Raw genomic sequence first — 113,864 nt, 5'->3', positions numbered from 1 at the left:
CGGCCAAGAAGTTCCCCATGCCGCGCCCCTTCCCGCAGTTTCTGACGGACCGTTAGATTTTTGGGCAGGCGCGAGCCGAACACAAGACCCCGGAGGGCCCCATGCCGCTGCCGCAGGAGTTCCACGAGATCGCCCGACGCGTCAACAACTGGGGGCGCTGGGGCGCGGACGACGAGATCGGCACGCTCAACCTGATCACCGAGCAGGTGGTACGGGAGGCCGCCGGCTGCGTCCGCAGCGGGCGCCGCGTGCCGCTCGCGCTGCCGCTGCGGCAGGACGGGGTGCAGACCGGGATGATCCCGGGCCGGGTCAATCCGCTGCACACGATGGTCGCGATCAACCAGGAGATCTTCGGGCCGGGCACGGTCGCCACCTCGGACGACGCTGTCACCATGGGCCTCCAGGCGGCGACCCACTGGGACGGCCTCACCCACGTCTCGCACTCGGGGCGGCTCTACAACGACCGCCCCGCCGCCTCCGTCACCGCCCACGGCGGCGCCACCGTCCTCGGCATCGAGAAGGCCACCCCGATCACCTCCCGGGGCGTGCTGCTGGACGTGGCCCGGGCGCACGGCACCGACCGGCTGCCCGGCGGGCACGCGGTCACGCCGGAGGACCTGGACGCCGCCGAGGAACTGGCCGGGACGAGGGTCCGGGCCGGGGACGTCGTCCTGGTACGGACCGGGCAGCTGCAGCACTACCTCGCCGGCGACCGGCAGGGCTACGCCTTCCCGTCACCGGGGCTGTCGGTGCGCACCCCGGAGTGGTTCCGGGCCCGCGATGTCGCGGCGGTCGCCAACGACACCCTGACGTTCGAGATCTTCCCACCGGAGATCGAGGGGCTGTGGCTGCCGGTGCACGCGCTGCACCTGGTGGAGATGGGCATGCTGCAGGGGCAGAACTGGAATCTGGAGGAGCTGTCGGAGGCCTGCGCGGAGGCGGGACGCTATGCGTTCTTCCTGTCCGCGATGGCCGAACCGTTCGTCGGCGGCGCGGGCACCCCGGTCGCGCCGGTGGCGGTCCTCTGACCCGCTCCGCGCCCGCGACGGGCCGGCCGGGTGGCGGTGCGCTCCTGCGCGCCCCGAGCACGGCACCGCGGACCGCCACCCCGGCCCCCTCCGGGCCGCGATCCGCACTCGTCGAGGCCGGGACCGGGTGCACAGACCCGGCCGCGTCCCGCCCTCGGCGTCCCCTCACGGCGCATCGCTCGTCCCAGCGTGATCAAACGGGCACGTTACGTCAACACCTGGCCCGGACTTGATGGTGCGCTGCGCACCGTCCGGCTCACATCCGGCGCGATACGGCGCACTGGGCTTCGTAGGCCCCCAGGTCGGACCCGGTCGCCACCAGCAGCGGCCGGCCGCGGTCGACCTCGCACCAGATCCGCTTTCCGGCGCCTTCCGGCTGCCAGCCCCAGCGGTCGGCGAGGCCGTCGACCAGTTCCAGGCCGCGCCCGTTGGTGTCGTCCCCGTCGGCGTGCCGCTGGCGCGGCGGACGGGCGCTGGCGTCCGTCACCTCGACCCGGACGGTGCCCACGACGGCGCCGGACCCGGAGAAGCACATCCGCAGCGAGGCCGCGGCGCCGGTGTGCACCACGGCGTTGGTCACGAGCTCGGAGATCAGCAGGATCAGCGTCTCCGCGAGCGGCTCGTCCGCCCCTATACCGGACCCCAGGAGCCGCGACCGGGCCCACCGCCGGGCCCGCCCCACCTCCGCGGGGTCGGGCCGTACGTCCAACTGCACCTGAAGCACCTGCACCGCTCACACCATCCGAACCGGCGGAAACATCGCCTCGCGCCTCCATGGAGTCACAGTGCGTGACCCCAGCGAGGCACAGCATGGTTGACGTTCAGTCACCCCAACAAGCGCTTCGGGCATATTCCAGCGCAAGGGAGTATGCGTACCGCATACTGTGCGACGCACTTTGCGGGGAGTCGAACAAGGGGGATTGGCCGGCCCTCGGCCAAGGCGGGCGGCGCGCAGTCCGTACGCCGGAGCCGTCATTCCGACGGCACCGGGTTCGTTGCGCCACAGAACCACTCGCACCCAACGGAGCGTACCCGAGCGGGGCGCCGACTCCCCCCTGTGACGAGTCACGCCTCGGACACAACCCGATATCGACCCTCCGTGACCACTTCTGTGTGGTGAGTCCGACATTTCGCACACGAGTTGCCAGAGTCTGACATCGCCCCGCACCGCTCACCACCCCGCATTCCGGACCCGCCCACCCTCAGCCGACCAGCTGCGCCGCCAGCAGCTCCTCCGCCTCGCCTGCCGTACCCCAGGAGCCGGCCCGCAACCAGGCCCGTTTGAGGTGCAGATGGACGTCGGCCTCCCAGGTGAAGCCGGCGCCGCCGTGGATCTGCAGGCAGTCCCGGGCGTTGCGTACCGCGGCCTCGTCGGCGAGCAGTTTCGCGCCCGCCACATCGGTGGCCTCATCCGTCACCGATGCGGCATATACGGCACTTCTGGCGATTTCTGCCCGTACGAGCATCTGCGCGCACAGATGCTTGACCGCCTGGAAGGAGCCGATGGGCGCACCGAACTGGGTGCGCACGCGGGCGTGACCGACCGCCATCTCGACGGTACGGAGCGCACTGCCCAGTTGCTGGGCGGCGGTCAGCAGGGCCGCCTCGCGGCGCAGCCGCGTCACGTCCGGACCGTTGAGCGGAGTCGTCCGCGGGTGGTCGGTGACGCGGGCGAGCGGGGTGAGGGGGTCGACGGAGGCGAAGGGGGCGCGGGACACCTTGCCGGCCACGCTCCGGTATGCGCCGACTGTGCGCCCCTGCGCGCCCCCGGGGCCGTGGGCGAGATCGGGCGCGCCGCCCTCCAGCAAGATCAACTCGTCGCAGGCGCAGGGGTGTTCCCACAGCACCGGCTCCCGGTCCCCGTCGCACAGCCCGACGATCCTCTCGCCGTCCGCGACGCCGTCCACCGCTCCGGCGAGCAGCTGGCAGGCCACCAGCGGCCCCGGCAGCAGCGCCCGCCCGGCCTCCTCGAAGACCAGGACCGCCTCCGGCAGCCCCAGACCGACGCCGCCGGCCTCCTCCGGCAGCCGCAGCGCGAAGAACCCGGCCGCGCCCAGCTCCCGCCACAGCGCCCGGTCCGGGGCCGGATCGCCGACCGCCGCCCGCAGCCGGTCCCGGTCGAACCGGGCCGCCAGCAGCTCCCGCGTCGCGTTCTTCAACGCCCTTTGCTCATCGGTGAGTTGGAAGCGCACCGGGCCGGTCACCGCCCCTTCGGCAGGCCGAGGATCCGCTCGGCGATGATGTTCTGCTGCACCTGCGACGTACCGGCCGCGATGGTGTACGAGAGGGACGAGAGCCGGTCGGCGGTCCACTCCTCGTCCGCGTCCCAGGCGCCGACCCCCAGCACCTCGGCCGCCGCGTCGTACAGCTCCTGACGGGCGTGCGAGTAGCGGAGCTTGAAGACCGAGCCGCCGGTCCCGGGCCCGCCGCCCCGTAGTTGCGCCTCGCTGACGTTCCACTGGGTCAGCCGCCACAGCGCGGCGAACTCCGCGTTCAGCCGGCCCAGCCTGCGGCGCAGCACGGCGTCGTCCCAGCGGCCGTTCGCCCGGGCCCGGCGGGCCACCTCCGTCAGCACCCGCCGGCAGGCCACCACCTCGCCGACGAAGGCGGTACCGCGCTCGAACGACAGCGTCACCATCGTCACCCGCCAGCCGTCGTTCTCCGCGCCGACCCGGCAGTCCGCCGGCACCCGCACCTCGTCGAGGAACATCTCGGCGAACTCCGCCGAGCCGGCGAGGGTGCGCAGCGGCCGGACGGTGATGCCGGGGGCGTCCATGGGCATCGCGAGCCAGGTGATGCCCCGGTGCCGGGGGGCGGCGGGGTCGGTGCGGACGAGCAGTTCGCACCAGTCGGCGACCTCGGCGTGCGAGGTCCAGATCTTGGTCCCGGTCACCACGTACGCGTCCCCGTCGCGCACCGCGCGGGTCCGCAGCGACGCCAGGTCCGAGCCCGCCTCCGGTTCGCTGAAGCCCTGGCACCAGATCTCCTCGCCGCGCAGCACCGGCGGCAGCCAGCGCCGCTTCTGCGCCTCGGTGCCCTCGACCGCGATGGTCGGCCCGGCGTGCAGCAGCCCGACGAAGTTCGCGCCCACGTAGGGCGCCCCGGCGCGTTCGGTCTCCTCCAGGAAGATCAGCCGCAGGGTGGGGGCGGCCTCCCAGTGGACGTCGGCGTATCCCGCGTCGTAGAGCCTCCGCTGCCAGGCGGTGTCGTAGGCGCGGCGCCCCGGCCAGTCGAGCGGGTCGGGGCGCGCGGGCAGGGTGGGGAGGACGCCCGCGAGCCAGCCGCGCAGCCGGGCGCGGAAGTCCTCTTCCTCCTCGGTGTACGCGAGGTCCATCGTGTCCCCTCACCTCGGTCCCGCCGCACATGTCTGACGGTTCGTCAGATTCGATTAACCAGGCTAGACCCGGACCCCTGGACCGACAAGGCGTCCGTCCCTAACCTCGGCGCATTGACTTACGGAGCGTCAGATCTGCGCAGTGGGAGGGAACATGGCCGGTGGCACCCTCTGGGACCTGGTCGGCTGGCGGGCCGCCCGCAGTCCGGATGCCGCCGCCCTCATCCAGGGGGCGGAGTCGGCCCGGGACGAGCGGCGGATCAGCTTCGGCGGGCTGCGACGGCGGGCCGAGCGGGTCGCGGCCGGGCTGTACGCGCGCGGCGTACGGCCCGGCTGCACGGTCGTCTGGCAGCTGCCGACCCGCATCGAAACGGTCCTGGTCAGCCTGGCGCTGGCCCGGCTCGGCGCGGTGCAGAGCCCGGTCGTCCCGGGCTACGGCGACCACGAGGTGGGGCAGGTGCTGCGCCGCACCGGCGCCGCCTTCTTCCTCGTGCCCGGGCCGGCCCGGCTCGACCGCGCGGACCGCGCGGCCACCGTCATCGAGGCGTACGACCGGGCCGGCGGCGGGCTGCCGGACGGCGACCCGGCACTCCTGCCGCCGCCGCCCGCCGACGCCCACGAGGTCCGCTGGATCTACTGGACCTCCGGCACCACCGCCGGCCCCAAGGGCGTCCGGCACACCGACCACTCCCTGCGCACGGCCGGCCGCTGCCTGGCCCGGGCGCTGCGGCCCCGCCCGTCCGACGTCGGCTCGATGGCCTTCCCGTACGCCCATGTCGCGGGTCCCGACTACACCGTCATGCTCCTGCTGTGCGGTATCCCGGCGCTCCTGCTGGAGCGCTTCGCGCTGCCCGGGTCGCTCGCCGCCTACCGCCGGCACGGCGTCACCCTCGCCGGCGGCTCCACCGCCTTCTACACCCTCTTCCTCGCCGAGCAGCGCCGGCTGCCGCCGGGCCGGAAGCTGCTGCCGGCGCTGCGGCTGCTGGCCGGCGGCGGCGCGCCCAAACCGCCGGCGCTGTACCACGAGGTCGTCGCCGAACTGGGCTGTCAGCTCACCCACGGCTACGCGCTGACCGAGGCGCCCATGGTCACCATGGGCGACCCGTACGACAGCCCGGAGAACCTCGCGACCACCGACGGCCGGCCGCCCGCCGGTATGGAGATCCGGATCGCGCCCGGCACCGGGGAGATACGGCTGCGCGGCCCGGCGGTGTGCCGGGGCTATCTGGGCGAGCCCGATCCGTTCGACGCGGACGGGTTCCTGCCCACCGGTGACCTCGGGCGCCTCACACCCACCGGGCACCTCGTCGTCACCGGCCGCCTCAAGGACATCATCATCCGCAAGGGCGAGAACGTCTCCGCCCAGGAGATCGAGGAGCTGCTCTACCGGCACCCGGACGTGGCGGACGCCGCCGTCATCGGACTGCCGGACGACCGGCGCGGCGAACGGGTCTGCGCGGTCGTCGAACAGCCAACGGGGGCACGGGAGTTGACGCTCGACGCGGTCTGCGGGCACCTCCTCGGTCTGGGACTGGCCCGGTACAAGCTCCCGGAGCAGCTGGAGGTGGTGGCCGCACTGCCGCGCGGGGCGACGCTGCGCAAGGTGCGCAAGCAGGAGCTGCGGGAGCGGTTCGGGGGCGCGGCGGCGGCACGTTCCGGCCGGTGAGGGCCCGTGAGGTTCGCGAGTCCGTGAGCCCGTGAGTCCGCGAGGTTCGTGAGTCCGTGAGGTTCGCGAGTCCGCGAGTCCGTGAGGTTCGTGAGTTCGTGAAGGAGGACGGCCGCTGTCCGCGACCTCCCGTACCGTCGCCCCATGAGTCACTCCCGCCCCCGTATCGACACCGCCGGTCGCCGGGCCCGCCTCGGACGGCGGCATCTGCTCGCCCCCGCGTGCCGCGCCGCCCGTCCCGAGGAGGTCGCCGACGCGCTCGTCGCGCTGCACGCCACCGACGCGGCGACCGTGCACCTGGCGGCCTGCGCCCGGCTCGCCGTGCCGGACCCCGCCGAGGTCGAGCGGGCGCTCTACGACGACCACACCCTGGTCCGGCTGCTGGCCATGCGGCGCACCCTGTTCGCGGTCGGCGCCGACCTCGCACCGGTCGCTTCCTCCTCCACCGGGCGGGCGATCGCCGCCAAGGAGCGCGCCGGCCTGGTCGGGTGGCTCGCCAAGGGCGTCGGCTGGGACGAGCGGCGGCTGGCCGCGGTGGAGGAGAAGACGCTGGCCGCGCTGGCCGCCCGGGGCACCGCGACCGCGGCCGAACTCACCGAGGACGTGCCCGCGCTGCGCGAGAGCGTCGTGGTCTCACCGGGCAAGCCGTACGAGGCCACCGTCGCCGTCTCCAGCCGGCTGCTGCGGGTACTGGCCGCCGAGGGCCGGGTCCGGCGCGGCCGCCCGCGCGGCGGCTGGACCAGCAGTTCCTTCCGCTGGACGCCGGGCACCGCGTTCGCCGAGCTGGCCGCGCCACCGGCCGCCGAGGCCCGCGCCGCGCTCGCCCGCCGCTGGCTCGCCGCCTACGGGCCGGCGACCGTCGAGGACCTCAAGTGGTGGACGGGCTGGACGCTCACCGACACCCGCCGGGCAGTGGCCGCCACCGACGCCGTCGAGGTGACGCTCGACGACGGCACGACCGGACTGGCCCTCCCCGACGACCTCGGCCCGGCCCCCGAACCCGAGCCCTGGGCCGCCCTGCTGCCCGCCCTCGACCCCACCGCCATGGGCTGGAAGGCCCGGGACTGGTACCTCGACCCGGACCACGTACCGCACCTCTTCGACCGCAGCGGCAACATCGGCCCGACGGTGTGGTGGAACGGGAGGATCATCGGCGGCTGGGCCCAGCGCCCGGACGGCGAGATCGTCTGGCGGCTGCTGAGCGGGGACGGCGGCGGCGAGGCGGCCGCCGCCGTGACGGCCGAGGCGGAGCGGCTCGCGGCCTGGGTCGGCCCGGTCCGGATCACGCCCCGCTTCCGGACCCCGCTGGAACGGGAGCTGTCCGGGCGGCGCTGAACCGGACCGGCCTCACCGGGGCCGGTACGAGCTGGTCGCCTGTTCGTAGAGCCGGTCGACCTCGCGGCGCCCGGAGCCGTCCGGGCCGATGACCAGGACCAGGTGGTAGCGGCCGTTGTGGATCATGGCGAGGTTGCGGACGTAGACCTCCCGGCCGCTGCGGTCGCGCCAGGTGAACGTGCCCTCGGCCATCGCCGTCCTGCCGACGTCGATCCGCCGCAGCCCGGCCGCGGTCGCCCAGCTGGAACCGCGGTACGGAGCCAGCTCGGGCTCCTTGTTCTGCAGGTAGGCCATCGGGTCCGCGCCGTACCGGGCGGTGGTGTCCCGGCCGGGCACGACGAGCAGTTCGTAGTCGCCGCCGAGATAGCGCACCTGGCCCTGGGCGGTGACGCCGCGCCGCTGCCAGCCGTCGCGGACCGCGATCTGGAAGCCCCGGGGGTCGGTGCGCAGCGCGAAGCCGGGGGCGACGTCGGTGGGCGCGGTGGGCTGTGATCCACCGGGGTCCGGCGAACCGCCGTCCTCGCCACCGGAGGGGGTGGGGGCGGGGCTGCCGGCGGGTGGCGCACCGGAGGTGGCGGTCCGTTCCGCGCCGCGCCGCCCGCCCTTGGCGTCCTCGCCCGCCTTCGGCAGGAACGCCATGGCGTAGGCGACCGCGCCGACGAGGAGCAGCAGGATCGCGCCGAGCAGCAGCCGGCCGAGATTGCGCGGCGCACCGCGGCGGGGCCGGTCCGGCCGCGGACCGGAGGCCAGCAGGTCCGGCTCGTACGCGTCCCGGTGCGGGGCGGCGGTCTGCCGCGGCGGCTTGGCGGGCCGGGCCGCGCGGGACGGCTTCGGCTGCCGGAGCGGCTTGGGCTGCTTCGGCGGGCGGGGCAGCCGGGCCGGCAGCGATGGGGGTCCCCCCTGCTCCTTCGAGCTCGGGGGAGGGACGCTCTGCTCCTCGGCCGGCGGCATCCGGCGCGGGTGCGGAGGGCGCGCGGCGGGCGGTGCCGGGGCGGCGGCCGCCGGGCCCGGCTGCCCGGCGCGTCCGGCGGGCCGGCCCTTCTTGTGCCGCCCCTTGCGGACGAGTTCGCCGCGCCGCCGCACGATCGGCAGCCACCGCGGGGCACCGCCCTGCTCCAGCGCCGGCATCGTCACCAGCCGGCGCTCGGCCTCCGGCTCCGGGGCCGTACGGATCATCGCGCGGAGCGCGTGGCGCACCTCGTCGAGGTCCGGGCGCTCGGCGGGATCCCGGTGCAGCAGGGCCTCGACGACCGGGCGCAGCGGCCCGCAGCCGGCCGCCTCCACGGGCGGCCCGGACCGTACCAGCCGGGCGAGTTCGGCGGTGCTGTCCTCGGGGAACGGCGCATGGCCCTGCACGCTCCGGAACAACAGCGCGCCGACCGCCCACAGATCGGTGGCCGGCCCCGGACGGGGGAACGGCGCGTCCTCGCCCACCGGCGCGGCCTGCTCGGGCGCCCAGCGTTCGGTGACCGGGCCGACGACGGTCAGCCGTGCCTGCCGCGCCCGTTCGGCGGCGAGCCCGGTGAGGGGCCCGGCCCCGTCGGCGTCGTCCCCGGCAGGCGCATCGTCTCCGCACAGCGCTTCCTGGGCCGCGCCCGCCGCCAGCCCGGTGAGGATGGCCCGGCCGTCGTCGCAGACCAGGACCGTGCGGGCGGTGATGTTGCGGTGCGGCCGGCCGTCCGTGTGCAGCATCCGCAGCGCGGTGAGCAGGTCGGCACCGATCTCCGCGGCGCGGTGCGGGGTCAGCGGCCGCTCGGCGAGCAGCGCGGACAGCGGGCGGGCGGTGAGGAGTTCGCCGACGATCCACAGGCTGCCGTCCTGCGCGAAGACGTCGAAGACCTGCTCCAGCCGGGGGTGGTCGGGCAATTGCGCCACGGTCGTGGCGGCCTGCAGCGCGCGGCGTACGGCGGGATCGCGGGGGCTGCGGTCGGCCACCCCCGTGGCCGGGAAGCCGCCGAAGCGGCCGCCGCCGCTCCACTCGCCGGAACCGGCCTGGCCCGCGCCCACCGCCTCCGCTTCGAGGACCTCGGCCTCCACGACCTCGGGCAGCGGCACCTGACGGACCAGCACCTCCTGCCCGCTGAACGTGTCGAACGCCCGGGACTCGGTGAAGTCGTCGTCGCCGAAGGGGCGCACGGGCAGGCGGTAGCGCTCGGCGAGCACTCGCCCTGCGTACTCGTCCACGACGCCTCCCCGCAGCGCGTGCTGTGTTACCGCCCCGCCTCCGCCACCCTCCGGCACGGGCGCCGTCGGTCACTTCCGGTCGCGTTCCCACCGAATGCGGATGCGTACGGTCTTCGATGTCTCACGATACGTGCCCGGGCCGGACGGTGCGCCCGCCCGGCCCGTTGATGCGTCCGTCCGCGCCCCTCACCGGCCCGGGTCCGCTCAGTCCTTCACCGCGAAGGTCTTGAACGCGGTGGCGATGACCTGCTGGCACTCCTTGCCCGACCAGCTGTCCGCCTTGCAGGTGATCATGATGGCGTAGCCGTGGTCGTCGTCGGCCCGGAAGCCGCGGTTGAGGACCCGCACCTTCTCGCCGTTCTGGGTGCGGGTGAACGACCAGTCGGCGACGGTCGGATAGCCCCGCCACTTCACCGTCTTGATGCCGATGAGGTGGTAGTCGTCGCTGGAGCCGCGCACGCTCGGCTCCAGGCTGCGCCAGGCGGCCGCGGCGTCCTCGCCGGGCTTGGCGTTGTAGTCGACCTGGACGCGCGGGAATCCGTCGTCGGAGGCGCTGTATATGGCGCCGGAGCCCTGCCCGGCCGTACCGGTCTGCCGGAAGCCCTTGGGCATGGCCATCCGGAAGTGGAACGTGCCGTTGGTCTTCTGGGCGTAGCCGTCCGGCAGCTTCGTGCCGCCCTTTCCGTCGCCGCCGTCACCGCCGTTGCCGTCCGCGCCGCCCTTGTCGCCGGCCTGGTCGGCGCTCGGTGCCGGGCCCGGCTGGCCGGAGCCGCCGCTGCTCGCGCCGTCGCCGCTCGCGTCGTCACCGTTCGCGTCGGCCGCGTCGGTCGAGGGCTTGGTGCGGGCCGCGGAGGACCCCTTGCCGCCCTTGCCCGACGAACCGCCGCTCTTCGCGCCGGTGTCGTCGCCGCCGAGGGAGAGCGCCAGGACCGTGCCCAGCACCGCGAGGACGACGACCACGGCAACGGCGATCAGGGTGCGGCGCGGGACGACATCGGTCAGCGACGCACGCGCGGCGGACGGGCGGTCCCCGTCACCGGGTCTGGACTCCGCCCGGGCCGCGGCCGCCGCGGCGGCGTTGCGCACGGACTTGAGGGCGGCGCGCACCCGCTCCTTGGCGGCCTCGCCGTCGAAGCCGGGGCGGCCGCCGGACGGACGGTCCGCCGCCGGGCCGCCCGCGGCCGGCCGCTCGGTCGTGGCCTCGGCGGGCTTCCGCTCCGGCCGGACCGGCGCCTTCGCGGACGCACCGGCGGACGCACCGGCGGACCCAGTGGCCCCGGACGCCGCGGCGGCCGCGGTGTCCGGCTTCTTCTCCTTCGGCTTGCGCGCCGGCCGCGCCGGGCCACTGCTCTTGGCCGCCTTCGGCTTCGGGGCCGCCTTCGGCTTCGGCGCGTCCTTCGGCTTGGCGGACGTGCGCTCGCCGGGCACGGTCGGCAGCGCCATCGCCCGCGTCGCGTCCATCGGCGGCTCGGTCTTCTCCGGCGCGTGGATGACGTCCAGCAGCATCGACCGCGCACCGGCGTCGTCCAGCCGGGCCTCCGGGTCCTTCACCAGCAGCCCGAAGATGACCTCTTCCAGCGCGCCGGCGCTCTTGGGCGGCTCGACCGGCTCGGTCATCACCGCGGTGAGCGTGGCGATCGCCGAACCCTTGTCGTACGGCGGCACGCCCTCGACGCAGGCGTACAGCAGGCCGCCCAGCGACCACAGGTCGGCCGGCGGGCCCGGCTTCTGGCCGCGGGCGCGCTCCGGGGAGATGTACGAGGGGGCGCCGACGAGCATGCCGGTCGAGGTCACCGAGGGGTCGCCCTCGACCTGGGCGATGCCGAAGTCGGTCAGCACCACCCGGCCGTCGTCGGACATCAGGACGTTGGACGGCTTCACGTCGCGGTGCAGGATGCCGGCGTCGTGCGCGGCGCGCAGCACGTCGAGCACGGCGAGGCCGACCTCGGCGGCGCGGCGCGGAGTCAGCGGGCCGTCGTCCCGCACGACCTCGGCGAGCGAGCGGCCCTCGACCAGCTCCATCACGATCCACGGCCGGTCGTCCTCGTCGACCACGTCGTAGACCGTCACCGCGCCGTTGTTCCGGATCCGGGCGATCGCCTTGGCCTCGCGCAGCGTGCGGGTGATCAGCCGACGCTTCTCGTCCTCCTCGACCCCGCCCGGGAAGCGCAGTTCCTTGACTGCGACCGTACGGCCAAGGACCTCGTCGCGTGCCCGCCAGACGGTGCCCATGCCACCCCGGCCGAGAACATCGGCGAGCCGGTACCGGCCGGCGAGCAGCCTGCCCTCCTTGCCGTCCATCTCGACCTCGTCGCCCACTGAATCCCCTCGGCAATCCAGCCGAGTTGGCAGCCTTGACATCGCATCGATCGCCAAACTGACCCAACTCGGACAACCCACCCTGGCAGAGCCTTCATTCTCCCTCATCCGCGGCCGTGCGGAAGGCCCGGGTCGGTGCCGGACGGCACCGCGTACCCGTCATGATGGCCCCGACGAACGGGAGTCCCGATGACGATGCGTCCGCCCGGGCCGGCCGTGGCGGCGGCGCTGGCCGCAGCGGCCGCACTGGCCCTACCGGCCTGCGCGGGCCGGCCGGCCACCACCCGTGTGCCACCTGTGGGAACCCTCGCGCGGCCGCCGGCCACCACGGTGCCCGCCCTGCGCCGGCTGGTCGCGGACGGCGCGCCGGGCGCGGCCTCGCTCATCACCCGCGCCGGCCGGTTCCCCGCCCCGCGCTTCTCCACGGCCGGCTACGCCGATCTGCGCAGCCGGCGCAGGATGACCGCGGCGGACCACTTCCGGGCCGGCAGCCTCACCAAGCCCCTGGTGGCGACGGTGATCCTGCAGCTCGTCGCCGAGCGGCGGCTGCGCCTGAGCGATCCGGCGGCCGCCCACCTCCCGCCGGGCACACCGGTCACGGGCCGGCACGGCGGCGCCGACCTGCGGAAGGTGACGGTCCGCCAACTGCTCGACCACACGAGCGGCCTGTTCAACTACACCGAGGACCCGCGGCTCGCCGGCCAGCTCTCCGGCCCCGGCTTCGGCCCCCACCGCTACGACAGCCACACCCCGGCCGCCCTCCTGCGGATCGCCCTCGACCACCCGCCGGTGGCCGCCCCAGGAGCGCGCCCCCGTGGCCCTGAAGGCATGGGAGGCGCCCCCTTCGCCTACTCCAACACCAACTACCTGGTGCTCGGCCTGATCATCCGGGCGGTCACCGGCCACCCGTACGCCACCGAGATCCGCCGCCGCATCCTCCGCCCGGCCGGGCTCGGCCAGACCTCGTTCCCCGGTACCGACCCGGTGCTGCCGGCGCCGCACGGCCGCGCGTACTCCCGGATCGGCGACCGGCGGGTGGACGCCACCTCGCTGGACCCCAGCCGGGCCGGCGCGGCCGGCGAGATGGTCACCACCCTGGGCGACCTCAACCGGTTCTTCGCCGCCCTGCTCGGCGGGAAGTTCCTGCCGCCGCGCCAGATGGCCGCCATACGCAGCGAGAAGAACACCGGCGGCGCCTACGGCCTCGGCCTCTACGCGACCCGGCTGCCCTGCGGGGTCACGGTCTGGGGCCACAACGGCGACATCAACGGATCCTTCGCCCAGGCCGCGGGCACCGTCGGCGGGCGACACGTCGTCAGCTACCGCGTGAACACGGACGACCGGCCGGACCCGGCCGAGACCACGGCGGTGCTGAGCGCCGAGTTCTGCGCCCGGAGGTAACGGACCCACGGCCCGAAACCGGAGCCGGGCACCCGGCGCCTACAGCGGCACGATGTCCGGTGCCCCCAGCCGCGCCGCATCCGCCGTCAGATCGTCCGGCTGGCGCTGCGATTCGCGTTCCGCCTCGACCCGCTTCCGGTAGTGCGTGATCTCCTTCTCGACCTGGTCGCCGTCCCAGCCGAGCGCCGGCGCCATCAGCTCGGCGACCTCGCGGGCGCAGCGGGTCCCGCGGTCGAAGGTCTCGATCGAGATCCGGGTCCGGCGGGTCAGCACGTCGTCGAGGTGGCGCGCCCCCTCGTGCGTGCAGGCGTAGACCGCCTCGGCGCGCAGATAGTCGTCCGCGCCGGTCAGCGGTTCGCCCAGGGAAGGATCGCCCACCACGAGCTCCAGCAGCTCCTCGGTGAGCGCGCCGTAGCGGTTCAGCAGGTGCTCGATCCGCGCCACGTGCAGCCCGGTGCGGGCCGCGATCCGGGCCCTGGCGTTCCACAGCGCCTTGTAGCCCTCGGCCCCGACCAGCGGCACCTCCTCGGTCACGCACTCCGCGACCCTCTGGTCCAGCCCGTGCACCGCCTCGTCCACGGCGTCCTTGGCCATCACCCGGTACGTCGTGTACTTGCCGCCGGCGACCACCACCAGGCCCGGCACCGGATGCGCGACCGTGTGCTCCCGCGACAGCTTGCTGGTGGCGTCCGACTCCCCCGCCAGCAGCGGCCGCAGCCCGGCATAGACACCCTCGACGTCGTCCCTGGTCAGCGGGGTGGCGAGGACCTCGTTCACATGCTCCAGCAGATAGTCGATGTCCGCGCTGGACGCCGCCGGATGCGCCTTGTCCAGGTCCCAGTCGGTGTCCGTGGTGCCCACGATCCAGTGCCGCCCCCAGGGGATGACGAACAGCACGCTCTTCTCGGTCCGCAGGATCAGCCCGGTCGTCGAGTGGATGCGGTCCTTGGGAACGACCAGGTGGATCCCCTTCGAGGCCCGCACGTGGAACTGCCCGCGCTCCCCGATCAGCGCCTGGGTGTCGTCCGTCCACACGCCCGTGGCGTTGACGATCTGCCGCGCCCGGACCTCGTACTCCCGGCCGCCCTCGACGTCCTGCACCCGCGCGCCGACCACCCGCTCGCCCTCGCGCAGGAAGCCCACCACCCGCGCCCGGTTGGCGACGTGCGCGCGGTACGCCGCGGCGGTCCGCACCAGGGTCGCCACGTAACGGGCGTCGTCCATCTGCGCGTCGTAGTACTGGAGCGCACCGACCAGCGCGTCCTTCTTCAGGCACGGCGCGACCCGCAGCGCCTTCTTGTGCGACAGGTGACGGTGGACCGGCAGTCCGCGGCCGTGCCCCGACGACACCGACATCCCGTCGTAGAGCGCCACACCGGAGCCCGCGTACCAGCGCTCCCAGAACTTGTGCTGCAACGGATAGAGGAACGGCACCGGCTTGACCAGATGCGGCGCCAGCCGCTCCAGCAGCAGCCCGCGCTCCTTCAGCGCCTCCCGGACCAGCGCGAAGTCCAGCATCTCCAGATACCGCAGACCGCCGTGGATCAGCTTGCTCGACCGGCTGGACGTACCGGAGGCCCAGTCCCGGGACTCGACCAGTCCGGTGTCCAGTCCGCGGGTCGCCGCGTCGAGCGCGGTCCCCGCGCCGACGACCCCGCCCCCGACCACGAGAACGTCCAGCTCCCGCTCCGCCATTCGGGCGAGCGCCTCGGCCCGCTGTGCCGGTCCCAGTATCGCTGTCCTCACCGCTGCCTCCCGCTGTGGTCGGGGCCACCGTGACCGGGGCCCTGCCCCGTCCGTCGATTCTGACCGCGCTCCTTGCCGCTATCCCCCCTCACCCACACGGCAACACCCCGGCCACCTTGATCCATCAATCCCCATTCTGGGCCAAATATCCGCTTAGTCTACTTATGCACTCTTCGCATACGTCAGGCACTTCCCGCCCCCGCACACCACCCGCCACCCCCTCCGCTCGGGAAGGACGGTCGCAGCATGCCCGCAGATCTCGCCGTCATCGGACTCGGTCACCTCGGCCTCCCCCTCGCCCAGGCCGCCACCACCGCCGGCATCGGCACCCTCGGCTACGACCCCGACCCGCACGCCGCCACCGACGGCCCGCTCACCGCCACCGAACTCCGCCGGCTGCTCGCCGCCGGCTTCCGCACCACCGCCGACCCCACCGCCCTCGGCCGGGTCCGCACCGCGGTCATCTGCGCCCCCACGCCGCTCGGCGAGGACCGCGCCCTGGACCTCTCCGCGGTCGCCGGTGCCGCCCGGACCCTGGCCGCACAACTACGGCCGCACACCACGGTGATCCTGGAATCCAGCGCGTACCCGGGCGCCACCGAGGAATTCCTCCGCCCCCTGCTCGAAGCGGGCTCCGGCCTCACCGCCGGCCGCGACTTCCACCTCGCGTACTCACCCGGCCGCCACGACCCCGGCAACCGCACCCACCACTACGCCAACACGCCCAAGGTCATCGGCGGCCTCACCCCCGCCTGCACGGAGGCCGCCGCCGCCTTCTACGGCCGCCTCACCGACAAGGTCGTCCGCGCCCGCGGCCCCCGCGAGGCGGAGACCGCCAAGCTCCTCGAAACGAACTACCGCCACGTCAACATCGCCCTGATGAACGAGATGGCGGTCTTCTGCCACGACATCGGCGTCGACCTGTGGGACGTCATCCGCTGCGCCGAGACCAAACCGTTCGGCTTCCAGTCCTTCCGCCCCGGCCCCGGCGTGGGCGGCCACGCCCCCGCGGTGGACCCCAACTCCCTTGGCGGGGGCGCCCATTCCCTCCCCCTCCGCATGGTCGAACTCGCCCAGGAGGTCAACGGCCGGATGCCGCACTACGTCATCCAGCGCTGCGCCACCCTCCTCAACGAACACGGCAAGTCCGCGCGCGGCGCCCGCATCCTCCTGCTCGGCGTCACCTACAAACCGGACGTCGCCGACCAGACCGGCTCCCCCGCCTGGGAAATCGCCGCCCGCCTCCGCGAACTCGGCGCCCACGTCACCTACCACGACCCGCACGTCCCCCACTGGACCGTCCACGGCCGCCCCGTCCCCCGCGCCGACTCCCTCTACGACGCCGCCTCCGCCGCCGACCTGACCCTCCTCCTCCAGCACCACCGCACCTACGACCTGCAGGGCCTGTCGGTGAAGGCCCAACTGCTGCTGGACACCCGGGGCGCCACGCCCACGGGGGCGGCGCATCGGCTGTGAAGGGGGCGCGCGGGGTGGCCCGGACTCCGAAGCTGGTGGCACCGGGCGCGCAGCGCGGGTACCTTACGGAAGCAGGTGGAGCCCACCGCAGCGGGTACTGCGGCAGGCTCCTAGCCGGTTTACGGGTGTCCGCCCCTAGCGCTCATAGGGGCGGCCGCTCACCGGCCGTAAATCCGCAAGATCCACCTCCTCCGGAACTGCACCAGCCGAAGCCGAATGTGATCCCAGCGGGTGGGCTTGCGGTGACGGCCCATGGGCACGCCCCCTTCCATGACGCCGCCCATCAACCCGGCTGGGCGGTCCACTGGAGCTCCGGGCCGGGCCCCGGGCCAACGGGTCCGGACACGTGCTCCTTGGAAGGGGGCGTCCCAGAGAGCGGGTCGCCGAACAGGGACACTACCGCCCTGCTACACCCGTTCAGCCCACCCTCGCCCTGAACGCAACCACGCGCCCCTCCCCTCTCAAAACACGCCCCCATCAGCGCCGTTGGGCACGCGAAAGGGCCGGTCACCCACAGGATGACCGGCCCTTCGTACGTGCCCTACGGACTACCGCACGGCCTACCGCCGCGGCGCGACCGTGACCTCGACGCGCTGGAATTCCTTCAGCTCCGAGTAGCCGGTGGTCGCCATCGCCCGGCGCAGCGCGCCGAAGAAGTTCATCGAACCGTCCGGGGTGTGGGAGGGGCCGAGGAGGATCTCCTCGGTCGTGCCGACCGCACCCAGGTCCATCCGCTTGCCGCGCGGCACGTCCTCGTGAACCGCCTCCATGCCCCAGTGGTGGCCGCGGCCCGGCGCGTCGGTCGCACGGGCGAGCGGCGAGCCCATCATCACCGAGTCCGCGCCGCAGGCGATCGCCTTGGGCAGGTCGCCGGACCAGCCCACGCCGCCGTCGGCGATGACGTGGACGTAGCGGCCGCCGGACTCGTCCATGTAGTCCCGGCGGGCGGCCGCGACATCGGCGACCGCGGTCGCCATCGGGACCTGGATGCCCAGGACGTTACGGGTGGTGTGCGCGGCGCCGCCGCCGAAGCCGACCAGCACGCCCGCCGCGCCGGTACGCATCAGGTGCAGGGCCGCGGTGTACGTGGCGCAGCCGCCGACGATCACCGGGACGTCCAGCTCGTAGATGAACTGCTTGAGGTTCAGCGGTTCGGCGGCGCTGGACACGTGCTCCGCCGACACCGTCGTGCCGCGGATGACGAAGATGTCCACGCCGGCGTCCACGACGGCCTTGGAGAACTGCGCGGTGCGCTGCGGCGACAGCGCCGCGGCGGTGACCACGCCCGCGTCGCGCACCTCCTTGATCCGCTGGCCGATCAGCTCTTCCTTGATCGGGGCCGCGTAGATCTCCTGGAGCCGGCGGGTCGCGTCGGCCTCGTCCAGCTCGGCGATCTCGGCGAGCAGCGGCTCCGGGTCCTCGTAGCGGGTCCACAGCCCTTCGAGGTTGAGGACGCCCAGGCCGCCCAGCTCACCGATGCGGATCGCGGTCTGCGGGGAGACCACCGAGTCCATGGGGGCCGCCAGGAACGGCAGCTCGAAGCGGTAGGCGTCGATCTGCCAGGCGATCGAGACCTCCTTCGGGTCGCGGGTGCGGCGACTGGGTACGACGGCGATGTCGTCGAATGCGTATGCCCGGCGGCCGCGCTTGCCGCGCCCGATCTCGATCTCAGTCACGTGTGTGGCCTTTCCTTCTACGTCTGCGTCTCCAGTATCCCCGACGCACCGGAGCCCGCGGCCGGGGTGCGGCCGCGGGCTCACGGTAGGGGCCTACGGGGCCCGGGGCTACCTGGAGGCGTCAGCGCCGGGCGTAGTTCGGCGCCTCGGTGATCATCTGGACGTCGTGCGGGTGGCTCTCCTTCAGGCCCGCGGCGGTGATCCGGACGAACCGGCCCTTCTCCTTGAGCTCGGGGATGTCGGCGGAGCCGACGTAGCCCATGGAGGCGCGCAGACCGCCGACGAGCTGGTGGGCGACCGAGGCGAGCGGGCCGCGGTAGGGGACCTGGCCCTCGATGCCCTCGGGCACCAGCTTGTCCTCGGAGAGGACGTTGTCCTGGAAGTAGCGGTCCTTGGAGAAGGAGCGGGCCTGGCCGCGGGACTGCATCGCGCCCAGCGAGCCCATGCCGCGGTACGACTTGAACTGCTTGCCGTTGATGAAGACCATCTCGCCCGGCGACTCCTCGCAGCCGGCCAGCAGCGAGCCCAGCATGACGGTGTCCGCACCGGCCGCGATGGCCTTGGCGATGTCGCCGGAGAACTGCAGGCCGCCGTCGCCGATCAGCGGGACGCCCGCGGCGTTCGCGGCCTGCGCCGCCTCGTAGATCGCGGTGACCTGCGGCACGCCGACACCGGCGACGACCCGGGTCGTGCAGATGGAGCCGGGGCCGACGCCGACCTTGATGCCGTCCGCGCCGGCGTCGATCAGGGCCTGGGCGCCGTCACGGGTGGCGACGTTGCCGCCGACCACGTCGACGCTGATGTTGGACTTGATCTTGGCGATCATGTCGAGGATGCCGCGGCTGTGGCCGTGCGCGCTGTCCACGACGAGGAAGTCGGCACCGGCCTCGACCAGCGCCTGCGCCCGCTCGTAGGCCGCGTCGCCGACGCCGACCGCGGCACCGACGACCAGCCGGCCCTCGGCGTCCTTGGCGGCGTTCGGGTACTTCTCCGCCTTGACGAAGTCCTTGACCGTGATCAGGCCCTTGAGCACGCCCTCATCGTCGACCAGCGGCAGTTTCTCGATCTTGTGGCGGCGCAGCAGCTCGATGGCGTCGTCGCCGGAGATCCCGACCTTGCCGGTGACCAGCGGCATCGGGGTCATGACCTCGCGGACCTGCCGGCGGCGGTCCATCTCGAAGGCCATGTCGCGGTTGGTCACGATGCCCAGCAGCTTGCCCGCGGCGTCGGTGACCGGCACACCGCTGATGCGGAACTTGGCGCACAGCGCGTCGGCCTCGGCGAGGTCGGCGTCCGGACGGACCGTGATCGGGTCGGTGACCATGCCCGACTCGGAGCGCTTGACCAGGTCGACCTGGTTGGCCTGGTCCTCGATGGAGAGATTGCGGTGGAGCACGCCCGCGCCGCCCTGCCTGGCCATCGCGATGGCCATCCGCGCCTCGGTGACCTTGTCCATCGCGGCGGAGAGCAGCGGGATGTTCACCGTGACGTTGCGCGAGACCCGGGAGGCGGTGCTCACCGCATTGGGCAGGACCTCCGACGCGCCGGGCAACAGCAGCACGTCGTCGTATGTCAGCCCGAGCATGGCGAATTTGGCGGGCATACCGTCGACGTTGTCACTCATGACACCTTCCCCAATGCTCTTGCCTCAGCGCGGACTCCCATGCTAACGGCCTACGGGGGTGGCCCATTCCACGAGCGATGAGGGCCTCGTCACTTGTGCTTTCCTACGGCGACTTCGCGTCACCCCAGGGCTACTGCTCGGCGAGCGCCCGCAGCCGGCTCAGCGCGCGGTGCTGGGCGACCCGTACGGCACCGGGCGACATCCCCAGCATCTGCCCGGTCTCCTCGGCCGTCAGCCCGACCGCGACCCGCAGCAGCACCAGCTCGCGCTGGTTCTCCGGAAGGTTCGCCAGCAGCTTCTTGGCCCACTCGGCATCGCTGCTCAGCAGCGCCCGCTCCTCGGGACCGAGGGAGTCGTCCGGCTGCTCGGGCATCTCGTCGGACGGCACGGCCGTGCTGCCCGGGTGGCGCATCGCGGCCCGCTGCAGATCGGCGACCTTGTGGCCGGCGATGGCGAAGACGAACGCCTCGAAGGGCTTGCCGGTGTCGCGGTAGCGCGGCAGCGCGCAGAGCACCGCGACACACACCTCCTGCGCAAGGTCCTCGACGAAGTGCCGGGCGTCGCCGGGCAGCCGGGACAGCCGGGTGCGGCAGTAGCGCAGGGCGAGGGGGTGCACATGGGCCAGGAGGTCGTGAGTGGCCCGCTGGTCCCCCTCGACGGCGCGTGCGACGAGATCGCCGATCTCCTGCTTCCCGTCGTCGCGCATCGGTCCATGGTGCCTTGGCGCCGCACGGTCCGCGGCACCAGGTCCGTAGTTGTGCACTGAAGCGTTATGAGCGGCAGGTGCGCCGGCTGTCATCTCCCGCGCCCTCCCCTCGTGCCCGAGCGGCCCGTCCCCGAGGAACTCCATACCTCAAGGATGCGGCACCGCGCGGCGAATCGGACCGCCGTCGCCGATCGGGACATGCGGGGCACCATGCCGCCCCGCCCGCCACAGGGCGGGCGGGGATCTTCATTCCCCCGCATCGCTGCACGTCACGACGCCTTAGCGGACCAGTCCCCAGCGGAAGCCGAGCGCCACCGCATGGGCCCGGTCGGAGGCGCCCAGTTTCTTGAACAGTCGCCGGGCGTGCGTCTTGACCGTGTCTTCCGACAGGAAGAGCTCGCGGCCGATCTCGGCGTTCGAACGGCCGTGACTCATGCCCTCCAGCACCTGGATCTCACGCGCGGTGAGCGTCGGCGCGGCACCCATCTCGGCGGACCGCAGCCGGCGCGGGGCGAGCCGCCACGTCGGGTCGGCGAGCGCCTGGGTCACCGTCGCCCGCAGCTCGGCGCGCGAGGCGTCCTTGTGCAGATAGCCGCGGGCACCGGCGGCGACCGCGAGCGCGACGCCGTCGAGATCCTCGGCCACCGTGAGCATGATGATCCGGGCGCCCGGGTCCGCGGACAGCAGCCGGCGCACGGTCTCGACACCGCCGAGCCCGGGCATCCGTACGTCCATCAGAATCAGATCCGAGCGATCGGCACCCCAGCGGCGGAGGACTTCCTCGCCGTTGGCCGCGGTCGTCACACGCTCGACGCCGGGCACGGTCGCAACCGCCCGACGGAGCGCCTCTCGGGCAAGCGGGGAGTCGTCGCAGACGAGGACGGATGTCATGACCGCCCTCCGCAGCTGATGCGCGTCACCTTGAGCCTCCAGGCTGGTACGTATCGTCACCTGTGCGATTGACGGCCGCCTCGGACACCTGCCCGAGGGCTACCTCTGCCAATCGCCTCCGCACACTCAACGACGGTCACCCGAAAGAGTTACGGCTTCGGCGACCGAGTTCAGCACGCTCCGTGAGGAGCCGGATACGCAGACGACTCATCGGGCGACCGGCATCCGCGCGTGCACCCTATGCCCTATTTGGCTCCCTTTCTTCCATTTTCGCGTTGACTATGACTAGATTCGCAATGAGTCATATTTACATCTACTTCGACAGTAGATGTACGGTCGTGAGCACCGAGCCCGAATCCGCATCGCTTCGAGGGGACAAGCAATGGCAGATTTCTCCCGCCTCCCGGGCCCGAACGCAGATCTTTGGGACTGGCAGCTGCTGGCCGCCTGCCGCGGCGTGGACAGCTCACTCTTCTTCCACCCCGAGGGTGAGCGCGGAGCGGCCCGCAGCGCGCGTGAGACATCGGCAAAAGAGGTCTGTATGCGCTGCCCCGTGCGGGCCGAGTGCGCGGCGCATGCGCTGGCCGTCCGTGAGCCCTACGGGGTGTGGGGCGGCCTGACCGAGGACGAGCGCGAAGAACTGATGGGCCGGGCCCGTCACCGCCTCGTCCCCGCGAGTTCGATGACGGGCCGGCCGGGGGCGCCCGGCCACTGAGGAAGAAGGACGCGGAGCTCGGGAAGAAACGTTCCTGCAAAGGGCTGCAGGGGACGGCAAGGGGTCGTTCGTGCGGCGGCGGAACCGTGCCTGCGATGCGGCGGGGCGGTCGGGGAACGGGTTCGGGGTGGCGGTGCGGGGTGGGGCGGGGGGGGGGGGGGGGGGGCCGGGGGGGGGGGGGGGGGGGGGGGGGGGGGGGGGGGGTGGGTTTTTGTGCGCGGGGACGCGGAGGGCGGCCCGCGCTTTCGGCGTGCGTGGAGCGTGCCGCGCGTGGAGCGTGCCGTGCGGAGAACGTGTGGGGTGCCCACGGTTCGGAGTGCTCACCCGTGGATCCGGCGGGCGTGCCCGCCTGCCGGTGTCCTTCCGCTTTCGTGCCGCGTCGGTCAGCGGCCCGCGGCGTCCACCAGCTGGTCGAGCATGGCCTCGACGGCCGGGACCTGCGCCAGGTCCGGCAGCGTGAGCGCGACGATCTCCCGGTGCACGGCGGGATCCATCCGGATCGCGGTGGCTCCCTTGGGACGTACCGACGCCAGTGTCAGCTCGGGCAGCGCGGCGACCCCCAGTCCCGCCCCGACCAGACCGATCACGGCCGGGTAGTCGTCCGTCGCGAAATCGATGCGCGGCGTGAAGCCCGCGCTCTCGCAGACCTCCACCAGATGACGGCGGCAGCGCGGGCAGCCCGCGATCCACGGCTCGTCGGCCAGATCCGTGAAGCGCGCACGGCCGGCCCTCGCCAGCCGGTGGCCGTCCGGGACCAGGCCGATCAGCCGGTCCGCCAGGATCGGCCGCACCACGAGGTCGTCCCACTCCGCACCGGCCGCCGGGTCCGCCCCGCGCACCTCCGGGAAACGGAACGCCAGCGCGATCTCGCAGTCGCCGTTGCGCAGCATCTCGATCGAGCGCGGCGGCTCGGCCTCCACCAGCGAGACCCGGGTGCCGGGGTGGGCGGCGCGCATCTTCGCCAGGGCGGTCGGCACCAGCGTCGAACTGCCCGAGGGGAACGACACCAGCCGCACCCGCCCGGCCCGGAGGCCGGCGATGGCCGCGACCTCCTCCTCGGCGGCGGTCAGCCCGGCCAGGATGCCGACCGCATGCCGTACGAGTGCCTCGCCGGCCTGCGTCAGCCGCATCTCGCGGCCCGCCCGGACCAGCAGCGGGGTCCCGGCGGACTGCTCCAGCGCCTTCATCTGCTGGCTGATGGCCGGCTGGGTGCAGCCCAGCTCCCGCGCCGCACCGGAGAACGAGCCGGTCCTGGCGACGGCGCGCAGCACGCGGAGATGACGGGCCTCGATCATGTTTCGAGCATAAGCGCGTCTTGGGTCGATCAGGAAAAACCGGTTGGCTGCTTTGAGGCACCGGGCGCACGCGTGGAGGCACGGGCGGGGATCGTCACGCTCTCCGCGCGCCCCGAGCTTCCGGCGCCTTCCCCCGTACGCCGTGCTGAGGGGCGTGCCGGGGCGTAAAGCGGTCACCCTGATGTATGGGGGCCGCATCCTGCCGCCACGACCGGGCATCGGAGCTCCGCATGAAGCTGCTGACCGTGAACCTGGGACACCGCACCCCGTCCGCGCACGCCGCCGTCGCGGCCGGCACGGGCATCTTCAAACGGCCCGTGGACGGCCCGGTGACGGTCCGCTCCCCCGGGCCCAGGGGCGTCGGGGGCAGCGGGCTGACCGGTGACGCGGTGGTCGACCGGCGCCACCACGGCGGCGACGACAAGGCCGTCTACGCGTACGCCCGCGAGGACCTGGACGTCTGGCAGCACGAGCTGGGCCGCGCGCTGCCCAACGGGACCTTCGGCGAGAACCTCACCACCTGGGGCGTCGAGGTCACCCACGCCCGCATCGGCGAACGCTGGCGGATCGGCCGGCACGTCCTGCTGGAGGTGTCGGCGCCGCGGGTCCCCTGCCGTACGTTCCAGGGGCGGATGGGGGAGCCCGGCTGGATGAAGCGGTTCATCGGGGCCGCGGTGCCCGGCGCGTACCTGCGGGTGATCGAGCCGGGCCGGATCCGCGCCGGGGACCCGGTCCGACGGGAGCACCGCCCGGACCACGAGGTGACCGTCCGGATGGTGTTCCGGGCGCTGACCGGCCGACGGGAACTGCTGCCGCGACTGCTGGACGCGGGCGAGGCGCTCCCGGAGGAGACCCGGCGGCAGGTGGCGAAGTATCTGGAGCACGCATGAGGCCCGCGGGCCGGGCCGGGGCGACGGGACCTGCCGCGGGCGGGGGTTGGGGCTCCGGTGGCGCGCTCCGGGCGGATAGCGTGCCGGTATGACGACTGCATTGATCACGGGAGCGACGGCGGGCATCGGCGCGGCCTTCGCCCGGCGGCTGGCGAGCGACGGCCACAGCGTGGTGCTGGTGGCCCGCGACGAGAAGCGACTGCGCGAGCAGGCCACCGAGTTGCACGACCGGCACGGCATCGAAGCGGAGGTGCTCAGCGCCGACCTGTCGACGGACGACGGCATCGCGGCGGTCGAGGCGCGGCTCTCGGACGCCAAACACCCGGTGGATCTGCTGGTGAACAACGCCGGGTTCGGCAACAAGGGCGAGTACCTCGAAGTCTCGATGGCCGACGAGCTGACGATGCTGAAGGTGCACTGCGAGGCGGTGTTGCGACTCACCACCGCCGGCGTGCGCGGGATGCGGGACCGGCGGCGCGGCGCGGTGGTCAATGTGGCGTCGGTGGCCGCGTTCGTGCCGCGCGGCACGTACGGCGCGAGCAAGGCGTGGGTGGTGCAGTTCACGCAGGGCGCGGCGCGCGACCTGGCGGGCAGCGGGGTGCGCCTGATGGCGCTGTGCCCCGGCTTCGTACGGACCGAGTTCCACCAGCGGGCCGGGATGGGCACGGACAACATCCCCGGCTGGATGTGGCTGGACGCCGACAATCTGGTCGACGCGGCGATGAAGGACCTCATGCGCGGCAAGTCCCTGTCCATCCCCGACCCGCGCTACAAGGCCCTGATGGGCGCGGTGAAGCTGGCGCCGCAGACAGGTACGTGGGCGGCGCCGCAAAGCGCAGCGCCCCGCGGCGGGACAGACGGGTACGTGGGCGCTAAAACGCAAGCGCGGACTCCGTGCCGTCGTGCCACGTGATGTGGAGGGTGTCGCCGACGAGGCGGGTCGTGGCCAGAGTGCTCGGTGGGGCGGGGGCCGGGTCGCTGGTCAGGGAGGCGAGGGCTGCGAAGAGGGTGCCCTCGGGGCGTGTGGTGATGGTGCCCTCCAGGGTGGAGGTGTGGGTGTGGGGGCCCATCAGGGTGCTGCCCGTAGGGGCGCGGCGCGGGGTGTCGTCGTAACCGTGCAGGGGGTGGAGTTGGGCGGTGGGGCCGTCGGGGGTGGTGGCCCAGCCGGTCTGGCGGACGCGGGTGCCGGGGGCGGCGCCGGTGACGAGGTGGGCGCGGAGTTCGGCGCGGCCGTGCACGAGGGTCGTGGAGAGGACCCGGATGCCGGTGAGGGGCGTGCCGTCGGCGTGCCGCGGGGTGTGGGTGGAGGACGCCCAGTCCGGGCCGGTGGCGTGGGGATGCGCGGGGCCGCGGGTGGTGGGGCGGCCGTCGAGGAGCAGCGCGAAGTGGTTGTCGCCGTCGGCGGTCGGGCCGGTACGGGTGGAGTAGGCGAAGCGGGCGTAGTAGGGGTCGTCGGGGGTGGCGTTGCTGCCGTGGTTGTGGACGCGGACCAAGCCGTCGGAGGCGGTGGAGTGCAGGAGTAGACCGGTGCGGCCGAGGGGGCGGATGGTGTCCGTGGTTTCGGCGGGCAGGGGTTCCTCGCGGGCGGTCCAGGCGGGGTGGGTGGCGGGGAGCAGCAGGCCGACGAAAGCCTTGGCCGCCCAGTAGGGGGAGCCCGGGCCGGAGTAGCTCTGGAGCATCGGCTCGTACGGCCCGTACCAGCCGAGCGGCAGCAGGCCGTCCGTGGTGACCGCGCCGCGGTCGAGGAAGTGTCGGAGGGTTCCGGAGGCGAGGCGGCGGGTGGCGCCCGGGGTGAGCGGGGTGTGGCCGGTGAGGGCGCCGAGCCAGGGGGCGGCGGTGGCGGCGAAACGGTAGGTGAGCGAACGGCCGAACGGGAGCGGGGCGCCGTTGGTGTCGAAGAGGCGGGTGTAGTCGTCCAGTTGGGCGCGCAGGCGCGCGCCGTAGTGGGCGAGCAGGGGGTGGTCGCCACTGAGGTGGGCGTGCAGGACCGGGTAGAAGTGCAGCGCCCAGGCGTTGTAGTGGTCGAAGGCGCGGTTGTCGCCGTCGGAGTACCAGCCGTCGCCGCGGTACCAGTCCTCGATACGGGTGAGCGCGCGGTCGATGGCCGTTTGTGCGCGTGCCGTCTCGATGCCGGCGTCGCGGAGGAAGCCGCCGACGGTGAGTCCGAAGAGCCACCAGTTGTTGTCGACGGGGGACGGGCCGAGGGCGGGCAGCAGCCAGTCGGCGAGGCGGCTGCGTACCGCGTCGCCGAGGGTGTCCCAGAGCCAGGGACGGGTCAGTCGCAGGCCGAGGGCGAGTGAGGCGGCTTCGACGCGGGCCTGGCGGGTGGTGTTGATGGAGGGCCAGGAGTCGGGGTCCGTTGTGGTCAATTCGGGTGTGGTGGTGGGGTGTTGGGTTCCCGCGGTCAGGCCTTCGGCGTAGCGGGTGAGGTGGGCGTGGGGGTCGTGGCCGTTGTTGCCGGCGACGCGGAGGGCGGCGAGCAGGAAGGTGCGGGCGAAGCCTTCGAGGCCGTCCGAGCGGGGGCCGGAGGAGCTGGGGCGGGGGCCCGGGAGGGAGATCAGGGCGTACTGCGGCGAGGCGTGGCGGGCGGCGGCGTGCAGCAGGCCGTCGGCCGTCGCCTCCCAGTGGGCGCGGGTCCAGCCGGTGTACGGGCTGCGGCCACGGTCCTCGGGCGGGAGGGGGAAGGGGCACGGGCGGCGGTCGGCGGGCGCGCGGGCGGGCTCGGGCATGGCGTCCCCTGGGGCGAGGTGGCGGGCGGCGGCCGTGCGAGCGGAATCCTTCTGCGCTGACCGATCGCTCGTCAAGGGAACACGAAGGGAAAGAGATCGAACGATCGGTTTATCTTGCGATCGATCACTTGAGGCTGGCTGGCCGTCGACCCGCTCATTTAGGCTCGGCCGCCATCGGGCCGCCCGGGCCGTCCTACGCGAGGGGAATGCCGCCGTGCGCGAAAGTGCGATGCAACGCCATGAACGCCTGCTGACCCTGGTGCGGGAGCACGGCACGGCCCGGGTCACCGACCTCGCCGAACGGCTCGGGGTGTCACCGGTGACCGTACGCCGGGACGTCGAGACGCTGACCCGCAAGGGACTGGTCGACCGGGCGCACGGCTCGGTGTCCTGGCCCCGGCGGCGCACCGGCGAGGCGGGGGCCACCGGTGCGGACAGCGCTCCCGTGCTCGGCCTGCTGGCGCCGTCCGCCACGTACTACTTCGCCGAGGTCATCCACGGTGCGCACGAGGCGGCGGCGCGGGCCGGGGCCCGGCTGATCCTGCGGATCTCCGACTACCGGCCCGAGGAGGACCGGGCCCGGGCCGAGGGGCTGCTGGCGGCCGGCGCCGAGGGCCTGCTGATCGCCCCCGGTTGGCGCGGCCGCCGCGACCCGGCCGAGCACGGCGGCTGGATGGGTGAACTCCCGGTTCCCGCCGTGCTGTTGGAGCGCGAGGCGGAGCTCGGCAGCCCGCTGGCCGGCCTGGACCGGGTGTGCTCGGACCATGCGCACGGGGTGCTGCTGGCGCTGCGGCACCTGGTGGCGCAGGGGCACGGGGCGCCCCTCCTGGTGGCGCGGACGGACAGCCCGACGGCGCTGGCGGTGCGGGCCGGGTACGACCGGGCGCTGCGCGCGCTGGGCCTGGAGCTGCCGCATCCGGTGGTGGACGCGCCGGCCGACGGCGACCCGGTGGGGTTCGAGCGCGGGGTGCAGGCACTGTGGACGGCGGTGCGCGCGGGGCGGGTGACGGCGGCGCTGGTGCACAACGACGTGGGGGCCATCCAGATGGTGCAGCGGCTGGGTGAGCTGGGCATGCGGGTGCCGGGGGATCTGGCGCTGATCGCCTACGACGACGAGGTGGCCGCGCTGGCGGACACCCCGCTCACGGCGGTGGCCCCGCCGAAGCGGGAAGTGGGCCGGCTGGCCGCGGAGTTGCTGCTGGAGCGGATGGGGCTGGGGGTGGCGACGGCGCCGGGGCCGCGGCGGCATCTGGCCCTGCTGCCCCGGCTTCGGGTACGGGCCTCCTGCGGCGCGGCGGGCGCGGAAGCCGTCGCGCGCGCATAGTTTGTGCGTTTTTCGATCATTCAATCGTTCGCTCTTGACTTCACTCATGGCCGGCCCAAGGATCGCCGCCATCACGCGCGCTTCCCTCTCACCTGTCAGGCCGTCCATCCAGGAGCCTTGCCATGAGCCCCAGTTGGAGCAGAACCGCCACCGCCTCCGCCACCGCCGCACTCACCCTGCTGGCCGCCCTCGTCGTCACCGGTTCGCGCCTCGCCGTCATCCCGCTGATCGTCGCCTTCATCGCCCTCCAGCGACACTGGAAGGCCGGCCTCACCGCCGGCAGCGGCAAGTGACGGGCCACGACGGGCGACCGCGAAGGAGCACCGTTCATCACTATGCACCCCACCACTGACAATCCAGCCGGACCTGCGGAAATGCCCTCCGTCCGGCCCGCGTTGCTGCTGTCGATGGGCCCCGGCATCGCCGACCGGCTGCTCGACGCCCGCCACCGCACCCGCCTCGCGGCGCTCGCCCGCACCGACCCCGGCCTCGTCGCACACGAGCTGGCCGACCCGTCCCCGGCGGTCGCCGCCGCCCTCGCCGACGCCGAGGTCCTGCTCACCTGCTGGGGCGCGCCGCCGCTCACCGCGCGCGTGCTGGACGCCGCGCCCCGCCTACGCGCGGTCATCCACGCCGCCGGCTCGGTCAAACACCACATCACCGATGCCTGCTGGGAACGCGGCCTCGCGGTCACCTCGGCCGCCGCCGCCAACGCACTGCCGGTCGCCGAGTACACGCTCGCCGCGATCCTGCTCGCCAACAAGCGCGTCCTGCACTCCGCGCACCGTTACCGCACCCTGCGCGGCCCGCACGACTGGCAGCAGGAACTCGCCGGCGCCGGCAACTACCACCGCACCGTCGGTGTCATCGGCGCCTCCCGCATCGGACGCCGCGTCATCGAACTGCTGCACCCCTTCGACCTGCGGGTGCTGCTGCACGACCCGTACGTCGACGCCGCCGAGGCCGCCCGTATGGGGGCCCGTTCCGTACCGCTGGGCACGTTGTGCGCGGACAGCGACGTCGTCACCGTGCACGCCCCGCAGCTGCCCGCGACCCGTCATATGCTCGGCGCCCGGGAACTGGCCCTGATGCCCGACGGGACGACCCTGATCAACACCGCCCGCGGCTCCCTCGTCGACGAGACGGCCCTGCTGCCCGAACTGCTCACCGGCCGCCTCAACGCGGTCCTGGACGTCACCGAGCCCGAACTCCCGCCCCCCGGCTCGCCGTTGTACGACCTGCCGAACGTGCTGCTCACCCCGCACGTCGCCGGCTCCCTCGGCACCGAACTCCACCGCCTGGCCGACCACGCCCTCGACGCCCTCGAACGCTACGCCCGCGGCCTCCCGTTCACCGACCCGGTCCACGCGGAGCACCTGCACCACTCGGCGTGAGCCGGCCTGACCACGCGACCTGACCACGCGGTCTGCCCCGGCCCGACCACTCGACCTGACCACGCGGCCTGCCCCAGCCCGACCACACGACCTGCCTCGACCCGCCCCCCTGACCCGACCCCTCGGACCACCCGGGGCGGTCGCCGGCCCCTGCCCTCCCCGGGCGGGTGCCCCGCTCCCCCGCCCGCGGGTCGCCACCTGACCCGCCCACCCCCCGAAGGGGGGTGGGCGGCGGGGAAACAACGACACAGGTAGGCGGCGGGGAAACAACAGCGCGAAAACCCAGAACCCGGCCCCGCCGAGGCGGGACCGGGTTCGTCGGGTCAGCGAGGGGCGGCGGCAGGGCGCCGCCCCCGGCCCGTAGGACGCGTCAGTGCGCGTGGCCGTGGCCGTGGCCGGCCTCGGCGGGCTCCTCCTCGGCGGGCTTCTCGACGACCAGGGTCTCGGTCGTCAGGAGCAGCGAGGCGATGGAGGCGGCGTTCTCCAGGGCGGAGCGGGTGACCTTCACCGGGTCGATGACGCCGGCCTTGACCAGGTCGCCGTACTCGCCGGTGGCGGCGTTGAAGCCCTGGCCCTTGTCCTGCTCGGCGACCTTGGCGGTGATGACGTAGCCCTCGAGGCCGGCGTTCTCCGCGATCCAGCGCAGCGGCTCGACGACGGCGCGGCGGACGACGGCGACACCGGTGGCCTCGTCGCCCTCCTTGCCGAGGGAGCCGTCCAGCACCTTGGCGGCGTGGACCAGGGCGGAGCCACCACCGGAGACGATGCCCTCCTCGACCGCGGCGCGGGTCGCGGAGATGGCGTCCTCCAGACGGTGCTTCTTCTCCTTGAGCTCGACCTCGGTGGCCGCGCCCACACGGATGACGCACACGCCGCCGGCGAGCTTGGCGAGGCGCTCCTGGAGCTTCTCGCGGTCCCAGTCGGAGTCGGTGGTGTCGATCTCGGCCTTGATCTGGGCGACGCGGCCGGCGACGTCCTCGGCCTTGCCGCCGCCGTCGACGATGGTGGTGTCGTCCTTGGTGACGGTCACGCGGCGGGCGGTGCCCAGCACGTCCAGACCGGCCTGGTCGAGCTTGAGGCCGACCTCCTCGGCGATGACGGTGGCACCGGTGAGGGTGGCCATGTCGCCGAGCATCGCCTTGCGGCGGTCACCGAAGCCGGGGGCCTTGACGGCCACCGCGTTGAAGGTGCCGCGGATCTTGTTGACGACCAGGGTCGACAGGGCCTCGCCCTCGACGTCCTCGGCGATGATCAGCAGCGGCTTGGAGCCACCCGCCTGGATGACCTTCTCCAGCAGCGGCAGCAGGTCCTGGATCGAGGCGATCTTGCCCTGGTGGATCAGGATGTACGGGTCCTCGAGGACGGCCTCCATACGCTCCTGGTCGGTGACCATGTACGGCGAGAGGTAGCCCTTGTCGAAGGCCATGCCCTCGGTGAAGTCGAGCTCCAGGCCGAAGGTGTTGGACTCCTCGACGGTGATCACACCGTCCTTGCCGACCTTGTCCATCGCCTCGGCGATGAGCTCGCCGACCTGCTTGTCCTGGGCGGACAGGCCGGCCACGGCGGCGATGTCGGTCTTGTCGTCGATCGGCCGGGCGGTCGCGAGGAGCTCCTCGGACACGGCCTTGACGGCGGCGTCGATGCCCTTCTTCAGGGCGGCCGGGGAAGCACCCGCGGCGACGTTGCGGAGGCCCTCGCGGACCAGCGCCTGGGCCAGCACGGTGGCGGTGGTGGTGCCGTCACCCGCGATGTCGTTGGTCTTGGTCGCCACCTCCTTGACGAGCTGGGCGCCCAGGTTCTCGTACGGGTCGTCGACCTCGACCTCACGGGCGATGGTGACACCGTCGTTGGTGATGGTCGGGGCGCCGAACTTCTTGTCGATGACGACGTTGCGGCCCTTGGGGCCGATCGTCACCTTGACCGTGTCGGCAAGCTTGTTGACGCCGCGCTCAAGGGCGCGACGGGCGTCCTCGTCGAACTTCAGGATCTTCGCCATGGGTTGCTTCAAGTCCTCTCATTGCGATCCTCGGCACGCAGTGGGGACCGCTGTCTCAAACGGAACTGCGCCCCTGCCCCGGGTTGTTTAGACGCGGGAACCAGGGGCGCAGAACACGGCAAATCTGGGTGACTTACTTCTCGACGATCGCGAGAACGTCGCGAGCCGAGAGAACGAGGTAGTCCTCGTTGTTGTACTTCACCTCGGTGCCGCCGTACTTGCTGTAAAGCACGACGTCGCCAACGGTGACGTCGAGCTCGACGCGCTTGCCGTCCTCGAAGCGGCCCGGGCCCACGGCCAGGACGACGCCCTCCTGGGGCTTCTCCTTGGCGGTGTCCGGAATGACCAGGCCCGAAGCCGTGGTCTGCTCGGCGTCGAGCGGCTGGACCACAATGCGGTCCTCGAGCGGCTTGATGGCAACCTTGGAGCTGGCGGTCGTCACGATCCGACCTCCCCCTTCGGAGATCTCACGGGGTTAACTGTCTGAGGTGGCGACCAGGTGGATCCGTCGTCGCGGGTGCCGGACCTGCCCGTCGCTGTGTGTCTGGCACTCCCCCTCGGAGAGTGCCAACGCCGAGACTATGACGCGGTTAGCACTCGGTCAAGCGGAGTGCCAGCGCGCCGGGGGTGCATCGTGCGGCGCGGGTTGACCAGCGCCCCGTACCGGGAGGACGGGCGGCGTGGATCCCCGCCAAATCGGACACACCTTCCCTTCCCTCGCAACCACGCCACCGGCTGCTTCGTCTACCTCCCCGACTGCCGAGCCGGTGAACCGTGCGCGACGGGTGCGACATGTGCGACGCGCGTTGCGCACGACGTCCGATGCGCACAGCACGTGCGACGCGTGCGACGTGTGCGACGTGTGCGACCCGGTTCCGGCCGGCGGCACTGACCATCGATGGCGGAGGAACCCGTGCGTGGACTGACCAGCGCTTCCCGGGCGGCCGGGGAGCCGGAGAGCGATGCCGAACGCACCATGACGTTCGCGGCGCTCGCCCAGGCACCGAACCGCCGGAGGACCGAGGCCCGGCTGCTCGCCCTCGTCGTCGCGATCGCCGTCTTCGGCTACGCGTACACCGGCCTGTCGATGACCGGCCGGCTGCCCGGCGGGCTGCCCGGATTCGCGGTCAGCATGGTCTTCGTGGCGCTGGTCCCGCACCTGGTCCTGCGCCGCTTCGCCCCGCGCGCCGATCCGCTGATCCTGCCGCTGGCCACGCTGCTGACCGGGATCGGCCTGGTCCTGCTGCACCGCCTGGACCTCACGTACGCCCAGACCCGCCATCCGAAGATCGCCGAGGCGGCCAGCGGGCAGCTGGTGTGGACGGTGATCGGGGTGGCGGTCTGCATCGTCATCCTGCTGGTGCTGCGCGACCACCGCATCCTGCAGCGCTACATCTACCTGACGATGGCGGTGGCGCTGGTGCTCCTGATGGCACCGGCCTTCTTCGGCGCGGACATGTACGGCGCGAAGCGGTGGATCCTGCTCGGGCCGCTGTCGCTCCAGCCCGGCGAGTTCGTGAAGATCATGATCTCGGTGTTCTTCGCCGGCTACCTCACGGTCAACCGCGACGCGCTGGCGCTGGCCGGCCGCCGCGTCATGGGCGTCCAGCTGCCCCCGGGGCGGCAGCTCGGCCCGATCTTCACGATCTGGGTGATCAGCCTGATGGTCCTCATCTTCGAGCGGGACCTGGGCACCTCGCTGATCTTCTTCGGCGTCTTCGTGATCATGCTCTACATGGCCACCGGCCGCACCAGTTGGGTGGTGTGCGGTCTGCTGATGGCCGTCGTCGGCGCGGCTGTCGTCGGCTCCCTCGAACCGCATGTGCACGGCCGGGTGACCGCCTGGCTGGACCCGATGCGCGCGTTCACCAAACAGGGCAGGGCGGAGTTCATGTCCGACCAGCTCGCCCAGGCACTGTTCAGCTTCGGCAGCGGCGGCATCAGCGGCACCGGGCTGGGCCAGGGCCACCCCGAGCTGGTCGGCTTCGCCGGCAACAGCGACTTCATCCTCACCACCGTCGGCGAGGAACTGGGCCTCGCCGGGGTGATGGCCGTCCTGATGCTCTACGTCCTGCTCGCCCAGCGCGGCCTGCGGGTGGGGCTGACCGCCCGCGACCCGTTCAGCAAACTCCTCGCGGTCGGCCTCGCCGGCGCGCTGCTGCTCCAGGTCTTCGTCGTCTCCGGCGGCGTCACCGGCCTCATCCCCCTCACGGGCAAGGCCCTCCCCTTCCTCGCCAAGGGAGGCTCGTCGCTGGTCGCGAACTGGGTGATGGTGGCGGTACTCCTGCGCATCAGCGACCACGCCCAGCGACGACGCGAACCGGTCCGCTAGCGCTTGGCTGTCCTCCCACGTACCCGTCTGCGGCGCCGCGGGGCTCGCTCGCCGTTGCGCGCTTTGCGGCGCCTCGCACGTACCCGTCTGTCCCGCCGTCGTTGTTGCTCGCCGTTGCGCCTGGCGGCGGGCGTTTGTGTTTTGGGTGCGGTGCCGGCCCTCCAGACTTCGTCCTCCGGTCCAGCCCCTCCCGTGAGTGGGAGGTAAGAGCTGGTTGGGGGCGGGCGTAATCCGTTGCCTGCGCGCACGTAGGCATTACGTGCACCCCCACCGGCCCAAACTTTCCCTCTCACGGGAGGGGACGGGCCGGAGGGGCCGGTTGTGTGGACGTAAAGCGTCAGCAGTCCACACAACCGGCCCCGGAGGCCCGTCACCGCACCCGACAACCACCCAGCCCGCCGCAGGCGCAACGGCGAGACGACCCGCGGCGGGAGAGACGGGTACGTGGGAGGCGCCGCAAAGCGCGCAACGGCGAGCAAGCCCCGCGGCGGGAAAGACGGCTACGTGGGAGGACAACCAATCGCCGAGGAACGACGAGCCCGGAACAAGAAATCAGCCACCCGGGCCCGGTCCGGTTCGGGTGGCAAGGGGGAACCGGACACCGCCGCGTCGGCCTCCTCGGCCAGGCGGGCCATCCGTCGTTCGACCGCCTCCCAGGTCACCTCGCCCCGCCGGACCGCCAGCAGTTCGGCGCGGTCGTCGCCGACGTCCAGCGTGAGCGCGCCCGTACGCAGCAGGTCGCGGGCGCTCGCCAGCAGGCGCAGCAGATGCATGGCGTGCTTCCAGCGGGGCGCCCCGTGCCGGCGGAGATCGGCGCGCAGCTGTTTGAGCTGCCCGGTGGCGTAGCCCGTGAACGTGCGGTGGACCTGGCGGGAGAGGAACGCCGCGCGCAGCGACAGCAGCTCGCGGCCGGTGGCGTCGATGCGCTCCACGAAGGGGGAGTGCAGGCACTCCAGGGCGGTGGGGTTGGCCCGCAGCGCCAGCTGGCAGAAGCGTTCCAGCTCCCAGGAGAACTCCTCCTCGCGCGGCCCCTCCACATGGGTCGGCGGCTTCTCGAAGCCCCAGAAGAGGCGGGTGGGCGCGAGATACACCCCGCGCCGGTCGGTGTCACTGCTCTCCGTCGCCAGCCCGAAGGCCCGCGAGCCCATCACACAGGCGTAGACGGTGTGCTCGGTGACCAGAGCGTGGTCTGCGGCGGCTGCGGACATGGCGGCGATTGTCGCTGGTGGGAGGGGGAATGTCACCAGGTTTGCGGCGGACGGCCGGGACCGGTCCGGTGCGTTCCGGCCGGGTCCGGCGCGGAGCCGGCCGGGCGGTCGGCCGTCGCGTACGGAATGTCGGTGCGGCTGGTTACGCTGAGCAGTGAAGCGCACGGATGTGTGGCGCGGCTCGAGGACGCAGGGGAGCAGTGACGTGGCGGTACGAGCGGTCCGGGGGGCCGTCCAGCTGGGGCGGGACGACGCGGAGCACATGCAGGAGCAGGTCGGTGAGCTGCTCACCGCCATCCTGGAGCGCAACGGACTGCTCGCCGACGACCTGATCAGCGTGTGGTTCACGGCCACCCCGGATCTGCACAGCGACTTCCCGGCCGCCGCCGCCCGCGCCCTCGGCATCACCGACGTCCCGCTGATCTGCGCCCAGGAACTGGACGTCGACGGCGCCATGGAGCGCGTGGTGCGGGTGCTCGCCCATGTGGAGACCGAGCTGTCGAAGACCGGGATCGCCCATGTCTACCTCGGTGCAGCCGGGGCGCTGCGAAAGGACATCGCGCAGTGAGGACCGCACTCGTCATCGGAACCGGCCTGATCGGCACCTCGGCCGCGCTCGCCCTCGGCGCGCGCGGCGTGCAGGTCTATCTGGAGGACCACGACCAGGCCCAGGCCCTGACCGCCGCCGCGCTCGGCGCGGGCACCGCCGAGCAGCCCCCGGGGCCGGTCGATCTGGCCGTGGTGGCCGTGCCGCCGGCCCATGTCGCGTCGGCGCTTGCCGATGCCATCCGGCGCGGGGCGGCCCGCGGGTACATCGACGTGGCCAGCGTCAAGGGCGGCCCGCGCCGTGAGCTGGAGGCGATGGGCTGCGACCTGAGCGCCTACCTGGGCACGCACCCGATGGCCGGCAAGGAGCGCTCCGGCCCGCTGGCCGCCACCGCCGACCTCTTCGAGGGCCGCCCCTGGGTGCTCACCCCGGCCCCCGGCGGCGACACCGAGGTGCTCAATCTCGCCCTGGAGCTGGTCGCGCTCTGCCGGGCCGTCCCGGTCGTGATGGACGCGGACGCCCACGACCGCGCCGTCGCCCTGGTCTCGCACACCCCCCAGCTGCTCTCCAGCCTGGTCGCCGCCCGCCTCAAGGGCGCCGACGAGACCGCCGTCCGGCTCTGCGGCCAGGGCATCCGGGACGTGACCCGGATCGCGGCCTCCGACCCGGCGATGTGGATCGACATCCTCTCCGCCAACCCCGGTCCGGTCGCGGACGTGCTCGCCGAGATCGCCGCCGATCTGGACGAGACCGTCCGGTCCCTGCGCGCCCTGGAGTCCGCCGACGAGGAGAAGCGCGGCGGCGGCGCCACCGGCATCGAGGACGTCCTGCGGCGCGGCAACGCCGGCCGCGAGCGGGTCCCCGGCAAGCACGGCGCCGCCCCGGCCGCGTACGAGATCGTCGCCGTGTACATCGGCGACCAGCCCGGCGAGCTGGCCCGGATCTTCGCCGACGCCGGCCGCGCCGGGGTCAACATCGAGGACGTCCGCATCGAGCACGCCACCGGTCAGCAGGCCGGTTTCATCCAGCTGATGGTCGAGCCGAAGGCGGTCCCGGGGCTGACCGCGGAGCTGCGGGAGCGGGGCTGGTCCATCCGGCAGTGACGTCCCGGTCCCGCCCGGCCGGGACGCGGTGGACGGCGCCGTCCGGGTGAGCCAGTAACCTTGGGCGAGGCCCTCATGGCCCTTGGACCCCGCCCCGTGTACCAGAAAGGTGTTCGTCACCGTGGAAACCGCCGCCCGGACCGCCCCGGCTGCAGTGATTGTCGCCATCGACGGCCCCGCAGGCACGGGCAAGTCCAGCACGTCCAAGTCCGTCGCCGCCAAGCTGGGCCTCGGCTACCTCGACACCGGCGCCCAGTACCGCGCGATCACGTGGTGGATGCTGAACAACGGCATCGATGTGAACGACGCCACGGCGGTGGCCGACGCCGCCGCCAAGCCCGTGATCGTCTCCGGCACGGACCCGTCCGCCCCGACCATCACGGTCGACGGCCTGGACGCGGCGGGCCCGATCCGCACCCAGGAGGTCACCGCCGCGGTCAGCGCCGTCAGCGCGGTCCCCGAGGTGCGGTCCCTGATCACCGACCTGCAGCGCTCCATCGCCGCCGCGGCCCCGAACGGCATCGTCGTCGAGGGCCGGGACATCGGCAGCACGGTCCTGCCCGACGCCGACCTCAAGGTCTTCCTCACCGCCTCGCCCGAGGCGCGGGCGGCCCGCCGCAGCGGCGAGCTCAAGGGCAAGGAGGCCGCGGACCTGGCGGCCACCCGCGAGGCGCTGATCAAGCGGGACACCGCCGACTCCTCCCGCAAGACCTCGCCGCTGGCCAAGGCGGACGACGCGGTCGAGGTGGACACCACCGAGCTCACCCTCGACCAGGTCATCGAGTGCGTGGTCACCCTCATCGAGGGCGCCAGCGCCGAAAAGGCGGGACTCGCCCGGTGACCGACACGGGGGCACCGAGCGCCACCGGCGCCGGCGCCGGGGCCGGGCAGGCGTCCGGAGTCCCGAGCGCCACCGGTGCCGCGGTCGGCCGGCGGATCGGCATCGGGCTGATGTACGGCCTGTGGCGGCCGCGGGTGCTGGGCGCCTGGCGGGTGCCGTCCACCGGCCCGGTGATCCTCGCCGTCAACCACTCGCACGGCATCGACGGCCCGATGCTGATGGGCACCGCGCCGCGGCCGGTGCACTTCCTGATCAAGAAGGAAGCCTTCGTCGGCCCGCTGGACCCGTTCCTGCGGGGCATCGGGCAGCTGAAGGTGGACCGCAGCGCCGCCGACCGCAAGGCGATCACCGACGCGCTCGCGGTGCTGGCGCACGGCGGGGTGCTGGGGATCTTCCCGGAGGGCACCCGCGGCGCGGGCGACTTCGCGTCCCTGCGGGCGGGCCTGGCGTACTTCGCGGTGCGCTCCGGCGCCTCCGTCGTGCCGGTGGCGGTCCTCGGCGGCGCGGACCGCCGCAGCCGGCTCACACCGGCCGTACCGCCGCTGCGCAGCCGCGTCGACGTCGTCTTCGGCGACGCCTTCGAGGCGGGCGACGGCAGTGGCCGGCGCACCCGTAAGGCGCTCGACGAGGCGACCGTACGGATCCAGGAGCGGCTGACCGCCCACCTGGCAGCGGCCAGGCGCCTGACCGGGCGCTGACCGAAACTTGAGTAGTGGGCCGCGGACGAGCGGCCCACCGATCACGATGATGAACGAGGAACGGACTTCATGAACGACCAGATCCCCACCGGCGACGAGCACGGTGCGCTTGGCGACGCCGAGTACGCGGAGTTCATGGAGCTCGCCGCGCAGGAGGGCTTCGACCTCGAGGAGGTCGAGGGCGACATCGCCGCGGCCGGCCACGGCCCGCTGCCCGTCCTCGCCGTCATCGGCCGCCCCAACGTCGGTAAGTCGACACTGGTGAACCGCATCATCGGCCGTCGTGAGGCGGTCGTCGAGGACAAGCCGGGCGTCACCCGCGACCGGGTCACCTACGAGGCGGACTGGAACGGCCGCCGCTTCAAGGTCGTCGACACCGGCGGCTGGGAGCAGGACGTCCTCGGCATCGACGCGTCCGTGGCGATGCAGGCCGAGTTCGCCATCGAGGCCGCCGACGCGGTGGTCTTCGTCGTCGACGCCAAGGTGGGCGCGACCGACACCGACGAGGCCGTCGTCAAGCTGCTGCGCCGGGCCGGCAAGCCGGTCGTGCTGGTCGCCAACAAGGTCGACGGCCCGTCCGGCGAGGCCGACGCGGCCATGCTGTGGTCGCTGGGCCTCGGCGAGCCGCACCCGGTCTCCGCGCTGCACGGCCGGGGCACCGGCGACATGCTCGACGCGGCGCTGGAGGCGCTGCCCGAGGCGCCCGCGCAGACCTTCGGCCAGGCCGTCGGCGGGCCGCGCCGGGTCGCGCTGATCGGCCGCCCGAACGTCGGCAAGTCCTCGCTGCTGAACAAGGTCGCCGGTGAGGAGCGGGTGGTCGTCAACGAACTGGCCGGCACCACCCGCGACCCGGTCGACGAGCTGATCCAACTCGGCGGCAAGACCTGGAAGTTCGTGGACACCGCCGGTATCCGCCGCCGGGTGCACCTCCAGGAGGGCGCGGACTACTACGCCTCGCTGCGCACCGCGGCGGCCGTGGAGAAGGCCGAGGTCGCGGTCGTCCTGATCGACGCGGGGGAGTCCATCAGCGTCCAGGACCAGCGGATCATCACGATGGCCGTGGAGGCCGGCCGGGCCCTGGTCATCGCCTACAACAAGTGGGACAACCTCGACGAGGAGCGCCGCTTCTACCTGGAGCGGGAGATCGAGCGGGACCTCGTCCAGGTCCCGTGGGCGATGCGGGTGAACGTCTCCGCGCGCACCGGCCGCCACATGGAGAAGCTGGTCCCGGCCATCGAGACCGCGCTGGCCGGCTGGGAGACCCGTATCCCCACCGGCCGGCTGAACGCCTTCCTCGGTGAGATCGTCGCTTCCCACCCGCACCCGATCCGCGGCGGCAAGCAGCCCCGCATCCTCTTCGGCACCCAGGCCGGCACCAAGCCGCCCCGCTTCGTCCTCTTCGCCTCCGGCTTCCTCGAGGCCGGCTACCGCCGCTTCATCGAGCGCCGCCTGCGCGAGGAGTTCGGTTTCGAGGGCACGCCGATCCACATTTCCGTGCGGGTGCGGGAGAAGCGCAGCAAGAAGAAGTAGCGGCTGCCGGTGCCCCGGGGCCTCAGGGGTGGCGGGGGTGGGCGTCCCGGGGGCTCGGGGGGAGGGCCGGGAGGTGGCTGCGGGGGTGCTGGTACGGCTGGCGGCCGACGACCTCCCAGTGGCCCGTGGGCGCCGTCGTACGGCTCCAACTCCCGGTGCCGCGCAGCACTTCCGAGGTCTCCGGCTCGTCCGTGCGGTCCCCGGGCAGGGCCCGGAAGGAGCGGCGGTACTCGGCGTACAACGCGTCGTAGATCGGCGTGGCGGAACCACGGTCGGTCGGGTGCGTCGTCCCGTGTTCGTGCGACGGGCGCATGCCGGGGATCGGGTGGGTGTACGGGGCGCGGGAGGAGGGGTCGTATGCGTGCACGTATGTGCCAACGACCCCGATGGCCGCGGGATGCGGCCTGTGCGCGGAAATGGCTGATCGCGGGGGCGGGACCGGCCGAAACGACGGTCCTGCCCCCGCGATCGGGTGCCGGGTCGGTCAGGTGCCGGCCAGCGGCATGGCCGCGGCGACCAGCTTGCCCTGCGCGGCGGCCCCCTCCAGCGCCTGCCGCATGAGGTCCTCGCGCGGCTGGTGGCCGATGGTGCCCGTGGGCGCGGCGTACATCAGCACGGTCTGGGCCTTGTTGGCCGCGGTGCGCCAGCCGTCCGACACGGCCAGCGGCTGGTGGGCCTGCCACCAGGCGGCCTGGCTGCCGCCGCTGCCCGGCTGCAGCACGGCGTGCAGCTTGCCCATCGCCAGCAGGGCCGACCAGCCCGGGATCATGGCGGGGAGCTTGTTCATGTCCGACACCGGCTGGAAGCCCTGCTCCAGGAGCAGCGGCAGGAAGTCGTCGTCCGGGCCGACCGAGCCGGGACGGGCGATCGGGCCGTCCGGTTCGACGACCAGGGCCGGGCGCAGATCGTCCTCGACGAGCACCAGACCGCAGGTGATCCCGAGGGTGGCCTGGCGTTCATTCGTGGGGATCGGAGCGGCCGCCGGGGCCTCCACTCCGGAACCGGGGGCGGCGTCCTCTCCGGTGATGGAGCGCACGGCTCCCTGGAGCTGCTCCTCCGATACCGGGACGACCTGGGAGGGGATGCAGGTGGCATGGGCGAACGCGAGCACCGCGGTCTCCTCGCCCACGAACAGGACGGTGCTGGTGCGCTCCTGCTCGCTGTCTCCGGGGGTCCGGCAGGAGGTGCAGTCGTAGCTGCCGGGGGCGTCGCCACCGGCCAGCAGGCGGTCGGCTTCTTCGTCGCCGATCTCGGCGCGAACGTCGTCGCTGACGTCGAGCATGCGCGGCACGGGTGGCTCCTCGATCTCTGTGCGTCTGCCGGGCGGTCTCCCGGCTCGTACAAGGACAACGGGCGACCTGCGGCAGGGGTCACGCGACGACGGGAACAGAATCGAACCATTCCCCGCACAGAGGAGAACTGCGGAAAGTCACCCGTTGGGCGATCACGTACGGACATGTTCTGCGCAAGGCATGGCGCAGTCGGCCGCGTTCCGTACACCGGAGCGGGTGGGAGCGGGCCCTCGCGGGCGCGGCGCGCGAGCCGGCCGGGGGTGCCTGCTTACCGTCACCGGCTATGTCGGACAACTCTTCGGCCGCACGGCGTGTCGTGGCAACCGTCGGGAGGCTCACCGCGGCGGCCGCCGCCCTCGTCCTCGGCCTGTGCCCGCCCGGTGCCGCCGCCGAGGTCCCGTACGACGGCGGCGGCGCGCCCGCGCCGGTGCGGGCCCGGCACGCCTGTGCCGGCAACGACTGGCCCTGGGCCTGCCTCGCCGAGTGCGAGAGCAGCGGCGACTGGCACATCAACACCGGCAACACCTTCTACGGCGGGCTGCAGTTCTGGCAGCCCACCTGGGAGGCGTTCGGCGGGCTGGCCTTCGCGCGGCGGGCCGACCTCGCGACCCGTAAGGAGCAGATCCTGGTCGCGAAGAAGGTGCAGGCCGCGCAGGGCTGGGGCGCCTGGCCGGTCTGCGCCAGGCGCTACGGGCTGATCAGCGACGACCGGACCTATGTCGTCCGGCGCGGCGACACGCTGGGCAAGATCGCCCGCAGCCTGCACGTCAAGGGCGGCTGGCGGGCGCTCTACAAGGCCAACCGCGCCGCCCTGGGCGATGATCCGCGCCGGCTGAAGGCCGGCCTCACGCTGCGGATCCCGGGAACCCCGGAAAGCCCGGGGACCGATCCGGCCCGGCGGCCCACCGGCCCCGGCCCGGTGACACCGAGCGGGAACGAGAACGGTGTGGTGCCACCGGTGGCCGAGACGGCCGACGGGGTGCCTCCGGTGGCCGAGACGGTCGACGCGGTACCACCGGAGACCAGGCCGGCTGGCCCGTTGCCGCCGGAGACCAAGCCGGTCGCTTCCACGCCGCCTCAGGCGGTCGCCACGGATGGTTCTGCACCGCCTCAGGAGGTCCCGCCGGTCGGCGCGGCGTCACCTGCGAGTACGGCGGGCGGTCCGCCGCCGCAAGGGGACCGGCCCGGAGGTGTGGCGCCACCGGGGGCCCCGCCGGCCGGTTCCGCGTCTCAAGGGGCGCAGACCGTCGGCCCGCCGGCTCAGGGCACCCAGACCGCCAAGTAGGTCGTGAAGACGCCGGAGTCGCAGGAGTAGGCGGGCCAGCGGCCCTGGCGGCGGCCGGCCTCGCCGATGGCGCGGCACTCGGTCCGGCCGGCCAGGGAGCGGGAGAAGGTGTCGTACCGGGCCCAGTGGCCCGAGGGGGGCCGGGGTGCGGATGCGCCGCCGTCCTGGTCGGCCGCGCTCGCCGGGCCGGCCACCACGAGGCCGCCGACCGCCAGTAAGGCGGCCGCCACCGCCGTGCCCCATCGTCTGATCCTCACCGGTTCCTCCTCGGCGGCCCGGCACCTCCCCCGGTGCGGGCCGGACCGTCGCGGTTCGGCTGCTCCCCCGTTCGAGCAGACGAAGTGCCCCACCGTGCCCCGGCGTCGGACGCCGGGCGCCGCAACGGCCCCGTACAGGCTTCCGGTTGGGCCGGGGCTCCGGCAAGGTGGAGCCCGGGCCGGATCCGGACAGAATCCGGGGGCGGCCGCGGCGGAGAATGACCGATACGCGGGTGGTGGAGTCCGGCCGTCCGCCGCCGCCACGCCGTGGGGCACTTCGTCGTAGCGCGCCAACGCGGCCGGGCCGGACGGGACTTCCGGCGGAAGGGTTCCGTCCCACCGCTACCGATGGCCTAACTCTTTCGGCACATCTTGGCCAAAGTCCCCAACCCGGAACCAGGTTGTGCGGTCTTCGCGTTCAGAGAAGGGGATGCCTTGCGCGGGGGAGGGGTGCGCGCGGCGACCGCGGGGAGAGCGGGACGACCGGAAGACCATGGGGACACAGGGACGATGCACATCTCATTCCTGATACACAACGCCTACGGCATCGGGGGGACGATCCGTACGACGTGCACGCTGGCGCGTACGCTCGCCGAGCAGCACGACGTCGAGATCGTGTCCGTCCTGCGCCACCGCGACGCCCCCGTCTTCGACCCCGGACCGCGGGTCGCGCTGCGGCACCTCGTCGACCTCAGGGAAACCGGGCCCGGCTTCGACGGCGACGACCCGGCGCACGCCCGGCCCGCGAAGGTCTTCCCGGCCGCGGAGCGCCGCTACGACCAGTACAGCGAGCTCACCGACCGGCGGATAGCCCAGCACCTGCGCCGGATCGAGGCCGATGTGGTGGTCGGCACCCGGCCCGGGCTGAACGTGCACCTCGCCCGGCAGACGCGGCGCGGCCCGGTGCGTATCGGCCAGGAACATCTGACCCTCGACACCCACAGCCGGGCGCTCAAACTGGCGCTGCGCGGGGCCTATCCGCGGCTGGACGCGGTCACCACCGTCACGGAGGCCGACGCCCGCGCCTACCGCCGCAGGCTGCGGCTGCCGGGCGTACGCGTCGAGGCGGTGCCCAACGGCGTGCCCGCGCCCGCGCTGCCGCCCGCCGACGGCACCGGGAAGGTCGTCGTCGCGGCCGGCCGACTCGCCCCCGTCAAGCGCTACGACGTCCTGATCCGGGCCTTCGCCCGGGTCGCCGCCGAGCGCCCGGACTGGCGGCTGCGGATCTACGGCGGCGGGGCCGAGAAGGCCGCGCTGCGGTCGCTGATCGACGAACTCGGGCTGTACAACCACGTCTTCCTGATGGGCCCGGCCCATCCCCTGGAGGCCGAGTGGGCCAAGGGCTCGATCGCCGCGGTCTCCTCCAGCATGGAGGCGTTCGGCATGACGATCGTCGAGGCGATGCGGTGCGGACTGCCGGTCGTCGCCACGGACTGCCCGCACGGCCCCGGCGAGATCATCGCCGACGGGGTGGACGGCCGGCTGGTGCCGGTCGGCGACCCGGAGGCGATGGCCGGCGCGCTGCTGACGCTGATCGGCGACGACGCCGCCCGCCGCCGGATGGGCACCGCCGCCCTCGCCGCGTCCGCCCGCTTCGACCCCGCCCGGATCGCCGCACGCCACGAGGCGCTCTTCGGCGACCTGCTGGCGCGCCGACGCGCCAGCCGGCTGCACGGCGGTCTGCACCGCGCCCGGGGAGCGCTGCTCAGCGGCGCCTACGCCACGAAGGACGCGGCCCGCGCCGCGCTGGGAGGGGTGCGCACGGCATGACCGCGTCGCGCCAGTTGACCTGGACCGGAGACGAGACGAAGGAGTCGGCCGCCATCGATCAGGAAGCCACGGCCGTGAGCGGCGCGGCACCCGACGGACGCGAACGGCGGGCCGGGCGGCAGAAGCGGGCGGACGGCACGGCCGCGCCCGCCGAGCTGCGCGCCGACTGCATCGCGGACTCCGCCGGGGGCCTCACCTTCGACCTGACCGCCCCGCAGGACACCGCGCCCGCCTGGAGCGCGGCGCTGGTGCTGCGGCGGCGCGGCGGCGACGGCGCGGACGACGAGGTCCGGCTGCCGCTCGGCCCGAACGGCGCCGGCCGGCTGCGGGCCGTGCTGCCCAGCACCGTCGCGCTCGCCGAGGGCCGCTGGAACGCCTATGCCGACCTCGGCGACGGCAGCGCGCTGCGGCGCCTGCAGCCCGGGGTCAACGACCTGCGGTCGCTGGTGGACCGCCGTCCGCTGGCCGGCATCGGCCGGCTCGGGGTCCGCATCCCGTACGCGACCAAGCTCGGCAACCTCGCGCTGCGCAGCTGGCTGCGCGGGCCGCACGCCGAGGCCGGGGACATCCTCGTCACGCCGGACGGCATGACGGTCTCCGGGCGGCTCTACGGCGCCGCCCCGGCCGCCGGCGCCCTGGCCGAGGCCCGCGCCCGGCGCGCCGCCGGCTCCCCGGAGACGGCCCCGGCGCCCGTCACCGTCCCGCTGACCGTCGACGGCGCGGAGTTCTGCTTCACGCTGCCCTACGAGGAGCTGGCCGCCCGCTGGGCGCACGGCACCGAGCCCTGGGACCTGTGGCTGCGCCCCGCCGAGGGCGCCCGGCCGGTCCGGATCGCCCGGCTCCTCGACGACGTCGCCGACAAGAAGCAGGTCTTCAGCTACCCGGCGCTGCCGGTGGCCTCGGCCGCGGCGCAGCTCCGCATCGGCCCGTACTACACGCTCGACAACGACCTGGCCGTTCGGGTCGCCGGTCCGGACGCGGGCTGAGCCGGACGCCGGCGGAGCCCGGGGCGCGCAAGCCCGGTCGGCGGGGACGCCGGCCGGGCTTCCGCATGCCCGCCCGCGCCGGCCCGCCCGCCCCGCCGTCCCCGCTGCCCGGTCGGCCGCGCCGCCGCGGTGCGATGTGCGGGAAATGTGTGTGGAGTGTGGTGCGTCCGCCAATTCCCCGGCGGCCAGGAATGGGCGTCCGGTAAGCGGGAATCCGGGGCTGACCGTGGATTAATTTCCGGCCGGTGTTGCCCGGTGCCCGGAGCGGCCGTGTCCGTTTCGTATCCGATCACGGCGGAATTCAGCCGGTTTTATTTTTCCACCCGGTTGCGCCGTCACCCGGCGCGTACGGGTGACGGAAGTTCCGGCAAACGCCGGAACGCCGGCTGTGACACAAGTGTGACCAATGACGGACCGGAAAGTCACCGGGGTGTGCGGCGGACGGCCCTTCCGCGGGCCCGGGACGGGCGCCTACGGTGGCTGTCATGAGTGACGTACCCGACTTTCCGACCAATCCCGAGGACGACGTCCGGACCTATGTCGGTCTGGAGCAGCAGGACGCCGAGGAGCGGGCCCGGGGGCGCGGCTGGAGCACCGTCCGCGCGCTGCCGCCCGGCACGGTGATCACCATGGAGTACGTCGCCGGCCGGCTGAACTTCGAGGTCAAGGACAACGTGGTGCACCGCTGCTGGCCGGGCTGAGCGCCTGCGGCACGACGCCCCGGCACGACGGACGGAACGACGACGAAGGCCCCGGCCGCTCGGAGGAGCGGCCGGGGCCTTCGCTGCGGGGTGGGGGTGTGTGCGTACCGGCCCCGCGGCTGGTGGGGCGGTCAGCCGCCGGTGTTGCGGCCGCGCACGGACGTCGGGCCGAGCGGGGTCGTGCGCGGGACGCGGTCCGCGTGCGGCGGCCGCCGGCTGCCCGCGGGATTCGCCGGGGTGCGCTCCGACCGGATGGTGTACGGGCGCGACGCGTGGTGCGGCCAGCCGCCGTCCGGGGCGCGGGTGGCCGGGCGGCCGCCCGTGGTGGCGCCGATGGTCTCGCGGACCAGCACCTCGCCGTCCGGGGCGAGGCGCTGCCGGGAGAGGCCGGGAGCCAGCGAGCCGGCCGGCAGCGGGCCGCGCAGCGAATCGGGGCGCAGCCGCAGCCACAGCCGCAGCAGGATGCCCATGAGGCGGTCCTCGACCCAGGTGACGCCGGGCTCCAGCCAGGGCATCGCCAGCAGCACCAGCAGGCCGGCGGCCCAGCCGAGCAGCACGTCACTGACCCAGTGGGTGCCGAGGTAGACGGTCGTCATGCCGACGCCCAGCGCGCCCAGCGCGGCGATCACCGACAGCGTGCGGCGGCGCAGCGGGGTGGTCGCCAGATAGGCCAGCACGCCCCAGGTGACCACGGCGTTCGCGGTGTGGCCCGAGGGGAATATGTCGCCGCCCAGCCACATCTCGTTGGCGCCGACCGTCGTCGCGTAGTGCGGACCGAGCCGCCCCATGCCCAGCTTCGCGGCGCCCACCGTGATGTTCAGCAGCAGCAGTGAGGCGCCGAGCACCAGCAGCGGGTGGAGGTTGCGCTGGCGCCAGCAGCGCCAGCCCAGCCAGGCCGCCACCGCCACCGCGGTCGGGCCGCGCTGGCCGAGCACCACGAAGTAGTCGAGGAACGCGTGGATCGCAGGCCATTGCTTGTACGGCCTGAAGAACATGACCTGCCAGTCGAAGGTGACCAGCCAGGAGGTGGTCAGCACTCCGACCACGATCGCCGCGTACACCGCCAGCGTGCCGCCGAACAGCCACAGGCGGGTCCGGGTCATCTGGGGTGGTCGGGCGCGATCGGTCGGGCGCTCCTCCATCTGGTCGAGCTTCTTCTCATCGGTACGCACTCAATCGACGTTACCGCCTGTGATGTAGGCGCTTGGTCAAACTGTGCGCTTTGTAATGACGATGTGATGTGGAATGGGTCTCAATCGGGGCTTCGGCGGCGGGATTTGGAAGGGAATTCCGAAGGATTCCCAATCGCTTCCGGACGTCCGCGTGTCGGTCCGTCGAGCGCCTTATCTGCTTTTCTCCGAAGGGAGTTTATCGGCTATTTACTGGGGCGTTGGACGATGTTTCCTCGCGGCCGCGATCGCGGAAGAGGATCATCCGGCTGCCGGCCGGAAGAAGTTGATCTTTGTGGTCGCGGCCGGGTCACGGCGGGCCCGATCCGTTCAGCCAGAACGCCCCGTAGATCGCGGCCCCCGCCGCCACCACCCCGATGACCAGCCAGGACCAGGCCGGCCGCCACCGGGCGAGCGCCGCCGCCGGGGGCAGCAGCAGCGGGTAGGCCGGCATCATCAGCCGCGGCTTGGACCCGAAGTAGCCCTTGGCGGTCAGCGCCAGTAGCAGCACCAGCCCACCGTAGACCGCCAGCGGCAGCGGCTGGCCGCGCCGCACCCCGTGGACGTACAGCCAGATCACCAGTCCGACGCCGGCCAGCAGTCCGAGACCGGCCGCGAAGGGCTGCTGCCCGATGAACCCGGCGAACGCGACGCCGCCGTCGAAGCCGTTGCCCCAGCCGCCCTGGACGTCCAGATAGCCGGTGGCCGAGCCCTCGCGGATCCCCACCCATACGAAGTAGCCGCACCAGCCGAGCGGCGCGAGCAGCACCCCGGCCGCCATGCCGGGGTGGGAGCGGAACGCCGCGCGCAGCCGTACGCCCGCGGCCCGCTCGCGCCACAGGGTCACCGCCGCGGTGACCCACACCGCGGCGACCACCGCCGCACCCACCGGCCGGGTCAGCCCGGCCAGCGACGCCAGTACCCCCGCCGTCACCCAGCGCCCGGTCAGCACGGAGTGGACGCCCCAGGCCGCGAGCGCGGTGAACAGCGACTCCGAGTACGCCATCGACTGCACGATCCCGACCGGCAGCGCGGCCCACAGTGCCGCCAGCGCGATCCCGGCCCGCGGCCCGTGCAGCCGCTCGCCGGTCGCGTACAGCGCCCAGGCCGCGGCCAGCGACGCCGACCAGGCCACCGCCATTCCGGCGTCCGCGGCCGACAGCGGCGTGAGCGCCGACAGGCCCCGCTCCAGCCACGGCAGCAGCGGGAAGAACGCCAGGTTGGAGTGCACGTCGCCGTTGGCCAGCTGCACGCTGTAGCCGTAGCCCTGCTCGGCGACGCGGGTGTACCAGAGCGAGTCCCAGCGGGCGGTGAGCAGGGTGTGCCAGTCCTTGCCGTTCGCGGCCGACCAGGCGCCGAGCACCAGCAGCCCGAGCAGCCGGACCGCGGCGTACGCCGCCAGCGCGGGCGCGGCCCGGCGCAGCGCGGCGACCACCGCGGCGCCGTCCCGTGCGGTCCGGCCGGGAACCGCGGCCGAGGCAAGATCGTTCATCTGGACGATTATCCAGGTCTCCGGAAATGCCGGGCGACGGGCGGAGGGGGAACGTCCGGTGCTGCGATGAGCGTCTCATCGTGAGGTGAGCCACGCGGCACCCTCGAGGACTCGCGTAGTCTGACGTCTCTACTCGCCCGTGCCGCCGGTTCCCCCGGGGCGTTTTTCGCGCCCTGATCCGTGGCCGCGAGAGCATGACTGGAGGTGCTGCATGTCCGGGACGACCGCGTCCGGCAAGGGACGGACGGCTGGTGTTCCCCGGCTTCCAGGCGGCGGTGTGAACCGCTGGACCGTGCTGATCGTGCTCTGCGTCAGCCTGCTCTTCGTCGCACTGGACACCACGATCCTCTACGTCGCCGTGCCCTCGGTCACCGAGGACCTGCGGCCGGGACCGGTCGAGCTGCTCTGGATCGTCGACATCTACCCGCTGATCGCGGCCTCGTTGCTGATCCTCTTCGGCACGCTCGGCGACCGCGTCGGCCGCCGCCGCATCCTCCTGCTCGGTTACGGCCTCTTCGGCCTGGCCTCGGCCGTCGCCGCGCTCGCCCCCAATCCGCAGATCCTGATGACGGCGCGCGCCCTGCTCGGCATCGGCGGCGCGATGATCATGCCCGCGACGCTGTCGATCCTCCGGCAGGTCTTCCCCGACCGCCGGGAGCGTGCGGTCGCCATCGGCGTGTGGAGCGCGGTCGCCGCGGTCGGCGCCGCGGTCGGCCCGGTCCTCGGCGGCTTCCTCGTCGAGAACTTCTGGTGGGGCTCGGTCTTCCTGATCAACATCCCGATGATGTCGGCGATGCTCCTGATAGGACGCTGGCTGCTGCCGGAGTCGCGCGGTGAGCGCAACGGTCCCTGGGACGTGATCGGCGCGGTCGTCGCGGCGCTCGGCGTGCTGGGCATCGTGCTCGGCGTCAAGCGGATCGGCAGCGGCGCGGCGATCGTGGGACCGACCACGCTCCTGCCGATCGTGCTCGGCGTGGCCCTGCTGCTGCTCTTCGTACGGCGCCAGCGCCGGCGGGCGCACCCGCTGATCGACATGCGGCTGTTCGCCCGGCCGGCCTTCGGCACCTCCGTCGGCTGCATCGTGCTGGCCATGCTCGCGCTGGTCGGCCTCCAGCTGATCGCCGTCCAGTACCTCCAGCTCGTCCTCGGGCTCAGCCCCCTGGAGACCGGGCTGCGGATGCTGCCCCTGGTGTTCGCCGCGATGGCCGCCGGCCTCACCGGCTCGAAGCTGCTGCAGGCCCTCGGGCCGCGGGCGATGGTCTCGCTCGGCTTCGTGCTCACCGCCGTCGCGGTGCTCTGCCTGACCGCGATGAGCAGCCAGGACCGCCCGTGGCTGCTGTCCGGCGGCTTCGTGCTGCTCGGCTTCGGCTTCCAGTCCACGCTGTTCGGCGCCTACGAGTCGATGCTCAGCGAGGCCCCGGCCGAGCAGTCGGGCGGTGCCGCGGCCATCGGCGAGACCTCCTACCAGCTCGGTGCCGGGATCGGCGTCGCGCTGCTCGGCAGCGTCATGAACGCCGCCTACGCCCCCGGTCTGACGCACGTCGACGGCGTCTCCGCGAAGACGTCCGCGTCCGCCGCGCACTCCCTGGGCGAGGCGTACAAGGTCGCCGCGGGCCTGGGCCAGAGCGCCAAGGAGGCGCTGCGGATCGCCGCCCGCGACTCCTTCGTCCGCGGGCTGCACATCACCCTCGTCGCCAGCGCCGTGCTGCTGCTGGTCGGTGCGGGCATCGCGCTGCGGCTGCCGCGCCGGGCCGCGGAGACCACCGAGCGGGCCGAGGGCGACACCGGCACCGCGGAGGGCGCCCCGGCGGGCGCCGGGCGTGGCACCGGCGAGCCCGCTCCGGCCGGCTCCGGCCGCTGAGCTCCCCGGACCTCCCGCTTTTCCGTCCCGCCGCGCGGCGCCGGCCCTTGCCGCGCGGCACCGCGGGCCGTACCGTCGGACGCGCTGCATAACTACCACTGCTAGTTTTAGTCGCGCGCTGAACCCGCCGGAGGCCCGCCATGCCAGCCAAGCCAGCTTCCTCAGCTTCTTCGACAGTTCCGCCGTTCGACCCGGGCGACCCGCTGGGCATCGACGACCTGCTCACCGACGAGGACCGCGCGGTCCGCGGCACCGTCCGCCAATGGGCCGCCGACCGCGTCCTGCCGCACATCGCGGAGTGGTACGAGGCGGGTGAACTCCCCGGCATCCGCGAACTGGCCAGGGAACTCGGCGCGATCGGCGCCCTCGGCATGTCCCTGACCGGCTACGGCTGCGCCGGCGCCTCCGCCGTCCAGTACGGCCTGGCCTGCCTGGAACTGGAGGCCGCCGACTCCGGCATCCGCTCGCTGGTCTCCGTCCAGGGCTCGCTCGCCATGTACGCGATCTGGCGCTTCGGCTCCGAGGAGCAGAAGCAGCAGTGGCTGCCCGGGATGGCGGCCGGCGAGACCATCGGCTGCTTCGGCCTGACCGAGCCGGACCACGGCTCCGACCCGGCCGCGATGCGCACCTACGCCAAGCGGGACGGCGACGACTGGGTGCTGACCGGCCGCAAGATGTGGATCACCAACGGCTCGGTGGCCGGCGTCGCGGTGGTGTGGGCCCGGACCGACGACGGCATCCGCGGCTTCGTCGTGCCCACCGACGCCCCGGGCTTCTCGGCCCCCGAGATCAAGCACAAGTGGTCCCTGCGCGCCTCGGTGACCAGCGAACTCGTCATGGACGAGGTGCGGCTGCCGGCCGACGCGGTGCTCCCCGGCGTCACCGGTCTGCGCGGCCCGCTCGGCTGCCTGAGCCACGCCCGCTACGGCATCGTCTGGGGCTCGATGGGCGCGGCCCGCGCCAGCTTCGAGGCGGCGCTGGAGTACGCCCGTACCCGGGAGCAGTTCGGCAAGCCGATCGGCGGCTTCCAGCTGACCCAGGCCAAGCTCGCCGACATGGCCGTCGAACTGCACAAGGGGATCCTGCTGGCCCACCACCTGGGGCTGCGGATGGACGCGGGGCGGCTGCGCCCCGAGCAGATCAGCTTCGGCAAGCTGAACAACGTCCGGGAGGCGATCGAGATCTGCCGCACGTCCCGGACGATCCTCGGCGCCAACGGGATCTCGCTGGAGTACCCCGTCATGCGGCATGCGACCAACCTCGAATCGGTGCTCACCTACGAGGGCACCGTCGAGATGCACCAGCTGGTGCTGGGCAAGGCGCTCACCGGGCTGGATGCCTTCCGGTGAGCGGAGGCCGGCGGCGCACGGCGCCCCCGGTGAGCGGCCTTGCCCCTAACTCTGGTTGAAGAAGCCGCCGTTGCGGTGGTCGTGGGTCTCGCCGCTGAGCACCCGGTAGTCGGCGGGGGTGAGCAGGAAGACCCGGGTGGCGACCCGCTCGATCGAACCGCGCAGGCCGAAGGTGAGGCCGGCCGCGAAGTCGACGACCCGCTTGGCGTCGGCGGACTCCATGGACGTCAGGTTGACGATCACCGGGACGCCCTCCCGGAACAGCTCGCCGATGCCACGGGCGTCCCGGAAGCTCTCCGGGGTGACCGTGGCGATGCGGGTGCCCTGGTCCTGGGCGGCCTCGTCGGCCACCCGGACCCGGGGGTCGGTCACCCAGGGGTTGCCACCCGGGCCGGCGGCATCGGGTCCCTCGGCGTAGTCGTCGTCGTAGTAGCGCTCGTCATCACCGTCGTCGACGAGGCCAAGCCAAGCACTCGCCTTGCGCACCGATCCCATTGACGCCTCCTCTCACCCGTGGTCTGTGTGTGTTCCTGCCCCTATCGTCGTCCATCAGGCCGAGGGAGTGCCAAGTGGATAGCGGCCGCACGGGGGGTTCGTGACACATCTGGTGCAAAGAGGGTGGCGCGCCATCAGCTTCCGCGCCCTATAAGGAAACTGACTGTATGAAGAGCGTAACGGTCGGTACCCGACCGAGTGGTGGCGGCAAGTGGCCGGGCCGTGCCGGGGCCTGATCCACCCGGATTACTTGATCTCCGGCGGGCTGATCTGCGACGACTTGATCGCCGAGGGCCCGGTGCCCCACTTCTTCAGGATCCGGTCGTAGGTGCCGTCCTTCTTCAGATGGTTGACAGCGGCCCGGAAGGCGGGCGCCAGCGGGGTGCCCTTCTTGAACGCGAAGCCGACGTCGAGCCGTTTGAACTCGTTGAGGAACTTCAGGCCGGGCTGCTGCTTGACGGCGTACCGCAGCCCGTTGATCGTGCTCATCACCACGTCGCTGCGGCCCTGCTGGAGCGAGATCCACAGCGCCCCCTGCTCGGCGAAGGTCTTGACGTCGTACGGCTTCCGGCCGGCCTCGGTGCACAGGTGCCGGTTCTGCTCCAGCGTCGCCTCGAAGGTGGTGCCCGCGCCGGTGGCGACGGTCAGTCCGCACAGCCGCTTGAGCGAGGTGACCTTCTTCAGCGGGCTGTCCTTGCGGGCCGCGAAGCCCTGGCCGTCGTTGATGTACGTGACGAAGTCGATGGTCCTGCGGCGCTCGTCGGTGACGCCGAAGTTGCCGGTGCCCACGTCGTACTTGCCGCTGCCGAGGGCCGGCAGGATCGCCTCGAAGCTCGCCACCTCGCGGTGGATCCGCAGCCCGAGGGCCTTGCCGACCGCGTCCGCGAAGTCGATGTCCTCACCGGCCAGGGTCGTGCCGTCGGGCAGGTAGGTGGCGCCCGGCGGGGTGCCGACGCTGGCGGCGAGCGCGAGGGTGCCGCGCTCGCGGACGTCGGCGGGCAGCAGTTTCGCCGCCGCCGGGTCCTTCGTGACGCCGGAGACCACGTCGGTGGTGGGGATCTTGGCCTGCGCGGCGGCCGGTCCGGTGGCGCCGGTGCCGCCCGACGGGTCGCCGGAGCCGCAGGCGGTGAGCGCCAGGACCGCGGTGGCCAGCAGCGCCGTGGCGCGCAGTGCGGTGGTGCGGGGCGTGGTGGTGGTCATGGGCGCGGGGTCTCCAGGTGCTTCTCGAACGGCAGCGGGCCGATCGATTCCGGGTCGGCGGACAGGTCGAACAGCGGCCGGTAGCCCGCGGCGAGGTAGAGGACCTTGGCCTCGGGCTGGCGGGGACCGGTCGTCAGGTGGACGCGGGTGTAGCCGCGGGCCGCGGCGTCCTGCTCCAGGACGTCGAGGACCCGCCGGGCCAGTCCGCGCCGGCGGTGGGCGGAGTGCGTCCAGATCCTCCCCCAGACTCCGTCCGGGGGTGCCCCCATCCGTTCGGCGGTCCGGGCGTCGAGGCGGCGGTAGGCGCCGCCGGCCACCGGCTGGCCGTCCGCGAGGAGCAGCAGGAACGTGCCGCCGGGCGGGGCGAACTCCTCCGCCGGGTACTCCAGGCCGAGGTCGACCGGCTTTTGGTAGCGGGTGCTGTATTCGTGGGTCAGCTCGTCCAGCAGCGGGCGGGCGAGCGGATCGCCGACGGTGGTGTGGCGGACCGTCAGCCGGGCGGTCGGCCGCGGCCGGGGCGTGGTGGTCATCGGGCCGCCTCCACGGCCGGCTCCGGCGTCGCGGCCGGTACGGGCGTCGGCCAGGGCAGCGGGTCGGGGAGCTCGTGGCGCAGCTGCGGCAGCACCTCGGCGGCGGTCAGCCGCAGCACCTCGGCCTTGCGGGCGAACGGCAGCCCGGCGCTGTCCACGGAGAAGAACTGCAGCGCATGGCCGTAGGCCACGTGCTGCGACAGGATCTTGCCGGCGATCCGCGCGGGCGAACCGACCAGTGCCGGACCGTGGTCGGCGGCCTCGTCCAGGGTGCGGAACGGGGTGTTGTTGCCCGGTACGTCGCGCGCGGCGACCGCCGCCTCGTAGTACGGCGCGAACTCCCGGCGGGCGGTGCGGTCGTCGGCCGCCGCGTAGAGCGTGCCGCCCGAGGCGACCAGCGCGGCCGCCGGATCGTGGCCGTAGTCCGCCCAGCGGGCCCGGTAGTGGTCGATCAGCTTGGCGTAAGCGGCCACCGGCTGGATGACGTTGGCCGCGAAGACCGGATCGCCCCACAGGGCCGCCAGCTCCACCGAACGCTCGCTGGTGGCGCTGCCGTGCCAGACGGTGGGCGGCCGCCGGAACGGGCGGGGCAGCACCGTGGCGTTCTTCAGCGGCGGCCGGAACCGGCCCGACCAGGTGACCTGTTCCTCGCTCCACAGCCGGCGCAGCAGTTCGTAGTTCTCCTCCTGCAGCGCGTACTGGTCGCCCGGATCGCGGTGGAAGAGGTGCCAGGGCTCGGGCGCGTTGCCCTTGCCGATGGTCAGCTCCAGCCGGCCGCCGGAGAGCTGGTCGACGGTGGCGTAGTCCTCCGCGACGCGTACCGGGTCGAGGGTGGACAGCACGGTGACGGTGGTGAACAGCCGGATCCGGTGGGTCCGGGCGGCGATCGCGCCCAGCACCGCGGGTGGCGAGCTGGACAGGAACGGCGCCCCGTGCCGCTCTCCGACACCGAAGGCGTCGAACCCCAACTCCTCGGCCAGTACGGCGAGTTCGACGACCTCGCGGAGCCGGTCGTGTGGGGTGAGGAGGCGTCCGGACAGCGCGTCCGGGACGTTGTCGATCAGAGTCATGACGCCGAAGCGCATACCGCGCCCTTCTGCGAGCGGGACGGAGGGAGGAGAGGAAGGAAAAGGAGAAGGAAAAGGAGAAGGGGCCCCTGGGAGGGGAGGGGGGACGGCGAAGAAGGTGGAGCGAGGGGAGGGGTCGCCGAAGGAGCGGCGTGGAGTGTGAAGGCGCGCGGCGGAAGAGGAAGGAGAACCGCGGAAGGGGCCCGGCCTTATCGGCGACGGGCCGCAGGGCAGGGGGTCAGCTCAACAGGACGACGACCACACACGACCGAAGTCGATGTGGTCGCGGGTGACCAGCCGCTGCCATGCGTACATGCGAACAAGTGGAACAGGCATCCGTTTCCGCGTCAACCGCCACGTGATCCATGGCTCACAGTGCGGACAGCCTTGACAACCAGGCGTGTTGACGCCATAGCCTCAAGAGCCGGTCGTGCTGAGGGGCGCGGCCCGCTCGTTCGTGTGAAGGCGCCGGAGCCCGTGCTCGCTCTCGGCATCCACGGAGCCTTCGCCATGCCTTTGGTCGACCCCGTTTCCGACACCCTCGACGCCCCGGCCCCACCCGCCGCGGCACCACCCGACGCCCCGGACCCCGCCGCGCTGCGGATCGTGCCGCGCCGGCGCACCGGCCGGCGGGCCGCGGCCGCCGTCGTCCTCGCCCTGCTGGCGCTGGCCCTCGTCTCCGTCGTCCGCAACGACGCCTTCCAATGGGACGTGGTCGCCGACTACTTCCTCACCACCGCCGTCCTGCGCGGCCTGGGGCTGACGCTCTGGCTGACCGTGGCCGTCATGGTGCTCGGCTTCGCGCTGGGCACGCTGCTCGCGGCGATGCGGCTGTCGGACAACCCCGTGCTGCGCGGCGTCAGTTGGGGCTACGTCTGGCTCTTCCGGTCGATGCCGATCCTGGTGCAGCTGCTGTTCTGGTTCAACATCGGGGCGCTCTACCCGACGATCCTCGGCGTCAAGACCGTCGACCTGCTCGGCCCGGTCGCCATCGCGGTCATCGGGCTGACCCTGCACGAGGCCGCCTACGCCGCCGAAGTGGTCCGCGGCGGCATCCTCTCGGTCGACAAAGGACAGCTGGAGGCCGCCCAGTCGCTGGGGCTGGGGGCCTGGCGGCGGCTGCGCCGGATCGTGCTGCCGCAGGCCATGCGGGCGATCGTGCCGCCGGCCGGCAACATGCTGATCGGCACCCTCAAGGGCACCTCCATCGTCAGCGTCATCGCCGTCCAGGACCTGCTGTACTCCGTGCAGCTGGTCTACCACCGCACCTATCAGGTCATCCCGCTGCTGCTGGTCGCCACGCTCTGGTACATCGTGGTCACCTCCGTGCTCGGCGCCGGCCAGTTCTTCGTCGAGCGGCACTACGCCCGCGGTACGGCCGGTGCGCGGTGAACGCCTCCCTCGTCATCGTCGGGGCCGGCCCGCGCGGAACCGGCGTCCTGGAGCGGCTGGCCGCCAACCTCCCCGAGCTGTACGGCGACCGGCCCCTGGACATCCACCTCGTCGATCCGCACCCGCCCGGTGGCGGCCGCATCTGGCGCCACGACCAGTCGCCGCTGCTGTGGATGAACTCCACGGCCGAGGACGTCACCATGTTCACCGACGAGACGGTGGAGCAGGCGGGCCCGGTCCGGCCCGGGCCCACGCTCGCCGAGTGGACCGGGGCCGACGGGCAGGCGTTCCTGAGCCGGCAGCGGCAGGGCGCGTATCTGCGCTGGGTGTACGAGCGGTCGGTGGCCGCGCTGCCGCCCACCGTCACCGTCCACGAGCACCGGGGCACCGCCGTACGGGTCTCCGGCTCGCGCGACGGCCGGCAGCAGGTGTGGCTGGCCGGCCGCCCGGCCCCGCTGCTCGCCGACCTCGTGGTCCTCGCCCTCGGCCACCTCGACGCCGAACTGCCGCCTGAACAGGCCGAGTTGGCCGAATTCGCGGCCCGGCACGGGCTGACGCACCTGCCGCCCGCCTTCACCGCCGACAGCGATCTGAGCGTCCTCGGGCCCGGTGAACCGGTGCTGGTGCGCGGTTTCGGGCTGGCCTTCATCGACCTGATGGTGCTGCTGACCGAGGGCCGCGGCGGTACGTACACCACCGGCGCCGACGGGCGGCTGACCTACCGGCCCTCGGGGCGCGAGCCCGTCCTGCACGTCGGTTCGCGGCGCGGCGTCCCGTACCACTCCAAGATCGGCTACCCGCCGAGCGGTGAACGGCCGCCGCTGCCGCGGTTCTTCGGGCCCGCCCAGGTGGACGCGCTGCTCGCCCGGCCCGGGAAGGACGGCATCGACTTCCGGCGCGACGTCTGGCCGCTGATCGACAAGGAGCTGGGCTTCGCCCACTACCACCGGCTGTTCACCGCGCACGCCGACCGCACCCGGATGGCCTGGCCCGACTTCGAGGAGAAGTACGCCGCCGCCGACCCGGGCAGCGCCGCCCTCCAGGCCCTGGTCGGCGCGGCCGTCCCGGACCCCGCCGACCGGCTCGACCTGCACGCGCTGGACCATCCGCTGGCCGGCCTGCGCTACCCCGACGCCGAGGCGCTGCAGGAAGGACTGCGCGGCTACATCGAGGCCGACCTCGCCCGCCGCCACGACCCCGCGCACAGCCCCGACCTCGCGGTCTTCCTCGCGCTGCTGTCGGTCTACGGCCAGCTGGTCCGGCTCGGCGACCGCGGGCCCTGGTGGCACGGCTTCTTCAGCTACCTCGCCTCCGGCCCGCCGGGACCGCGGCTGCGCCAGCTGCTCGCGCTCTCCCGGGCCGGTGTGGTGCGCTTCCTCGGCGCGGACACCACCGTCACCGCCGACGAGCGGCGCGGGGTGTTCCGCGCCGAAAGCCCCAGCGTGCCGGGGGAGTCGGTGACGGCCCGGGCGCTGGTCGAGGCCCGGCTGCCGGAACCGACCGTGGCGCACACCCGCGACACCCTGCTGCGTTCCCTGTACGCCGAGGGCGCGGCCGCGACCCCGGCCGGGCTGCTGGCGGTCGACCCCGCCGACGGCCGGATCCTGGACCGCGCCGGCCTCCCGCACCCGCGCCGGTTCGCCCTCGGCCCGCACACCGACGCCCGGGCCGGCGGTGCGTTCTCCCGGCCCCGGACCAACGCCCCCGCCTTCCGGCAGAACGACGCCACCGCGCGGGTGCTGCTCGCCTTCCTCCGCGACCGGGCCGCCCGGCCCACCCCCGTCCCCACGCCCGTCCCCGCCTCCGGCACCGCACCCACCCCCGAGGACACCCATGCCCTTGACCACTGACCCACCCGCCCGGCTGACCGCCACCGAGCGGGCCGGACCACCGGACGCCGACGATCCGGCCGCCCTGAAGGTCGTCCCCGTACGCCACCCCTGGCGCTGGGCCGCGATCGCGGTGACCGCCGTGCTGTTCGGGCAGTTCGCGCACGGACTGGTCACCAACCCGGCGTGGGAATGGCCGGTGTTCGCCCAGTTCTTCACCGCGGAGACGGTCCTCAGGGCCACTTCGACACCATGGGCCTGGTCGGGGCGATGGGCGCGGCGGTGCTGGGGCTGGCGCTGCACCAGACCGCGTACGCCGCCGAGATCGTGCGCGGCGGGGTGCTCGCGGTGGACGGCGGACAGCTGGAGGCGGCCGCCGCGCTCGGCATCCCCCGGCTGCGGCAGCTGCGCCGCATCGTGCTGCCGCAGGCGGCGCGCTCGATCCTGCCCAACGCCACCAACGAGGTCATCTCCCTCTTCAAGGGCACCTCGATCGTCTCCGTCATGGCGATCGGCGAGCTCCTCTACCAGGTCCAGGTCATCTACGGACGGAACGGCAGGGTCGTGCCCCTGCTGATGGTCGCCACCGCCTGGTACGTCCTCCTCACCACCGTGCTCTCCGTCCTCCAGCACTACGTGGAACGCCACTTCGCCAAGGGAGCCACCCGATGAGCACGCAGACCGCGATGGTCGACGTCCGCTCGGTCCACAAGAGCTACGGCCCGCTCCAGGTCCTCAAGGGCGTGGACCTGACCGTCCGGGCCGGCGAGGTCACCGTCGTCCTCGGCCCGTCCGGCTCCGGCAAGTCCACCCTGCTGCGCACCATCAACCACCTGGAGAAGGTCGACAGCGGCTCGGTGAGCGTGGACGGGTCGCTGGTCGGGTACCGGCGTTCCGGCAACAAACTCCACGAGCTGCGCGAACGCGAGATCCTCAAGCAGCGCACCGGAATCGGCTTCGTCTTCCAGAACTTCCACCTCTTCCCGCACCTGACCGTGCTGGCGAACATCACCGAGGCCCCGGTCTCCGCACTGCGCCGCCCGAAGAAGGACGCCGAGGCGGCCGCCCGGGCGCTGCTCGACCGGGTCGGGCTCGCCGACAAGGCGGACGCCTACCCCAAGCAGCTCTCCGGCGGCCAGCAGCAGCGGGTCGCCATCGCCCGGGCGCTCGCCCTCGAACCGAAGCTGCTGCTCTTCGACGAGCCGACCTCCGCACTCGACCCGGAGCTGGTCGGCGAGGTCCTCGACGTCATCAAGGACCTGGCGCACCAGGGCACCACCATGATCGTCGTCACCCATGAGATCGGCTTCGCCCGCGAGGTCGCCGACACCGTCGTCTTCATGGACGGCGGACGGATCGTCGAACAGGGCCCGCCCGGCCAGGTCCTCGACCACCCGCGCCACGCGCGCACCACGTCCTTCCTTTCCAAGGTCCTGTGAACATGAGGAGACATCCGTTGCACCGCCGCACCCGGACCGCCGCCCTCACCCTCGCCGCCGGCTCCGTGCTGCTCACCGCCTGCGGCGGCGCGGCCGCCGGCAGCGGCGGTGACGCCGGGAACACCGTCACCGGCGCCCACGGCACCACCCTCGACATCGGCCCGGACCAGCACCGCGTCCACGGCGTCAAGGACCCGAAGAGCGCCGCGCTGGTGCCCGCCCGGGTGCGCCGGACCGGTGGTCTGCGGATCGGCGTGGGCGCCGAGTCCAGTCCGCCGCTGAGCTTCTACACAGCGGCCTCGAAGCCGGCCGGGCCTTCTACGCCGACGTCAAACGCCGGCTCGCGGCGTACGGCAGGCAGCCGGACCACCTCGCGATCATGCCGGGGGTCACCTTCGTCCTCGGTGACACCGCCGCCGAGGCCCAGGAACGTGCCGCCGAGATCCGCCGGCAGCAGGTCTCCCCGCAGAACGCGCTGCTCGCGGCGGAACAGATCTGGGGCGTGGACCTCTCCGGGTACGACCCCGACGGCCCGCTGCCGGATGTCGATCCGGACCCCGGCAGCGAGCTGGCCCAGGGCCGGGTCCGGATCGCCGACCCCAAGGCGATCGCCGACAAGTGGCGGGCGCTGTCCCGGGCCAAGGGGCTCTCCCTGCGCGAGACGGTGATCGAGACCACCGGCCGGCAGTCCTTCATCGGCACTCCGGAGGACGTCGCGGCGCAGATGGACGCCTTCGTGCAGACCGACGCGGCCGACGGGTTCATCCTGGTGCCGCATCTGACGCCGGGCGGTCTCGACCCGTTCGTCGACCGGGTGGTACCCCTCCTCCAGGAGCGCGGGGTCTTCCGCACGGAATACACCGGCACGACGCTGCGCTCCCGCCTGGGGCTGCCGCCGCAGCCCGGCCGCGCCGCAGGAAGGGGACCCACCGCATGAGCACCGACGCACACGAGGAGTGGCAGGACTGGCGCGAGCGGCGCCGCGCCGCGCTCACCGGGCCGTACGGCCCGCTCGCCCTGGTCGGCACCCACTGGCCGGCCGACCACCCCGACGGTCGGATCGAGGGCCTGCCGGGCCACTGGACCGCGCAGGACGACGCGCTCGTGCTGCGGGCCGGGCCGGACGACGGGCTCACCGTCGACGGCAAGCCGGCCGCCGGCGAGACCCGGCTCGGCCCGGACGCGGACCCCGGGGCCACGCGGGTGACGTTCGGCGAGCGGCACCTGCTGGTGCTGCGCCGCGACGGCCGGTGGGCGGTGCGCGACTTCGACCCGCGGTCCGAGGCCCGCCGGTCGTTCGCCGGGATCGACGTGTACGAGTACGACGAGCGCTGGGTGCGGCCGGGTTTCTTCCGGCCGTACGCGCAGGGCCGCACGATCCAGGTGCGCAACGCCGACGGGCAGCGGCGGGGCCTCGGGCTGGCCGGGGAGCTCGCCTTCGGCCTCGACGGGGACGAGCACACCCTGCAGGTCGCGGTCGAGGGCGACGGCTCGCTGTGGGCGGTGCTCGCCGACGCCACCAGCGGCACCGACAGCTACCGCTTCCGCTTCCTGCGGCCGCCCGCGCCCGCCGAGGACGGCACCGTCACGGTCGACCTCAACCGGATCGTGCTGCCGCCGTGCGCGCTCGCCGACCACTTCCTGTGCCCCTTCCCGCCGCCCGGCAACACCCTGTCGATCGCGCTGCGCGCAGGGGAGCGGAACCCCACCGTCCGCTGACCCGTCCCCGCATCGACCGAGGGGGTCACCCCGCGCCCCGGCAGCCGTCAACTCCGCTGCCGGGGCGCGGTGTTGACATGTGTCGGCGAGGTTTCCGGCCGGAGACATGCGTGAAGCCCTCTTGCGCTTGAGGGGTGGTGCGCCGGAGACTCCCGCTCAGCGCTTGTCAGGGGCACGCAAAAACGAACGTGCGGATTCCGCGTGCCCTTCGGCTGCGCCTCACCGGGCTGCCCACCGGCGGCCCCCCGATCCCCTCGGAGGAATCAGTGAGGAACGAGCGCACCACCCCCCGCAGCGGCGTGGCGAGACGCACCCGGCTGATCGCCGTGGCGTCCGGACTGGTGGCCGTCGGAGCCATCGCCGTCCCGACCGCCAGCGCCCAGAACCCCGCACCCGCCCAGACGTTCAGCGCGGCCCGGCTCACCGCGGCCGGTGACGCGGTCCGCGCGGCGGACGTCGCCGGCACCGCCTGGCGGGTCGACCCCGCGACCCACACCCTGGTCGTCACGGCCGACCGCACCGTCTCCCGGGCGGAGATCGCGAAGATCCAGCGGGCCGCCGGCGCCAACGCCGGAGCGCTCCGCATCGACCGGACCGCCGGCACCTTCCGCAAGTTCATCGCCGGCGGCGACGCCATCTACGCACCGAGCTGGCGCTGCTCGCTGGGCTTCAACGTCCGCAGCGGCAGCACCTACTACTTCCTGACGGCCGGTCACTGCACCGAGGGCAAGCCGCCGTGGTACACCAACTCCTCGGACACCACCAGCATCGGCCCGACGACCGGCACCAGCTTCCCCGGCAACGACTACGGCATCGTGAAGTACACCAACACGTCCCTGTCGCACCCGGGCACCGTCGGTAGCCAGGACATCACCAGCGCCGGCACCCCCAGCGTCGGCCAGTCCGTCACCCGCCGCGGCTCCACCACCGGCATCCACAGCGGCAAGGTCACCGCCCTGAACGCCACCGTCAACTACGGCGGCGGCGACATCGTCTCCGGACTCATCCAGACCACCGTCTGCGCCGAACCCGGCGACAGCGGCGGCCCGCTCTACTCCGGAAGCACCGCCCTGGGCCTGACCTCCGGCGGCAGCGGCGACTGCACGTCCGGTGGCACCACGTTCTTCCAGCCCGTCACCGAGGCGCTCAGCGCGTACGGCGTGAGCGTCTACTGACCGGCTGACGCCGGCCGGGCCCCCGTCAGCCGGCGGACGGGGACCCGGCCGGTACCCCCGCCCCCGCGCCTCGACCGGCTTCCGGGACCGGGCATACCATGGAAAAGCAGCCCGAACACGGACGGTATACGGCACACCTCAGGGGGCCGTGATGGTCGAAGAACTGGTGACGGCCGGAGTGGGACTGGCATGCGCCGGCGCGGTGTATTTCATGGCGGCGGCACGGGTGGTCAGGCAGTACGAACGCGGTGTGGTCCTCCGGCTGGGCAAGCTGACCTCCGCCGTCCGGCAGCCGGGCTTCACCATGATCATCCCGGCCATCGACCGGATGCGTAAGGTCAACATGCAGATCGTCACGATGCCGGTGCCCGCCCAGGAGGGCATCACCCGCGACAACGTCACGGTCCGGGTCGACGCGGTGGTCTACTTCAAGGTCGTGGACGCCGCCGACGCGGTCATCCGGGTCGAGGACTACCGCTTCGCGGTCTCCCAGATGGCCCAGACCTCCCTCCGGTCGATCATCGGCAAGAGCGAACTGGACGACCTGCTGTCGAACCGCGAGAAGCTCAACCAGGGCCTGGAGCTGATGATGGACAGCCCGGCCATCGGCTGGGGCGTGACCGTCGACCGGGTGGAGATCAAGGACGTCTCGCTGCCGGAGACGATGAAGCGGTCGATGGCCCGCCAGGCGGAGGCCACCCGCGACCGGCGGGCCCGGGTGATCAACGCCGATGCCGAGCTGCAGGCGTCGAAGAAGCTGGCCGAGGCCGCGGCCGCGATGTCCGACCAGCCCGCCGCGCTGCAACTGCGGCTGCTGCAGACCGTGGTGGCGGTCGCCGCCGAGAAGAACTCCACCCTCGTCCTGCCGTTCCCCGTCGAGCTGCTGCGGTTCCTGGAGCGCTCCGGGCAGCAGGGCCAGGTCCCGGCCGGCCCGCCGGAGACGGCGGACGGGCGGGAGCGGCTGCCGCGCCCGGACGGCGCGACCGCCGTGGAGGAGCCGCTGCCGGGCGAGGAGCGGCTGGACGTGCTCCCGAACGCCGAGCACCCGGCCGACCTGCCCGTCGACCTGCCGGCCGATCTGCCGGTGGACCGGTCCGCCGACGTGCCGGTGGACCTTCCGGAAGACCTCCGCTGAGCCGGTCCGCCCGCCCCTGCCCCCGCCGTTCCCCGGCGGGGGCGTTTTTCGGCCGGAGCGGACCCTCACAAACGGATCCGCCCGGGATCACGCGCACCCCTCCTGATGTCCGCACTCAGGAGCGTGGTCCGCGGATATCGGTGTGACCGCGATGTGACGAAAGCGTGAACGGCCGTATGTGAGACCGGAACTCGGTCTTGTGCACGACTGAGACGGGTGGGAATACTCGGCTCCGCACGTTGGCATGAACGCGACTCCCCTGAGGTGCTGCGCCGCGGGGCGGCCCCCGTTCGTGCCGGACCTCACTCTCCGGGCCCGTGCGACTCCCCACAGTCCGGGCCCTTCCCCCCACGGGAGGCTCTGAGTTGAAGCACCGACGTATACCCAACAGGCGCGCCGTTCTGGCAGGTGCCGGAGCGCTCGCCCTCGCCGCCACCGCCACCGTCACCCTCGCCAACGCCCAGGCGTCCCCGGCCCCCACCGCCCCCACGGTGGCCAGGCTGACCTCCGCCGCGGCCACCACCCTCGCGTCCCAGCTCAAGACCGGCACGGCCGGCGCGTACTACGACGCGCAGGCGAAGAAGCTGGTCGTCAACGTCGTCAGCGAGACGGCGGCCAAGGCCGTCCGGGCCAAGGGCGCCGAGGCCAGACTCGTCAAGCACACCCTGGCCCAGCTCGACGCGGCCCGGCAGACGCTGAAGGCCAAGGCCACCATCCCGGGCACGGCCTGGGGCCTCGACCCGCGCAGCAACAAGGTCGTGGTGACCGCCGACCGCACGGTCACCGGCCGCAAGCTGGACCGGCTCACCGAGGTCACCCGGAACCTCGGCGACAAGGTCGAACTCCGGCACAGCAAGGGGCAGTTCAAGCCCTTCATCGGTGGCGGTGACGCGATCTGGGGCAGCGGCGCCCGCTGCTCGCTCGGCTTCAACGTCGTCAAGGACGGCCAGCCCTACTTCCTCACGGCCGGCCACTGCGGCAACGCCGTCAAGAGCTGGTCGGACAAGCAGGGCGGCTCGGAGATCGCGACCACCGAGGACTCCAAGTTCCCCGGCGACGACTTCTCCATCGCCAAGTACACCGGGAACACCGAGCACCCCAGCGAGGTCGACCTCTACAACGGCAGCACCCAGAAGATCACCAAGGCCGCCGAGGCGACCGTCGGCGAGAAGGTCCAGCGCAGCGGCAGCACCACCCAGGTCCACGACGGCACCGTCAAGGCGCTGAACGCCAGCGTCAACTACCAGGAGGGCACGGTCGACGGGCTGATCCAGACCGACGTCTGCGCCGAGCCCGGTGACAGCGGCGGCGCCCTCTTCGACGGCGAGTCCGCGATCGGCCTCACCTCCGGCGGCAGCGGCGACTGCTCCGGCGGCGGCGAGACCTTCTTCCAGCCGGTACCGGAGGCCCTGAAGGCCTACGGCGCGCAGATCGGCTGACGGCGGCAGCGGTCCAGGACCCGCCCGGGCAGTTCCCGGGGCACCGGCCGCCGGACGCGTTCCGGGGCCGGTGCGCCGCGGGATCAGCCCGCCGCCCGCCCGTCGCCCGGCCCGAACGCGGCCAGCGCCTCCTCGGCCGAAACCCGGGCCCGTACGTACGTATCCGCCCAGTCGGCCGCCGACGGAAAGCCCGATTCCCGGGCGATCCGGGCGCAGGCCGCGTCGTAGTCGAAGGGGGTGTGCCGCAGGGTGACCGCGCCGCCACCGGGCCCCAGCAGCGCCCAGTGCGCACCGGCCCTCCCGTACGGCATGCCGACGCTGCCGGGATTGACCACCAGCCGCCCGTGGGTGAGCCGGACGTACGGCATGTGGGTGTGCCCGCAGACCACGGTCCGCACCGCGCCGGGCAGCTCCGCCAGCACCTCGGCCCAGCGCTCGGGCCGCGAGTCGACGAGCACCATCTCCTCGTCGTCCCGGGGCGTGGCGTGGCAGAACAGGACCGGGCCGAGCCCGGCCACCTCCAGCGTGACGGAGGTGGGCAGCGACCGGAGGAACTCCCTTTCCTCCGGGCCGAGTTGGCCGGCCGCCCAGGCGCTCACCGGGTCCGGCGGGCCCTCTTCCCCGCCCGCCGGATCCGCGGTCAGCTCCCGGTCGGCGTTGCCGCGGACCCACACCGCGCGCTCCCCGAGGGAGCGCAGCGCGGCGAGGGTCTCGCGGGGCAGCGGCCCGGCGAGCAGATCGCCGGTCAGCACGATCCGCCCGGCGGCGCGGACGTCCGGCTCGGCGAGCACCGCCTCCAGGGCCGGCAGCACACCGTGGACGTCGGAGAGCACGGCGACCCCGGCCCGGCCCGAAGAGACCTGCGGGGAAGGGACGTCGATGTCGGTCATGGGCCGAGCCTATGCACCGGCGGTCCCCGCACATGGCGGTCCCCGGGCACCACCCACCGGTGCCCGGGGACCTGGGTGCGGCGCTCAGAACTCGAAGACCGAGCTCAGGCCGGCGCGCATCACACAGGAGTTGGCGTAGGTGTAGGTGTACGACACCCGCTTGCCCTGCCACACGCCGTCGGCGGTGACGACGATCGGGGCCCACTCCTTGGTGCACAGCCGGTCCGACTTGGGGCTGGTGACGGTGTTGAAGTCACCGGCCGCGGCCCGCAGTTCGGCGCAGGCGGCCTTCGGTGCCGGGTGGCTGCCGGAGGCCACCGGCATACAGCTGAGGGACACCGCGCGCTGGACCGTGGCGGTCGCCCGGCTGTCGCCCTGGCCGACCGTCAGCACCAGTTCCGACGGTGCGTAGAGACCGCCGCTGCGCGCGGGCTGTGCTGGGGCGGCGACGGCTTGTGCGCTGGTGGCCAGCGTGCCGAGGACCAGCGCCGTGCCGAGCGCGATCGCCCCAGTGGTGTACCGCATGACGAACACTCCTTTGCTCGAAGGTGCAGATACCGGACGGGAGTTTGGTCGAAACACATCCCGAAAGCACCTTGAGCGGTCCTTCGCCGATCGCTTTGAGTCGTTGAGTGAAAGCTGAGAGTAATGGCGCGAACCTGACGGGAGGGGTTCGGGCTTGCGTACGGGAAGCGGGGTGCGGCCAGCCGGGATGCCCCGTGCATCGTGCGGCGGGCAAGGGCCGCGATGACCGGGAGGGAAGCAATCCGGCCGCCGACCGGTCGTTCGGGAGGGTTTCGATCTCCGCCGAATGGCCGAAGAGGGGGGCCGGAGGCCGCCTCCGTACGGCCTCGGCCGCCGTTCGAGGTAACAGGCGGTCGGCGGCGGGCCGCCTTACCCGCACCGTTTTCGTACGCAATCGAGGCGCGGGCGCTCTCGATCCCGGGGCGCGGGCGCCCTCAATTCGCGGGCGCGGGCCGCCCGTTCGGCGGCCCGTCCAGCTCCGGCAGTCCGGACGTCAGCGCCCGCATACCGCGGGCCACCAACGCGGCGGGCCCCTGCGCCCCGTCCACCGGCCCGTCCTGTGCCGCCCACTCCTCCACCGCGACCCGCATCGCGGTGTTCGCCGCGGCCGCGGCCAGCCGTACCTGAAGCGGGTCCGCGCCCGTCATCCGCGCCAGGACCGGCCGCAGCGCCTCCTCGGCGTCGTGGTGGACCCGGTGCCAGACCGCGCGCAGTGCCGGATCGCCCGGCATCGCCCGCAGCAGCCCGCGGGTCCGGCGCAGCGCCTCCGCGGCCGGCTCGTCGGCGGGCGTCAGTGCCCGGCGGGCGGCCAGCTCCAGCGCCTCGCGGACCGTGGCTGCCGCCGGCCCGGCCGGCGGGGTGGCCAGGTCGTCGATCCACTGCCGCACCCCGACGGAGAGCAGCGGCGCCACCGCGTCCTCCTTGGTGCGGAAGTAGCGGTAGAAGGTGCGCAGCGCGACGCCGGAGGCGCGGGCGATCTCCTCGGCGGTGACCGCCGCGCCGCGCTCGGCGAACAGCGCCGCCGCGCAGCGGGCGATCTCCAGCTGGGTGGCGGCCTTGCGCCGCTCGGTGAGCGAGGGGCGGGCGGCGGGCGCCGCGGGACGGGGTTCGGCGGGCACGGACTCGGCGGACATGGGCTCAGCTTACGGAGCGCGGCGACAGATCGGCACACCGCGCGTGTTTGGCACATCGTGCCACCACGGCGTAGCGTGCACGGCGATCGCCGCAGCGCCGATCGTCGCCATCGCGAAGGGAGCACCACCATGAACCGCTTCGAGGGACGCCGGGTCCTGATCACCGGGGCCGGCTCCGGCATCGGGCAGGCCACCGTCCACCGGATCCTCGCCGAGGGCGGCCGGGTGGTCGCGGCGGATGTCGACGCCGCGGGCCTGGAGGCCACCGCCGCCCGGGCCGCCGCGGACGGGGCCGCGGGCCGGCTGCGGACCGCGGTGCTGGACATCGCCGACGAGGCGGCGGTCCGCTCCGGCGTCGCCGCCGCGGTGGACGGCCTCGGCGGCCTGGACGTGCTGGTCAACGCGGCCGGCATCCTGCGCTCCGCGCACACCCACGAGACCGGCCTGGAGCTCTTCAACGCGATCATCGCGACCAACCTGACCGGCACGTTCCTGATGATCCGCGAGGCCCTGCCCGCCCTCCTGGAGGGCGCGTCCCCGGTCGTGGTCAACTTCAGCTCCACCTCGGCCTCGTTCGCGCACCCCTACATGGCGGCGTACGCGGCGAGCAAGGGCGGCATCCAGTCCATGACGCACGCGATCGCCGCCGAATACGGCAAGCAGGGGCTGCGCGCGGTGTGTGTGGCGCCGGGCTCCATCGCCAGCGGGATGACCAGCGGCCGCGGGCCGGGTCTGCCCGAGGACGCCGACATGTCGCTCTTCGCCAAGCTCGCCCCGGCCCTCGGCGAGGGCTTCGCGGGCCCGGAGACGGTCGCCGGCGTGATCGCGATGCTCGCCTCGGAGGACGGCGCGTTCATCACCGGCACGGAGATCCGGATCGACGGCGGCACGCACATGTAACCGAGGTCAACTGGCCGCGCAATGAAGGGTAATGACGGTGCGTCAGGCCTGTCCGGTCTCGAACCGGCTCACCTTCCCGTCCGTCACCGTGAACTCCCAGCGGGTCCGCATCTCCCCCCAGGTGTCGTTGCGGTAGTCCGCCACGAGGGACAGCCCGTCGTCCGACTGCGACCGCACCGCCAGGTGCCCGCGCGAGCCGAAGACCTCCCGGTCGGTCCACTGCCGGAGGTCGCGGTCGGACCCGTCGTCGGACATCGTCGCGTCGGGGGTGAGCGCGGCGAAGAACGCCTGCTCGTCGTTGGCGTTGAGGGCGGTGACCAGTGCGCGCACCGCGGGGTGGGTCAGCCGGTCGGTGGAGAGGGACATGGTGCTGCTCCTTCGTGCGGTGGGGGTGAGCGGTGCGTCCGGGCCGGACGCCCGGTGGTTCAGGCCGGTGGTCGTTCGTTCTCGGGGGGCCGGTCCGTCGGGCGGTCCTTCGTCAGGAAGACCGACAGCAGGAGCGTGAGCAGCGTGCCGCCCACCGCCCAGGCGGCGAGCACCAGTAGCGGGCCGGTCACCGCGGCGCCGTCGAAGTACGCGAGCGAGCGCGCCGCCCAGGTGCCCGCGCCCGGGGGCAGGGCCGGGCCGATGGCGTGCCAGAACGGGGGCAGCAGCGGATACGGGTAGGCGCCGCCCGCGCTCGGATTGCCCAGGATGACGATCAGCAGGATCGCCAGGCCGATGCCGATGATGCCCAGCAGGGCCTGGCAGGCCAGGGTCGTGGCGCCCACCGCGAAGACCACCAGGGCGCCCAGACCCCACAGCCCGGCGAAGGTGCCGGGCAGTGCGTCCAGGACCGGGCCGACGACGATCGCGCCGGCCAGTCCGGCGGCGATCGCGTACAGCGCGAGGGCGGCCAGCCGGATGACGGCCCGGTGCCCGTTGGACGGCCGCGCCCCGGCGCTGATCGCGAGGATCGCGGCGCACAGATAGCCGCCGACGCACCAGCCGACGACCAGGTAGAAGGACGACAGGCTGCGGCTGTCGCCCGCCGCGGCCGGGGAGACGTCGACCGTCCGGACGGTGCGCCCCTGGGCCTTCTCGGCCGCGCGGACGACCAGTTCGACCGCCTGTGACAGGGAGGCGCCGCCGCCGCTCGCGACCAGCAGCCGGTCGGTGGTGCCGCGCGGATCGACGAGCAGCGCCCCGTCGATCGCCCGGTCGGCGAGCTGCTGCCGGGCCACGCGCTCGGAGCGCAGCGCGCGCGGATCCAGCGGGGAGCCGGGCAGTCGGTCCAGCTGCGTCACCACTTTTCGGGCGGCGGGCGGGGGAGCCACCACGCCGAGCGGTACGTCCGACGGCCGCGGGTGGTGGAAGGCGCCGGTGTACGAGGTGATGAACGCGATCATCAGGCCCAGGACGCCGAGCACCAGCAGCGAGGCGTGCGGCGTCACCGCGCTCCGCACCTCGCGGAGGAAGGTGGTGCGGCTGCCGTCGTCCGTGGTGGCCATCCGTCACTCCTCGCCGCAGGTTCGCCCACCGGCGGCAGGCCCGCCGGAAGACGGCTTTTGCCCCCATATCTTGCGATCCGTGGCAGGTGGGTGCAGAACGGCTGGGCCGAACGGCGGAGGCGCGAAGACGATCTTCCGGGGTGCCCCGGCGTGTTGTTCGTACGAATGTTCGACGAGCGGGTTATGGTGGAGGTGAGGAACGAGGGACACAAGGTCAGCCGGGGGGCGGTGAGGTGCAGGAGGTGCGGATGCCCGGGTTCACGCATCTGCACACCGCTTCGGGGTTCTCCCTGCGCTACGGCGCCTCCCACCCGGAGCGGCTGGCCGAGCGCGCCGCCGAACGCGGGATGGACGCCCTCGCGCTGACCGACCGGGACGGCCTCTCCGGGGCCGTACGGTTCGCCCGGGCCGCCGCGGAGGCCGGCATCCGCCCGCTCTTCGGCGCGGAACTGGCCGTCGCGGAGCACACCCCGGAGCCCTCGGCCACCACCCGCCGGCGCACCCCGGTGCGCGGCGGCGCCTTCATCGACGAGTCCGCCGCCCGCGCCGTCTTCCTGGCCCGCGACGGAGCGGCCGGCTGGGCCGCCCTGTGCCGGCTGGTCTCGGCCGCCCACGCGGGCGGCGGCGACCGGCCCGTCCTCTCCTGGAGCGACCTGGAATCCGCCGCGGACGGACTCACCGTGCTGCTCGGCCCGGACTCCGACATCGGCCGGGCGCTGGCCGCCGGCCGCCCGGACCGCGCCGCCCGGCTCGTCGCCCCCTGGCGCGAGCGGTACGGCGAGGCGCTGCGCCTGGAGGTCGTCGACCACGGCCGGCCCGGCAGCGGCCCCGGCTCCACCCGGCTGGCCGCCCGCACCCTCGGCTTCGCCGTCGACCAGGGCATCCGTGCCGTCCTGAGCAACGCGGTCCGCTACGCCGACCCCGGCCAGGGCCCGGTCGCCGACGTCCTGGACTCCGCCCGCCGCCTGGTGCCGGTGGACCCGCACCGCCCCGAGTCCTGGGACGGCGGCGAACGCTGGCTCAAGGACGCCGCCGCGATGGGCCGCGCCGCCGAGCGGACCGCCGAGGCGGCCGGCTTCCGGCGCGGTCTGGCCCACCAACTGCTCGCCATGACCGAGCGGACCGCGGGGGAGTGCGTCGTCGACCCCCAGGACGACATCGGACTCGGCCGGATCCACTTCCCCGAACCCCGGCTGGTCGGCGCGGAACGCCGCACCGCAGCCCGGGTGCTGCGCTCCCGCTGCGCCGCCGGCATGGTCCTGCGCGGCCACGACCGCGACCGGGTGCGCTGGGCCCGGCTGGACGACGAGCTGCGCACGATCGAACGGCTCGGCTACCCCTCGTACTTCCTGACCGTCGCCCAGGTCGTCGACGACATCCGGCAGCGCGGCATCCGCGTCGCGGCCCGCGGATCCGGCGCCGGGTCCCTGGTCAACCACCTCCTCGGCATCGCGCACGCCGACCCGGTCGAACACGGGCTGTTGATGGAGCGCTTCCTGTCCGAGCGGCGGGCCGCGCTGCCGGACATCGACATCGACGTGGAGTCCGCCCGCCGGCTGGAGGTCTACCGCGCGATCTTCGACCGCTTCGGCGCCGAGCGGGTCGCCACGGTCTCCATGCCCGAGACCTACCGCGTCCGGCACGCCGTACGGGACGTGGGTGCCGCGCTGGGCATGGACCCGGCGCGGGTCGACCAACTCGCCAAGGCGTTCCCGCACATCCGCGCCCGCGACGCCCGGGCCGCGCTGACCGAGCTGCCGGAGCTGCGCGGGGTCCGGGAGGCCGGCGGCGAACGGCTGTGGGAGCTGGTCGAGGCGCTGGACGCGCTGCCCCGCGGCATCGCCATGCACCCGTGCGGGGTGCTGCTCTCCGACGCCACGCTGCTGGACCGCACACCCGTCGTGCCGACCAGTGGCGAGGGCTTCGCGATGTCCCAGTTCGACAAGGACGACGTGGAGGAGATGGGGCTGCTCAAACTCGACGTGCTGGGCGTCCGCATGCAGTCCGCGATGGCGCACGCGGTCGCCGAGATCGGCCGGGCCACCGGCCGCCGGCTCGACCTCGACGACCCCGCACAGGTGCCGCCCGGCGACGCGGCGACCTACGACCTGATCCGCTCGACCGAGACGCTCGGCTGCTTCCAGATCGAGTCGCCGGGCCAGCGCGATCTGATCGGCCGGCTGCAGCCCGACACCTTCCACGACCTGGTCGTCGACATCTCGCTGTTCCGTCCGGGCCCGGTCGCCGCCGACATGGTCCGGCCCTTCATCGAGGCCCGGCACGGCCGCAAACCGGTCCGCTACCCGCACCCGGACCTGACGGAGCCGCTGCGCGAGACCTACGGCGTGGTGGTCTTCCACGAGCAGGTCATCGAGGTGCTGCGGATCATGACCGGCTGCGCCCGGGACGAGGCGGACGAGATGCGGCGCGCCCTGTCCGAGCCGGAGCTGCAGGGCCGGGTGCGCGCCTGGTTCGCCCAGCGCGCCGAACGGCGCGGCTACGCACCCGAGGTGATCGCCCGGACCTGGGAGATCGTCGAGGCCTTCGGCTCGTACGGCTTCTGCAAGGCGCACGCGGTGGCCTTCGCGGTGCCCACCTACCAGTCCGCCTGGCTCAAGGCGCACCACCCCGCGGCCTTCTACGCCGGGCTGCTCACCCACGAGCCGGGGATGTACCCCAAGCGGCTGCTGCTCGCGGACGCCCGGCGGCGCGGGGTGCCGGTGCTGCCGCTGGACGTGAACCGCTCGGCGGTCACCCACCGGATCGAACTGGTGTCCGGTCGGGAGGGTTCCGGGGACACCTGGGGGCTGCGGCTCGCACTCTCCGACGTCCACGGCATGGGCGAGGCCGAGGCGCAACGGATCGCGGACGGGCAGCCCTACCACTCCCTCCAGGACCTGTGGCAGCGCGCCCGGCCGTCCCGCCCGATCGCCGAACGCCTCGCCCGGGTGGGCGCGTTGGACGCCTTCGGCGCGAACCGCCGGGACCTGCTGCTGTACGTCTCCGAGCTGCACCACCACGGACGGCAGGCGACCGGCGGCCAGCTGTCGCTGGACACGGACCTGGAGGAGCGGCGGGCCGACCCCGTCGAGCCCGCGGGACTGCCCGACCTCGGCGACGTCGAACGGCTCAGCGCCGAGCTGGGCGTCCTCGGCATGGACGCCTCCCGCCATCTGATGGCCGACCACCGAGAGTTCCTGACCGAACTGGGCGCGCTGCCGGCCCGGCTGCTGCGCAACGCCAGGAACGGCGAGACGGTGCTGGTCGCCGGGGCCAAGGCGGCCACCCAGACCCCGCCGATCCGCTCCGGTCGCCGGGTCATCTTCACCACCCTCGACGACAGCACCGGCCTGGTCGACTGCGCCTTCTTCGACGACAGTCACGAGGCGTGCGCCCACACGGTCTTCCACTCCTGGCTGCTGCTGGTCCGCGGCACGGTCCAGCGGCGCGGGCCGCGCAGCCTCAGCGTGGTGGGCAGCGCCGCCTGGAACCTCGCCGAACTGGCCGAACTCCGCCGCGAGGGCGGCCTGGAGGCGGTCGCCGCCCGGCTCGCCGCGGAGCCGGACCGGCCCACGGCCGGACAGGACGCGGCGGCCGGTGCGGGCCCCGGCGAAGAGCCCACAGAGGGCCCCGCCGAGGGGACGGAGCCCGAACCGGCCGGCACCGGACCGGGCCGCACCATCCGGCTGGAGACCGGCTACGAGATGCACCCGTGGGCCGACCTCCAACCCCCGGGTGAACGCGCCGCCACCGGGCGGAAGTTGTGGCACGCGAGTCCCGGGAGCGCGGGATGACCTTCGGCAGAAGCACCACGCCGCCGCAGCCCCCGGGCGCCGCGCGGCCGCCCGGCATGCTCCACGTCCGCTTCCGCAACGCCCACGACACCCCCGTGAGCGCCGGGCAGTTCGAGCAACTCCTCGGCCTGCTGGCGCAGTTCACGCCGACGGTCGAGGCGCTGCCGCCGGACGCCGCGCTGGCGGACGTCCGCGGTGCGCTGCGCTACTTCGACCGCGACGCGGCGGGCATCGCCGAGCTGATCCGGCTGCGCGCACTGGCCTGGCACGGCGTGCGGTGCACGATCGGGATCGGCGCCAACCCGCTGCTCGCCCGGATGGCGGCGCAGGCCGCGGCGCCCGGCGGGATCCGGAGCGTCCCCGACGAGGCCGAGGCCGTCACCGCCTTCCTCGACCGCCGGCCCGCCTCCGCGCTGCACGGCGTCGGCCCGGCGACCGCCCGCGCGCTCTCCGCGTACGGACTCGACAGCGTCGGCCGGATCGCCGCCGCACCGCCCGGGACCCTGCAGCGGATCCTCGGCGCCCGGACCGGCCGGGTCGTCCACGAACGGGCCCGCGGTATCGATCCGACGCCGGTGGTGCCCAATGCCGCCGCCCGCTCGATGGGCGCCGAACACCGCTTCCGCCACGACGAGTTGGACCCGGACCGGCGCCGCCGGGCGCTGCTCTCGCTCGCCGACGACCTGGGCGCCCGGCTGCGCACGACCGGGCAGGTGGCCCGCGCGCTCACCCTCACCGTCCGCTACGCCGACCGCTCCACGACGACCCGCACCCGCCGGCTCGCCGAACCGACCGCACACGGCCCGGCGCTGACCGAGGCGGCCTACGCGCTGCACGCCGCGCTCGGGCTGCAGCGGGCCCGGGTGCGGTCCGTGGCGCTGCGGGCCGAGGACCTGTGCCGCGCCGAACTCGCCGCGCGGCAGCTGAGCTTCGACCCGTCCGACGACAAGGCCCACCGCATCGAGGCGGCCGCCGACCGGGCCCGGGCCCGCTTCGGCGCCGGCGCCGTACGCCCCGCGGCGACCCTCGGCGGAGCCGCCCGCCGCACACCCCCGCCCGGGCACGGTGCCAAGCCCCCCGGCCCGGGCGCCGGCCGGCACTGAGCCCACGGGCCCGGGACGGTCCGAAGGACCGTCCTAGCCGTAGAGCCGCTCGGCGTACCGCGGGCCGTAGTGCTCCTCCAGCTCCGCCAGCGTCTTGTCCTGGGCCTCGACGCCCCTGACGATCCGCGCCCGCGAGGGCACCGCATCCGGCTCCCAGGTCTCCGGCCGCCACAACTCCGAGCGCAGGAACGCCTTGGAGCAGTGGTAGAAGACCTCCTCGATCTCCACCAGCAGTGCCAGCCGCGGGCGGTTGCCCTTGACGAGGAGCCGGTCGAAGAACGGGGCGTCCCGCAGCAGCCGGGCGCGGCCGTTGATCCGCAGGGTGTCGCCGCGCCCCGGGAGGACGTAGTTCAGCCCGACGTGCGGATTGGCGAGGACGTTCACGAAGCCGTCCATGCGCTTGTTGCCGGGGCGGTCGGGGATGACGAGGGTGGTGTCGTCCAGGACGAGGGTGAAACCCGCCGGGTCGCCCTTGGGCGAGACGTCGCACCGGCCCTCGGCGTCCGAGGTGGCTATCACGCAGAACGGTGAGCGGGCCAGCCACTGGCGGTCGAGGTCGTGCAGTCGGTGGCGGGTCTTGTTGGCGGCGTGGGAATTCGGGTGGCCCATCAGCTCCCGCAGCTCCGCCTCCGACGAGATCTCCGCGATGCCCGTCAGGTCCGCCGTTCCCGCGCCGTCCGCCGCCCCCGCGCCGCCCGCCGTTCTCGCACCGTCCGCCGTCGTCTCCATGGGTGTCTCCCCTCCGTCACCTGCCTGGTCAACGCGGTATCGACGGTACGCGACGGGTCCGACAACCGGCCCGGACCGGGCGCATGAGTGAGGTATCCGACACGGCGGGCGCGGCGGCACGGAACGGAAGGTTCGACCCCCGTGCGTCCAGTGGAGGTTGTGTGCGTTTTCCTTCACCGTCACACGACTGGTCCTTCTTGCTTACCCGGCCGTAACTTACTTGCCAGTCAACTGCGTTGGCCCTTGCGATCCGGATCGCAGGTGAACGGCTCACCGAGTACTTCGGAGTCCCTCACCCCCTCACACCCCCCGCAAGGAGCCTCGTATGAAGCTGCGCTGGTCCCGAACGCTCACCCTGCTGCCCGCCCTCGCCCTCGCCCTCGGATTCGCCTCCGCTCCCGCCGCCGCTGCCGACGCCCCCACCGTCCGCAGCGGCTGGAACGACTTCTCCTGCAAGCCCTCCGCCGCCCACCCGCGGCCGGTGGTCCTGGTGCACGGCACGCTCGGCAACTCCGTGGACAACTGGCTCGGTCTCGCGCCCTACTTGGTGGCCCGCGGCTACTGCGTCTTCTCCCTGGACTACGGCCAGCTCCCCGGCGTGCCGCTCTTCCACGGCCTGGGTCCGATCGACGCCTCCGCCGGGCAGCTCGCCACTTACGTCGACCGGGTGCTCGCCGCCACCGGGACGGACAAGGTGGACCTCGTCGGCCACTCGCAGGGCGGCATGATGGCGCGGGTCTACCTGAAGTTCCACGGTGGCGCCGGCAAGGTGAACGCGCTGGTCGGGCTGGCTCCCGACAACCACGGCACCGATCTCGACGGCCTGACCCGCCTGCTGGACCACTTCCCCGGTGCCAAGCAGTACCTGAGCAAGCTGACCCCGGGGCTGACCGACCAGATCGTCGGCTCGGACGTGCTCAACCGCCTCAACGCGGGCGGCGACACCGTTCCCGGGGTGCACTACACCGTGATCGCCACCAAGTACGACGAGGTCGTCACGCCCTACCGGAGCGGCTACCTGGACGGGCCCGACGTGCACAACGTCCTGCTCCAGGACCTGTGCCCGGTCGACCTCTCCGAGCACGTCGCCATCGGGATCGCCGACCCCGTGGCCTTCCACGAGACGGCCAACGCCCTCGACCCGGCCCACGCCACCCGGACCACCTGCCTCAACGGCTGACGACGGCCGGCCCGGCCCCCGCTCCCGCGCGGGGGCCGGGCCGTATACCTTCCCCGAAGGCGCGCGGTCTCAGCCCGCGGTCAGCAGGGCGTCGGTGCACTGCTCGGCCAGCTCCTCGGCGTGCGCGGGCAGCGGCTCCCCGCCGCGCAGATGGCGGCGCACCAGGGACAGCGGCAGGTCGACGACGGCGAGCGACACCCGCTCCAGGCCCAGCTCGCCGTGCAGCCCCAGCGCGCCCGCGAGCGCCGCCACCGCCGCCCGGACCCGCATGTTCCCCTCGTCCGCGCGGCGCAGCTGCTCCTCCGGCCAGTCGTCCCGGCCGAACTCGTGCGCCCCGTAGAGGAGCAGTGCGGCCTCCTGGGGGTGCGTACGGCTCCACGCGACCACGTGCCGGGAGGCCGCCCGGCCTCCGGCGCGCGGCCCGTCCCCCGAGCGCAGGGCCGCGAAATAGCCCTCCTGGAAGCCCTCGACGGTGCGCAGCCACACCTCGGCGAGGAGTGCCGGGCGGCCGGCGAAACGGTGGTACAGCGAGCCGCTGGGGGCGCCGACGGCCTGGGCGACCGCGGACATGGTGACGCCCGAGGGGCCGTGCTCGGCGGCCAGCCGTACGGCGGCGTCGAGGAGCTGCGAGATCTCGAAACGGGGTGGCCTGGCCATGTTCTAGAGGGTACTCTCCATATTAATTGGAGGGGGTCCTCCAAAACCTGTTCGCCCTGCGCTGTGCCCGCGTCGCCCCGTGGACCGGCGCCCCACGCCTCACGGAAAGGCCGTCCGATGGGTGTCTACAACGTGCACGAGCGGGTGCTGCCCGTCCCCGACGCCGAGGCCGGCCTGCTGATCGACGGCCTGTCCGGCACCGGCGACCGGCTCTGGCCGGGCCGCGACTGGGCCCCGATGGTGCTCGACGGCCCGCTCGCGACGGGCGCCGCCGGCGGCCACGGCCCGGTCCGCTACACCGTCGCCGCCTACGTCCCGGGCCGCTGGGTCCGCTTCACCTTCACCGGCCCGCGGGGCTTCGACGGCTTCCACGAGTACACCGTCCACCCGCTCGGACCCGACCGCACGCTGCTGCGCCACACCCTCGCCATGCGCGCTCGCGGCCCGGCCCGGCTCAGCTGGCCGCTGGCCTTCCGCCTCCTCCACGACGCGGCCCTGGAGGACAGCCTGGACCGCGCCGAACGCGCCTGTACCGGCCGCGTCGCCCGGCCCGCCCGCTGGAGCCGCTCCGTCCGCCTGCTGCGCCGCCTCGTCCGCTGAGCGCCCTCACCGCCCGCGGGCCCGCGCCCGGCGCAGCGTCAGGAAACCGAGCGCGGCACCGGCGAGGACCACCGGGATCACCAGCAGCCGGCCGGAGAAGACGAGGACCGCGGCCGTCAGCACGGCGCTCGCGCCCACGCCGCACCACAGGGGAGTGCGACGCGGCAGCAGCACCAGTGCGGCGGCCAGACCGGCGAGGGTCACCGCCGCCAGACAGGTGGCGGTGGCCCGCATCAGCACGTCCAGATCGGCGTTCCCGGCGCCGGCCGCCACGCCCAGGCCGACGGCCGCCGTCCCCAGCACCGCCAGCGAACGCCGCGGCACCTGCCCCGGCGCGCCCCCCTTGGCCAGCCAGCGCGGCGCCGCCCCGTCCCGGCCGAGCGCGGCCCCGAGCCGGGAGGCCCCGGCCAGATACGCATTGACCGCCCCGAAGGTCAGGAAGAGCGCCGCCGCGGCGGCCACCGGACGGGCCGCGGAGCCCACGCCGCGGGCCAGCAGCTCGGTCAGCGGGGTGTCGGTCCGGGCCGCGTCCGGCCCCAGCGCCCCGATCGTGGTCCCCGCGAGCCCGAGATACAGCACCGTGATCACGGCCAGCGTACGGCGCGTCACCCGCGGCAGATCCCGTACCGGATCGGCGAATTCGCCCGCCAGATGGCTGGCGGCCTCCCATCCGGCGAACGCGAAGAACAGCACCGAGGCCGCGGACCCGACGGACGCCCAGCCACCCGGCAGGAACGGGGTGAAATTCCCGGCCGACACCTGAGGGGCGGCCGCGACCACGGCGCACAACAGCACCGCCGCCAGCAGACCGCCGAGCAGCAGCTGCACCCGGCCCGACATCCGCAGCCCCACCGCGTTGGAGGCCAGCGAACCGGCCAGCACCACCCCGGCGACGCAGCCCGCACCGGCCTCGCCCCAGCCGACCGCGCCGGCCACGTACTTCCCGCCGATCCACGCCGCCGCGACCACGCCGATCGGCACCGCCCCGTAGAACCACCAGCCCACCACGGCCGCGGCCCGCGGACCGATCGCCCGGTGGACGTACGTCGCGACGCCCCCGCCGTCCGGGAACCGCGCGCCGAGCGCCGCGAACGACGCGGCCACCGGCACGCACATGGCCAGCAGCACCACCCAGGCCAGGAGCGAGGCCGGGCCGGCCGCCGCGGCGGCCAGCGACGGCAGGGTCAGCACGCCGGGGCCGAGCACCGCACCGGCGCACAACGCGGTACCGCCGCCGATGCCGAGCCGCCGAACATCCGAGCGTGTCGAAGCAGGAAGAGAAGTCTGTTGTGCGGTCACAGCCGCCGAAGGTAACCGTCCACGTGATCAAGAAGGGCTCTCACCGAACGAAATTCGGCGGCTGCGCCACCATGGTCCGCATGGACGACATTGATTCGGCGATTGTCCGCGAACTGCAGCGCGATGCACGGCAGACCAACCGCGAACTGGCCCGCAGGCTCAACATCGCGCCCTCCACCTGTCTGGAGCGGGTCCGTGCCCTGCGCGCCCGAGGGGTGATCACCGGCTACCGCGCCACCGTGGACCTGCGCACCCTCAACCGCCCCGTGCAGGCCCTCTTGGCCATCCGCATCCGCCCGTTGGGCCGCGAGGTCATCGAGCGCTTCAAGAAGTTCCTGACCTCGCTGCCCGAGGTGCTCAGCGTCTATGTCGTCGCGGGCGGCGACGACTTCCTCGTCCACGTCGCCGTCCCGGACGTCGACCGGCTGCACGCACTCCTGATGGACCAGATCTTCAAACGCCGCGAAGTGGTGGACTGCCGCAGCTCGTTCATCTACCAGCACGTCGCCAACGACGTCATCGAACCGCTGCCCCCGAACGGCGCGTAGCGCGGCACGCCGCCAGGACAGCGCGCCGCCGCCCCCACGCGTGGAGGGGCGGCGGCACTCCCGGCGTCAGCCGGGCCTGTGGGGGGCTTGTGGGGGCTCAGCCGTGGTGGCGGGCGGCCTTGCGACGGGTGGTGGCGAACAGCACCCCGGCACCGGTGGCCAGCACGGCCGCACCAGCGATGGCCAGCGGGGCGGTGGAGGAGTCACCACCGGTCTCGGCCAACTGCTGCCCGTTGACCGGCTTGGCGTCCCCGTTCGTCCGCGCGGCGTTACCGTCGGTCTTCGGGGCGGCCGCACCACGGTCGGAGGTCGCCGCACCGGCCCCGTCCGCCCGGTCCGACATCGTCATCGCGTCGTTGCCGCCACCGTGGTGGCCGTGGGCGCTCATGTCCATCGAGGACTTGTCCGCGCCCGCCGCGAGCTGGCCGTCGGTCGGCGCGGAGGCGGCCGGCGCGGGTGCCGTGGCGGTCCGGGTACCGCCGCTGTCCTTGCCGAACACCACGTCCGAGCAGGTGTAGAACGCCTCGGGGCTGTCCGAACGCTGCCAGATGCTGTAGATCAGGTGCCGCCCGGACCGCTGCGGGACGGTGCCGTCGAAGACGTACTCCCCGTTCGTCAGCCTCGGGTCGGTGACCTTCGCGAACGGCTTCGACTCCAGGTCCGACCACTTCAGCGGCTTGCGCGGGTCGTAGCCGGGCTTGGTGAGGTAGAGCTCGAAGGAACCCTTGTGCGGGGCGGTGGCCTTGTAGCGGAAGGTGTGCTTGCCGGCCCGCATCTTCGACGCGGGCCAGTCGGCGCGCGGCAGGTCGAGGCCCTTGAACTCGGCGTTGCCGGCGCTGCACAGCTTGCCGTCCGGGATCTTCTCCTTGGACCGGCCGCCGGCGTTGCCGTCCCGCACCCCGTTCCAGTCGTAGAACGCCTGCGCCCCGCCGGCCTGCACGGCCGCCTTGCACGCCGCGGACTTGGGGCTCTCCGGCCCCTCCGCGTAACAGGCCATCACCCGGCTGACCGGGTCCGACATCGAGCCGTGCGCGGCAGCCGGAGTCGCGGCGAGCACGGTGAGCGCCAGCGGGGCGATACCGGCCAGTGCGATCCCGGTGGCCTTGCGACGAGCGGTCATGGTGGGGGTCTCCTTCATCAGGTGCGTCGAGCAGTGGGGGACAACAGCGGGGGAAAGCAGCTGTCGCAAGAGGCAGTCGAAGGTGGGGGGTCGGAACGCAGACACCGGCGCCGCCCCCCGGTGACCGGCGCCGGCGGCCCGCAATGCCGCCTTGCGAGAAGCACGCTAGCCCCGCTGAACAGCCAATTCGCCCCCGGAAGCCGGTTGGTGAGGATCTTTATGGCGCACTTAAGGGACCGCTAAGCGGGGCCACAGGCAGGCCGGGAGGAAACGGGCGCGGCGGGCCGGGGGCGGTCGTCCGGGGCCGTTGTCAGTGGTCGATGGCAGCATCGGGGACATGAGCACGCACACGCCCGCCGACCCGTCCCCGCAGCCCCGCGGCCTGACCCCCGACGATCCCGGCCGCCCTTCCGGGCAGGGACCGGCCGGGCAGGGACCGGCCGCCCTTCCGGTGGCCGACGCGGCCTACTGGGAGGCCGCCGCCGAGACCTTCGACGACGAGCCGGACCACGGGCTGCGCGACCCGGCCGTGCGCGCGGCCTGGGCCGCCCGGTTGCGGACGTGGCTGCCGGCCGGGCCCGCCGAGGTGCTCGATCTGGGCTGCGGCACGGGGAGTCTGGCCCTGCTCGCCGCGGAGCAGGGGCACCGCGTCCTGGGCGTCGACCGTTCCCCGCGCATGATCGAGCGGGCCCGCGCCAAGCTCGCCGGGCGGGACGCCGCCTTCCTGGTCGGGGACGCCGCCGAACCACCCGTGGGGGAGCGGCGGTTCGGCGTCGTGCTGGTGCGCCATCTGCTGTGGGCGCTGCCCGATCCGGCGGCCGCGCTGCGCCGCTGGGCCGGTCTGCTGGTGCCCGGCGGGCGGCTGGTCCTGGTGGAGGGCCGCTGGGGCGAATCGGACCCGATCGGCATCCCGGCCGACGAACTGACCCGCCTCGTCGGCCCGTTGGCGGAGCGCACGGCCGTGCAGGACCTCACGCGCGAGGCGGTGCTGTGGGGCAAGGAGGTCCGTGACGAGCGGTACGTCCTGCTCGCCGACCTGCCGCGCCGGCACACCGAAGTCGTCGACGTCCATCTGGTGGTGCGGCGCGGCGCCGAGGTGCTGCTGGCCCGGCGGGCCGGGACCGGCTATGCGGACGGCCTCCTCAACTGCCCCTCGGGCCATGCCGAGGACGGTGAGGACGTCCGCGAGGCGGTGATCCGGGAGGCCGCGGAGGAGCTCGGGCTGCGGCTGACGCCCGAGGACGTCCGGGCCGCCCTGGTCATGCAGCACCGCGCACCGCCCCCGGCCCGGCCCCGGATCGGCTGGTTCTTCGAGGTGGTGTACGGCACCGGCGGCGAGCCGTGGAACCGCGAGCCGGACAAGTGCGCCGGCCTGGCGTGGCACCGCCTGGACGCCCTGCCGGACGACATGGTCGCCTACTGCCGGGCCGGCCTGGAGGGCCTGCGCGCCGGGCACCGCTTCCTGCTCCACTGGCACCGGCCCGGCGACCCGATCGCCTACGACCCCGCGTCGCCGGGACGCGCGGTGCCCCTGGACGCCTCGCCATGAGCCGCCCGGCCCTCCGTGCCCTCGCGCCGCCCGGGCCCCGGCTCCGCGGCGTAGCTCCACTCCCTGGTGAACAACCGGTAGCCCAGGGACCGGTTGATCGCGAGCATCGGGGCGTTGGAGGAGTCGTTGCCGGTGAGGGCCACCGTGCAGCCGGCCTCCCGGGCGCGGTGCAGGGACGCGGTCTTGGCCAGCCGCGCCAGGCCCCGGCCGCGGTGGGCGCGGAGGCTGCCGGTCATCGCCGAGGCGTAGCGGCCCAGGCCGTCGGTCGCGGCCAGGCCGAGGGCGGCGATCTCGCCGTCGACGGTCACCACCGAGGTGAGGCCCGGATCGATGAGGGGGTGTTCCCAGGTGTGCCGCAGCCAGTCGTCGTAGGCCATCGCGTCCGTCGGGACGTCACCGGGCTCGTCCGCGGTGACCTCGGCGTACGCCGCGAAGAGCGGACGCGGATCGGCCTCCCACTCCGTGCCGGAGTGCAGCCGGACGCCGGGCGGTGGCGCGGTGGGCAGCGGCGGCAGGCCGGCCGTCGTGAGGTCCAGCCGGAGGAAGTGGGCCGCGCGGGTGCGCCGGTAGCCGTGGCGTGCGGCGAAGGCCACCGCACCGGGTTCGTCGACCGCCCAGGCGAGGAGACGGGTGGCGCCGGCCGCGGCGAGGTGGTTCTCGGCCGAGGTCAGCAGGGCGCGGCCGACGCCCCGGCCCCGGTGGTCCGGATGGACGTGCGGGGTGGCCGTGGCCTGCCCCGGCCGGCTGCTCTCGGGCAGCAGCTGCGCACGGACCGAACCGACGACCCGGCCGTCCCGTTCGGCGACGAACAGCCGCAGGCACTGCGCCGCGGCGGCGGCGGAGACCTCCCAGGCGACGCTCCGCGGGGTGGCGAGGAGATGGGGCAGGGCCAGCCGCCGCAGATCGGCGACGGCCTTGGCGTCGGCGGGGCGGAAATCGCGCACGGTAACGGTCATGACGGCGCACGGTACGCGCCGTCGCGGTGGCGCGCCGCTCCTTTTCCCGTGGCCGCGGGCCGCTCCCCGCCGGCGCCAGCGGCTGCTCCCCGGACCGTCACGTTCCGCACGGCGGTACGCCGTTGGCTTGTTCCGGACGGTCCGCCGAAGGGTTCAGTGGTCGATACATCTATCCGGGCGTACGGTGATCGTGCCGGCCGCCGCCGGGATGCGGCGCCCGGCCGCCCACGAAGGAGGAGCCGCCCCATGTGCGGAATCACCGGATGGATTGCCTACGACAACGACCTCACCACCCAGCGCCCCACCATCGACGCGATGACGCAGACCATGGCCTGCCGCGGCCCGGACGCCGCCGGCGTCTGGCTCGGCACCCACGCCGCCCTGGGCCACCGCCGGCTCGCCGTCATCGACATCGACGGCGGCAAGCAGCCCATGCCCGTCGACCACGACGGCCGCACCGTGCTCGTCACGACGTACAGCGGCGAGGTCTACAACTACCGCGAGCTGCGCGCCGAACTGGAGCGGTCGGGTCACACCTTCCGCACCAGCAGCGACACCGAAGTGGTGCTGCACGCCTACCTCGAATGGGGCGAGGCGTTCGCCGACCGCCTCAACGGCATGTACGCCTTCGCGCTCTGGGACCCCCGCACCGAGGAACTCTTGCTGGTCCGCGACCGGATGGGCATCAAACCGCTCTACTACCACCCCACCCCCGACGGCGTGCTGTTCGGCTCCGAGCCCAAGGCGATCCTGGCCCACCCCGACGTCCACCCCACCGTCGACGCCGAGGGCCTCGCCGAGCTGATCACCTTCACCAAGACCCCCGGCCACGCCGTCTACCAGGGCATGCACGAGGTCCGCCCCGGCCACCTCGTCCGGGTCCGCCGGGGCGGCCTGACCGTCCGCCGCTACTGGGCCCTCGAAGCCCGCGAGCACACCGACGACCGGGCCACCACCGTCGCGCACATCCGTGCACTGCTCGACGACATCGTCGCCCGCCAGCTGATCGCCGACGTACCGCTGTGCACCCTGCTCTCCGGCGGACTGGACTCCTCCGCCATCACCGCGCTCTCCGCCAAGGCGCTGGCGGAGGCCGGCCGCGGCCCGGTGCGCTCGTTCGCCGTCGACTTCACCGGCTACACCGAGAACTTCCGCCCCGACGACCTGCGCGGCACCCCCGACGGGCCGTACGCCCACGCCCTCGCCGCACACGTCCGGTCCGACCACCACGACATCGTCCTGGACACCGCCGCCCTGATGGACCCCGGCCACCGCGCCGCGGTGCTCGCCGCGCGCGACCTGCCGAACGGCTTCGGCGACGGCGACACCTCGCTCTACCTGCTGTTCAAGGCCGTCCGCGAACAGTCCACCGTCGCCCTGTCCGGCGAGTCCGCGGACGAGGTCTTCGGCGGCTACCGCTGGTTCCACGACCCCGAGGCCGTGCACGCCGACACCTTCCCCTGGATCGCCGCCGGCCTCTCCGGCCGCTTCGCCGGCGGCAGAGCCGTCCGCGAGGCGCTGCTCGACACCGGCCTGCTCGCCAAGCTCGACCTGCCCGGCTACGAGGCCCGCCGCTACCGCGAGGCGCTCGCCGAAGTGCCGTACCTCGACGGCGACACCGGCCACCAGCGGAGGATGCGCGAGATCAGCTACCTCCACCTCACCCGCTTCGTGCAGATCCTGCTCGACCGCAAGGACCGCGCCAGTATGGCCGTCGGCCTGGAGGTCCGGGTTCCGTTCTGCGACCACCGACTCGTCGACTACGTCTTCAACACTCCCTGGTCGCTGAAGACCTTCGACGGCCGGGAGAAGTCGCTGCTGCGCGCCGCCACCCGCGACGTCCTGCCCGACGTGGTCGCCGACCGCGTCAAGAGCCCCTACCCCAGCACCCAGGACCCCCGCTACGCCGAGGCACTGCGCGCCGAACTGAGGGAACTGGCCGCTGACCGGAACGCCCCCGTCCGGCCGCTGCTGGACCCCGGCACGCTCGCCGAGGTCACCGCCGACGGCGCGACCCAGGACATCCGCCCCGGCGCCGAACTGGCCCTCGGGATGAACGCCTGGCTGCGGACCACGGGCACGACACTGGACGTGTAGCGAGCCCCTGCCGGCCCGCCCCCACGGGCCTGCCGCCGCGCGCGCCGGCTCCCGTACCTCCCGGCAGGCCGGGCGCTCCTGGCGCACAATGGGTGCCACAAACACATCACGGCACCACCAGGAGCGCCCCCGTGTCCCCCCAGACCGTGAGCATCACCATCGACCAGGCCTCGGCCGTCGCCCCCTTCGAGCAGGTACGCACCCAGATCGCGGACCAGGCCCGGGACGGCGCCCTGCCGGTCGGCTACAAGCTCCCCACCGTCCGCGGCCTCGCCGACGACCTCGGCCTGGCCGCCAACACCGTCGCCAAGGCGTACCGCGCCCTGGAGACCGACGGCGTGATCGAGACCCGCGGCCGCAACGGCAGCTTCATCGCGGCGGCCGGCGACGCCGCGGACAAGGAGGCCGCCGCGGCCGCCGAGAGCTACGCCCGGCGCGTCCGGCGCCTCGGCCTGGACCGGCGCGCCGCCCGCACCGCCGTCGAGAACGCCCTGCGCGCCACGTATGGGGCCGAGGACTGACGGGCACGACCACGGGGGCCCGGAACGCCCGGCCCCCACGGCAATCCGTACCCCGCCTCCCGAAAGGACCGCCCACCCCCATGCCCAGCAAACAGGCCCTCGTCCGCCGCCCCGGCCCGCGCCTCGCCGAGGGCCTGGTCACCCATATCGCCCGGCGCCCGGTCGACCCCGGGCTCGCCCTGCGCCAGTGGGAGGGCTACGTCCAGGCACTGCGGGACCACGGCTGGCGGACCACCGAGGTGGCACCCGCCGACGACTGCCCCGACGCGGTGTTCGTCGAGGACACCATGGTGATGTTCCGCAACGTCGCACTGCTCGCCCGCCCCGGTGCCGACCCCCGCAGGCCCGAGATACCGGCAGCCCGGGAGGCCGTCGAGGCGCTCGGCTGCTCCGTCAACGCGATCCGCTCGCCCGGCACCCTGGACGGCGGCGACGTCCTGAAGATCGGCGACACCGTCTACGTGGGCCGCGGCGGCCGCACCAACGCCGAGGGGGTGCGCCAACTCCGCGCCGCCTTCGAACCGTTGGGCGCCCGCGTGATCGCCGTACCGGTCAGCCGGGTACTGCACCTCAAGTCCGCGGTGACCGCGCTCCCCGACGGCACCGTCATCGGCCACCCGCCACTGGTCGACGACCCGGCCGCCTTCCCGCGCTTCCTGCCCGTCCCCGAGGAGGCCGGCGCGCACGTCGTCCACCTGGGTGGCGACGCCCTCCTGATGTCCGCCGGCGCCCCCGAGTCCGCCGCCCTCTTCACCGACCTCGGCTACCGGCCCGTCCCCGTGGACATCTCCGAGTTCGAAAAGCTGGAGGGCTGCGTCACCTGCCTCTCCGTACGGCTGCGCGGACTCTACGACTGAGCCGTACGGCGCGCCGGGCGGGTCCCCGGCGCCGCACCCGGGCCCCTCGCGCCTGCCGCCGTCCGCCCCCGCACCCGGCCTATCGTGACGCCATGAGCAACCTCGATACCAGACCCGCGCCGAGTCTGTGCGGGGGCACCGGCCGCACCGGCCCGGTCCGCGACCTCCAGCCCGGCAAGCAGGTGCCGCTCGGTGAGAGCACCGTGGTCCGCCGGCTGCTGCCCAACCTCGGCCGGCGGATGGTCGGCGCCTGGTGCTTCGTCGACCACTACGGACCCGACGACATCGTCGACCAGCCCGGCATGCAGGTGCCGCCGCACCCGCACATGGGCCTGCAGACCGTCAGCTGGCTGCACGCGGGCGAGGTGCTGCACCGCGACAGCCTGGGCAGCCTGCAGACCGTCCGCCCGCGCGAACTCGGCCTGATGACGTCCGGAGGGGCCATCGCCCACTCCGAGGAATCCCCGCACGGCCACGGCCCGTTGCTGCACGGCGCCCAGCTGTGGGTCGCCCTCCCCGCCGAACACCGCCACACCGCGGCGCACTTCGAGCACCACACCGACCTGCCGCGGGTCACCGGTGGCAACGGCGGCCTCACCGCCACGGTCATCCTCGGCGAACTGGACGGCGCGGTGTCCCCGGGCACCACCTACTCGCCCCTCGTCGGCGCCGACCTCGCCCTCACCGCCACCACGGACACCCGCCTCCCCCTCGACCCCGACTTCGAGTACGCCGCCCTGACCATCTCCGGCGAAACCGAGGTCGACGGCGTCCGCCTGGCCCCCGGCGCCCTGCTCTACCTCGGCTGCGGCCGCACCGACCTGCCGCTCCGGGCCCACTCCGACAGCAGCCTGATGCTCCTGGGCGGCGTACCGTTCGAGGAGCAGATCGTGATGTGGTGGAACTTCGTCGGCCGCACCCACGAGGAGATCGCCGAGGCCCGCTCCGACTGGATGGACACCACCCGCTTCGGCACCGTCCACGGCTACGCCGGCCCCCGCCTCCCGGCCCCCGACCTCCCCCCGGTGGTGCTGAAGCCACGCGGACGGGAGCGCTGACCGGACGCACCACCGGTCCGCCCGGAGACGGGCCCCGTACGCCGCCGCTGCCGACCGCTTGCCCCGCCCCAGGACGCCCCGGATAGGGTCGCGCGGTCGGAAGGGGGGCGGGCGAAGCGAGGGTTCGGTGTGATCTGGATAGGTTTGGGCGGGCTGGTCGTCGCGGTGGTCTGCGCGTATGTGGTGCGGGTGTCGCATGCGCGGGCGCGGGCGATGGAGAGCACCGAGACCCTGCCGGTGGCGGATCTGCGGGCGTTGCACGAGGCGGCGGCGGAGGCCGCCGGGGCCGGGCACTTCCGGTACCGCTGCGAGGTCGTGGGGCAGGCCCGTCCCCACAAGGACGGGGTGCTGCGCTCCGAGCTGGAGGGCGTGGACTGCGTGTGGCACAAGCACAAGATCACGCGCAGGTACGAGGAGGTCTACCGCGACGGCAGCGGCAACCGGAGGCGCCGGACGTGCACCGACGTGCTGTCCGAGCACTCCAGCTCCACCGCGTTCTTCGTGGAGGACGCCACCGGAAGGATGGTGGTCCGTCCCGGGGACGCCGAGGTCGTCGGGGCGGAGAAGGTCCTCGACCGGTTCGATCCGCACGCCGGGGGAGGCGGGAGGCGCCTGCAGATCGGGCCGCTCAGTCTCGATCTCGGGGGCGGCGACGGGACGATCGGGTACCGGCGCGAGGAGTGGGTCGTCCGCTCCGGCAGCCGGTTCTACGTGCACGGTGAGGCCGCCGACGGGGACGGCCGGCTGGCGGTCGGTGCGCCGGCCGAGGGCGGAGTCTTCGTCATGTCGGTGAAGTCCGAGGAGGAACTGCTCCGCGGCGAGAACAACAAGGTGTGGATCTTCGGGCTGGGGGCGGGGATCACCGCCGTCGCGGGGATCGTGTTCCTGGTGCTGGGGATCATCGGCTGAGCGCCCGTCCTCATCTCGGTGCCGGCGACGGCGGGTTGAGCGCCGTCCCCGCCTCGGGGCGGCCTCAGCGGGCCGCGTGGAGCAGGAAGGTCGGGTCCGGGAGATCGTGGTCGGGTCCGGGGCGGGCCGGGGTCCTGAGTTCGAGCGCGCCGGTGCAGGCGACCCGGTCGGCCACCCGGGCGCAGGCCACCGCGCTGTGCAGGTCCTCCGTGGCCAGCATCGGGCTGACGGCGCGTCCGGTGCGGCCGCCCGGATGCGAGGTGAGCCGGGCGTCCCGGCCGACCCAGATCGACACCTTCTGCGCGCCGCCGGAACGCGGCCGCACCTCCGACCAGACCGTGCCGCAGGCCGGGCTGAACAGCAGCCGCACGGTGTAGGTGTCGTCCGTGATCGTGCTCTCCGCCCGGGCGTCGCGGTGGCAGCCGAACCGCCTCGGGTAGCGGCCCTCGCACCGGTGGCCGTGGCAGGAGTCGGGCGCCGTCCACTCGGCCCGTACCGCGTGCGCGGGGATGCTCGCGATCGAGGCCGCCGCCCCCATGGTGGCCACCACGGCCGTCAGGGCGATGAGTGCGGCGGCGCCGCGGAGTTTCCGCCGGGCGGGGCCGGTCGGCGGCGCCGGCTGCCCGATCTCCGGGCCGGCCGGCGCGTTCCCGGCGGGCGCCGGTGCCGTACGGGCCCGGTGCGCCGCGTCGTACAGCCCGAGCAGCCGGATCTGGTCCGCCCCGGCCACCCGGCCCAGCGCCTCGACCGCGGCGCGCGGCGGCAGCTTCTCGCCGTTGAGGTAGCGGTGCCAGGCGGACTTGCTGTACGGCGTCTTCCGGGCCAGCCCGTCCAGGCTCAGCCCGGTCCGCTCCTTGAGTACGCGCAGCTCCTGGGCCAGGAGCTGCCCGGCCGGATCGAGTGTGTCGGGCAGCGGCCGCCAGCGGGACACCATGTGCGCCTCCCTTACCGCCCTGCCTGTGTTGCGGCAGTGGTTCCCCCGCAGAGGCCCCAACCGGTTGCCCGGGGCGTCTGATTCCTCCTGGATAGCGGAATGTGTACCCATGACCAGTGGTTGATGACACACCGTGCGGAAAGGGAGTGAAAGGTCAGTTGAGCGCTTTTTCGTACAGGCGGAAGGTGCGGGCGCCCGCCGGGCCCTCGGTGAAGCCCAGGCACAGCCGCGGCAGACCGCCGTCGCCGCCCCGCCACACGGCCAGCCCCTCCGGCTCGCGCGGGGACAACTCCGGCGCCGTCCGGTCCATCTGCTGCCACACCGCCCTGCCGGTGCGCAGATCGATGCGGTAGAGGCGGGCGTTGCCGCCCGAGGACGGCGGATTGCCCGCGCCGTACGCACTGCCGAGCAGCTGGTACGCGGAGGCGCCGTACAGGGCCATGCCCTGGAAGGGCAGGCCCAGGTGAGCCCCGGGCTGGGCGAAGGTGATCAGCGGCCGGAACACCCCGGCCCGGAACCGGTCGAGATCGTGCAGCGCGAAGTGCGGTACTCCCCTCCTCTTGTACCGCAGCAGCAGGCGCCGGTACACCGGGTCGACGGCGGGGGAGTTGCTGGTGGAACCGGGCAGCGGCCGGTAGGTCCGCAGGCCGGGAGCGGTCCGCGACAGCACCCGGCCGTCCGCGAACCCGAAACGGCACAGCCCGCGCCCGTACCCGGACGCCGGGTTGGCGTCCCACTCGGTCCACAGCGTGACGCCGTCCCAGGACTCCTCCAGGCCGATCGAACCACCGTGCCCGAACCCCTTCAGATACATGTGCCCGGCCGGCGACCCGTCCAGCGCCAGCCGGTTCAGGCACAGGTCACCCCGCCGGACCCGCACCGCGTGCGAGACGGCCGCCCGCTCGCCCGGCAGCCGGACGCCGCCCGCCACCACCTGCAGCGCGTAGACGTACCCCCGGCGCCCGTCGAGGACGAACGACTGCAGCACGGTGGTGTGCCGCAGCCGCCCGGCGAGGAACTGCCGCCCCGCCGCGGCCAGTGCGGGCAGCGCCCGGTCCGGCGGCGCCACCGCCCGCCCCTGCGCGGTCCGCGGGGGACCGGCCGCCGCGAGGGCCCGCTGCCCCGGGGCGACCGCGCCCGCGACCGCGGCACCGCCGAGCCACCCGAGAACCGCCCGGCGTCCCGGCCCCGCCGCGGAGAAGTCCGTGCTCATCAAGCCTCCAGGCAATCGGTCCGGCCGCTCGCCCGCCCACCGCCGTGGAACGGGCGGGCGGCCGGAGGTCATCCGGACGCCGCTACCCGCGCGGCGCCCGTCGTGGCGGGATCGGCACCACGGAATTCAGCACCACGGAACGGTGCGGAACGCATGGACGTAGTGGGCGGAGACATAGCCCGGCCGGTGCGCGAGCCGGTACCAGTGCGGGTTGCCGTGGACGCGGCTGCCGGTCGTCGTGCACCGCAGCCCGTGCACGCTCCCCGAACCCAGCTGATCGATCACCCGGTACGTGACGCCCGGTCCCGAGCGGACGTTCAGTGGCACCCGGGGCGGGGTCACCGCCTCCCCGCGCGCATGCCGGACATGACGGCCCGCCACCACCGGCACACCACCGCCGTGGTGGACCGCGTGCGCGTACCGCCCGGGATGGCGGTACGGACCGGAGTCGGCCACCGCCACCGCGGGGACCATCGCGAGAGCGGCCACCAGGGCGACCACACCGTTGCGGAACAGGCGTCGGTTCATCGGAACCTCCTCGAACGACTGGCAGCGGCACCGGAACGTGCCCTGCGTCGCTCAGCGTTTCCGACCGGTCACCTGTCGATGCCGTCCCAGCCGTCCCAGGGAGGAAGTGGAACCCCGGCGCGGCCCGGGAAGCCCCGCTCATTGCCCGGAAACGGCATGTACTGGCCAGTTGGTTCGTTAATCTGCCCGTGTGCTACGTCGTGGTGGGGAACGTCAGGGTACGGCCTGGATGATCGTGGCCGGGGCGGTGGTGCTGGGCGTGGGGCTGCTGTTCGTCCTGTGGAGCGCACCGGGAGGCGGGCAACGGGACGCCAAGGGGCCGGCGCGGGAACGGGCGGCCGGGCCGGCGGTCGGGTGGGGGTTCACGCACACCCAGTTCAGTGCGGACCGGGGCGCGGACGCGGCGGTGGAACGGGCGGCCCGTGTGCTCGCCGGGCAGCCGATGGCACAGAACCAGCACCTCATGGGCTGGGGCGCGGGTAATCCGGAACCGAGCCCCGGGCGGTACGACTTCGACGATCTGGACCGGCGGATGGCGCTGATCCGCCGCACCGGCGGCACGCCCGTCCTGACGCTGTGCTGCGCGCCGGACTGGATGAAGGGCGGGACGCCCGGCCGGACGGACTGGAGTCAGTTGGAGAAGGCCCCGGAACCGGACCATTACCCGGATTTCGCGGCGCTCGCCGGAAAGATCGCCCGGCGCTATCCGGAGATCCGGCACTTCGTCGTCTGGAACGAGTTCAAGGGCTTCTTCGACGACGCCAAGGGCCGGTGGGACGCCGAGGACTACACCCGGCTGTACAACCTCGTGTACCAGGAACTGAAGAAGGTCAACGCGCACAACCAGGTGGGCGGGCCCTATCTGGTGATGGACAGCTATGTGCCGGGCGACGGCCGGTATCCGTCGGCACTCAAGGGGACATGGGGACATGTCGACCAGCGGACGCTGGACGCGTTCGCCTACTGGAACCGGCACAAGGCCGGGGCGGATTTCGTGGTCGTCGACGGGTCGAGCTACAGCAAGGACGACCGCTACGCCCCCGACGTCTTCACCGCCGCCCGGAAGTTCGCCGAGGTGGGGCGGTGGCTGCGGAGGACGAGCGGGCTGCCGCTGTGGTGGGCGGAGTGGTACGTCGAAGTCGCGGACGAACGGGGCGGGCGGCGCGGCTGGAGCGAGCGCGAGCGGGTCGCCGCCCAGGCCACCGCGCTGATCGAGATGGCGGAGGGCGGGGCGGCCGGCGGCTTCTACTGGAATCCGGAGGGGGACGGGAAGGGGCAGGGCGGCAAGGACTGCCCGGGGTGCCTGTGGAGCAGCACCGAATCCGCGGACGGCGGGCGGGAATTGCCCATGTGGACCCTGCTGGCGCGGTTTTCCCGGGCCTTTCCGCCGGACGCGCATCCGCGGGAAATGGCCACCGGCAGCGACGACATCCTGGGGCTGAGCGACGGGCGGACGGCGCTGCTGGTGAACACCGCGGACCGGCCGGGGTCGGTGCGCGTGGGCGGAAAGGAGCGCGTGGTGGACGGTTACGGGGTGCGGTGGGTCTCCCTCGCGGAGTGAGTGCCGCCTACGACATCGTCAGAAAGCGCTGGACCAGCGACGCCAGGAACGTCAGCAGCAGCGGCACCGCGAACCAGAAGAGCGCCTGCAGCCGCCGGCGTTGCCCAAGCGTGGGGGAGGGCGCGGAGGCGCGCAGCAGTTCGCGGGTGGTGAGCACCACCAGCAGGGCGAGCAGCGCCAGCGCGCCCAGCACCGACCAGCGGGTCCAGGTCACCCGGGGGCCGGCGGGACCCGGGTGGGGGGCGGGGGCCGTGCCCGGCGGGCGCTGCCGCGGTGCGTAGAGCGCGGCGTGCGCGTTGCCGAGCACCCGGCGGAGGTCGCGGCGGTGATCGAGGGCGGCGCGCAGCCGCTGCTCCCAGCCCCGCGGGTACGCCGAGTCCAGCCGCAGCGACTCCGCCTGGCCGTGGTTGACGATCAGATACGACTGCGGACCGGCCTTCCGGAGGGCGGTGACGAGCGGCGTCACCGCGGCCGGGTCGCGGGGTGCCGGGGTCGGTACGTACTCCACCCGCTCCATGTCCTTGGCGCCCCAGGGCATCGCCGGGGTGACGCTGTTGACCGGGTCGTCGCTCAGCCACAGCAGCCGCACCGTCGGGCGGTCGTGCGCGTAGACGTAGTCCATGGCGGCCACCTCGCCCGGCCGGACGCGCTCGAAGGGCTCGTTGCCCCACCGGGCGACGAGGAAGCCGCCGGTCAGGAGCAGACCGGTCAGCAGCGCGGCGAGCGGGCCGAGAGTGCCGGGCCGGGCGGCCGTACCGTGCGGGAAGAAGGCGAGGGCGGCCAGCGTGCAGGCGCCGGGCAGGGCGAACAGGAAGACCCTCAGGGCCATTTCGCCGCCGTACGACTGCAGGCCGAAGGCCAGGAACGGGACGAAGGCCAGGGTCAGCAGGGAGCGTTCGGTGAAGCCGGCCGCGCGCCGGCGCAGGACGCCCCAGCAGGCCAGTGCCAGCACCCCGCCCGCCAGCGCCACCCGGGTGTAGAGGACGAGCTGGTGGGTGGGGTCGCCGCCGGTGATCCGGTCCGTGACGGACGAGGTGACGTTGGCGCCGACGCCGCCCAGACCGCCGAACAACTCGTCGAAATGGCCCGACCAGTAGGGCTCGGCCAGGAACCCCACCCACCCCGCGACCAGCACCCCGAGCAGCAGCGGCAGTCCCCGCAGCGTGCAGCGGCGGGCGAGCACCAGGACGGTGAGCACCCCGAGCATGACGAAGGGGGTGAGTTGATGGCCCGCCACGGACGCGGTGAAGAGGGCGAGCAGGACGGCCAGCAGGACCACCCGCCGGCCCGGGCCGGACGGCAGGACGGCGGCCTCGCCCGGGCGACGGCGGCCGGCCTCCCCGTGCGGGGCCCGGAACCACACCAGCAGGATCGCGACGAAGCACAGGTGGAAGAGGTAGGTGAACCCCTGGGGGGAGAAGTAGTCCTGGCCGACCCAGCCGCACAGCACGAACAGCCAGGCCGCGCACCACTTCGCCCGCCACCCGGCCCGTACCGCCTTCAGGAGGAGGAACAGCGGTGCCAGGTACAGGAGTTGGAGGACCAGCGGCCACCAGCGGAGGACTGCGGTGAGGTCGGTGACGCCGCACGCGCCGGCGAGGAACTGCGCCCCGGCGAAGAAACCGGGCCAGCTCCAGCGCGCGTCCAGGTCCGGTACGGCCGCCCCGTTCCGGGAGAGGTAGTCCAGGAATCCCAGGTGCTGCCAGGCGGTCGGGAAGCGCGGCTCGGCCTCCAGCACGGCGGGCAGGGCGTGCAGCGCGACCACCGTCAGCAGGAGGACGGACGTGAGCAGCGCCCGGTGCTGCCGGGGGAGCCGGAGCGCCGCGGCGAACGCGACCACCAGGAGGGCCGCCCCGGCCAGGGTCGCGCCGGGCAGGACGGAGATCAGGCCGAGGCCGTTCATCCGGTCCAGGGCGGCATCGTCCGTGCCGCGCAACGGCAGCCAGAAGAGGGCCACGGCGACGGCCGGGAGCACATGGACGAGGGCGGTGAGGACCCGGCCCGTACGGCGCCGGGTGCGGGGCCGGCTGCGTCGCGCGGGTCGGGTCCGCCGAGCGGGCCTCGGGCGTACGGCCGCCTCCCGCGGCATGCCGTACGCCCCGTCGCCCAGGTCCCCGTAGGCGGCCAGGTCCGCCAGATCGCCGTCCGGGGCGCGGCCGTCCGGGGGGACCCGGCACGGCGGCGCCGGGGCGGCGCCGCCGCGCAGCACCCGCCGGAGCCGCGGGGCGGCCAGTGCGACGATCACCGTCAGGCTGCCGACCTCGGCGATCCCGGCACCGGTCAGCCCCCGGTGCGGCAGCAGCATCAGGGTCAGCCCGAGCACCAGGACGCACAACAGGCCCTGGAGGGCGGCCAGTCCGGACGTGCGGCTGCGGGCGCGCAACACCGCGAAGTGCACCTCCATCGCGACCCGCAGCGCGGCACCGACCGCGTACCAGCGCAGCAGCGGCGTCGCCGCCCGTGCGTACCCGGGGCCGAACACGCCCAGGATCCACGGTGCGAAGAGGAACAGGCCGAGGCAGACCGGCAGCATGATGCGCGCCATCCGGCGCAGTGCGGCCCGGGTGTGCCGGGCCAGTTCCGCCGGATCGTGCGCCCCTTCCACGGTCAGTGAGGCGCCCATGTTGAGGGCCAGCAGATTGACCGTGCCGCCGATGGTGGTGGTGATGTAGAAGTACGCGTTGTCCGCCGCGTCGACCTGCGCGGCGACCAGTACCGGGACGAGGTAGACCACGGCGAGCGAGAAGAGCGAGCCGGTGGAGTCGCCGGCCAGGAATCGGGCCAGTTCGCCGGGCGACGGCGGCCGGGCGGTCCGCCGGGTGACCCGTACGTGACGCGGGATCAGCCGCCGGAAGACCAGCCAGCCCAGCGGCAGCACCGACACCGCGATCGCCGCGACCCAGGACACGAAGACCCCGGCGGTCGGGAACGCGGCGGCGAGGACGACCAGCAGCCCCAGCTTCACGGTGGAGAACGCCAGATTGCCGGCCGGCACCCAGGAGGCGCTGCGCAGCCCGGTCAGCACCCCGTCCTGGAGGGTGAGCACCGACCAGGCCACCACCGCCACGACGAATCCGAGGCCGGCCAGCGGGCCGTGCAGGAAGTGGTAGGAGGGGCCCCAGAGGTCGAGGGTGAGGAGGAAGCCGGTGGCGGCGAGGGCCACCAAGACCGCACTGCCGGTGTAGGTGTGCCGCACGAGCCGGCCGGTGGTGCGGCCGGCGACCGGCAGGAAACGGGCCAGCGCACCGGTCAGGGTGACCGCCGTCAGCCCGGCCAGCAGCTTCATCGCGGCGATCGCCGCCGACCCCTGACCGACCGCGGACTCGGAGTAGTAGCGGGCCGCGACCAGCCAGAACCCCAGGCCGAGCAGACCGGAGACACCGGTGTTCAGCATCAGCGCATAGGCGTTGCGGAACAGCGGACTGCCCGGCGCGCGTCCGGCGGACCCCCGCGCCTCCGGTTCCGGGGCCGGGCGCTCCGCGGCCCGGGTGGTCGTGTCAGACACCGGCGTGGCTGCTCCTTCTTCCGCCGCGGCGGGGCCACGACGGGCTCGGCGTCAGGGGCCCGGCGGACACGGCCGCACCGCCTGACGGGCCCGGCGGACCACCGCGTAGCCCTTGGTGAGCACCCGGTCCGCGGCGTAGGCACGGACCAGCCCGCGGCCCTGGACGAGCCGGGCGAACTCCTCGGTGCCGGTACGCCGCCGCACGGTCAGCCGGGTCAGCGCGTAAGGGCCCTGCGCGCGGGCCGCGAGCGCGTTGCCGACCGCGAGCGCCTGCCGGAAGCCGAGCCCGCGCACCGTGCGCCGCACCCGCCGGTCGGAGTGGCCGTAGGGGTACGCGAAGGACTCCGGCGCGGTGCCCACCTCCTCGGCGATCAGCTCCCGGCAGCGCAGCACCTCGTGCCGCAGCCGGTGGTCGTCGAGGCCGTCCAGCGGGGGGTGGCCGTGGCTGTGCCCGCCGATCTCCACGCCGGCCGCGGCCAGTTCGCGCACCTGCCGCCAGTCGAGCATGGTGTCCGGCGCGTCCCCGGTGTCGTACGGGCCGCGCAGCCAGCCGGTGGAGAGGAAGAGGGTGGCCGGGAAGCCGTACCGGGCGAGGGCGGGCAGGGCGTGGCGGTGGACGCCCTCGTAGCCGTCGTCGAAGGTGATCAGCACCGGCCGGTCCGGGAGCGGGCCGCCGCCCCGCCAGGCCGTGGCGAGGGCGGCGGCCGTCAGTGGGGTGAAACCGCCGTCGGCGAGCGCGGCGAGCTGCTCGGCGAACGCGTCGGGCGTGACGGAGAGCGCCCGTACGGCCGGGGTCGGGGCGAAGGTCACCGCGTGGTACATGAGGATCGGCACTCTCGGAGGGCGGTCGTCGCTCATACCGCCGCCCCCTCGTGCGCGGCGGCCACGGCTGTCGTGCCGTCGTCGGGGAAGGTATCAACTCCCTTGGCCTGCCGGGTACGTGATGCGGTCCGGGTGCGGAGGGTGCCCCGCGCGTAGCCGGCCGCGGCGGCCGCCGTGCCGGCCAGGATCGCGCCCGCCCGGCCGGCCCCGCCCGGCCGCCCGAGCAGCGCGTCGCGCAGCCCGCGCAGCACGCCCACGGGCAGCACCCGGGCCGTGTGGCGCCGCTCGGCCGCCAGCCCGTCCCGGGCGCCGACGCTCCGCGTCACCAGCGCCTTGGACAGGCCCTCCGCGTACGCCCGGCGGCGGAAGTAGCCGAACCGCTGCCGCTCGGCCGGCACCCGGTGGTGGATCACCGCGCGGTCGTCGATCAGCAGCACCGCGTCCGGGAGGGTGCGGCTGATCCGGATGCACAGTTCGGTCTCCTCACAGCCCAGCGGCCGCCGGTCACCGTCCCGCCCGATCCCTATCGGGAACCCGCCGACGAGGTCGAAGGCGACCCTGCGGAACGAGGCGTTGCCGCCGAGTACGTTGCGCACCCGCACCTTCCCCGGCGGCAGACCGCGGTACGTGCAGCCCACCACCCAGTCGAACTCCTCGGGGAACCACACCGGACGGCGGCCGGCCGCCCACACCGGCTCGGTGCGCCCGCCGACCGCCAGCACCGCCGGGTCCGCGTAGGCCGCGGCGAAGTGGCGCAGCCAGTCCCGCTCGGCGACCGCGTCGTCGTCGAGGAACGCGATGATCTCGCCGTCCGCCGCGGCGATCCCGGTGTTCCGGCCCGCGGACAGCCCGCGGGGGCCGGAATTGGCCATGATCAGCACGGGGACCGGCGGCGCACCGGGAGCGGGCGCGCCCGTGCGGGCGCCCCCGAAGTGCTCCCGGAGCCGGTCGAGCAGCTGCGCGTGGTGGTCGACCACCAGCAGCACCTCGTGGGCGGGGTGGGACTGGCCGCGGACCGACGCCACCGCGGCCAGGATGTCGTCCCAGCGGTCCTCGGTGTGCACGCAGATGACGACGGAGATCCGCAGCGCCGGTCCCACCGCCGGTCCGGCCACCGGTCTGCCGGGGGTCATCGGGCCTCCCCGGTGAGCAGCGCCGGCCGGGGCACCCGTTTCCGCCCGGCCCCCCGTTCGCGGGCGATGACCTTCAGTACCCGCAACCCGTCGCGGACCGCCCGCAGATTGCTGTCGCCGTGGATGCGGGGGTACTCGTGACTGGGGATCTCCTGCACCCGCAGGCCGGCCTGGGCCACCCGGATGTTCATCAGCGTCTCGACCTCGAACCCCGCGCAGTCCAGGGCGAGCGGGTCCAGGCAGCGGCGCCAGAAGGCGTTGTAGCCGTAGCACAGGTCGGTGTAGCGGGCCCCGAACTTGGCGTTGACGAGGGCGGTCAGCATCCGGTTGCCGAGCCGGCGGATCCACGTCATGTCGTCCGTGCCGCCGCCGTTGGCGAACCGCGAGCCCTTGGCGAAGTCGGCGCCGGACACCAGTGCCGAGACGTAGCTGACGATCTCGCCGCCGTCGGCCGAGCCGTCCGCGTCGACCATCACGATGATCTCGCCGGTGCACGCCGCGAACCCGCTGATCAGCGCGTCCCCCTTGCCCTTGCCGCGCTGCGGTACGACGGTGACGCCCGGCCACAGCTCGCGGGCGACCCGGACGGTGTCGTCGGTGGAGTTCCCGTCGACCAGCACCACTTCGTGGATCCAGTCCGGGAGGGTCTTGAAGACGTGCGGGAGGTTCGCCGCCTCGTTCATCGCCGGGATGACGACGCTGACCGGCGGAGCGATGGCCAGGTGTGAGGAGACGGGACGGTAGACGGCCTGGTCCGGCAGCAGCGTCAGCGGAGGTTCGTCCGCATCGGCCGGGCGAAGGAACGCACTCATGGGTTGTTTTCCCTCTCGTCCGGTGGACCGCCCGCCCCCGGGCGGTCCGTGCTGAGATCCGGGTCCGACAGGGGGGTTCGCACCCCGTCCGGCGCGGCGCGGAGCACCGTGCGGACAGGGCGAGCCGATATGCGTGACCACGAAAGCGCGGCTCGTGACCGGCCCCCGGCAGACCGCGGTCGGCCGGCGAGGACCAGGTGCACCAGACCCCCCACCGCGCACCGCACCGGACGCCTCGCCCTGCTGCTCCTCCCCCGGAACAGCACGACGGTGATCGTCCGATGCGGCTGGAAGTGCGTCGGAAATGAAGTGCGACGGAATGGACGAGGAGGACTCTAAGGCAAGACGTTGCATGTCAAATACCCTTTAGGGCAATTGGCCACCACGTACTGATGTACGCCTGTATTCATGCACCGGCGTACGCCCTTCCGAGTCTTGGGGAAAGGCCGCGGAATACCGGGCCGAAAGGCCCGTACGGACGCCGGAATCAGCGCCCGGTCCGGAGCCGCCCGACCCGCTTGAGCAGGCGGTCCGCGGGATCGAACCACTCGGGGCGGGCGAGCACCGCATTGCGCAGCGCACGCACCGGCGCGCGCCGCGCCCAATGCACCGATGCGGCCGGATGCCGTCGCCTCACCCATCCCTCGGACACCAGGAGTTCACGGGTTTTGAGGGAATCCTTGTAATCCTTCGCGCCGCGCCCCAGATCGAGATATCCGAGCGACTCCGCGGCCGCCGCCCGCGCCATGCCCAGATGCAATACGAGTCCGGGCGAATACTTCGCGAACTGCGGGTCGTACGCCGGGAACCAACAGGCGAGGACGGAATCCGAACGCAGCCCGAAGTGTGCCGCGACCGGCCGCTCCCCGGCGTACAGCACCGACAGCAGCCCGGTGCACGACTCGGTGCGCGTGTGGAACAGCTGCCGCACCAGCCGCACGATCCAGGGGTGCGCAAAGCGGTCGCTGCGGCCGGTCCTGCGGTACTGCGCGGACTTCCACCGCAGCAGTGTCCGCAGCGCCGCCGGGTCGCGCTCGTCGTGGACGTGGCGCAGCGGCCCGACGTCCCGGCCGAGGCGGCGCTCCTTGGCCAGGGTGGTCCGGGCGAACTTCGGCGACCGCGCCCGCAGCCCGGCCAGATACGCCTCGAAGCCCCGGTCCACGTCGATGACCGGTGAGGCGAACCTCCCGAACGAGCTGGTTTCGAAAGCGCTCTGGCCCGCCACCAGGTGGTCGAACTCCAGCACCGACAGCCCGCAGGCCCGGAGCAGTTCCCGGGCGTCCCACCGCAGCCCCGGGCGGTGCACCAGCCCCTGCGCGTCCGACAGGCCCAGCCCGATCGCCCGGCCCACCCCGAGCGCGGACCGCTGGAAGGGCAGGAACCCCGCCGGGCGGCCGTCCTCCCGCAGCACCGCGATCCGCACGCCGCTCCGGCAGCGGCCGACGGCCAGCGCGAAGGCGGGGGAGAGGAACGGGTTCGCCAGCTGCGGCGCCCCGGCCGCCCGCGCCCCGGCCTGCAGGGCGGCCCAGGCGTCGCGGTCGGTCCCGGTCAGCTCGCCGGGCCGGTGCACCGTGATCTCCATGTCCGTGCGCTCCCCCTGTTCTCCTGTGCGGCCGTACGGTCAGCCCGTACGGCGTGCCCGCGTCCGGCCGGTCCGGCGCCGCAGCGCGCAGCCCAGCAGCAGCACCCCGCTGAACGCCGCCACGGCGAACACCCCGCCGCGCACCGACCACAGATGCAGCGCCAGCATCACCTGGGCCACCAGCAGGTCGACGGCGAGCGCCCCGGCGCCGGCCACCACCGCCCGGCCGAGCGGATCCATCCGGCCGAGCGCCACGGCGAGCGCGCCGGCCGGCGCCATCAGGAGGAAGAAGAGCGTGAACGGCGCGCGCAGCGGCGAATCGAGCCCGGTGAGCGCCAGCACCGCCCCCATCGCGCCGGCCGCGACCGCGGCACCCAGGGCCAGCGACCGGGCCACGCCGCCCGGCGGTGCCTGCGGCGCGGGCGGGGACGGCTCGTACCGGCCGTCCCCTCGGATGGTGTCCGTCTGCATGAGCGGCTCTGCCCTCCCCCGGCCGGATGCCGGGCTCAATGTCGCGTAACGCCCGGAGCACCGTCAAGGCGCGAAGAAGGCCGGAAACAGCCGCAACCCGGGCGGCGGGAGCAGGCCGCCGGGCCGCCCACAGACGGCGCAATGGCCGTGGCCGGGGACCGGGTCTGCGGAGACTGGGGGCGAGACCGCGCGGGTGTGCCCGCGGGAAGGAGCCGGGCCCGTGGAGCCGCCGAGCGGAATCGCCCTGACGGTGATCATGGTGTGTCTGACCGTGGTCACCGGTGTGGTGGACGCGGTCACCTTCCTGACGCTTGGTCAGGTCTTCTCCGCCATGCAGACCGGCAATCTCCTCTTCCTCGGCTTCGGTGTGGCGGGCCAGGGCGGGCTGCCCGTGCTGGCGACGGCCGTCTCGCTCGGCTCCTTCGCCCTGGGCGCGGCCCTCGGGGCCCGGTGGGAGTCCGGACTGGCCGCCCGGGAGCAGTCGTGGTTCCCCGCCGGCCTGTTCACGGAGGCGGCCCTGCTGGCCGTCGCGGGGGCGGTCGCCTGGGGGATGGACCCGGTCCCCGGACTGCCGCCGGGCCGGCGCTACGCGGTCATCGGGCTGATGGCACTGGCGATGGGCATGCGCAACGTCACCGCCATGCGGTCCGCCCCGCCCGACCTCACCACCACGGTGGCGACCCGCACCATGACGGCGCTGGTCAGCGGCTCGGTGCTGGGCCACGACAAGCGGCTGGGGTACGGCAGCCGGACGGCCGTTCGGCGCCTGCTGTCGGTGGGCGCGATGTTCGCGGGCGGTCTGCTCGGGGCCGCGCTGCTCGGCCTGGGCACCCGGCCGGCGCTGGTGATCCTGCTGGTGGCGGTGTTCCTGGCGGGCACCGCGGCGGTGGTGCCCGCACTGGTCAGACGCGAGCACCACGCCGGGGGCTGACGCCCCGCCAGGAACGACCCAGGAGGGCCACAGGAGGCATGCGGGAGGCACAGGGGAACGGCGGGCGTGTCGAGGAGCGCGCCCGCCGTCGTCGTGACCGTCGTCGTCACCGTGACCGTGGCCGTGGTCGCGACCGTGGCCAGGGCCGTGGCCGGAAGCAATGACATGGCGGTGAACATCCGCCCGGATCAGCACATTTACCGTGAACATGAAACGACTTTTGGCATGGACACTTCCGGTTGCCCGCGAGTCTTGCTACGACGGATGTGGCAGAGATCCTGCTAAGGGAGGTTCCATGAGACTGTCCCGATTCGCGGCCTTGACGTCCGCCTTCTTCGTCACCACGGCGCTCGCGCTCACCGGCGCGAGCGCCGCCGCGTCCGCCCAACTCCCCACCGCAACCGGCTATGTGGCACTCGGCGACTCCTACTCCTCGGGCGTCGGGGCCGGCAGTTACGACAGCGCCAGCGGCTCCTGCAAGCGCAGCAGCAAGGCGTACCCGGCCCTGTGGGCCGCCGCGCACTCCCCCTCCTCCTTCCAGTTCACCGCCTGTTCCGGCGCCCGAACGGGTGATGTTGTCAGCGGACAGCTCGGCCCGCTCAACAGCTCCACGGGCCTGGTCAGCATCACCATCGGCGGCAACGACGCCGGATTCGCCGACACCATGACGACCTGTGCGCTCCAGGGCGAGAGCGCCTGCCTGGCCCGGGTCGCGCAGGCCAGGACGTACATCGACAACACCCTCCCCGGCAAGCTCGACACCGTGTACAGCGCCATCTCCCAGAAGGCCCCGGCCGCGCACGTGGTGGTCCTGGGCTATCCGCGCTTCTACAAGATCGGCGGAAGCTGCCTCGCGGGCCTCTCTGAGAAGTCCCGCACCGCCATCGACGCCGCGGCCGACGAAATCAACGGCGTCATCGCCAAGCGGGCCGCCGACCACGGCTTCTCCTTCGCCGACGTCAACACCACCTTCGCCGGCCACGAGCTGTGCTCCGGCAGCGCCTGGCTGCACAGCGTGACCTATCCCGTCGACGAGTCCTACCACCCGACCTCGGCCGGCCACTCCGGCGGCTATCTGCCGGTGTTCGGCTCCGCCGCCTGAGGAACCGCACCCGGGGGCGCGTCCCGGGCGCCGGGGAGTGTCCGTGAGATCCCGGTCTCTCCCCGGCGGATCCGGCGGCCCGTCAGCTGCCCGGAAGCCCTCCCTCCGGAAACTTCCGCCCCGTCAACTCCCCCTGGGACACGGCCTTTAGGTGACATTCCGTATGGTGTGCGTCAACGTCATGGCGAGGCAGGTGAATCCGTTGACCGGTCTGCACGCGTGTCCTCCAAGAGAGATAGGGTTACCCTGCCCGGGCCGGGTGCCCTCGTAAGGGTGGGGAGAGTCATGGAACAGATAACAGTGCGTAGCAGGGCCAGAGTCCCTGCGATCAATTGCGGGAGCGGTGCGTCCAGTGCGCGCCTCGACCGCCACCTCGCGGTGCTGGGTGGCCCCGCCATCCCGCAGCGGGAGGCGGAAGGCGCGACCTCGCTGATGCAGGAGCTCACCGCGCGCGACCACCTGCGGACGAGGAACGGCCGCGGCGCCAGGGTGTCGCTGTTCGCACCGCTGCGCAGGCTGCGGCGCTCGCTCTTCGGCGGACACGGCTGAGCCGTTCGTCACACGGCACCTCGGGCGGCCGGCCCGTCCCCGCCCGGCCGGTCCGCTCCCGACCACCCGTCACGACGTGACGGGTGGTTTTTTCGTGCCCGCCCGCCGGCCGCGGCGCACGGGGACCTCACGCCGGCGCCGCCCCGCCCCGCGTAGCACGCACGTCACTAGGATGGGGCCGAGGTGATCGATTCATGGCAGCAAGCGGCCGCGCGGCCGGACCCGAGGTGATCTGGGCGCGCCCCGAGCGGACCGGCCGCGGCCCCCGGCCCGCCTTCACCCGCGACGAGATCGCCGAGGCCGCGGTGCGGATCGCCGACGAGTCCGGGCTCGCGGCGGTCTCCATGCGGCGGGTGGCGACCGCGGTCGGCTGCGCCACCATGTCGCTCTACAACTACGTCCCCGGCAAGGACGATCTGATCGACCTCATGGTCGACCTGGTCGTCGGCGATTACCGGCTGCCCGACCGCCCGTCCGGCGACTGGCGCGCCGATCTGCTCGACCTCGCCCGCCAGGCACGCGCGATGATGCGCCGGCACCCATGGCTGCCGGGCGCCGTGCTGTCCCACACCTCCCTCGGGCCCAACGCGCTGCGTTACATGGAGCACTGCCTCGCCGTACTGGAGGACTCCGGGCTCGACGACGCGCTCAAGCTCGAACTGATCTCGATGCTCAACGGCACCGTCATCGCCATGGCCTCCGCCGAGCAGGCGGCCGCCGAGCGCGCCAAGGAATCCGGCCACAGCCCGGAACAGCGACAGGCGGCCCAGGCCGGCTACCTGAAGTCGGCGGTGGCCACCGGGCAGTACCCGCTCGTCGCCCGGGTGCTGGCCGGCAGCGGACCGGTCGGCGACCCGGACGAGGTCTTCGCCCGGCTCATCGGCCGGGTCCTCGACGCCTACGCGGGCCCGGCGGCCGGATAGCGCGGGCCCAGCGGCCACGGCGAGGAACGGCCACCGGGGAAGGGCCACCGGGGAAGGGTCACCGCCCGAGGGCCACGGGCGCACGGCGGTCACACCAGGGCGAACTGCCCGTCCGGGCCCTCCTCGTGGTGGTCCAGCACGGACGCCGGGCGCCGGGCCGAGGACGGCGGGGGCAGCACGCCCGCGGCACGCAGCTCGACGGCCGGCAGCTGCGGCGCCGCCGCGGCGGCCGCCGCCAACTCGGCCTGCTCCGGCGCCAGTTCGGCCATCAGCGCCAGAACGGTGATCAGCTCCAGCAGCTCCGAGGTCCACTCCCGCGGCCAGTCCGCGGGACCCAGCGCCGCCAGCGAACCGGCCTCCGGCGGCGTCGCCGTACCGTCCTCCGCCTCGCCGGTGCGGCCGGCGAACCAGTCCGCCAGCACCCGCACCCCGCCCGCCGAGAAGTCCCAGGCACCCTGCGGCACCGGTGAGATCCGTCCGCCGTCGCCGAGCAGCAGCGCCTCGTCCGCCGGGTCGTACGCCAGGGTCCGCGGCAGCCCGTGGGACGGCAGCGCGGCGCGGACGTACGGGCGGCGGCCGCCCGGCATCCGGGGCCGCCCGCCGGGTCCCGCGCAGCCCTCGGGCGGGCCGTCCCCGGGCACGTACGCGCCCCGGGTGTACAGCCACAGCAGCCGCTCGCCCAGCGCCACGCCCCGCGTCCACACCCCGGCATCGGCGGTCAGCGGCACCACGGCGCCGTCGGGGGAGTGGCGGGCGCTCGCGGCCACCCAGGCGAGCAGCTCGGCCGGGTCCACCGGGCGGTCCAGCCGGCGGGCGAGCAGGGCGAGCAGCCCGGGGGCGAGGTTCGGCTCGCGGCCGCCGGGCCGCCGGTAGAGCGGATGGATCCGGCCCGGACGCCCGGCCGGTGACCGCCCGTCGGGCAGCAGCGCCGCGCACACCACCGCGGGCCCGGACGGCTGCGGCAGCCGGCCCGGCTCCACCGCGTACAGCTGCCGGGCGTCCGCCACCCGCCACAGCTCCGGCCGGGCCGCGTCGATCAGCCGGTGGTCGGGCAGCAGCCACTGCTGGTCGAACGGACCGTGCTGGATCCGCACCGGCTCGGGGCACGGGCCGTCCGCGCGGTACAGCCGCCCGGTGGCGGTCCGCTGGCCCGGCAGCTGGCCGACCGCGGAGTACAGGGTCCGGGCCCGGGACGGCCGGAACAGCCGCTCGCGGGCCGCGGTGTCCTCGGCGGCCACCAGCGCCCGCCAACGCGCCCGCAGGGCCGCCGGGTCCGGCGACCGCACCCAGGAACGGCCGAGCCGCAGCGGCGCCACGGACCACGGCATGAGATCGGACAGCCGTGGCGCGTCCTGCTTCGCCGTCACGCGGAGCCCCTCCCGGACCGATCGGTTGACCCCGGCATGGTAACGACGGCCCCCGCCGGTCCGCCCGGCCGGCCGGACCGGATCCACCCTCCGGGGCGATCCCGACGCGGTCTTCCGCTTACTGATCTTGGCGGAGTACGGTCCTCGCCGTACGCCCGACGCCGCGGTGCGGACGTCGTCCTCCCCCATGCCCGAACGGCGCGGGGGACCCCCATCGCGCCGGGACCTGCTCAGGGGAGGACCGCCATGACGGACACCACCTCTCCCACGCCTGAACGGCGCGGGGGGACCCCCATCGGCAACCGGGCCGCCGCACGGCTGGACCGTCTGCCACCGTCCCGGTGGCACCGCCGGCTCACCCTCGTCGTCGGCATCGGCGCCTTCTTCGACCTCTACGAGATCTTCCTCGGCGGAGTGCTCGCCGCCGTCCTCGCCGCACAGTGGCACCTCGGCCACACCGCGAAGTCCTGCGTGATCGCCGCCGGTTTCCTCGGCATGTTCGTCGGCGCGAACCTGCTCTCGGTGCTCGCCGACCGCCTGGGTCGGCGCCGGATGTTCCTGGTCAACCTCGGCGCCTACTCGGTGTTCTCACTGGCCTCCGCCTTCGCCCCGGACCTGCCGTGGCTGCTGGCGCTGCGCTTCCTGGCGGGCCTCGGGCTGGGGGCCGAACTCGTGCTGGTGGACACCTATCTCGCCGAGTTCCTGCCCCGGGCGGTCCGCGGCCGGTACCTCGCCCACGCCTACACCCTCGGCTTCGTCGGCGTCCCGGTCGCCGCGCTGCTCGGCGCCCGGCTGGTGGCCGCCCACCGGCTGCTGGGCGTCGACGGCTGGCGCTGGCTGCTGGTGGCCGGTGCGCTCGGCGCCGCCTTCATCCAGCTCATGCGCCGCCAACTCCCCGAATCCCCACGGTGGTTGACCGTGCACGGACGGCACGAGGAGGCCGAGCGGATCGTGGCCGGGCTGGAGGAGCGGGTGGCCCGGGAGACCGGCGGCAGCCTGCCCTCCGTACCCGAGACCGAGACCGTTCCCGAGCGGCGGGTGCCGCTGGCCGCGATGTTCCGCGGCGACCTCCGCCGGCGGACCGTCATGTGGTGGATCTTCCAGATCCTGCAGACCGTCGGCTACTACGGCTTCGGGTCGCTGGCGCCGGTGGTCCTCACCGCGAAGGGCCACACCGTCACCGAATCGCTGCTCTACGCCGCCCTGAGCTTCTGCGGCTACCCGCTCGGCTCCGCGCTGTCCGTCCCGCTCATCGACCGGATCGAGCGCCGCACCCTGATCATCGCCTCCGCCCTGGCCATCGCCGGCTGCGGCCTGGCCTTCGGCTTCGCCGACGCCACCTGGGCCATCGTCGCCTTCGGCTTCCTGCTGACGGTGGCCAGCAACGTCTTCTCCAACGCCTTCCACGTCTACCAGACGGAGATCTTCCCGACCGGCCTGCGCAGCAGTGCGATCGGCATCGCCTACTCGCTCTCCCGGCTCACCTCGGTCGTCCTGCCGTTCGTGGCCCTCCCCGTCCTCACCGAGCTCGGCCCCGCCGCGGTCTTCACCGGGTCCGCCGCGCTGATGCTGCTGCTGTGCGCGAACGTGGCGGCGCTGGGACCGCGCAGCACGGGACGCAGCCTGGAACGGATCTGACCGGGCCGCGCCCCGCGCTGCTGCCGCTCATCCGCCGGCGGACGTCACCGACGTGCTCTCGTAGTGCTTCATCTCCTCGATGTCACCGATGTACGGCCTGACGTGGGCGAGGAAGGTGGGGAAGTGCGGGCCGCCGCGGAAGCCCTTGAGGTGGTCCTCCACGGAGGTCCACTCGATGCGCAGGATGTAGTGCTCGGGCTCCTCCACCCCGTGCGCCAGGTCGTACCCGAGGCACTCGGGCGCCGCGTCGAGCTGCTCGGAGGCCGCCGCGTACGCCTGCTCGAAGGCGGTCCGGCGCGCGGGGTCGGTGATCGTGTAACGGATGTACTCGGTCGTCATCAGTGGTTCTCCTGAGAGGGGGCGGAACCGGCCCGCAGGGCGGTCGCGTGGTCGGCGAGGAAGGTTTCGATCGGGAGGGCCGGGCGGCCGAGCAACCGGGGAACGGTGTCGGAGACCGCCCGGGCCGCACCGGACGCGTAGAGGCCGTAGAGCTCGACCAGCCCGTCGGCCTGCCACGCGGACATACCCGTGCCGAGCAGGGCGGTACGGGCCTGCTCCGGCGTGAGTGCACGGTAGGTCAGCGGCCGGCCGAGGGCCGCGCCGAGCCGCTCGGCGATCTCGTCGTGGTCCATCGCCCGCGGGCCGGTCACGTCGAGCACCGCGCCCTCGTGGCCGTCCGTGGTGAGCACCGTGGCGGCGACCTCGGCGATGTCGCGGGCGTCCACGTACGACACCGCGGCGTCGCCGGCGGGCAGCGCCAGTGTGCCGGTGCGCCGCAGGTCCGGCAGCAGCGCGAGGAAGTTCTGCAGGAACCCGTTCGGCGCGAGCACCGTCCACGGCAGGCCGCTGCCCTCGAGGTGGTCGAGCGCCGCGGTGTGCGCGTCGAAGAACCGCACCGGGACGGTCCGGCGCCGCACACCGATCGCCGCCTGGAGGACGACCTTGGGGCGGCCGGCCCCGGCGACCGCGTCGATCACGTTCCGGGCCTGCCGTGCGGCGTCCGGGCCGACCGGAGTCAGCAGGTGGACCGCCTCGATCCCGGCCGCGGCCGCGGCCAGCGATCCGGCGTCGTTCAGGTCCGCGACCACCGGCTCGACGCCGTCGTCCCACTCGGCGGGCGCCTCGCCCGCGTCACGTACCAGCGCACGGACCGCGGCGCCGCGGGCGCGCAGCGCGCGCACCAGCGGCCGGCCGACGGTGCCGGTCGCGCCTGTCACCAGAATCATGCATCCCCCAGGGTCAACGGGCTTGTTCTGCTTGGTCGTTCGGCCCGGACCACGCTATGGGGGGCACCGCCGGTCGACAAGCGCAGCTTGTTGTCGATCGACAAGGCGGGCTTGTCGACGGGTGGGCCGGGCGGCCGTACCATGCCGTCGCATGGAACCCGAGCTGCGCCAGATGCGGTACTTCGTGGCGGTGGCCGAGCGCCGCAGCTTCACCCGCGCCGCCGAGGACGTGTACGTCGCCCAGCAGGCGCTCAGCCAGCAGATCAAGGCGCTGGAGGACACCCTCGGCGTACGGCTGCTCGACCGCACCTCCCGCCGGGTCGAGCTCACGCCGGCCGGCGCCGCCTACCTGGCCGACTGCAAGCGGCTGCTCTCCGCCGCCGGCCGCGCGGCCCAGCACGCCCGGGCGGTGGCGGACGGTGAGGCCGGGAAGCTGCGCATCGCCTACACGGTCACCGCGGTGTACGAGACCCTCCCGGCGCTCACCGCCCACCTCGCCGCCCGGGCGCCCCGGTTGAAGGTGGAGACCCGGGAGATCTTCGCCTCCGACGTCTGCCGGATGCTGCGGGACGAGCGCTGCGACCTCGCGCTCGCGCCCAGGGCCGGCTACCCGAAGGGGATCGCCCGGCGGACCGTGCGGCGGGAGCCGCTGATGGCGGCGGTCGGCGACGGCCATCCGTCCGCCGGCGCCCCGGCCATGGAGCTCGCCGGGCTGCGCGACGAGACGTTCCAGTTGTGGCCGCGCGACATGGCGCCCGGCTACTACGACGCGGTGGCCGGTGCCTGCCGGGCCGCCGGGTTCGAGCCGGTGCTCGACGAGACCGCCTCCGGCTCCAACGCCTGGGCCGGCATCGCGGCCGGGCGCGGCGTCAACCTCGTCGTGGCCTCGCTCGCCCGCCAACTCCCGCGCGGCATCACCCTCGTGCCGCTCACGGAGCCCGCGCCGGTGCTCCGCCTGGACGCCGTCTGGCGGGCCGAGCATCCGCATCCGGCGGTGTCCCGCGTCCTCGACGGATGCGCGGAGCTCTGGCCCGGAGAGCGGACCGACGGCGTCAGTGCGCGTCCAGCGTCACCGTGAAGGAGAAGCGGTCCCCCCGGTAGTGAATACGCGCGACGTCGACCGGCCGTCCGTCGGCGTCGTAGGTGACGCCCGTGTAGTCGAGGATCGGGCTGAGCAGGGGGACCTCCAGGAGGCGGGCGGTCTCCGGATCGGCGAGGCGGGCCTCGACCGTGTCGGTGATCCGGCTGATCCGGACGCCCACCGCGTCCCGCAGCACCTTCGTCATCGGCCAGCGCAGCAGGTCCGCCGGGTCGATCCGCTCCGCGACGTCGGGGCGTACGTAATTGCGCGCGTGATTGGTGGGCTCGCCCGTCTTCTCGTCGCTACGCAGCCGGCGGAACCCGGCCACCTCCGTCAACTCCGGGAAGTACTCGGCCAGTTCGGCGGGAACCGCGACCGGACCGTGGTCCAGCAGCTCGGTGGTCATCCCGGACTGCTGGGCCACGATCGCGTCCACCGAGCCGAGCAGCCGCACCGGCGCACCGCGCCGCGCACCCGGCTCGATGAAGGTGCCGCGGCGCCGGTGCCGGCTGATCAGCCCCTCCGCCTCCAGCTCCTTGAGCGCCTGCCGCATGGTCAGCACGCTCACGCCGTAGTGCGCCGCGAGCGCGTCCTCGGTGGGCAGCCGCAGCGGGGCGTCGGGGGAGCGGCCCAGTATGGAGGCGCGCAACGACTGCGAGACCTGGTACCACAGCGGCAGCTTGCGGTTCAGGGCGAGCGAGTCGGGAGCGAAGGTGGTCACGAGCGGTCCCCGGGTGTCACGGGCGGAAGTGGCGCTGGAGACCCTGCCATACGTCGTCGTAGCCGCGCTGCAGGTGGCCGGCGTCCCGGGCCTGCGCGGTGAGGGTCAGCGGCCACCGGGTCTCGAACATGAACGCCAGCCCGTCGTCGATCTTCTGCGGCACCAGCTCGGCGGCGCTCGCCCGGTCGAACGTCTCCCGGTCGGGCCCGTGCGCCGACATCATGTTGTGCAGTGACCCGCCGCCCGGTACGAAGCCCTCCGCCTTGGCGTCGTAGGCGCCCTCGATCAGGCCCATGTACTCGGTCATCACATTGCGGTGGAAATAGGGCGGCCGGAAGGTGTCCTCACCGACCAGCCACCGCGGTGCGAAGACCACGAAGTCCACACCGGCCAGCCCCGGGGTGTCGGACGGCGAGGTCAGCACCGTGAAGATCGACGGGTCCGGGTGGTCGTAGCTGATCGAGCCGATGACGTTGAAGCGCCGCAGGTCGTAGACGTACGGGGCGTGGTTGCCGTGCCAGGCGACGACGTCCAGCGGCGAGTGGTCGTAGGTGGCGGTCCAGAGGCTGCCGCAGAACTTGTTGACGACCTCGACCGGGCCCTCGACGTCCTCGTAGGCGGCGACCGGGGCCCGGAAGTCCCGGGCGTTGGCCAGGCCGTTGGCGCCGATCGGACCGAGGTCGGGGAGCCGGAAGGGCTGCCCGTAGTTCTCGCAGACGTAGCCCCGCGCGGTCGCGTCCAGCAGCTCGACGCGGAACCGCACCCCGCGCGGGATCAGCGCCACCTCGCCCGGTACCGCGCGCAGCAGCCCGAGCTCGGTGCGCAGCAGCAGCCCGCCCCGCTCGGGGACGATCAGCAGCTCGCCGTCCGCGTCGCTGAACACCCGCCGCTCCATGGGCGCGTTGGCGTGGTAGAGGTGCACGGCCATACCGCTGCGCTGCGTCGCGTCGCCGTTGCCGCCCAGCGTCCACAGGCCGTCGAGGAAGTCCGTCGGGCCCTCGGGAGCGGGCAGCGGGTTCCAGCGCAGCCGGTTGGGGTCGGGGACGCACTCGGTGAACGGCGCCGAGCGCACCGCGCGGGGCTCGACGCGGACGAACGGCGGATGGGCGGCCGACGGGCGGATGCGGTACAGCCAGGAGCGGTGATTGGCCGCCCGCGGTTCGGTGAACGCCGAGCCGCTGAGCTGCTCGGCGTACAGCCCGAGCGGGGCCCGCTGGGGCGCGTTGCGGCCCAGCGGAAGCGCGCCCGGGACGGCCTCCGAGCTGTGCTCGTTGCCGAACCCGGTGGCGTACACCAGTCCTTCGGCCGTCTTCCTCGCCTGCTCGTTGGCCGTGCCTGTCATCGCGCGCTCCCGCCGCTCAAGGAATCCTATGGAAGACCTTAGGATTGCGCGGGAGGGCCGTCAACGGACACTCCCGGCCGGAAGGCCGGGCAGGATGGACGGGTGCAGCAGCCGACCCCGCGCCCCGACCGGCCGCCCCGCTCCCTGCGCCGCGCCCCCGTGCAGCGGCGCAGCGCCCAGCGCCTGGCCCGCATCCTCGACGCCTGCGCCGAACTCCTCGACGAGACCGGCTACGAGGAACTGAGCACCCGGGCCGTGGCCGGCCGGGCCGGCGTCCCGATCGGCTCGGTCTACCGCTTCTTCCCCAACAAGCGGGCCATGGCGGAGGCGCTCGCCCACCGCAACCTCGATGCCTACGCGGACCGGATCACCGCCCGGCTGACCGCGCCGGAGGGGCAGCGCCTGGAGTGGCGCCGGGCGATGGACGTCGTGGTCGACGAGTACCTCGCGATGAAGCGGACGGTGCCGGGGTTCGCGCTGGTCGAGTTCACGGTCCCCGCCCCGCGCGGGTCCCGCCAGGCGAACTACGAGGTCGCGGACCGCCTCCTGGCCCTCCTCGCGGGGCGCCTCGGCCTGGACCCGGCCGACGCACGGCTCCGCACGGCCTTCCTGGTCGGCGTCGAAACGGCTGACGCGTTGCTGCAGCTGGCGTTCCGCGTCGACTCGGCCGGTGACCCGGCCGTTGTCGCGGAGGCGAAGTCGCTGCTGCGGGCGTATCTGTCCCAGTACCTGGATTGATGCCTTCCCGCGTACTTGTCTGCGGCGCCGCGGGTGTTGTTCGCCGTTGCGCGCTTGGCGGCGCCTCCCACGTAGCTGTCTGCGGCGCCGCGGTGGTTTCTCGCCGTTGCGCCTGCGGCGGGCTGGGTGGTTTGTGGGTGCGGTGACGGGCCTCCGGGGCCGGTTGTGTGGACTGCTGACGCTTTACGTCCACACAACCG

98 protein-coding genes and 3 pseudogenes (1 of these 101 running past the window's edge) are annotated in these 113,864 nt (G+C 73.6%); 52 read left to right on the top strand and 49 right to left on the bottom strand.

Annotation, left to right across the window (positions count from 1 at the left end; all coding sequences use genetic code 11):
- Positions 1-19, bottom strand: partial view of an SDR family oxidoreductase gene (locus tag V2J85_RS26870; RefSeq protein WP_261950835.1) — the 5' end (the start) only. 881 nt of this gene lie to the left of the window's left edge; the window shows 19 of its 900 coding nt (coding positions 1-19); its start codon is at positions 17-19; the stop codon falls past the left edge of the window.
- 82 nt (positions 20-101) lie between these two features.
- Between V2J85_RS26870 and V2J85_RS26865 the strand changes: the two genes are divergently transcribed.
- A complete protein-coding gene (locus V2J85_RS26865; RefSeq protein WP_261950834.1) occupies positions 102-1,028 on the top strand; it encodes a cyclase family protein in 927 nt (308 codons plus the stop codon).
- 256 nt (positions 1,029-1,284) lie between these two features.
- Here the strand turns inward: V2J85_RS26865 and V2J85_RS26860 are convergent, their stop codons facing one another.
- The 3 genes from V2J85_RS26860 to V2J85_RS26850 form a co-directional block, all read right to left on the bottom strand.
- Entirely contained in the window at positions 1,285-1,758 is a 474-nt protein-coding gene (locus tag V2J85_RS26860; RefSeq protein WP_261950833.1) for an ATP-binding protein, read from the bottom strand.
- Positions 1,759-2,230: 472 nt separating this feature from the next.
- Positions 2,231-3,220 carry an acyl-CoA dehydrogenase family protein gene (locus V2J85_RS26855; protein WP_330823016.1) on the bottom strand — a complete coding sequence of 330 codons (990 nt, stop codon included), beginning with the start codon at positions 3,218-3,220 and terminating at the stop codon, positions 2,231-2,233.
- A gap of 8 nt (positions 3,221-3,228) precedes the next feature.
- The gene (locus V2J85_RS26850; protein ID WP_330822999.1) at positions 3,229-4,362 is read right to left on the bottom strand and encodes an acyl-CoA dehydrogenase family protein; all 1,134 of its coding nucleotides are present in this window, start codon (positions 4,360-4,362) and stop codon (positions 3,229-3,231) included.
- 154 nt (positions 4,363-4,516) lie between these two features.
- Between V2J85_RS26850 and V2J85_RS26845 the strand changes: the two genes are divergently transcribed.
- The gene (locus tag V2J85_RS26845) at positions 4,517-6,028 is read left to right on the top strand and encodes a class I adenylate-forming enzyme family protein (RefSeq protein WP_330822998.1); all 1,512 of its coding nucleotides are present in this window, start codon (positions 4,517-4,519) and stop codon (positions 6,026-6,028) included.
- A gap of 144 nt (positions 6,029-6,172) precedes the next feature.
- Complete coding sequence (locus tag V2J85_RS26840; RefSeq protein ID WP_261950830.1) at positions 6,173-7,363, top strand: winged helix DNA-binding domain-containing protein; 1,191 nt, start codon at positions 6,173-6,175, stop codon at positions 7,361-7,363.
- Positions 7,364-7,375: 12 nt separating this feature from the next.
- On the opposite strand, the gene V2J85_RS26835 is transcribed toward V2J85_RS26840, so the two are convergent.
- Both V2J85_RS26835 and V2J85_RS26830 read right to left on the bottom strand, forming a co-directional pair.
- On the bottom strand, positions 7,376-9,547 hold the full coding sequence (locus V2J85_RS26835) for a protein kinase (protein WP_330822997.1): 2,172 nt from the start codon (positions 9,545-9,547) through the stop codon (positions 7,376-7,378).
- Positions 9,548-9,751: 204 nt separating this feature from the next.
- Complete coding sequence (locus V2J85_RS26830) at positions 9,752-11,866, bottom strand: serine/threonine-protein kinase (RefSeq protein WP_330822996.1); 2,115 nt, start codon at positions 11,864-11,866, stop codon at positions 9,752-9,754.
- A gap of 189 nt (positions 11,867-12,055) precedes the next feature.
- On the opposite strand from V2J85_RS26830, the gene V2J85_RS26825 reads away from it, so the two are divergent.
- Positions 12,056-13,267 carry a serine hydrolase domain-containing protein gene (locus V2J85_RS26825; RefSeq protein ID WP_261950827.1) on the top strand — a complete coding sequence of 404 codons (1,212 nt, stop codon included), beginning with the start codon at positions 12,056-12,058 and terminating at the stop codon, positions 13,265-13,267.
- Positions 13,268-13,306: 39 nt separating this feature from the next.
- Here V2J85_RS26825 and V2J85_RS26820 read toward each other — a convergent pair whose 3' ends face one another.
- Complete coding sequence (locus V2J85_RS26820) at positions 13,307-15,013, bottom strand: glycerol-3-phosphate dehydrogenase/oxidase (protein WP_261950826.1); 1,707 nt, start codon at positions 15,011-15,013, stop codon at positions 13,307-13,309.
- Positions 15,014-15,259: 246 nt separating this feature from the next.
- Between V2J85_RS26820 and V2J85_RS26815 the strand changes: the two genes are divergently transcribed.
- Entirely contained in the window at positions 15,260-16,489 is a 1,230-nt protein-coding gene (locus V2J85_RS26815) for a nucleotide sugar dehydrogenase (RefSeq protein WP_261957082.1), read from the top strand.
- 560 nt (positions 16,490-17,049) lie between these two features.
- Here the strand turns inward: V2J85_RS26815 and V2J85_RS26810 are convergent.
- The 4 genes from V2J85_RS26810 to V2J85_RS26795 all read right to left on the bottom strand — a co-directional run bounded on the left by V2J85_RS26810 (position 17,050) and on the right by V2J85_RS26795 (position 21,386).
- Positions 17,050-18,165, bottom strand: coding sequence for a GuaB3 family IMP dehydrogenase-related protein (locus V2J85_RS26810; protein WP_261957081.1), 1,116 nt, complete (start codon positions 18,163-18,165; stop codon positions 17,050-17,052).
- 121 nt (positions 18,166-18,286) lie between these two features.
- Positions 18,287-19,789, bottom strand: a complete 1,503-nt coding sequence (gene guaB, locus V2J85_RS26805) for an IMP dehydrogenase (RefSeq protein ID WP_261957080.1) — start codon at positions 19,787-19,789, stop codon at positions 18,287-18,289.
- Between the two features lie 130 nt (positions 19,790-19,919).
- Positions 19,920-20,495: a sigma-70 family RNA polymerase sigma factor gene (locus V2J85_RS26800; RefSeq protein WP_018090849.1), complete on the bottom strand. Its 576-nt coding sequence runs from the start codon at positions 20,493-20,495 to the stop codon at positions 19,920-19,922.
- A gap of 279 nt (positions 20,496-20,774) precedes the next feature.
- Positions 20,775-21,386, bottom strand: a complete 612-nt coding sequence (locus V2J85_RS26795; RefSeq protein WP_003948568.1) for a response regulator transcription factor — start codon at positions 21,384-21,386, stop codon at positions 20,775-20,777.
- 382 nt (positions 21,387-21,768) lie between these two features.
- Here V2J85_RS26795 and V2J85_RS26790 point away from each other — a divergent pair, with 382 nt between their 5' ends.
- Entirely contained in the window at positions 21,769-22,101 is a 333-nt protein-coding gene (locus V2J85_RS26790) for a WhiB family transcriptional regulator (RefSeq protein ID WP_261957079.1), read from the top strand.
- A gap of 383 nt (positions 22,102-22,484) precedes the next feature.
- On the opposite strand, the gene V2J85_RS26785 is transcribed toward V2J85_RS26790, so the two are convergent.
- Complete coding sequence (locus V2J85_RS26785; RefSeq protein WP_261957078.1) at positions 22,485-23,396, bottom strand: LysR family transcriptional regulator; 912 nt, start codon at positions 23,394-23,396, stop codon at positions 22,485-22,487.
- 230 nt (positions 23,397-23,626) lie between these two features.
- Between V2J85_RS26785 and V2J85_RS26780 the strand changes: the two genes are divergently transcribed.
- Both V2J85_RS26780 and V2J85_RS26775 read left to right on the top strand, forming a co-directional pair.
- Positions 23,627-24,286: an MOSC domain-containing protein gene (locus tag V2J85_RS26780; protein WP_330822995.1), complete on the top strand. Its 660-nt coding sequence runs from the start codon at positions 23,627-23,629 to the stop codon at positions 24,284-24,286.
- Between the two features lie 88 nt (positions 24,287-24,374).
- Positions 24,375-25,199, top strand: a complete 825-nt coding sequence (locus V2J85_RS26775) for an SDR family NAD(P)-dependent oxidoreductase (protein ID WP_330822994.1) — start codon at positions 24,375-24,377, stop codon at positions 25,197-25,199.
- On the opposite strand, the gene V2J85_RS26770 is transcribed toward V2J85_RS26775, so the two are convergent.
- Complete coding sequence (locus V2J85_RS26770) at positions 25,159-27,015, bottom strand: DUF2264 domain-containing protein (RefSeq protein ID WP_330822993.1); 1,857 nt, start codon at positions 27,013-27,015, stop codon at positions 25,159-25,161. The two genes, V2J85_RS26775 and V2J85_RS26770, sit on opposite strands and share 41 nt — an antisense overlap.
- Before the next feature lie 214 nt (positions 27,016-27,229).
- Here V2J85_RS26770 and V2J85_RS26765 point away from each other — a divergent pair, with 214 nt between their 5' ends.
- From V2J85_RS26765 to V2J85_RS26755, 3 genes and pseudogenes are all read left to right on the top strand, one after another.
- Entirely contained in the window at positions 27,230-28,339 is a 1,110-nt protein-coding gene (locus tag V2J85_RS26765) for a LacI family DNA-binding transcriptional regulator (protein ID WP_261957074.1), read from the top strand.
- 188 nt (positions 28,340-28,527) lie between these two features.
- Positions 28,528-28,632: pseudogene (locus V2J85_RS26760) on the top strand (carbohydrate ABC transporter permease); the annotation flags it as partial.
- 42 nt (positions 28,633-28,674) lie between these two features.
- Complete coding sequence (locus V2J85_RS26755; RefSeq protein WP_419836839.1) at positions 28,675-29,733, top strand: hydroxyacid dehydrogenase; 1,059 nt, start codon at positions 28,675-28,677, stop codon at positions 29,731-29,733.
- 370 nt (positions 29,734-30,103) lie between these two features.
- On the opposite strand, the gene groL is transcribed toward V2J85_RS26755, so the two are convergent.
- Both groL and groES read right to left on the bottom strand, forming a co-directional pair.
- Positions 30,104-31,729, bottom strand: a complete 1,626-nt coding sequence (gene groL / locus V2J85_RS26750; protein WP_261957570.1) for a chaperonin GroEL — start codon at positions 31,727-31,729, stop codon at positions 30,104-30,106.
- A gap of 133 nt (positions 31,730-31,862) precedes the next feature.
- Complete coding sequence (gene groES / locus V2J85_RS26745; RefSeq protein ID WP_261957073.1) at positions 31,863-32,171, bottom strand: co-chaperone GroES; 309 nt, start codon at positions 32,169-32,171, stop codon at positions 31,863-31,865.
- 534 nt (positions 32,172-32,705) lie between these two features.
- On the opposite strand from groES, the gene V2J85_RS26740 reads away from it, so the two are divergent.
- The gene (locus V2J85_RS26740) at positions 32,706-34,061 is read left to right on the top strand and encodes an FtsW/RodA/SpoVE family cell cycle protein (RefSeq protein WP_261957569.1); all 1,356 of its coding nucleotides are present in this window, start codon (positions 32,706-32,708) and stop codon (positions 34,059-34,061) included.
- A 500-nt stretch (positions 34,062-34,561) separates the two neighbouring features.
- Here the strand turns inward: V2J85_RS26740 and V2J85_RS26735 are convergent, their stop codons facing one another.
- A complete protein-coding gene (locus tag V2J85_RS26735; protein ID WP_261952280.1) occupies positions 34,562-35,269 on the bottom strand; it encodes a nucleotidyltransferase domain-containing protein in 708 nt (235 codons plus the stop codon).
- Between the two features lie 205 nt (positions 35,270-35,474).
- Between V2J85_RS26735 and aroH the strand changes: the two genes are divergently transcribed.
- The 5 genes from aroH to der all read left to right on the top strand — a co-directional run bounded on the left by aroH (position 35,475) and on the right by der (position 39,988).
- On the top strand, positions 35,475-35,837 hold the full coding sequence (aroH, locus tag V2J85_RS26730; RefSeq protein ID WP_330822991.1) for a chorismate mutase: 363 nt from the start codon (positions 35,475-35,477) through the stop codon (positions 35,835-35,837).
- Positions 35,834-36,919, top strand: coding sequence for a prephenate dehydrogenase (locus V2J85_RS26725; protein WP_330822989.1), 1,086 nt, complete (start codon positions 35,834-35,836; stop codon positions 36,917-36,919). The genes aroH and V2J85_RS26725 overlap by 4 nt, the downstream gene beginning before the upstream one ends.
- Positions 36,920-37,040: 121 nt before the next feature.
- Positions 37,041-37,760, top strand: a complete 720-nt coding sequence (gene cmk / locus V2J85_RS26720) for a (d)CMP kinase (RefSeq protein WP_410011169.1) — start codon at positions 37,041-37,043, stop codon at positions 37,758-37,760.
- Between the two features lie 110 nt (positions 37,761-37,870).
- On the top strand, positions 37,871-38,458 hold the full coding sequence (locus V2J85_RS26715) for a lysophospholipid acyltransferase family protein (protein ID WP_261957193.1): 588 nt from the start codon (positions 37,871-37,873) through the stop codon (positions 38,456-38,458).
- 69 nt (positions 38,459-38,527) lie between these two features.
- Positions 38,528-39,988, top strand: coding sequence for a ribosome biogenesis GTPase Der (gene der / locus V2J85_RS26710; RefSeq protein ID WP_261952284.1), 1,461 nt, complete (start codon positions 38,528-38,530; stop codon positions 39,986-39,988).
- Between the two features lie 22 nt (positions 39,989-40,010).
- Here der and V2J85_RS26705 read toward each other — a convergent pair whose 3' ends face one another.
- Positions 40,011-40,355, bottom strand: a complete 345-nt coding sequence (locus V2J85_RS26705) for a hypothetical protein (RefSeq protein WP_261952285.1) — start codon at positions 40,353-40,355, stop codon at positions 40,011-40,013.
- 117 nt (positions 40,356-40,472) lie between these two features.
- Positions 40,473-41,279, bottom strand: coding sequence for a hypothetical protein (locus V2J85_RS26700; RefSeq protein WP_330822986.1), 807 nt, complete (start codon positions 41,277-41,279; stop codon positions 40,473-40,475).
- A 284-nt stretch (positions 41,280-41,563) separates the two neighbouring features.
- Between V2J85_RS26700 and V2J85_RS26695 the strand changes: the two genes are divergently transcribed.
- Positions 41,564-42,565, top strand: coding sequence for a LysM peptidoglycan-binding domain-containing protein (locus V2J85_RS26695; RefSeq protein WP_330822984.1), 1,002 nt, complete (start codon positions 41,564-41,566; stop codon positions 42,563-42,565).
- Here the strand turns inward: V2J85_RS26695 and V2J85_RS26690 are convergent.
- Positions 42,541-42,822 (bottom strand): hypothetical protein, encoded by a 282-nt coding sequence (locus V2J85_RS26690; RefSeq protein ID WP_330822982.1) that lies wholly within the window; start codon positions 42,820-42,822, stop codon positions 42,541-42,543. The two genes, V2J85_RS26695 and V2J85_RS26690, sit on opposite strands and share 25 nt — an antisense overlap.
- 510 nt (positions 42,823-43,332) lie before the next feature.
- Between V2J85_RS26690 and V2J85_RS26685 the strand changes: the two genes are divergently transcribed.
- The 3 genes from V2J85_RS26685 (at position 43,333) to V2J85_RS26675 (ending at position 46,279) form a co-directional block, all read left to right on the top strand.
- Positions 43,333-44,592: a glycosyltransferase family 4 protein gene (locus tag V2J85_RS26685; RefSeq protein ID WP_330822979.1), complete on the top strand. Its 1,260-nt coding sequence runs from the start codon at positions 43,333-43,335 to the stop codon at positions 44,590-44,592.
- Positions 44,589-45,578: a hypothetical protein gene (locus V2J85_RS26680; RefSeq protein WP_261952289.1), complete on the top strand. Its 990-nt coding sequence runs from the start codon at positions 44,589-44,591 to the stop codon at positions 45,576-45,578. The genes V2J85_RS26685 and V2J85_RS26680 overlap by 4 nt, the downstream gene beginning before the upstream one ends.
- A 485-nt stretch (positions 45,579-46,063) precedes the next feature.
- Positions 46,064-46,279 carry an I78 family peptidase inhibitor gene (locus V2J85_RS26675; RefSeq protein WP_030414095.1) on the top strand — a complete coding sequence of 72 codons (216 nt, stop codon included), beginning with the start codon at positions 46,064-46,066 and terminating at the stop codon, positions 46,277-46,279.
- Between the two features lie 131 nt (positions 46,280-46,410).
- Here V2J85_RS26675 and V2J85_RS26670 read toward each other — a convergent pair whose 3' ends face one another.
- Positions 46,411-47,451, bottom strand: a complete 1,041-nt coding sequence (locus tag V2J85_RS26670; RefSeq protein ID WP_330822978.1) for a phosphatase PAP2 family protein — start codon at positions 47,449-47,451, stop codon at positions 46,411-46,413.
- A 307-nt stretch (positions 47,452-47,758) separates the two neighbouring features.
- A complete protein-coding gene (locus V2J85_RS26665) occupies positions 47,759-48,940 on the bottom strand; it encodes a hypothetical protein (RefSeq protein WP_261952291.1) in 1,182 nt (393 codons plus the stop codon).
- Between the two features lie 211 nt (positions 48,941-49,151).
- On the opposite strand from V2J85_RS26665, the gene V2J85_RS26660 reads away from it, so the two are divergent.
- Entirely contained in the window at positions 49,152-50,801 is a 1,650-nt protein-coding gene (locus V2J85_RS26660; protein ID WP_261952292.1) for an MFS transporter, read from the top strand.
- Between the two features lie 140 nt (positions 50,802-50,941).
- On the top strand, positions 50,942-52,150 hold the full coding sequence (locus V2J85_RS26655) for an acyl-CoA dehydrogenase family protein (protein ID WP_261952293.1): 1,209 nt from the start codon (positions 50,942-50,944) through the stop codon (positions 52,148-52,150).
- A 45-nt stretch (positions 52,151-52,195) separates the two neighbouring features.
- Here V2J85_RS26655 and V2J85_RS26650 read toward each other — a convergent pair whose 3' ends face one another.
- The 4 genes from V2J85_RS26650 to V2J85_RS26635 all read right to left on the bottom strand — a co-directional run bounded on the left by V2J85_RS26650 (position 52,196) and on the right by V2J85_RS26635 (position 55,460).
- Positions 52,196-52,645, bottom strand: a complete 450-nt coding sequence (locus V2J85_RS26650) for a cell division protein SepF (RefSeq protein WP_261952294.1) — start codon at positions 52,643-52,645, stop codon at positions 52,196-52,198.
- 246 nt (positions 52,646-52,891) lie between these two features.
- A complete protein-coding gene (locus V2J85_RS26645) occupies positions 52,892-53,845 on the bottom strand; it encodes an ABC transporter substrate-binding protein (RefSeq protein WP_261952295.1) in 954 nt (317 codons plus the stop codon).
- Positions 53,842-54,375 carry a GNAT family N-acetyltransferase gene (locus V2J85_RS26640; RefSeq protein WP_330822977.1) on the bottom strand — a complete coding sequence of 178 codons (534 nt, stop codon included), beginning with the start codon at positions 54,373-54,375 and terminating at the stop codon, positions 53,842-53,844. Before V2J85_RS26640 ends, V2J85_RS26645 begins: the two co-directional genes overlap by 4 nt.
- A complete protein-coding gene (locus V2J85_RS26635) occupies positions 54,372-55,460 on the bottom strand; it encodes an LLM class flavin-dependent oxidoreductase (protein WP_261952297.1) in 1,089 nt (362 codons plus the stop codon). Before V2J85_RS26635 ends, V2J85_RS26640 begins: the two co-directional genes overlap by 4 nt.
- Before the next feature lie 492 nt (positions 55,461-55,952).
- On the opposite strand from V2J85_RS26635, the gene V2J85_RS26630 reads away from it, so the two are divergent.
- The 9 genes and pseudogenes from V2J85_RS26630 to V2J85_RS26590 all read left to right on the top strand — a co-directional run bounded on the left by V2J85_RS26630 (position 55,953) and on the right by V2J85_RS26590 (position 65,570).
- On the top strand, positions 55,953-56,834 hold the full coding sequence (locus tag V2J85_RS26630) for an amino acid ABC transporter permease (protein WP_330822975.1): 882 nt from the start codon (positions 55,953-55,955) through the stop codon (positions 56,832-56,834).
- On the top strand, positions 56,831-58,684 hold the full coding sequence (locus V2J85_RS26625; RefSeq protein ID WP_330822974.1) for an FAD/NAD(P)-binding protein: 1,854 nt from the start codon (positions 56,831-56,833) through the stop codon (positions 58,682-58,684). The genes V2J85_RS26630 and V2J85_RS26625 overlap by 4 nt, the downstream gene beginning before the upstream one ends.
- A pseudogene (locus V2J85_RS26620) lies at positions 58,668-59,335 on the top strand (amino acid ABC transporter permease). Before V2J85_RS26625 ends, V2J85_RS26620 begins: the two are co-directional and overlap by 17 nt.
- Positions 59,332-60,102 carry an amino acid ABC transporter ATP-binding protein gene (locus V2J85_RS26615; protein ID WP_330822973.1) on the top strand — a complete coding sequence of 257 codons (771 nt, stop codon included), beginning with the start codon at positions 59,332-59,334 and terminating at the stop codon, positions 60,100-60,102. The pseudogene V2J85_RS26620 and the gene V2J85_RS26615 overlap by 4 nt, the downstream one beginning before the upstream one ends.
- 271 nt (positions 60,103-60,373) lie before the next feature.
- Positions 60,374-61,039, top strand: a pseudogene (locus V2J85_RS26610) (LLM class flavin-dependent oxidoreductase); the annotation flags it as partial.
- On the top strand, positions 61,036-61,821 hold the full coding sequence (locus V2J85_RS26605; RefSeq protein WP_261952300.1) for a DUF1684 domain-containing protein: 786 nt from the start codon (positions 61,036-61,038) through the stop codon (positions 61,819-61,821). The pseudogene V2J85_RS26610 and the gene V2J85_RS26605, both read left to right, overlap by 4 nt.
- Before the next feature lie 266 nt (positions 61,822-62,087).
- Complete coding sequence (locus tag V2J85_RS26600) at positions 62,088-62,996, top strand: S1 family peptidase (protein WP_330822971.1); 909 nt, start codon at positions 62,088-62,090, stop codon at positions 62,994-62,996.
- 151 nt (positions 62,997-63,147) lie between these two features.
- Positions 63,148-64,131, top strand: coding sequence for a slipin family protein (locus V2J85_RS26595; RefSeq protein ID WP_261952302.1), 984 nt, complete (start codon positions 63,148-63,150; stop codon positions 64,129-64,131).
- A 365-nt stretch (positions 64,132-64,496) separates the two neighbouring features.
- Positions 64,497-65,570 carry a S1 family peptidase gene (locus V2J85_RS26590; protein WP_261952303.1) on the top strand — a complete coding sequence of 358 codons (1,074 nt, stop codon included), beginning with the start codon at positions 64,497-64,499 and terminating at the stop codon, positions 65,568-65,570.
- Between the two features lie 83 nt (positions 65,571-65,653).
- Here V2J85_RS26590 and V2J85_RS26585 read toward each other — a convergent pair whose 3' ends face one another.
- The 3 genes from V2J85_RS26585 to V2J85_RS26575 form a co-directional block, all read right to left on the bottom strand.
- Positions 65,654-66,460 carry a metallophosphoesterase family protein gene (locus V2J85_RS26585; protein ID WP_330822969.1) on the bottom strand — a complete coding sequence of 269 codons (807 nt, stop codon included), beginning with the start codon at positions 66,458-66,460 and terminating at the stop codon, positions 65,654-65,656.
- Between the two features lie 84 nt (positions 66,461-66,544).
- A complete protein-coding gene (locus V2J85_RS26580) occupies positions 66,545-66,985 on the bottom strand; it encodes a subtilase-type protease inhibitor (protein WP_261952305.1) in 441 nt (146 codons plus the stop codon).
- 434 nt (positions 66,986-67,419) lie between these two features.
- Complete coding sequence (locus V2J85_RS26575) at positions 67,420-68,118, bottom strand: TetR/AcrR family transcriptional regulator (protein WP_330822967.1); 699 nt, start codon at positions 68,116-68,118, stop codon at positions 67,420-67,422.
- A gap of 129 nt (positions 68,119-68,247) precedes the next feature.
- On the opposite strand from V2J85_RS26575, the gene V2J85_RS26570 reads away from it, so the two are divergent.
- Positions 68,248-69,018 (top strand): SDR family NAD(P)-dependent oxidoreductase, encoded by a 771-nt coding sequence (locus V2J85_RS26570; protein ID WP_261952307.1) that lies wholly within the window; start codon positions 68,248-68,250, stop codon positions 69,016-69,018.
- Between the two features lie 42 nt (positions 69,019-69,060).
- Here the strand turns inward: V2J85_RS26570 and V2J85_RS26565 are convergent, their stop codons facing one another.
- On the bottom strand, positions 69,061-69,384 hold the full coding sequence (locus V2J85_RS26565; protein ID WP_330822966.1) for a nuclear transport factor 2 family protein: 324 nt from the start codon (positions 69,382-69,384) through the stop codon (positions 69,061-69,063).
- A gap of 59 nt (positions 69,385-69,443) precedes the next feature.
- Positions 69,444-70,508, bottom strand: coding sequence for a DUF3533 domain-containing protein (locus V2J85_RS26560; RefSeq protein WP_261952309.1), 1,065 nt, complete (start codon positions 70,506-70,508; stop codon positions 69,444-69,446).
- Positions 70,509-70,756: 248 nt separating this feature from the next.
- On the opposite strand from V2J85_RS26560, the gene V2J85_RS26555 reads away from it, so the two are divergent.
- Positions 70,757-74,302 (top strand): DNA polymerase III subunit alpha, encoded by a 3,546-nt coding sequence (locus tag V2J85_RS26555; RefSeq protein ID WP_330822965.1) that lies wholly within the window; start codon positions 70,757-70,759, stop codon positions 74,300-74,302.
- Positions 74,299-75,405 carry a DNA polymerase Y family protein gene (locus V2J85_RS26550; RefSeq protein WP_330822964.1) on the top strand — a complete coding sequence of 369 codons (1,107 nt, stop codon included), beginning with the start codon at positions 74,299-74,301 and terminating at the stop codon, positions 75,403-75,405. The genes V2J85_RS26555 and V2J85_RS26550 overlap by 4 nt, the downstream gene beginning before the upstream one ends.
- 33 nt (positions 75,406-75,438) lie before the next feature.
- On the opposite strand, the gene V2J85_RS26545 is transcribed toward V2J85_RS26550, so the two are convergent.
- Entirely contained in the window at positions 75,439-76,134 is a 696-nt protein-coding gene (locus V2J85_RS26545) for a pyridoxamine 5'-phosphate oxidase family protein (protein WP_261952312.1), read from the bottom strand.
- Positions 76,135-76,459: 325 nt separating this feature from the next.
- Between V2J85_RS26545 and V2J85_RS26540 the strand changes: the two genes are divergently transcribed.
- Complete coding sequence (locus tag V2J85_RS26540; RefSeq protein ID WP_330822962.1) at positions 76,460-77,314, top strand: esterase/lipase family protein; 855 nt, start codon at positions 76,460-76,462, stop codon at positions 77,312-77,314.
- Positions 77,315-77,383: 69 nt separating this feature from the next.
- Here the strand turns inward: V2J85_RS26540 and V2J85_RS26535 are convergent, their stop codons facing one another.
- Complete coding sequence (locus V2J85_RS26535) at positions 77,384-77,971, bottom strand: TetR/AcrR family transcriptional regulator (protein ID WP_261952314.1); 588 nt, start codon at positions 77,969-77,971, stop codon at positions 77,384-77,386.
- A gap of 117 nt (positions 77,972-78,088) precedes the next feature.
- On the opposite strand from V2J85_RS26535, the gene V2J85_RS26530 reads away from it, so the two are divergent.
- Positions 78,089-78,571, top strand: coding sequence for an SRPBCC family protein (locus V2J85_RS26530; RefSeq protein WP_261952315.1), 483 nt, complete (start codon positions 78,089-78,091; stop codon positions 78,569-78,571).
- 6 nt (positions 78,572-78,577) lie between these two features.
- Here V2J85_RS26530 and V2J85_RS26525 read toward each other — a convergent pair whose 3' ends face one another.
- Positions 78,578-79,870 carry an APC family permease gene (locus V2J85_RS26525; RefSeq protein ID WP_330822961.1) on the bottom strand — a complete coding sequence of 431 codons (1,293 nt, stop codon included), beginning with the start codon at positions 79,868-79,870 and terminating at the stop codon, positions 78,578-78,580.
- Between the two features lie 80 nt (positions 79,871-79,950).
- On the opposite strand from V2J85_RS26525, the gene V2J85_RS26520 reads away from it, so the two are divergent.
- The gene (locus tag V2J85_RS26520) at positions 79,951-80,418 is read left to right on the top strand and encodes an Lrp/AsnC family transcriptional regulator (RefSeq protein WP_261952317.1); all 468 of its coding nucleotides are present in this window, start codon (positions 79,951-79,953) and stop codon (positions 80,416-80,418) included.
- 97 nt (positions 80,419-80,515) lie between these two features.
- Here the strand turns inward: V2J85_RS26520 and V2J85_RS26515 are convergent, their stop codons facing one another.
- On the bottom strand, positions 80,516-81,538 hold the full coding sequence (locus V2J85_RS26515; protein ID WP_261952318.1) for a lytic polysaccharide monooxygenase: 1,023 nt from the start codon (positions 81,536-81,538) through the stop codon (positions 80,516-80,518).
- Positions 81,539-81,875: 337 nt separating this feature from the next.
- Here V2J85_RS26515 and V2J85_RS26510 point away from each other — a divergent pair, with 337 nt between their 5' ends.
- Positions 81,876-83,087: a methyltransferase domain-containing protein gene (locus tag V2J85_RS26510; RefSeq protein WP_330822960.1), complete on the top strand. Its 1,212-nt coding sequence runs from the start codon at positions 81,876-81,878 to the stop codon at positions 83,085-83,087.
- Here the strand turns inward: V2J85_RS26510 and V2J85_RS26505 are convergent.
- Entirely contained in the window at positions 83,036-84,043 is a 1,008-nt protein-coding gene (locus V2J85_RS26505) for a GNAT family N-acetyltransferase (protein ID WP_330822959.1), read from the bottom strand. The genes V2J85_RS26510 and V2J85_RS26505 overlap by 52 nt on opposite strands.
- 246 nt (positions 84,044-84,289) lie before the next feature.
- On the opposite strand from V2J85_RS26505, the gene asnB reads away from it, so the two are divergent.
- The 5 genes from asnB to V2J85_RS26480 all read left to right on the top strand — a co-directional run bounded on the left by asnB (position 84,290) and on the right by V2J85_RS26480 (position 89,485).
- Complete coding sequence (asnB, locus tag V2J85_RS26500) at positions 84,290-86,140, top strand: asparagine synthase (glutamine-hydrolyzing) (RefSeq protein WP_330822958.1); 1,851 nt, start codon at positions 84,290-84,292, stop codon at positions 86,138-86,140.
- Positions 86,141-86,271: 131 nt separating this feature from the next.
- The gene (locus V2J85_RS26495; protein WP_261952322.1) at positions 86,272-86,661 is read left to right on the top strand and encodes a GntR family transcriptional regulator; all 390 of its coding nucleotides are present in this window, start codon (positions 86,272-86,274) and stop codon (positions 86,659-86,661) included.
- 80 nt (positions 86,662-86,741) lie between these two features.
- Positions 86,742-87,518 carry a dimethylargininase gene (ddaH, locus tag V2J85_RS26490; RefSeq protein ID WP_261952323.1) on the top strand — a complete coding sequence of 259 codons (777 nt, stop codon included), beginning with the start codon at positions 86,742-86,744 and terminating at the stop codon, positions 87,516-87,518.
- 92 nt (positions 87,519-87,610) lie between these two features.
- Positions 87,611-88,576 carry a pirin family protein gene (locus tag V2J85_RS26485; RefSeq protein ID WP_330822957.1) on the top strand — a complete coding sequence of 322 codons (966 nt, stop codon included), beginning with the start codon at positions 87,611-87,613 and terminating at the stop codon, positions 88,574-88,576.
- 129 nt (positions 88,577-88,705) lie between these two features.
- The gene (locus V2J85_RS26480; protein WP_261952325.1) at positions 88,706-89,485 is read left to right on the top strand and encodes a GIDE domain-containing protein; all 780 of its coding nucleotides are present in this window, start codon (positions 88,706-88,708) and stop codon (positions 89,483-89,485) included.
- 64 nt (positions 89,486-89,549) lie between these two features.
- Here the strand turns inward: V2J85_RS26480 and V2J85_RS26475 are convergent, their stop codons facing one another.
- From V2J85_RS26475 to V2J85_RS26465, 3 genes are all read right to left on the bottom strand, one after another.
- The gene (locus tag V2J85_RS26475) at positions 89,550-90,419 is read right to left on the bottom strand and encodes a helix-turn-helix domain-containing protein (protein WP_261952326.1); all 870 of its coding nucleotides are present in this window, start codon (positions 90,417-90,419) and stop codon (positions 89,550-89,552) included.
- Positions 90,420-90,573: 154 nt separating this feature from the next.
- Positions 90,574-91,632: a phage baseplate protein gene (locus V2J85_RS26470; RefSeq protein WP_330822955.1), complete on the bottom strand. Its 1,059-nt coding sequence runs from the start codon at positions 91,630-91,632 to the stop codon at positions 90,574-90,576.
- Positions 91,633-91,758: 126 nt separating this feature from the next.
- The gene (locus tag V2J85_RS26465) at positions 91,759-92,160 is read right to left on the bottom strand and encodes an SH3 domain-containing protein (RefSeq protein ID WP_330822953.1); all 402 of its coding nucleotides are present in this window, start codon (positions 92,158-92,160) and stop codon (positions 91,759-91,761) included.
- A 229-nt stretch (positions 92,161-92,389) separates the two neighbouring features.
- Between V2J85_RS26465 and V2J85_RS26460 the strand changes: the two genes are divergently transcribed.
- Positions 92,390-93,721, top strand: coding sequence for a glycoside hydrolase family protein (locus tag V2J85_RS26460; protein ID WP_330822952.1), 1,332 nt, complete (start codon positions 92,390-92,392; stop codon positions 93,719-93,721).
- A gap of 7 nt (positions 93,722-93,728) precedes the next feature.
- Here V2J85_RS26460 and V2J85_RS26455 read toward each other — a convergent pair whose 3' ends face one another.
- The 6 genes from V2J85_RS26455 to V2J85_RS26430 all read right to left on the bottom strand — a co-directional run bounded on the left by V2J85_RS26455 (position 93,729) and on the right by V2J85_RS26430 (position 102,046).
- Positions 93,729-97,226, bottom strand: coding sequence for a lipopolysaccharide biosynthesis protein (locus tag V2J85_RS26455; protein ID WP_330822951.1), 3,498 nt, complete (start codon positions 97,224-97,226; stop codon positions 93,729-93,731).
- 51 nt (positions 97,227-97,277) lie between these two features.
- Positions 97,278-98,084, bottom strand: a complete 807-nt coding sequence (locus tag V2J85_RS26450) for a polysaccharide deacetylase family protein (RefSeq protein ID WP_261952331.1) — start codon at positions 98,082-98,084, stop codon at positions 97,278-97,280.
- Positions 98,081-99,181 carry a glycosyltransferase family 2 protein gene (locus V2J85_RS26445; protein WP_261952332.1) on the bottom strand — a complete coding sequence of 367 codons (1,101 nt, stop codon included), beginning with the start codon at positions 99,179-99,181 and terminating at the stop codon, positions 98,081-98,083. Before V2J85_RS26445 ends, V2J85_RS26450 begins: the two co-directional genes overlap by 4 nt.
- Positions 99,178-99,993, bottom strand: coding sequence for a glycosyltransferase family 2 protein (locus V2J85_RS26440; RefSeq protein ID WP_261952333.1), 816 nt, complete (start codon positions 99,991-99,993; stop codon positions 99,178-99,180). The genes V2J85_RS26445 and V2J85_RS26440 overlap by 4 nt, the downstream gene beginning before the upstream one ends.
- A 487-nt stretch (positions 99,994-100,480) precedes the next feature.
- Entirely contained in the window at positions 100,481-101,575 is a 1,095-nt protein-coding gene (locus tag V2J85_RS26435; protein WP_330822950.1) for a GNAT family N-acetyltransferase, read from the bottom strand.
- Between the two features lie 39 nt (positions 101,576-101,614).
- On the bottom strand, positions 101,615-102,046 hold the full coding sequence (locus V2J85_RS26430; RefSeq protein ID WP_261952335.1) for a hypothetical protein: 432 nt from the start codon (positions 102,044-102,046) through the stop codon (positions 101,615-101,617).
- A gap of 220 nt (positions 102,047-102,266) precedes the next feature.
- Between V2J85_RS26430 and V2J85_RS26425 the strand changes: the two genes are divergently transcribed.
- The 4 genes from V2J85_RS26425 to V2J85_RS26410 all read left to right on the top strand — a co-directional run bounded on the left by V2J85_RS26425 (position 102,267) and on the right by V2J85_RS26410 (position 105,551).
- Entirely contained in the window at positions 102,267-102,977 is a 711-nt protein-coding gene (locus tag V2J85_RS26425; protein WP_261952336.1) for a YoaK family protein, read from the top strand.
- 295 nt (positions 102,978-103,272) lie between these two features.
- Positions 103,273-104,079, top strand: coding sequence for an SGNH/GDSL hydrolase family protein (locus tag V2J85_RS26420; RefSeq protein ID WP_330822949.1), 807 nt, complete (start codon positions 103,273-103,275; stop codon positions 104,077-104,079).
- Positions 104,080-104,364: 285 nt separating this feature from the next.
- Positions 104,365-104,628 carry a hypothetical protein gene (locus tag V2J85_RS26415; protein WP_030415749.1) on the top strand — a complete coding sequence of 88 codons (264 nt, stop codon included), beginning with the start codon at positions 104,365-104,367 and terminating at the stop codon, positions 104,626-104,628.
- Positions 104,629-104,822: 194 nt separating this feature from the next.
- Entirely contained in the window at positions 104,823-105,551 is a 729-nt protein-coding gene (locus tag V2J85_RS26410; protein ID WP_330822948.1) for a TetR/AcrR family transcriptional regulator, read from the top strand.
- A gap of 89 nt (positions 105,552-105,640) precedes the next feature.
- On the opposite strand, the gene V2J85_RS26405 is transcribed toward V2J85_RS26410, so the two are convergent.
- On the bottom strand, positions 105,641-106,918 hold the full coding sequence (locus tag V2J85_RS26405; RefSeq protein WP_330822947.1) for a type ISP restriction/modification enzyme: 1,278 nt from the start codon (positions 106,916-106,918) through the stop codon (positions 105,641-105,643).
- Positions 106,919-107,164: 246 nt separating this feature from the next.
- Here V2J85_RS26405 and V2J85_RS26400 point away from each other — a divergent pair, with 246 nt between their 5' ends.
- Positions 107,165-108,556: an MFS transporter gene (locus V2J85_RS26400; RefSeq protein WP_330822946.1), complete on the top strand. Its 1,392-nt coding sequence runs from the start codon at positions 107,165-107,167 to the stop codon at positions 108,554-108,556.
- Positions 108,557-108,583: 27 nt separating this feature from the next.
- Here V2J85_RS26400 and V2J85_RS26395 read toward each other — a convergent pair whose 3' ends face one another.
- Both V2J85_RS26395 and V2J85_RS26390 read right to left on the bottom strand, forming a co-directional pair.
- Positions 108,584-108,895 (bottom strand): putative quinol monooxygenase, encoded by a 312-nt coding sequence (locus V2J85_RS26395; protein ID WP_330822945.1) that lies wholly within the window; start codon positions 108,893-108,895, stop codon positions 108,584-108,586.
- Positions 108,895-109,782 (bottom strand): SDR family oxidoreductase, encoded by an 888-nt coding sequence (locus V2J85_RS26390; protein ID WP_261952342.1) that lies wholly within the window; start codon positions 109,780-109,782, stop codon positions 108,895-108,897. Before V2J85_RS26390 ends, V2J85_RS26395 begins: the two co-directional genes overlap by 1 nt.
- Before the next feature lie 151 nt (positions 109,783-109,933).
- On the opposite strand from V2J85_RS26390, the gene V2J85_RS26385 reads away from it, so the two are divergent.
- Positions 109,934-110,860: a LysR family transcriptional regulator gene (locus tag V2J85_RS26385; protein ID WP_261952343.1), complete on the top strand. Its 927-nt coding sequence runs from the start codon at positions 109,934-109,936 to the stop codon at positions 110,858-110,860.
- On the opposite strand, the gene V2J85_RS26380 is transcribed toward V2J85_RS26385, so the two are convergent.
- A complete protein-coding gene (locus V2J85_RS26380; RefSeq protein WP_261952344.1) occupies positions 110,835-111,584 on the bottom strand; it encodes a GntR family transcriptional regulator in 750 nt (249 codons plus the stop codon). The two genes, V2J85_RS26385 and V2J85_RS26380, sit on opposite strands and share 26 nt — an antisense overlap.
- 16 nt (positions 111,585-111,600) lie before the next feature.
- A complete protein-coding gene (hmgA, locus tag V2J85_RS26375; protein WP_330822944.1) occupies positions 111,601-112,926 on the bottom strand; it encodes a homogentisate 1,2-dioxygenase in 1,326 nt (441 codons plus the stop codon).
- A 102-nt stretch (positions 112,927-113,028) separates the two neighbouring features.
- On the opposite strand from hmgA, the gene V2J85_RS26370 reads away from it, so the two are divergent.
- Positions 113,029-113,664, top strand: coding sequence for a TetR/AcrR family transcriptional regulator (locus tag V2J85_RS26370; RefSeq protein ID WP_330822943.1), 636 nt, complete (start codon positions 113,029-113,031; stop codon positions 113,662-113,664).
- Positions 113,665-113,864: the final 200 nt, after the last annotated feature.

Source organism: Streptomyces bugieae (assembly GCF_036352915.1).
Lineage (GTDB): Bacteria > Actinomycetota > Actinomycetes > Streptomycetales > Streptomycetaceae > Streptomyces > Streptomyces endophytica.
The sequence above is the reverse complement of the archived record's forward strand: the minus strand, read 5'-3'. Positions and strand labels throughout refer to the sequence as shown.

Coding starts and splice junctions, on each gene's coding strand:
- V2J85_RS26865 (WP_261950834.1), top strand. CDS start 102: ATGCCGCTGCCGCAGGAGTTCCACGAGATCGCCCGACGCGTCAACAAC.
- V2J85_RS26850 (WP_330822999.1), bottom strand. CDS start 4,362: ATGGACCTCGCGTACACCGAGGAGGAAGAGGACTTCCGCGCCCGGCTG.
- V2J85_RS26845 (WP_330822998.1), top strand. CDS start 4,517: ATGGCCGGTGGCACCCTCTGGGACCTGGTCGGCTGGCGGGCCGCCCGC.
- V2J85_RS26840 (WP_261950830.1), top strand. CDS start 6,173: ATGAGTCACTCCCGCCCCCGTATCGACACCGCCGGTCGCCGGGCCCGC.
- V2J85_RS26825 (WP_261950827.1), top strand. CDS start 12,056: ATGACGATGCGTCCGCCCGGGCCGGCCGTGGCGGCGGCGCTGGCCGCA.
- V2J85_RS26815 (WP_261957082.1), top strand. CDS start 15,260: ATGCCCGCAGATCTCGCCGTCATCGGACTCGGTCACCTCGGCCTCCCC.
- guaB (WP_261957080.1), bottom strand. CDS start 19,789: ATGAGTGACAACGTCGACGGTATGCCCGCCAAATTCGCCATGCTCGGG.
- V2J85_RS26800 (WP_018090849.1), bottom strand. CDS start 20,495: ATGCGCGACGACGGGAAGCAGGAGATCGGCGATCTCGTCGCACGCGCC.
- V2J85_RS26795 (WP_003948568.1), bottom strand. CDS start 21,386: ATGACATCCGTCCTCGTCTGCGACGACTCCCCGCTTGCCCGAGAGGCG.
- V2J85_RS26790 (WP_261957079.1), top strand. CDS start 21,769: ATGGCAGATTTCTCCCGCCTCCCGGGCCCGAACGCAGATCTTTGGGAC.
- V2J85_RS26785 (WP_261957078.1), bottom strand. CDS start 23,396: ATGATCGAGGCCCGTCATCTCCGCGTGCTGCGCGCCGTCGCCAGGACC.
- V2J85_RS26780 (WP_330822995.1), top strand. CDS start 23,627: ATGAAGCTGCTGACCGTGAACCTGGGACACCGCACCCCGTCCGCGCAC.
- V2J85_RS26775 (WP_330822994.1), top strand. CDS start 24,375: ATGACGACTGCATTGATCACGGGAGCGACGGCGGGCATCGGCGCGGCC.
- V2J85_RS26770 (WP_330822993.1), bottom strand. CDS start 27,015: ATGCCCGAGCCCGCCCGCGCGCCCGCCGACCGCCGCCCGTGCCCCTTC.
- V2J85_RS26755 (WP_419836839.1), top strand. CDS start 28,675: ATGCACCCCACCACTGACAATCCAGCCGGACCTGCGGAAATGCCCTCC.
- groL (WP_261957570.1), bottom strand. CDS start 31,729: ATGGCGAAGATCCTGAAGTTCGACGAGGACGCCCGTCGCGCCCTTGAG.
- V2J85_RS26740 (WP_261957569.1), top strand. CDS start 32,706: ATGACGTTCGCGGCGCTCGCCCAGGCACCGAACCGCCGGAGGACCGAG.
- V2J85_RS26735 (WP_261952280.1), bottom strand. CDS start 35,269: ATGTCCGCAGCCGCCGCAGACCACGCTCTGGTCACCGAGCACACCGTC.
- V2J85_RS26715 (WP_261957193.1), top strand. CDS start 37,871: ATGTACGGCCTGTGGCGGCCGCGGGTGCTGGGCGCCTGGCGGGTGCCG.
- der (WP_261952284.1), top strand. CDS start 38,528: ATGAACGACCAGATCCCCACCGGCGACGAGCACGGTGCGCTTGGCGAC.
- V2J85_RS26695 (WP_330822984.1), top strand. CDS start 41,564: ATGTCGGACAACTCTTCGGCCGCACGGCGTGTCGTGGCAACCGTCGGG.
- V2J85_RS26685 (WP_330822979.1), top strand. CDS start 43,333: ATGCACATCTCATTCCTGATACACAACGCCTACGGCATCGGGGGGACG.
- V2J85_RS26680 (WP_261952289.1), top strand. CDS start 44,589: ATGACCGCGTCGCGCCAGTTGACCTGGACCGGAGACGAGACGAAGGAG.
- V2J85_RS26675 (WP_030414095.1), top strand. CDS start 46,064: ATGAGTGACGTACCCGACTTTCCGACCAATCCCGAGGACGACGTCCGG.
- V2J85_RS26665 (WP_261952291.1), bottom strand. CDS start 48,940: ATGAACGATCTTGCCTCGGCCGCGGTTCCCGGCCGGACCGCACGGGAC.
- V2J85_RS26660 (WP_261952292.1), top strand. CDS start 49,152: ATGTCCGGGACGACCGCGTCCGGCAAGGGACGGACGGCTGGTGTTCCC.
- V2J85_RS26655 (WP_261952293.1), top strand. CDS start 50,942: ATGCCAGCCAAGCCAGCTTCCTCAGCTTCTTCGACAGTTCCGCCGTTC.
- V2J85_RS26650 (WP_261952294.1), bottom strand. CDS start 52,645: ATGGGATCGGTGCGCAAGGCGAGTGCTTGGCTTGGCCTCGTCGACGAC.
- V2J85_RS26645 (WP_261952295.1), bottom strand. CDS start 53,845: ATGACCACCACCACGCCCCGCACCACCGCACTGCGCGCCACGGCGCTG.
- V2J85_RS26640 (WP_330822977.1), bottom strand. CDS start 54,375: ATGACCACCACGCCCCGGCCGCGGCCGACCGCCCGGCTGACGGTCCGC.
- V2J85_RS26635 (WP_261952297.1), bottom strand. CDS start 55,460: ATGCGCTTCGGCGTCATGACTCTGATCGACAACGTCCCGGACGCGCTG.
- V2J85_RS26630 (WP_330822975.1), top strand. CDS start 55,953: ATGCCTTTGGTCGACCCCGTTTCCGACACCCTCGACGCCCCGGCCCCA.
- V2J85_RS26615 (WP_330822973.1), top strand. CDS start 59,332: ATGAGCACGCAGACCGCGATGGTCGACGTCCGCTCGGTCCACAAGAGC.
- V2J85_RS26605 (WP_261952300.1), top strand. CDS start 61,036: ATGAGCACCGACGCACACGAGGAGTGGCAGGACTGGCGCGAGCGGCGC.
- V2J85_RS26595 (WP_261952302.1), top strand. CDS start 63,148: ATGGTCGAAGAACTGGTGACGGCCGGAGTGGGACTGGCATGCGCCGGC.
- V2J85_RS26585 (WP_330822969.1), bottom strand. CDS start 66,460: ATGACCGACATCGACGTCCCTTCCCCGCAGGTCTCTTCGGGCCGGGCC.
- V2J85_RS26580 (WP_261952305.1), bottom strand. CDS start 66,985: ATGCGGTACACCACTGGGGCGATCGCGCTCGGCACGGCGCTGGTCCTC.
- V2J85_RS26575 (WP_330822967.1), bottom strand. CDS start 68,118: ATGTCCGCCGAGTCCGTGCCCGCCGAACCCCGTCCCGCGGCGCCCGCC.
- V2J85_RS26570 (WP_261952307.1), top strand. CDS start 68,248: ATGAACCGCTTCGAGGGACGCCGGGTCCTGATCACCGGGGCCGGCTCC.
- V2J85_RS26565 (WP_330822966.1), bottom strand. CDS start 69,384: ATGTCCCTCTCCACCGACCGGCTGACCCACCCCGCGGTGCGCGCACTG.
- V2J85_RS26560 (WP_261952309.1), bottom strand. CDS start 70,508: ATGGCCACCACGGACGACGGCAGCCGCACCACCTTCCTCCGCGAGGTG.
- V2J85_RS26555 (WP_330822965.1), top strand. CDS start 70,757: ATGCCCGGGTTCACGCATCTGCACACCGCTTCGGGGTTCTCCCTGCGC.
- V2J85_RS26550 (WP_330822964.1), top strand. CDS start 74,299: ATGACCTTCGGCAGAAGCACCACGCCGCCGCAGCCCCCGGGCGCCGCG.
- V2J85_RS26545 (WP_261952312.1), bottom strand. CDS start 76,134: ATGGAGACGACGGCGGACGGTGCGAGAACGGCGGGCGGCGCGGGGGCG.
- V2J85_RS26540 (WP_330822962.1), top strand. CDS start 76,460: ATGAAGCTGCGCTGGTCCCGAACGCTCACCCTGCTGCCCGCCCTCGCC.
- V2J85_RS26535 (WP_261952314.1), bottom strand. CDS start 77,971: ATGGCCAGGCCACCCCGTTTCGAGATCTCGCAGCTCCTCGACGCCGCC.
- V2J85_RS26530 (WP_261952315.1), top strand. CDS start 78,089: ATGGGTGTCTACAACGTGCACGAGCGGGTGCTGCCCGTCCCCGACGCC.
- V2J85_RS26520 (WP_261952317.1), top strand. CDS start 79,951: ATGGACGACATTGATTCGGCGATTGTCCGCGAACTGCAGCGCGATGCA.
- V2J85_RS26515 (WP_261952318.1), bottom strand. CDS start 81,538: ATGACCGCTCGTCGCAAGGCCACCGGGATCGCACTGGCCGGTATCGCC.
- V2J85_RS26510 (WP_330822960.1), top strand. CDS start 81,876: ATGAGCACGCACACGCCCGCCGACCCGTCCCCGCAGCCCCGCGGCCTG.
- V2J85_RS26505 (WP_330822959.1), bottom strand. CDS start 84,043: ATGACCGTTACCGTGCGCGATTTCCGCCCCGCCGACGCCAAGGCCGTC.
- asnB (WP_330822958.1), top strand. CDS start 84,290: ATGTGCGGAATCACCGGATGGATTGCCTACGACAACGACCTCACCACC.
- ddaH (WP_261952323.1), top strand. CDS start 86,742: ATGCCCAGCAAACAGGCCCTCGTCCGCCGCCCCGGCCCGCGCCTCGCC.
- V2J85_RS26485 (WP_330822957.1), top strand. CDS start 87,611: ATGAGCAACCTCGATACCAGACCCGCGCCGAGTCTGTGCGGGGGCACC.
- V2J85_RS26475 (WP_261952326.1), bottom strand. CDS start 90,419: ATGGTGTCCCGCTGGCGGCCGCTGCCCGACACACTCGATCCGGCCGGG.
- V2J85_RS26470 (WP_330822955.1), bottom strand. CDS start 91,632: ATGAGCACGGACTTCTCCGCGGCGGGGCCGGGACGCCGGGCGGTTCTC.
- V2J85_RS26465 (WP_330822953.1), bottom strand. CDS start 92,160: ATGAACCGACGCCTGTTCCGCAACGGTGTGGTCGCCCTGGTGGCCGCT.
- V2J85_RS26460 (WP_330822952.1), top strand. CDS start 92,390: ATGATCGTGGCCGGGGCGGTGGTGCTGGGCGTGGGGCTGCTGTTCGTC.
- V2J85_RS26450 (WP_261952331.1), bottom strand. CDS start 98,084: ATGAGCGACGACCGCCCTCCGAGAGTGCCGATCCTCATGTACCACGCG.
- V2J85_RS26445 (WP_261952332.1), bottom strand. CDS start 99,181: ATGACCCCCGGCAGACCGGTGGCCGGACCGGCGGTGGGACCGGCGCTG.
- V2J85_RS26440 (WP_261952333.1), bottom strand. CDS start 99,993: ATGAGTGCGTTCCTTCGCCCGGCCGATGCGGACGAACCTCCGCTGACG.
- V2J85_RS26435 (WP_330822950.1), bottom strand. CDS start 101,575: ATGGAGATCACGGTGCACCGGCCCGGCGAGCTGACCGGGACCGACCGC.
- V2J85_RS26430 (WP_261952335.1), bottom strand. CDS start 102,046: ATGCAGACGGACACCATCCGAGGGGACGGCCGGTACGAGCCGTCCCCG.
- V2J85_RS26420 (WP_330822949.1), top strand. CDS start 103,273: ATGAGACTGTCCCGATTCGCGGCCTTGACGTCCGCCTTCTTCGTCACC.
- V2J85_RS26415 (WP_030415749.1), top strand. CDS start 104,365: ATGGAACAGATAACAGTGCGTAGCAGGGCCAGAGTCCCTGCGATCAAT.
- V2J85_RS26410 (WP_330822948.1), top strand. CDS start 104,823: ATGGCAGCAAGCGGCCGCGCGGCCGGACCCGAGGTGATCTGGGCGCGC.
- V2J85_RS26400 (WP_330822946.1), top strand. CDS start 107,165: ATGACGGACACCACCTCTCCCACGCCTGAACGGCGCGGGGGGACCCCC.
- V2J85_RS26395 (WP_330822945.1), bottom strand. CDS start 108,895: ATGACGACCGAGTACATCCGTTACACGATCACCGACCCCGCGCGCCGG.
- V2J85_RS26390 (WP_261952342.1), bottom strand. CDS start 109,782: ATGATTCTGGTGACAGGCGCGACCGGCACCGTCGGCCGGCCGCTGGTG.
- V2J85_RS26385 (WP_261952343.1), top strand. CDS start 109,934: ATGGAACCCGAGCTGCGCCAGATGCGGTACTTCGTGGCGGTGGCCGAG.
- hmgA (WP_330822944.1), bottom strand. CDS start 112,926: ATGACAGGCACGGCCAACGAGCAGGCGAGGAAGACGGCCGAAGGACTG.